Source organism: Streptomyces sp. 1331.2 (assembly GCF_900199205.1).
Lineage (GTDB): Bacteria > Actinomycetota > Actinomycetes > Streptomycetales > Streptomycetaceae > Kitasatospora.
This window is the reverse complement of the sequence record NZ_OBMJ01000001.1, coordinates 2637155-2752497: the sequence shown is the minus strand read 5'-3', so window position 1 is coordinate 2752497 and position 115343 is coordinate 2637155. Positions and strand designations below refer to the sequence as shown.

Annotated in this window: 97 protein-coding genes, 1 tRNA gene, 1 pseudogene and 2 riboswitches (2 of these 101 running past the window's edge); of the genes and pseudogenes, 52 read left to right on the top strand and 47 right to left on the bottom strand. The window is 72.1% G+C overall.

Translation table 11 applies throughout. The features are described from left to right. The 5 genes from CRP52_RS11535 to CRP52_RS11515 form a co-directional block, all read right to left on the bottom strand. Positions 1-128, bottom strand: the beginning of a protein-coding gene (locus CRP52_RS11535; RefSeq protein ID WP_179852762.1) for a ferritin-like domain-containing protein. 934 nt of this gene lie to the left of the window's left edge; the window shows 128 of its 1062 coding nt (coding positions 1-128); its start codon is at positions 126-128; the stop codon falls past the left edge of the window. A 930-nt stretch (positions 129-1058) separates the two neighbouring features. Beyond that, a complete protein-coding gene (locus tag CRP52_RS11530; protein ID WP_097236311.1) occupies positions 1059-1646 on the bottom strand; it encodes a hypothetical protein in 588 nt (195 codons plus the stop codon). A gap of 29 nt (positions 1647-1675) precedes the next feature. Further along, complete coding sequence (locus CRP52_RS11525) at positions 1676-2191, bottom strand: DUF6879 family protein (protein WP_097236310.1); 516 nt, start codon at positions 2189-2191, stop codon at positions 1676-1678. A gap of 60 nt (positions 2192-2251) precedes the next feature. Then, a complete protein-coding gene (locus tag CRP52_RS11520) occupies positions 2252-2527 on the bottom strand; it encodes a hypothetical protein (RefSeq protein WP_097236309.1) in 276 nt (91 codons plus the stop codon). Then, positions 2524-2961 carry an ATP-binding protein gene (locus CRP52_RS11515; RefSeq protein ID WP_179852761.1) on the bottom strand — a complete coding sequence of 146 codons (438 nt, stop codon included), beginning with the start codon at positions 2959-2961 and terminating at the stop codon, positions 2524-2526. Before CRP52_RS11515 ends, CRP52_RS11520 begins: the two co-directional genes overlap by 4 nt. A 113-nt stretch (positions 2962-3074) precedes the next feature. Between CRP52_RS11515 and CRP52_RS39435 the strand changes: the two are divergent. Together CRP52_RS39435 and CRP52_RS11500 are read left to right on the top strand one after the other, a co-directional pair. Further along, positions 3075-4058, top strand: a pseudogene (locus CRP52_RS39435) (helix-turn-helix domain-containing protein). Then, on the top strand, positions 4051-4275 hold the full coding sequence (locus tag CRP52_RS11500) for a DUF397 domain-containing protein (RefSeq protein WP_097236305.1): 225 nt from the start codon (positions 4051-4053) through the stop codon (positions 4273-4275). The pseudogene CRP52_RS39435 and the gene CRP52_RS11500 overlap by 8 nt, the downstream one beginning before the upstream one ends. Before the next feature lie 45 nt (positions 4276-4320). On the opposite strand, the gene CRP52_RS11495 is transcribed toward CRP52_RS11500, so the two are convergent. The 6 genes from CRP52_RS11495 to CRP52_RS11470 all read right to left on the bottom strand — a co-directional run bounded on the left by CRP52_RS11495 (position 4321) and on the right by CRP52_RS11470 (position 12906). After that, positions 4321-4695 (bottom strand): hypothetical protein, encoded by a 375-nt coding sequence (locus tag CRP52_RS11495; protein WP_143685709.1) that lies wholly within the window; start codon positions 4693-4695, stop codon positions 4321-4323. Positions 4696-4879: 184 nt separating this feature from the next. Further along, entirely contained in the window at positions 4880-5899 is a 1020-nt protein-coding gene (locus CRP52_RS11490; RefSeq protein ID WP_097236303.1) for a ribonucleotide-diphosphate reductase subunit beta, read from the bottom strand. After that, positions 5899-8304, bottom strand: coding sequence for a ribonucleoside-diphosphate reductase subunit alpha (locus CRP52_RS11485; RefSeq protein ID WP_097240015.1), 2406 nt, complete (start codon positions 8302-8304; stop codon positions 5899-5901). The genes CRP52_RS11490 and CRP52_RS11485 overlap by 1 nt, the downstream gene beginning before the upstream one ends. 193 nt (positions 8305-8497) lie before the next feature. Then, positions 8498-8653, bottom strand: a riboswitch (cobalamin riboswitch). 49 nt (positions 8654-8702) lie between these two features. Next, positions 8703-10385, bottom strand: a complete 1683-nt coding sequence (locus CRP52_RS11480; protein ID WP_097236302.1) for a glycosyltransferase family 39 protein — start codon at positions 10383-10385, stop codon at positions 8703-8705. Continuing rightward, positions 10382-11482, bottom strand: a complete 1101-nt coding sequence (locus CRP52_RS11475) for a glycoside hydrolase family 26 protein (RefSeq protein ID WP_143685707.1) — start codon at positions 11480-11482, stop codon at positions 10382-10384. The genes CRP52_RS11480 and CRP52_RS11475 overlap by 4 nt, the downstream gene beginning before the upstream one ends. A 5-nt stretch (positions 11483-11487) precedes the next feature. Continuing rightward, complete coding sequence (locus CRP52_RS11470; RefSeq protein WP_257033045.1) at positions 11488-12906, bottom strand: glycosyltransferase family 2 protein; 1419 nt, start codon at positions 12904-12906, stop codon at positions 11488-11490. A gap of 436 nt (positions 12907-13342) precedes the next feature. Here CRP52_RS11470 and CRP52_RS11465 point away from each other — a divergent pair, with 436 nt between their 5' ends. The 3 genes from CRP52_RS11465 to CRP52_RS11455 all read left to right on the top strand — a co-directional run bounded on the left by CRP52_RS11465 (position 13343) and on the right by CRP52_RS11455 (position 18017). Beyond that, positions 13343-14602 carry a GH12 family glycosyl hydrolase domain-containing protein gene (locus CRP52_RS11465; protein WP_097236300.1) on the top strand — a complete coding sequence of 420 codons (1260 nt, stop codon included), beginning with the start codon at positions 13343-13345 and terminating at the stop codon, positions 14600-14602. A gap of 343 nt (positions 14603-14945) precedes the next feature. Beyond that, on the top strand, positions 14946-16145 hold the full coding sequence (locus CRP52_RS11460) for a LamG domain-containing protein (RefSeq protein WP_097236299.1): 1200 nt from the start codon (positions 14946-14948) through the stop codon (positions 16143-16145). Positions 16146-16331: 186 nt separating this feature from the next. Next, positions 16332-18017, top strand: a complete 1686-nt coding sequence (locus tag CRP52_RS11455) for an ArnT family glycosyltransferase (protein ID WP_097236298.1) — start codon at positions 16332-16334, stop codon at positions 18015-18017. 25 nt (positions 18018-18042) lie between these two features. Here the strand turns inward: CRP52_RS11455 and CRP52_RS11450 are convergent, their stop codons facing one another. After that, positions 18043-18537, bottom strand: a complete 495-nt coding sequence (locus tag CRP52_RS11450; protein ID WP_097236297.1) for a GNAT family N-acetyltransferase — start codon at positions 18535-18537, stop codon at positions 18043-18045. A 405-nt stretch (positions 18538-18942) separates the two neighbouring features. On the opposite strand from CRP52_RS11450, the gene CRP52_RS11445 reads away from it, so the two are divergent. Then, a complete protein-coding gene (locus CRP52_RS11445) occupies positions 18943-19893 on the top strand; it encodes a helix-turn-helix domain-containing protein (RefSeq protein ID WP_097240013.1) in 951 nt (316 codons plus the stop codon). Positions 19894-19966: 73 nt separating this feature from the next. On the opposite strand, the gene CRP52_RS11440 is transcribed toward CRP52_RS11445, so the two are convergent. The 4 genes from CRP52_RS11440 to CRP52_RS11425 all read right to left on the bottom strand — a co-directional run bounded on the left by CRP52_RS11440 (position 19967) and on the right by CRP52_RS11425 (position 23877). Continuing rightward, positions 19967-20752 (bottom strand): histidine phosphatase family protein, encoded by a 786-nt coding sequence (locus CRP52_RS11440; RefSeq protein WP_097240012.1) that lies wholly within the window; start codon positions 20750-20752, stop codon positions 19967-19969. A gap of 154 nt (positions 20753-20906) precedes the next feature. Continuing rightward, a complete protein-coding gene (gene mctP, locus CRP52_RS11435) occupies positions 20907-22517 on the bottom strand; it encodes a monocarboxylate uptake permease MctP (protein WP_097236296.1) in 1611 nt (536 codons plus the stop codon). Next, on the bottom strand, positions 22514-22777 hold the full coding sequence (locus CRP52_RS11430) for a DUF3311 domain-containing protein (protein ID WP_097236295.1): 264 nt from the start codon (positions 22775-22777) through the stop codon (positions 22514-22516). The genes mctP and CRP52_RS11430 overlap by 4 nt, the downstream gene beginning before the upstream one ends. A gap of 308 nt (positions 22778-23085) precedes the next feature. Next, positions 23086-23877, bottom strand: coding sequence for a GntR family transcriptional regulator (locus CRP52_RS11425; RefSeq protein ID WP_030057964.1), 792 nt, complete (start codon positions 23875-23877; stop codon positions 23086-23088). Positions 23878-24214: 337 nt separating this feature from the next. Between CRP52_RS11425 and CRP52_RS11420 the strand changes: the two genes are divergently transcribed. From CRP52_RS11420 to CRP52_RS11390, 7 genes are all read left to right on the top strand, one after another. Beyond that, on the top strand, positions 24215-25495 hold the full coding sequence (locus tag CRP52_RS11420) for an extracellular solute-binding protein (RefSeq protein WP_097236294.1): 1281 nt from the start codon (positions 24215-24217) through the stop codon (positions 25493-25495). A gap of 90 nt (positions 25496-25585) precedes the next feature. Further along, on the top strand, positions 25586-26608 hold the full coding sequence (locus CRP52_RS11415; protein ID WP_097236293.1) for a carbohydrate ABC transporter permease: 1023 nt from the start codon (positions 25586-25588) through the stop codon (positions 26606-26608). Next, positions 26605-27435, top strand: coding sequence for a carbohydrate ABC transporter permease (locus tag CRP52_RS11410; protein WP_097236292.1), 831 nt, complete (start codon positions 26605-26607; stop codon positions 27433-27435). Before CRP52_RS11415 ends, CRP52_RS11410 begins: the two co-directional genes overlap by 4 nt. A 6-nt stretch (positions 27436-27441) precedes the next feature. After that, positions 27442-28995 carry a glycoside hydrolase family 3 protein gene (locus CRP52_RS11405; RefSeq protein WP_097236291.1) on the top strand — a complete coding sequence of 518 codons (1554 nt, stop codon included), beginning with the start codon at positions 27442-27444 and terminating at the stop codon, positions 28993-28995. Between the two features lie 304 nt (positions 28996-29299). Next, a complete protein-coding gene (locus CRP52_RS11400) occupies positions 29300-30610 on the top strand; it encodes an extracellular solute-binding protein (RefSeq protein ID WP_097236290.1) in 1311 nt (436 codons plus the stop codon). Positions 30611-30815: 205 nt separating this feature from the next. Continuing rightward, a complete protein-coding gene (locus CRP52_RS11395) occupies positions 30816-31874 on the top strand; it encodes an SIS domain-containing protein (protein ID WP_097236289.1) in 1059 nt (352 codons plus the stop codon). Between the two features lie 472 nt (positions 31875-32346). Continuing rightward, entirely contained in the window at positions 32347-33867 is a 1521-nt protein-coding gene (locus tag CRP52_RS11390) for a sensor histidine kinase (protein WP_257032422.1), read from the top strand. Positions 33868-34354: 487 nt separating this feature from the next. Here CRP52_RS11390 and CRP52_RS11385 read toward each other — a convergent pair whose 3' ends face one another. Both CRP52_RS11385 and CRP52_RS11380 read right to left on the bottom strand, forming a co-directional pair. After that, entirely contained in the window at positions 34355-34606 is a 252-nt protein-coding gene (locus tag CRP52_RS11385) for a WhiB family transcriptional regulator (protein WP_014138019.1), read from the bottom strand. A gap of 367 nt (positions 34607-34973) precedes the next feature. Beyond that, positions 34974-35945 carry a diacylglycerol/lipid kinase family protein gene (locus CRP52_RS11380; protein ID WP_097236288.1) on the bottom strand — a complete coding sequence of 324 codons (972 nt, stop codon included), beginning with the start codon at positions 35943-35945 and terminating at the stop codon, positions 34974-34976. A 50-nt stretch (positions 35946-35995) separates the two neighbouring features. On the opposite strand from CRP52_RS11380, the gene CRP52_RS11375 reads away from it, so the two are divergent. Further along, positions 35996-36424, top strand: a complete 429-nt coding sequence (locus CRP52_RS11375) for a hypothetical protein (RefSeq protein ID WP_097236287.1) — start codon at positions 35996-35998, stop codon at positions 36422-36424. Positions 36425-36499: 75 nt separating this feature from the next. Here the strand turns inward: CRP52_RS11375 and CRP52_RS11370 are convergent, their stop codons facing one another. From CRP52_RS11370 to sodN, 8 genes are all read right to left on the bottom strand, one after another. Continuing rightward, positions 36500-37507: an RNA polymerase sigma factor SigF gene (locus CRP52_RS11370; RefSeq protein WP_257032421.1), complete on the bottom strand. Its 1008-nt coding sequence runs from the start codon at positions 37505-37507 to the stop codon at positions 36500-36502. Between the two features lie 180 nt (positions 37508-37687). Continuing rightward, on the bottom strand, positions 37688-38098 hold the full coding sequence (locus tag CRP52_RS11365) for an anti-sigma regulatory factor (RefSeq protein WP_097236285.1): 411 nt from the start codon (positions 38096-38098) through the stop codon (positions 37688-37690). 209 nt (positions 38099-38307) lie between these two features. After that, positions 38308-38781, bottom strand: coding sequence for a GNAT family N-acetyltransferase (locus CRP52_RS11360; RefSeq protein WP_097236284.1), 474 nt, complete (start codon positions 38779-38781; stop codon positions 38308-38310). Between the two features lie 10 nt (positions 38782-38791). Next, positions 38792-39175 (bottom strand): nuclear transport factor 2 family protein, encoded by a 384-nt coding sequence (locus tag CRP52_RS11355; RefSeq protein WP_097236283.1) that lies wholly within the window; start codon positions 39173-39175, stop codon positions 38792-38794. A gap of 110 nt (positions 39176-39285) precedes the next feature. Further along, positions 39286-40278 carry an ABC transporter substrate-binding protein gene (locus CRP52_RS11350; protein WP_097236282.1) on the bottom strand — a complete coding sequence of 331 codons (993 nt, stop codon included), beginning with the start codon at positions 40276-40278 and terminating at the stop codon, positions 39286-39288. Between the two features lie 17 nt (positions 40279-40295). Further along, positions 40296-41111, bottom strand: coding sequence for an ABC transporter ATP-binding protein (locus CRP52_RS11345; protein ID WP_097236281.1), 816 nt, complete (start codon positions 41109-41111; stop codon positions 40296-40298). Further along, entirely contained in the window at positions 41108-42163 is a 1056-nt protein-coding gene (locus CRP52_RS11340) for a FecCD family ABC transporter permease (protein ID WP_257032420.1), read from the bottom strand. Before CRP52_RS11340 ends, CRP52_RS11345 begins: the two co-directional genes overlap by 4 nt. Before the next feature lie 96 nt (positions 42164-42259). Next, positions 42260-42415: riboswitch (cobalamin riboswitch) on the bottom strand. Positions 42416-42505: 90 nt separating this feature from the next. Continuing rightward, entirely contained in the window at positions 42506-42901 is a 396-nt protein-coding gene (sodN, locus tag CRP52_RS11335; protein WP_045699892.1) for a superoxide dismutase, Ni, read from the bottom strand. Positions 42902-43168: 267 nt separating this feature from the next. Here sodN and sodX point away from each other — a divergent pair, with 267 nt between their 5' ends. Further along, entirely contained in the window at positions 43169-43531 is a 363-nt protein-coding gene (gene sodX, locus CRP52_RS11330; protein ID WP_097240009.1) for a nickel-type superoxide dismutase maturation protease, read from the top strand. Positions 43532-43534: 3 nt separating this feature from the next. Here sodX and CRP52_RS11325 read toward each other — a convergent pair whose 3' ends face one another. From CRP52_RS11325 to CRP52_RS11305, 5 genes are all read right to left on the bottom strand, one after another. Continuing rightward, positions 43535-44128 (bottom strand): CGNR zinc finger domain-containing protein, encoded by a 594-nt coding sequence (locus CRP52_RS11325; RefSeq protein WP_097236280.1) that lies wholly within the window; start codon positions 44126-44128, stop codon positions 43535-43537. Between the two features lie 112 nt (positions 44129-44240). Then, positions 44241-45044, bottom strand: a complete 804-nt coding sequence (locus CRP52_RS11320) for an amino acid ABC transporter ATP-binding protein (protein WP_306458853.1) — start codon at positions 45042-45044, stop codon at positions 44241-44243. Then, positions 45041-46015, bottom strand: a complete 975-nt coding sequence (locus tag CRP52_RS11315; protein ID WP_097236279.1) for an amino acid ABC transporter permease — start codon at positions 46013-46015, stop codon at positions 45041-45043. The genes CRP52_RS11320 and CRP52_RS11315 overlap by 4 nt, the downstream gene beginning before the upstream one ends. Before the next feature lie 37 nt (positions 46016-46052). Further along, positions 46053-46979 (bottom strand): ABC transporter substrate-binding protein, encoded by a 927-nt coding sequence (locus CRP52_RS11310; RefSeq protein ID WP_097236278.1) that lies wholly within the window; start codon positions 46977-46979, stop codon positions 46053-46055. 320 nt (positions 46980-47299) lie between these two features. After that, on the bottom strand, positions 47300-48229 hold the full coding sequence (locus CRP52_RS11305) for an ABC transporter substrate-binding protein (RefSeq protein WP_097236277.1): 930 nt from the start codon (positions 48227-48229) through the stop codon (positions 47300-47302). A gap of 579 nt (positions 48230-48808) precedes the next feature. Between CRP52_RS11305 and CRP52_RS11300 the strand changes: the two genes are divergently transcribed. Then, positions 48809-50002, top strand: a complete 1194-nt coding sequence (locus tag CRP52_RS11300) for an NAD(P)-dependent malic enzyme (RefSeq protein ID WP_097236276.1) — start codon at positions 48809-48811, stop codon at positions 50000-50002. Positions 50003-50108: 106 nt separating this feature from the next. After that, positions 50109-51071, top strand: coding sequence for a zinc-binding dehydrogenase (locus tag CRP52_RS11295; protein ID WP_097236275.1), 963 nt, complete (start codon positions 50109-50111; stop codon positions 51069-51071). A gap of 76 nt (positions 51072-51147) precedes the next feature. Here CRP52_RS11295 and CRP52_RS11290 read toward each other — a convergent pair whose 3' ends face one another. The 8 genes from CRP52_RS11290 to CRP52_RS11260 form a co-directional block, all read right to left on the bottom strand. After that, on the bottom strand, positions 51148-52179 hold the full coding sequence (locus CRP52_RS11290; protein WP_097236274.1) for a PadR family transcriptional regulator: 1032 nt from the start codon (positions 52177-52179) through the stop codon (positions 51148-51150). A gap of 1 nt (position 52180) precedes the next feature. Next, the gene (locus CRP52_RS11285; RefSeq protein WP_097236273.1) at positions 52181-53083 is read right to left on the bottom strand and encodes a DUF4097 family beta strand repeat-containing protein; all 903 of its coding nucleotides are present in this window, start codon (positions 53081-53083) and stop codon (positions 52181-52183) included. 234 nt (positions 53084-53317) lie between these two features. Then, positions 53318-53497, bottom strand: coding sequence for a DUF6104 family protein (locus CRP52_RS11280; RefSeq protein ID WP_030057990.1), 180 nt, complete (start codon positions 53495-53497; stop codon positions 53318-53320). Positions 53498-53543: 46 nt separating this feature from the next. After that, positions 53544-54332, bottom strand: coding sequence for a hypothetical protein (locus CRP52_RS38895; protein WP_218893206.1), 789 nt, complete (start codon positions 54330-54332; stop codon positions 53544-53546). Then, a complete protein-coding gene (locus CRP52_RS38890) occupies positions 54278-55534 on the bottom strand; it encodes a serine/threonine-protein kinase (protein WP_257032419.1) in 1257 nt (418 codons plus the stop codon). Before CRP52_RS38890 ends, CRP52_RS38895 begins: the two co-directional genes overlap by 55 nt. A gap of 256 nt (positions 55535-55790) precedes the next feature. After that, complete coding sequence (locus CRP52_RS11270) at positions 55791-59546, bottom strand: multifunctional oxoglutarate decarboxylase/oxoglutarate dehydrogenase thiamine pyrophosphate-binding subunit/dihydrolipoyllysine-residue succinyltransferase subunit (RefSeq protein ID WP_097236272.1); 3756 nt, start codon at positions 59544-59546, stop codon at positions 55791-55793. Between the two features lie 233 nt (positions 59547-59779). Next, positions 59780-60991, bottom strand: a complete 1212-nt coding sequence (locus CRP52_RS11265) for a sensor histidine kinase (protein WP_097236271.1) — start codon at positions 60989-60991, stop codon at positions 59780-59782. 118 nt (positions 60992-61109) lie between these two features. After that, on the bottom strand, positions 61110-61847 hold the full coding sequence (locus tag CRP52_RS11260) for a response regulator transcription factor (RefSeq protein ID WP_030057574.1): 738 nt from the start codon (positions 61845-61847) through the stop codon (positions 61110-61112). Positions 61848-62406: 559 nt separating this feature from the next. Here CRP52_RS11260 and CRP52_RS11255 point away from each other — a divergent pair. The 4 genes from CRP52_RS11255 to CRP52_RS11240 all read left to right on the top strand — a co-directional run bounded on the left by CRP52_RS11255 (position 62407) and on the right by CRP52_RS11240 (position 67623). Then, a complete protein-coding gene (locus tag CRP52_RS11255; RefSeq protein ID WP_143685705.1) occupies positions 62407-63177 on the top strand; it encodes a rhomboid-like protein in 771 nt (256 codons plus the stop codon). A gap of 170 nt (positions 63178-63347) precedes the next feature. After that, on the top strand, positions 63348-65741 hold the full coding sequence (gene lon / locus CRP52_RS11250) for an endopeptidase La (RefSeq protein ID WP_097236269.1): 2394 nt from the start codon (positions 63348-63350) through the stop codon (positions 65739-65741). Between the two features lie 83 nt (positions 65742-65824). After that, positions 65825-66391, top strand: a complete 567-nt coding sequence (locus CRP52_RS11245) for a GtrA family protein (RefSeq protein WP_097236268.1) — start codon at positions 65825-65827, stop codon at positions 66389-66391. 17 nt (positions 66392-66408) lie between these two features. Next, the gene (locus CRP52_RS11240) at positions 66409-67623 is read left to right on the top strand and encodes an ROK family transcriptional regulator (protein WP_097236267.1); all 1215 of its coding nucleotides are present in this window, start codon (positions 66409-66411) and stop codon (positions 67621-67623) included. Positions 67624-67698: 75 nt separating this feature from the next. Here CRP52_RS11240 and CRP52_RS11235 read toward each other — a convergent pair whose 3' ends face one another. Continuing rightward, positions 67699-68760, bottom strand: a complete 1062-nt coding sequence (locus CRP52_RS11235; protein ID WP_257032417.1) for an ABC transporter permease — start codon at positions 68758-68760, stop codon at positions 67699-67701. Between the two features lie 126 nt (positions 68761-68886). Between CRP52_RS11235 and CRP52_RS11230 the strand changes: the two genes are divergently transcribed. Continuing rightward, positions 68887-69336 (top strand): MarR family winged helix-turn-helix transcriptional regulator, encoded by a 450-nt coding sequence (locus CRP52_RS11230; protein WP_257032416.1) that lies wholly within the window; start codon positions 68887-68889, stop codon positions 69334-69336. A 177-nt stretch (positions 69337-69513) separates the two neighbouring features. Beyond that, positions 69514-71070: an MDR family MFS transporter gene (locus CRP52_RS11225; protein ID WP_107474893.1), complete on the top strand. Its 1557-nt coding sequence runs from the start codon at positions 69514-69516 to the stop codon at positions 71068-71070. A 115-nt stretch (positions 71071-71185) separates the two neighbouring features. On the opposite strand, the gene CRP52_RS11220 is transcribed toward CRP52_RS11225, so the two are convergent. Continuing rightward, positions 71186-71434, bottom strand: a complete 249-nt coding sequence (locus CRP52_RS11220; protein ID WP_097236265.1) for a hypothetical protein — start codon at positions 71432-71434, stop codon at positions 71186-71188. A 26-nt stretch (positions 71435-71460) separates the two neighbouring features. After that, positions 71461-72642, bottom strand: a complete 1182-nt coding sequence (locus tag CRP52_RS11215; RefSeq protein ID WP_097236264.1) for an inorganic phosphate transporter — start codon at positions 72640-72642, stop codon at positions 71461-71463. A gap of 333 nt (positions 72643-72975) precedes the next feature. On the opposite strand from CRP52_RS11215, the gene CRP52_RS11210 reads away from it, so the two are divergent. After that, positions 72976-74538: an NlpC/P60 family protein gene (locus tag CRP52_RS11210; protein WP_097236263.1), complete on the top strand. Its 1563-nt coding sequence runs from the start codon at positions 72976-72978 to the stop codon at positions 74536-74538. A gap of 81 nt (positions 74539-74619) precedes the next feature. On the opposite strand, the gene CRP52_RS11205 is transcribed toward CRP52_RS11210, so the two are convergent. After that, entirely contained in the window at positions 74620-76899 is a 2280-nt protein-coding gene (locus tag CRP52_RS11205; protein WP_097236262.1) for an FdhF/YdeP family oxidoreductase, read from the bottom strand. A gap of 258 nt (positions 76900-77157) precedes the next feature. Between CRP52_RS11205 and CRP52_RS11200 the strand changes: the two genes are divergently transcribed. Then, the gene (locus tag CRP52_RS11200) at positions 77158-79035 is read left to right on the top strand and encodes a serine/threonine-protein kinase (protein WP_179852759.1); all 1878 of its coding nucleotides are present in this window, start codon (positions 77158-77160) and stop codon (positions 79033-79035) included. 57 nt (positions 79036-79092) lie between these two features. On the opposite strand, the gene CRP52_RS11195 is transcribed toward CRP52_RS11200, so the two are convergent. Continuing rightward, a complete protein-coding gene (locus CRP52_RS11195; RefSeq protein WP_097236260.1) occupies positions 79093-81024 on the bottom strand; it encodes an FAD/NAD(P)-binding protein in 1932 nt (643 codons plus the stop codon). Further along, positions 81021-82004 (bottom strand): amino acid ABC transporter permease, encoded by a 984-nt coding sequence (locus CRP52_RS11190; protein ID WP_097236259.1) that lies wholly within the window; start codon positions 82002-82004, stop codon positions 81021-81023. The genes CRP52_RS11195 and CRP52_RS11190 overlap by 4 nt, the downstream gene beginning before the upstream one ends. Before the next feature lie 649 nt (positions 82005-82653). Here CRP52_RS11190 and CRP52_RS11185 point away from each other — a divergent pair. The 8 genes from CRP52_RS11185 (at position 82654) to CRP52_RS11150 (ending at position 90550) form a co-directional block, all read left to right on the top strand. Continuing rightward, positions 82654-83814, top strand: coding sequence for an LLM class flavin-dependent oxidoreductase (locus CRP52_RS11185; protein ID WP_097236258.1), 1161 nt, complete (start codon positions 82654-82656; stop codon positions 83812-83814). Then, complete coding sequence (locus tag CRP52_RS39425) at positions 83811-84302, top strand: GNAT family N-acetyltransferase (protein WP_097236257.1); 492 nt, start codon at positions 83811-83813, stop codon at positions 84300-84302. The genes CRP52_RS11185 and CRP52_RS39425 overlap by 4 nt, the downstream gene beginning before the upstream one ends. 61 nt (positions 84303-84363) lie before the next feature. Continuing rightward, positions 84364-85311 (top strand): ABC transporter substrate-binding protein, encoded by a 948-nt coding sequence (locus CRP52_RS11175; protein WP_257032415.1) that lies wholly within the window; start codon positions 84364-84366, stop codon positions 85309-85311. Between the two features lie 10 nt (positions 85312-85321). Beyond that, positions 85322-86317 carry an amino acid ABC transporter permease gene (locus CRP52_RS11170; protein ID WP_097236256.1) on the top strand — a complete coding sequence of 332 codons (996 nt, stop codon included), beginning with the start codon at positions 85322-85324 and terminating at the stop codon, positions 86315-86317. Between the two features lie 26 nt (positions 86318-86343). Next, on the top strand, positions 86344-87096 hold the full coding sequence (locus CRP52_RS11165; protein ID WP_097240004.1) for an amino acid ABC transporter ATP-binding protein: 753 nt from the start codon (positions 86344-86346) through the stop codon (positions 87094-87096). 66 nt (positions 87097-87162) lie between these two features. Then, positions 87163-88152 carry an ABC transporter substrate-binding protein gene (locus tag CRP52_RS11160; RefSeq protein WP_097236255.1) on the top strand — a complete coding sequence of 330 codons (990 nt, stop codon included), beginning with the start codon at positions 87163-87165 and terminating at the stop codon, positions 88150-88152. A gap of 140 nt (positions 88153-88292) precedes the next feature. Continuing rightward, on the top strand, positions 88293-89504 hold the full coding sequence (locus tag CRP52_RS11155; RefSeq protein WP_097236254.1) for a serine/threonine-protein kinase: 1212 nt from the start codon (positions 88293-88295) through the stop codon (positions 89502-89504). 194 nt (positions 89505-89698) lie between these two features. Then, positions 89699-90550, top strand: coding sequence for a fumarylacetoacetate hydrolase family protein (locus tag CRP52_RS11150; protein WP_097236253.1), 852 nt, complete (start codon positions 89699-89701; stop codon positions 90548-90550). A gap of 61 nt (positions 90551-90611) precedes the next feature. Here CRP52_RS11150 and CRP52_RS11145 read toward each other — a convergent pair whose 3' ends face one another. Further along, complete coding sequence (locus CRP52_RS11145; RefSeq protein WP_097236252.1) at positions 90612-91367, bottom strand: TetR/AcrR family transcriptional regulator; 756 nt, start codon at positions 91365-91367, stop codon at positions 90612-90614. Positions 91368-91531: 164 nt separating this feature from the next. Here CRP52_RS11145 and CRP52_RS11140 point away from each other — a divergent pair, with 164 nt between their 5' ends. The 3 genes from CRP52_RS11140 (at position 91532) to CRP52_RS11130 (ending at position 96207) form a co-directional block, all read left to right on the top strand. Continuing rightward, positions 91532-93238 (top strand): DUF885 domain-containing protein, encoded by a 1707-nt coding sequence (locus CRP52_RS11140; RefSeq protein ID WP_097236251.1) that lies wholly within the window; start codon positions 91532-91534, stop codon positions 93236-93238. A gap of 129 nt (positions 93239-93367) precedes the next feature. Beyond that, complete coding sequence (locus CRP52_RS11135) at positions 93368-95029, top strand: MFS transporter (protein WP_097236250.1); 1662 nt, start codon at positions 93368-93370, stop codon at positions 95027-95029. A gap of 206 nt (positions 95030-95235) precedes the next feature. Then, on the top strand, positions 95236-96207 hold the full coding sequence (locus tag CRP52_RS11130; protein ID WP_097236249.1) for a trypsin-like serine peptidase: 972 nt from the start codon (positions 95236-95238) through the stop codon (positions 96205-96207). 125 nt (positions 96208-96332) lie between these two features. Here CRP52_RS11130 and CRP52_RS11125 read toward each other — a convergent pair. After that, positions 96333-96404 (bottom strand) — tRNA-Arg (locus tag CRP52_RS11125). 177 nt (positions 96405-96581) lie between these two features. Between CRP52_RS11125 and CRP52_RS11120 the strand changes: the two genes are divergently transcribed. The 16 genes from CRP52_RS11120 to CRP52_RS11045 form a co-directional block, all read left to right on the top strand. Further along, complete coding sequence (locus CRP52_RS11120; RefSeq protein WP_097236248.1) at positions 96582-97001, top strand: response regulator; 420 nt, start codon at positions 96582-96584, stop codon at positions 96999-97001. Positions 97002-97096: 95 nt separating this feature from the next. Next, a complete protein-coding gene (gene argS, locus CRP52_RS11115) occupies positions 97097-98758 on the top strand; it encodes an arginine--tRNA ligase (protein ID WP_097236247.1) in 1662 nt (553 codons plus the stop codon). Between the two features lie 92 nt (positions 98759-98850). Continuing rightward, a complete protein-coding gene (gene lysA, locus CRP52_RS11110; protein WP_097236246.1) occupies positions 98851-100242 on the top strand; it encodes a diaminopimelate decarboxylase in 1392 nt (463 codons plus the stop codon). 139 nt (positions 100243-100381) lie between these two features. Then, positions 100382-101674: a homoserine dehydrogenase gene (locus CRP52_RS11105; RefSeq protein ID WP_097236245.1), complete on the top strand. Its 1293-nt coding sequence runs from the start codon at positions 100382-100384 to the stop codon at positions 101672-101674. Positions 101675-101683: 9 nt separating this feature from the next. Continuing rightward, a complete protein-coding gene (thrC, locus tag CRP52_RS11100; RefSeq protein WP_097236244.1) occupies positions 101684-102781 on the top strand; it encodes a threonine synthase in 1098 nt (365 codons plus the stop codon). Between the two features lie 370 nt (positions 102782-103151). After that, positions 103152-104090: a homoserine kinase gene (thrB, locus tag CRP52_RS11095; RefSeq protein WP_097236243.1), complete on the top strand. Its 939-nt coding sequence runs from the start codon at positions 103152-103154 to the stop codon at positions 104088-104090. A gap of 603 nt (positions 104091-104693) precedes the next feature. Further along, positions 104694-106790: a transcription termination factor Rho gene (gene rho, locus CRP52_RS11090; protein WP_097236242.1), complete on the top strand. Its 2097-nt coding sequence runs from the start codon at positions 104694-104696 to the stop codon at positions 106788-106790. A 140-nt stretch (positions 106791-106930) separates the two neighbouring features. Beyond that, positions 106931-108103 carry an LCP family protein gene (locus CRP52_RS11085; protein ID WP_097236241.1) on the top strand — a complete coding sequence of 391 codons (1173 nt, stop codon included), beginning with the start codon at positions 106931-106933 and terminating at the stop codon, positions 108101-108103. 137 nt (positions 108104-108240) lie between these two features. Beyond that, the gene (gene rpmE, locus CRP52_RS11080) at positions 108241-108462 is read left to right on the top strand and encodes a 50S ribosomal protein L31 (RefSeq protein ID WP_030057539.1); all 222 of its coding nucleotides are present in this window, start codon (positions 108241-108243) and stop codon (positions 108460-108462) included. 162 nt (positions 108463-108624) lie between these two features. Next, complete coding sequence (gene prfA / locus CRP52_RS11075) at positions 108625-109701, top strand: peptide chain release factor 1 (protein ID WP_097236240.1); 1077 nt, start codon at positions 108625-108627, stop codon at positions 109699-109701. Positions 109702-109763: 62 nt separating this feature from the next. After that, positions 109764-110630 (top strand): peptide chain release factor N(5)-glutamine methyltransferase, encoded by an 867-nt coding sequence (prmC, locus tag CRP52_RS11070; RefSeq protein WP_097236239.1) that lies wholly within the window; start codon positions 109764-109766, stop codon positions 110628-110630. A gap of 46 nt (positions 110631-110676) precedes the next feature. Continuing rightward, positions 110677-111324 carry an L-threonylcarbamoyladenylate synthase gene (locus tag CRP52_RS11065; RefSeq protein ID WP_097236238.1) on the top strand — a complete coding sequence of 216 codons (648 nt, stop codon included), beginning with the start codon at positions 110677-110679 and terminating at the stop codon, positions 111322-111324. Between the two features lie 32 nt (positions 111325-111356). Continuing rightward, positions 111357-111998: an arsenate reductase/protein-tyrosine-phosphatase family protein gene (locus CRP52_RS11060; RefSeq protein ID WP_097240003.1), complete on the top strand. Its 642-nt coding sequence runs from the start codon at positions 111357-111359 to the stop codon at positions 111996-111998. An 88-nt stretch (positions 111999-112086) separates the two neighbouring features. After that, the gene (gene glyA, locus CRP52_RS11055; RefSeq protein WP_097236237.1) at positions 112087-113367 is read left to right on the top strand and encodes a serine hydroxymethyltransferase; all 1281 of its coding nucleotides are present in this window, start codon (positions 112087-112089) and stop codon (positions 113365-113367) included. A gap of 173 nt (positions 113368-113540) precedes the next feature. Further along, a complete protein-coding gene (locus tag CRP52_RS11050) occupies positions 113541-114821 on the top strand; it encodes an MraY family glycosyltransferase (RefSeq protein WP_097240002.1) in 1281 nt (426 codons plus the stop codon). Positions 114822-115121: 300 nt separating this feature from the next. Then, positions 115122-115343: the 5' portion of a hypothetical protein gene (locus CRP52_RS11045; RefSeq protein ID WP_097236236.1), read on the top strand. 222 nt of this gene lie beyond the right edge of the window; only the first 222 of its 444 coding nucleotides appear in the window; its start codon is at positions 115122-115124; its stop codon lies beyond the right edge, outside the window.

Sequence of the window (115343 nt, the reverse complement as noted above, 5' to 3'; positions counted from 1 at the left end):
GAGAGCTCCAGCATGATCGCCCGCTGGAGCGCGTCCTTGAGCTCCTGCTCGGTCCAGTCCTCCTCGGGGATGCTCATGAGCTGGACGATCGCGTCGCTCTCGTAGTCCAGGATTCCGGTCGTCGTCACGCTGGGGCCCCTTTCGTTCGGCTGTGCGCCGGACGGTAATCGGGGGCCGGCCGTGCGCATGCGTACCGGGCCGGTGCGGCCCGGGAGTTCAGCCGGACGGGCGGCGTGAGTGGGTGGCCACCCCGCCCGGCATCTGCGCCGGGCGGAGCGGGCGTCGGAGGTGGGGTGCCCTTACGAGCAGCCGCCGCCGCACTGGCAGGAGCCACCGTTCTGGCACCCGCAGGAGCAGCCGGGGCCGCACTGACAGCCCGAGGAGACCGTGTCCTCTGTTGACGTCGTCATCGCAACTTCCTTCCAGCGGGAGCGGATTGACCAGGAGGCGTCGCCGGATCGCGACTGAACCTGCCCGCTCCCGGAATCGGTACGCACACCTTCACGCGAAGGAGCTGTCTCTCCGTACCGGGCTTGACAGTTGGACCGTCTGCCGCGGTGGGCCGAAGCGCAGGAAGTCGACGGGGCCGACTTCCTGCGCATGTAGGTGGGCCCGTGAGGTGGCCCGGACCAGGCTTGCTGCAGCCGAGGCCGAGCATCGTAGAAGGCGCTTATGACACGCCTGTGCGGTTGGCGAACTCTCGCACGCCGGCTACGGTCGTCGGCGCGTAGAGCAGATCGGCGGTCAGTCAGCCCGCCGCCATGATCCCCCCCTGCACCAGCCCGCCTCCCGGTAGCCTGCCGAGCAGCGACCCGGACGCCGCAGCCCGTGTGTGCCCGGTCTGCGGGTCGAGTGCCACTTACCAGACACTGGAAGGCCGTTGGGGCTGCACCTCGTGCGGCTCCACCTGGGCCTGAGAGAGCGAGGAGGCCGGCAGCATGCCGATCTGCGCGGAGTGCCGCACTGCTGAGGCGGCTATCGAAGACCTGGACGTGCACCCGCCCCGACCGTGGTGCGGGGTTGCGCGAGCGCGCTGGTCAGGGCGGGTGATCCGGTGCTCAACTACCGTGCGCTGACCGGGGAGGCTGCCGACTACTCGCGCGTTCTGGCCCAGCGGAGCACCGCTGTTCTCCCGTTCGGGTGACCGGCCCGGCGGGCGGTGGGATGCGGGCCAGGAGCTCCTGGGCCACCTGGGTCAGGTCTGCGGTGATCCTGTGCGGGGAGCCGCTGTGCTCCGCGGGGCCCAGCATGGCGTCGATGAGGGGGCTCAGTTCCTCGCAGCGGCCGTAGGGCTCGGCGACCTCGTAGAGGATGAGTGAGGCGCCTTCGAAGGGGTCGAGCCAGCCGCCGACGATCTCGGTGGCCCACCAGCGGGCGAGTGCGAGTCGTCCCTCCCAGTAGTCCTCGGGCGGGTGGAAGCCGAAGCCGAGTTCTTCCATCACCTGGTCGAACAGCTCCGGGGCCTGCTCGTGTTCGAGGCTGCTCAGTGCGGCGAGGTGCAGCAGTGAGGGTGAGTAGCCGCCGGCGGTCAGGGCGCGGAGCGCCGCTTCGATCAGGAGCTCCGGGGCGGTGCGCCGGCCGTCGACCCAGCTGTGGGCGATCTCCCGGAGTTCCCGTACGGCCTTGGGTGCTGGGTTCGTCTCCATGGCCGCATGCTGCCAGGCGCTGCGGGGAGTCAGAAACGGATTCGGTGGCGTTGCTGCCAGTCGGTGAACGGCTCGGCGTGGTGCAGGGCGGTGTCCCGGTGGTGGATCCAGGTGTGGGGTTCGGGCTGTTGTTCGGCGCGGAGGAAGCTTCCGGTGGTGCCGTAGGCGAGTGAGACGGCGGTCGACTCGTCGAACAGCCAGAAGTCCGGGACGCCTTCGAGGGGGTTGGGCTTCTCGGTGATGTCGAGGATGAAGAACTCCTCGCCGGCGGTGGTGTTGGTCCGGTACCCCCAGCTCAGCTCGAAGTGGAGGTACGGGGTGAGGGGCCGGGCCAGGATGTGGACCCGGTAGATGCGGTGGCCGGCGGCGGTGTGCCGTTGGACCTTTGCCCGCCAGGCGGTGTTGTGGGTGGTGGGTTTGGGCTCCCCAGCGAGGAATGCCTGGTGGGCGTCGGAGGTGCCGTAGTCGGCCAGCGTCGCCAAGCGGAAGGCCTCGTACTGGAAGCCTTCGAAGAGGGCGCCGAAGGTGTCACGGGAGATGGTCACGGGGGGTCCTCGGCTGACCGGCCCCTGCCCGGCGTGAACGACGGGCAGGGGCGGGGGAGTTCAGGCGTGGGGGCGGGTGGCGATGGTGATCGGGTGGGCGGTCCAGTCGGTCATCCCGCCGACGTAGAGGGTGAAGCTCCAGTCGTCTCCCCGGGAGAGGCAGCGGGCGACGCCCTCACCGCCACCGGGGCCGATGCAGATCCGGATGAAGTCCCGGTGGGCCTCGCGGATCGGGAGGTCGCGGACGCGCTCCCAGAGGACGGGCAGGGCGTGGTCGAGGGTGGGGAAGAGAGTGGGCGCCATGATGCCGGTGATCCCGGCCCGGACGATGCTCACGCGGCGACCCCCTCGGGGGAGACGTGGCACCAGACGAGCTTGCCGATGCCGCCCTTGCGCGGGTCGCAGCCCCAGCTGTGGGCCAACTCGTGGACGAGGAGCAGGCCTCGGCCGGTCTCGGCGGAGGCGGGGGAGTCGCGGAGAGTGGGCTTCTCGCTGTCGGCGTCGTGGACCTCGATGCGGAGGGTGTCGTCCGGGGAGAGCTGGAAGCGGACGAAGATCAGGCGGTCGCGCGGGGTCCGGGCGTGCTGCAGCGCGTTGGTGACCAGCTCGCTGACCAGCAACTCGGCGGTGGGGAGCAGGAGGTCGGCGCAGGGGTGGGGGAGGAGGAAGGAGCGGAGCTCCTGGCGGGCGGCACGGGGGGACTTGTCGGGCCGGGGCAGCCAGCAGGTCTGCTCGGCAGGGTTGGGGGAGGGGGAGACGGTTTCAGGCATGGCGGGGCCACCTCTGGAGTGTGCGGGTGACAGCGGCTGAAGAAGGCATGGGAATGCCCGGCGAAAGCCCGCCATGATCACTTTGTGTCGTCTAGCGGACTACGTTGAGTAGCATGCCCTTGGTGACTTCTAGAGTGCAAGTCCCCACTTTGGAAGTGATCAAAGATTGTTGTCGTGGCCCGAGGGCGGCAGACTGGCAGCGCACATACGGCTGGGAGGTCAACGCGTTGCCCGTGAATAGGAACCCGACGGTTCGGCAGCGGCGGCTCGCTCGAACTCTCAAGGAGATGCGGCTTGCTGCGCGGATGACGATCGCTCAGTCAGCCAGGCAGCTGGCCTGCGCTGAGAGCAAGATCAGCCGGATCGAGGCTGCGCAGTCCGGCATCAGGCTTGTGGATCTCAGGCTGCTGCTCGACCTCTACGGAGTGACGGACCCCGCGGTGCGTAATCGGCTGGAGGATTTGTCACGCGATGGGCGCCTGCGTGGCTGGTGGGACCGGTATTCGGATGCGCTGTCGCCGCTCTATGCCGACTACATCTCGTTGGAGGCTGATGCCTCGGACGCCTACAGCGTGGAGACCTTCCTCGTCCCTGGCCTGCTGCAGACGGAGGACTACACCCGGGCTGTCGTGCGGGCGCAGATAGAGGATGCCAGCGTCGAGCAGGTTGAGCAGCTGACGAAAGTCCGGTTGGAGCGGCAATCGGTGCTGAAGCGTGAGTCGCCGCTCCGGCTCTGGGTTGTGCTGTCGGAGTCCGTGCTGAAGCACTAGATCGGTGGACGGGCAGTGATGCGCGAGCAACTCGACTACCTGGTCAGCGTGGCAAATCAGCCCAACATCAACATCCAGGTGTTGCCGGAGGATTCGGATGTCCATGCCGCGCTGTTCGGTCCACTTGTCATCCTGAGTTTCCCCGAGAGCACTGAGACCGACGTCGTGTATGTGGACAGTCTCCTCAGCACGCTCTACATCGAGGAACCGGGAGAGGTGTTCAAGTACTCCCACCTGTTCCGGCGGGCGTTGGCCGAGTCTCTGCCTCGAAAGGAATCAGTCGCGTTCATCGAGCGCATCGCGAAAGGAAAGCACAGCGATGAGTAGCATGCCCGAGGGCGCGGCCGCTACTGGCCTCGTCTGGCGAAAGTCATCGTTCTCGGGTGCGCAGAGCAACTGTGTGGAGATGGCAGTCGGCGTGATTGGTGTCGTGCCGGTGCGTGACTCCAAGGATCCGGAGGGGCCGGCGCTGCTCTTCCCGGTTGAGGCGTGGTCGTCCTTCCTCGCCGGGGTCAAGGGTGGGGACTTTCCGGCCGCCCTCTGAAGCAACGGTGGTGCCCCGGGTGGGGCACCACCGTTCTCTCATCTCTCAGCTGAAGTTGTCGACCCAGAAGAAGATCGTCCGCAGGACGAAGCCCGGGGCGCCGGCGCCGAAGGCCAGGACCATGGCTTGGCCTACCGCTACATCCGTCGGGTCGATGGCCTGGGTCCACTTGACCTGCGCGTCCATGCCGGGGATTCCCCGGCCGGGGGCGTACGACCTGAGCGTGCCGCTTGCGTTGGCGATGAGCACACCGTTGCGCCGCAACTCTGCCCGGCGGAGGCTGGTGGGCCGCAGCTCGTAGCTGCGATCACCGACAACGGCCGTCCGGGTGCGGTTGCGAGACCGGCTCACCGGGATGTTCTGGCCGTTGATGTTCATGGCGCCGTAGTCGCGGTTGGGTACGACAGTCACAGTGGGCATTCCTGCCCCTTGCACATGTGCCACGACGGACGGCCAGCGGTCATGACTGACCTGTATCGGCCCGAAGGGGCCTTCGATCACACGCTGTTGGAGCTTGGACATGCCTGGGCTACTCCTGAACACCGGGTATCAAACAGCGGAGCTGCCGTGACGGCAGCTCCGCTGTTTGCTGAACGATATGGACTTAGAAGTCGTCGTCGAAGGCGACGGACCCCTCGACCGCGACCTGGTACGCCGACACCCGGCGCTCGAAGAAGTTGGTCAGCTCCTGCACGTTCTGCAGCTCCATGAAGCCGAACGGGTTCGCCGAGCCGTACCGGATCGGCAGACCCAGACGCGCCAGGCGCTGGTCCGCGACCGCCTGCAGGTACTCCCGCATCGAGGCGGTGTTCATGCCGGGCAGGCCCTCACCGCACAGGTCCTGGGCGAACTGGAGCTCGGCCTCGACGGCCTCCTCCAGCATCTCCGTGACCTGCTTGCCCATCTCCTCGTCGAAGAGGTCGGGCTCCTCCTCGCGCACCGTGTCGACCACGGAGAACGCGAAGTCCATGTGCATGGACTCGTCGCGGAACACCCAGTTGGTGCCCGTCGCCAGACCGTGCAGCAGACCACGCGACCGGAACCAGTACACGTACGCGAACGCGCCGTAGAAGAACAGACCCTCCACACACGCCGCGAAGCAGATCAGGTTGAGCAGGAACGCCCGCCTGTCCTCCTTCGTCTGCAGCGAGTCGATGTGGTCGACCGCGTTCATGTACTTGAAGCAGAACTTGGCCTTCTGCGCGATCGACGGAATGTTCTCGACCGCCGCGAAGGCCGCCGCGCGGTCCTCCGGGTCGGGCAGGTACGTGTCGAGCAGCGTCAGGTAGAACTGCACATGCACGGCCTCCTCGAACAGCTGACGCGACAGGTACAGCCGCGCCTCCGGGGAGTTGATGTGCTTGTAGAGGCTCAGCACCACGTTGTTCGCGACGATCGAGTCACCGGTCGCGAAGAACGCGACCAGCCGGCCGATCATGTGCCGCTCGCCCTCGCTCAGCTTCGCCAGGTCGGCGACGTCCGAGTGCAGGTCCACCTCTTCCACGGTCCAGGTGTTCTTGATCGCGTCCCGGTACCGGTCGTAGAACGACGGGTAGCGCATCGGGCGCAGCGTCAGCTCGAAGCCGGGGTCGAGCAGCATCTTGCGGTCTTCGGACTGAGACATTACTGGCAGGCCTCGCAGGACTCGGGGTTCTCCAGGGAGCAGGCGAGGGCGGCTTCCTGCTCCGGGGTGAGGGTCGGGGTGTTGACCGGCACGGGCGCGGCGGCACGGGCGGCGCCGGGGGCGGCCTGGGCGATGCGGGTGGCCGGGCGCGAACGCAGGTAGTAGGTGGTCTTGAGACCGACCTTCCACGCGTAGGCGTACATCGAGCTGAGCTTGCCGATGGTCGGCGCCGCCATGAACAGGTTCAGCGACTGGCTCTGGTCGAGGTACGGCATGCGGGCCGCGGCCAGGTCGATCAGGGCGCGCTGCGGCAGCTCCCACGCGGTGCGGTACAGCGAACGGACCTCGGCGGGCAGCCAACCCAGGTCCTGCACCGAGCCGTTGGCGTCGCGCAGCGAGTCGCGGGTCTGCTGGTCCCAGACGCCGAGCTCCTTGAGCTCGCGCACCAGGTACGGGTTGACCTGCAGGAACTCGCCGCTCAGGGTCTCGCGCTTGAACAGGTTGGACACCTGCGGCTCGATGCACTCGTACACGCCGGCGATGGAGGCGATGGTCGCGGTTGGGGCGATCGCGAGCAGCAGCGAGTTGCGCAGGCCGGTCTCGGCGATGCGGGCGCGCAGCGCCGTCCAGCGGTCGGCCCACTGCGGGGCGGCCGTCGGGAAGTGGTCGATGTGCAGTTCGCCGCGGGCGGCGCGGGTCTCGCCGTACGCCTCGTGGCGGCCCAGCTGCTCGGCGAGGTCCGCGGAGCGCTCGTAGGCGGTGAGCATGATGCGCTCGGCGATCAGCGTGGAGAGCTGCTTGGCCTCCGCCGAGTCGAAGTCGATCCGCAGCTTGAAGAAGACGTCCTGCAGGCCCATCACGCCGAGGCCGACCGGGCGCCAGCGGGAGTTGGAGGTGCCGGCCTCGGTCGTCGGGTAGAAGTTGATGTCCACCACGCGGTCGAGGAAGGTGACGGCGGTGCGGACGGTGGCGTCCAGGCGCTCCCAGTCCATGGCGTTGATCAGGTCGTCGGCGCGGGCATCAAGAGCCACGTGCGCACCGAGGTTGACCGACCCCAGGTTGCAGACGGCGGTCTCGGAGTCGTCCGTGACCTCCAGGATCTCGGTGCACAGGTTGGAGGAGTGCACCGTGCGGCCGGGCAGCGCGGTCTGGTTGGCGGCGCGGTTGGAGGCGTCCTTGAAGGTCATCCAGCCGTTGCCGGTCTGCGCCAGGGTGCGCATCATGCGGGCGTACAGGGTCTGCGCGGGGATGGTGCGCACGGCCTTGCCGGCCAGCTCGGCCTTGCGGTAGGCCTCGTCGAACTCGGCGCCCCACAGGTCGACGAGCTCGGGCACGTCGGCCGGGGAGAACAGCGACCAGTCCTCGTTGGCGTTGACCCGGCGCATGAACTCGTCCGGGATCCAGTGCGCCAGGTTGAGGTTGTGGGTGCGGCGGGCCTCTTCGCCGGTGTTGTCGCGGAGCTCCAGGAACTCCTCGATGTCGGCGTGCCAGGTCTCCAGGTAGACGCAGGCCGCGCCCTTGCGCCGGCCGCCCTGGTTGACGGCGGCGACGGAGGAGTCGAGGGTGCGCAGGAACGGCACGATGCCGTTGGACTTGCCGTTGGTGCCGCGGATCAGGCTGCCGCGCGAGCGGATGCGCGAGTAGGACAGGCCGATGCCGCCGGCGTGCTTGGACAGGCGGGCGATCTGCGCGTAGCGGTTGTAGATCGAGTCCAGGTTGTCCAGCGGGGAGTCGAGCAGGTAGCAGCTCGACATCTGCGGGTGCCGGGTGCCGGAGTTGAAGAGCGTCGGCGAGGAGGTCAGGTACTCCAGGCGGCTCATCAGGCCGTACAGCTCGGCCACCTCGCGCACCGACTGCTCGTTGTCGCCGACCGCCAGGCCACAGGCGACGCGGAGCAGGAAGTGCTGCGGGGTCTCGATCACCTTGCGGGTGATCGGGTGGCGCAGCAGGTAGCGGGACTGCACGGTGCGCAGGCCGAAGTACTCGAAGCGGTCGTCGCCGGCGGTGTCGATCAGCGCGTCCAGGGCGGCGGCGTGCTTGGCGACGAACTCCGCGGTGGTGTCGCCGATCAGGCCCTCGGTGTGGCCGACGGCGATCGAGGCGGAGAAGGACGTGGAGCCCTGGCTGTTCGCCTCGTCGACGATCTCCAGGGCGAGCAGGCGGGCGGCCAGCTTCGAGTACTGGGGGTCCTCGGCGATCATCGACGCGGCGGCGTCCACGGCCAGCCCGCGCAGCTCGGCGAAGTCCGAGCCGGCGTGGCGGCCGCGCAGCGCGGCAGCGGCGACGTGGCCGGGGTCGACCTCGGGGAGGTCGGCACTGCGGTCGGTGAGAAGCCGCAGCAGGGCGCCGCCGGGGTCGGTGACCGTCGGGTCGGTGAAGGCGGTACCGGAGCCCTGGGCGGGCAGGGTGGCTGAGGCAGCGGTGGTCAAGGCGCTCTCTCCTGGCGGCGATCGGCGGCGGTGATCGGGGCCACCGGGCCGATCGGGGCAGGGGAGCACGGCACGAACGCAAGGCGGCGTCGCGCGACGGTGTCTCCCCGGCCCGCCCGCGAGGCCCGGAGGGGTACTGCTGGTGCTGGCGCGGCCTCTTGCGGGAGGGCCGTGGCGCACGCTGGCGGCAGGTACTCGGACTCGCGGGCACGGCTGCTGGAACCGCCCGCTCACCGCTGCGGGGCAGTCCCGGATTCGCACCGGGTTCCCCTGCATCGACAGCAGGAGTGAGCATACATGTAGTGCCACCGGACTGCGGCGGCACCATATGTTGTGCCTGTCGTGTCGGCTGTGCGGGCGGGCCCGGTGGCCCGTCAGTGCTTGAGATAGACCTTGTACGTGCTCGAATCGCCGGTCGGCGAGGTGAACTGGGCGACCAGCCGGTAGTGCCCGCTGCCCGCCAGGGCGTCGCTCAGGGCCCGGTCGGTGGCCCGCGGCGCGGTGCTGTCGAGGACGACCATGGTGAACCAGCCGTCCCGGATCGCGGCGGTGCTGCCGTCGTCGCCGTGGTGCTGCACGCCGGCGCCGTCGCGGTAGTCCGTCCCGGCGCGGGCCGAGACCCACTGCTCGGGCTTGCTGACCGCGCCGAGGTAGTACTCGGCGAGTCCGTCGACCTCGGTGAGGTAGTGGGCCTGCGGCGCCGTGTGGACCCGCAGGACGGCCAGCAGGCGGCCGGAGTCGGGACCGTTCTGGTAGCGCAGGGCGGACTGCTCCAGGCCGAGGGCGAGCAGCGCGACCCAGACCAGGATGCCGAGCTGGGGGTGGCGGAAGTGGGCGCCGACCAGCCGGGTCAGGCCGACCCCGGCCAGCGGGGCGGCGAGCAGCATGCCGTAGCCGAGGTGGCGGAACAGCGCGCCCGAGGTGCCGGTCCACAGGTGGGCGGCCGGGACGAGCAGGGCGGTGGCGGTGAGCACGGTGCCGAGCAGGGCGCGCCGGCCCCGGGAGGTGGGCGCGGCGTCCTTCTCGGAAGCGTCGTGCTCGTTCATCTGCTCCTTGCGGGCGTAGGCGATGGTGCCGGCGACCGCGAGGACGGTGAACAGGCCGCTCCACTGGAGGGTGGAGAGCAGGATGGACCCGGCCGAGCCGGGGGCGTTGCCGTGCGAGGGCGACCAGCCGGCGACCCGGCCGAGCGTGCCGTACGGCAGCAGCAGGACGAGGGTGGCGGCGGCGAGCGGCAGTGCGCGCAGGGCGGCCCGGCCGAGCCGGCCGCCCGGCCGGGCGGTGGCCACGGCGAGGGCGACCACCGCGGGGACGGCGAAGGCGGCGGAGTAGGCGACGGCGCAGGCCAGCGCGAGGGGCGGGGCGGCGGTCAGGACCAGGGCCGGATGGCGCCGGGAGGTGAACACCACGGCCCAGGCGGCGAGGGCGACCAGCAGGACGGCCGCGGACTCGGGGGCGGCGTAGAAGCCGACCACGACGGTGGACTGCAGCACGGCGTAGACGGCTATCGCGCAGATCGCGACCCGCTCGTTGAACAGCCGGCGGGTCAGCGAGTAGAGCAGCACCGTGGTGATCAGGGCGAAGCCGAGGCTGAGCAGCCGGGTGCCCCAGATGCCGTTGGCGTCGGCGGCGGCGCCGGCCAGCGGCGGGTAGAGCCAGGGCGAGCCGTTGATCCGGTCGACCAGGTCGGTGGTGACCGGGGTGCCGTGCAGCAGGTGGGCGAGCTGCTGGCGGCCGGCGACCATGGCGGCGGCCTCGTCGGGGTGCGCGGCGGCGAGCAGGCGCAGCGAGAGCGCGGCCTGGACGGCCAGGACGGCGCCGAGCAGGCCGCGGGCGATCCAGCGGCGGCGGGGGCTGGTGCCCGGGTCCCAGCCGATCGCGGGGACCGGGGGGATGGTGTACGGGGCCAGCTCGACGCCGTCGGGGTTGTCGACGGCGACGGCGGTGTCGGTGTCCGCAGCCGTGGCCGCTTCTTCGTCGGCGGGCTGCTGCGGGCCGGCGGGGTGCTGCGGGCCGGCGGGGTGCTTCGGGCTGGGGGAGAGGTCGCTGTTCATCATGGGTTCCGGAGGTCGAAGCCGTAACGGGGGGCGGCCACCCGCTTCTTGAAGGCGGCGAGGGTGTCCGGAACGGTCTCGACCCGCCAGTCCGCCCGCTTGATCATGTTGAACCAGATGAAGCCGACGATGTCGTCGTGAGCCTCCATCCCGGAGAACAGCTGGTCGACGAAGGCCTGTTGGTGCCTGCCCTGCTCGGCGGCGGTCTCGCTGATGAAGAACGGCTTCTGGGAGAAGGTGCGGATCTCGGCCATGGTCGGGCCGTACAGGGCCTCGAAGGTCTTGGGGCCGTCGTTGGTGAAGTAGCCGGTCATGCCGGCCCAGTCGACGTAGGTGTCGCCGGGGTAGTACGGCGCCAGGCGGGTGTTGGGCGCGGGGACGGTGATGTTGGGGCTCCAGACCCAGATCACGTTGGTGGCGCCGGCCTGGTCGAAGAGGTCGTGGACGTGGCGCCAGGCGGCGACGAAGTCCTCGGGGCTCGCGGCTTGGCGCCCCCAGGGGTACCAGTCGCCGTTCATCTCGTGCGCGATGCTGATGGCGATCGGCAGGTTGAGCTTGGCGACGGCCTTGGCGACGCCGCGCACGTAGTCGTCGGTGTCGCCGGCCGCGATCGCGGCGAGCGAGGGCTCGTGCGGCTCCCAGGCCATGAAGGGCAGGGCGCCGGCGTCGTGGATCCGGCGCACGCCGGCGGTGTCGAAGCCGCCCTTCCAGTGGGCGTAGAACTCCAGGACGTTGGGCTGCTTGCCGATCGTGCTGCCGTAGACGGGCAGCGCGTCCATGGTGGCGGGGACGCCGGGCAGGGCGGCGCCGAGGTACTTGTTCGTCGGCTTGAGCAGCGGGGTGACGTCGTACGGGACGCCGGCGGGCAGGGCCTTGGGCTTGGCGGCGGCCTGGGTCGGCACCGCGGTGGCGGTGTTCGCAGAAGGGGCCGTGCCCGGGGTCGCGGGCGCGCCGGCCGGGGCCGGCGCGGCGAGGTCCTGCTGCATCGCGAAGCCCGGGTCCTCCGGGCCGCAGCCGGTGAGCAGGAGCAGTCCGGCGGTCAGCAGCGGGAGCGCCAGCCGGCGACGGAGCCGGCCGGCCCGTCGGGGGTGGGCGGTCATGGCGATCACACTGCTTCCGTGGGCCGCGGCTGGACGAGGACCCGGCCCACGATGGTCGCGTAGAACAGGCCGGAGGCGAGGACGAGGGCGAAGTTCAGCGGGCCCATGGTGAGCATCCGCCAGATGCTCAGCAGCACCCAGAGCAGGGCCGTGCCACCGCCCCAGACGATGACCCCGAGCCAGAACCGGCGGGTCTTGTTCTTCTTGGCGCCGCTGGAGCCGGTCGGCTGCCAGGCCATCCGGTTGCGGCGCACGATGTCCCAGATGGCGAAGACGTGCGCCCAGCCGTACATCATGCGGGCGGCCCAGGCCTCCAGGCGGTACGGGTTGCGGTGCCAGAGCGGGAAGACGACCGTCGCGTAGAGCAGGCCGGGCAGCACGAGCGCGGTGTTCTGCCAGCGGATCAGGTCGGGCCGGGCGAGCAGCAGGACGATCGGGATGAGCGGAGAGACGACGGTGAACAGCGCCGTGTGGATGTAGTAGAAGAACCCGGAGAGGTAGCAGGCCCGGGTGACCGGCCGCAGTTTGGTCTGCCAGAACTTCTTGCTGCCGAGCAGGCTCATCGAGCCGGTGCACCAGCGGTACTGCTGGTTGAAGAAGCCGCCGACGTTGTCCGGGCAGACGCCGGTGGCCAGCGCGATGGGTATGTACTGCAGGTCCCAGCCGAGGCGGCGCAGGTCGAAGCCGGTGTGCACGTCCTCGGAGTGGCCGATCAGCGTGGTGCCGCCGTTCTCCTCCAGCGCGGCGCGCCGGTAGATCGCGCAGCTGCCGACGCAGATGGCGCCGTCGTTGCGCTGCCGGGAGACCTGGACCGTCCGGTAGAACAGCTCCTGGACGGCGCCGGCGCCGCGCTCGATCCAGTTCTGCGAGTCCAGGATGCGGAAGAACTGCGGGGACTGGACGATGCCGAGGCGGGGGTCGGCCTCCAGGTAGGGGAGCATCTCGTTCAGCAGGTCCGGCCTGGGCGCGAAGTCGGCGTCCAGGATGAGGATGTAGTCGCTGTCGGAGTTGCGGAAGCCGAACTGCAGGTTGCCGGCCTTCTTGAACCAGCCGAGCTTGTCGCGGGTGCCGTAGACGAACTCGAAGTCGACGGCCATCTGCGCGAGTTGCGGGCTGTTGCTGTCGTCGAGGACGTACGGGGTGACCTCGCCCGGGTACTGGTCGCGCAGCCGGGCGACGTGCGTCCAGGTGTTGTGCAGCACCTCGATGGGCTCGCCGGCGACGGGCAGGAAGATGTCGACGGTCGGGTACTGCTCCGGCTGCCAGGACTTGACCAGGGCGCGGTGCGCGGCGAGGTCGAAGGTCTGGTTGAAGCCGTGCACCCACCGGGATATCAGGTAGTAGCCGATGGTGAAGGCGAGCGGCGGGAGGAACACGAAGAACCACGGCGTCGCGCTCAGCAGGCCGATCTCGCTGGCCACCATGCAGGCGAAGCTGATGACGGAGAAGCAGGTCAGCACCCAGAGGTTGGTGCGCGCGTACAGGTACTTCTCGGTGTTGTCCGGCGGTTGGGGGAGCAGGCCCCACTGGTTTCGGGCGGCCGGGTCGCGCCGGCTGCGGCGTCGTGAGACGGGCGGTTGACCGCTGCCCGCGAGTCGCGTGCTCTCGGTGACAGTCACGTGCTCTACTCCCCCGAAACCGTATTGGGTCTGAACCGTCCCCGCCCGGTGGCCGTTGTCGGCCGGGCAGCGGGGGGACGCCAGGATCGTACGGGACCGGTCACATCGAGTTCCCTTCCCCCCTCCTCCGTCGGCTCTTCGGAACCGATATCGATTTCCGATCGTGATGTGAACGGGGGTGCTGGTGGAGCACTTGTGTACGGTTTCCGCCCAGCAGCTGAGGACGGTTCGGGGAAAAGTGATGATCATCGAGGACGGGCCGGCCGGGCGCGCGGCACGGGGCCTGAGGGACCGGCAGGGCCGGCGGGGCCTGCGCGGCTTCCGGGCGGCGTCCGCGTTCGGCGCGGTCGCAGCGCTGCTGGCCGGCTGCAGCGGCGAGGTCGGGGCGGTGGAGCAGCCACCGGCCGCCACGGCGACGGCGGCGGCCGTGCCGGGCCTGTGTTCGACCGTGCAGGAGCCGTTCCCCAAGCTGGCCATGGACGGCGGGTCGAAGGTCCTCGAACCGAACCCGTGGAACACCGCGGGCACGGTCTGCGTGGACCCGGTCGGGGACAACGGGTTCACGGTGTCCCGGATCCGCGACTTCGTCCCGAAGAACCCGCTCGCCCCGGGCGCCTACCCCAACGTCTCCACCGCCCCCGGCGCGAGCGGACTGCCCGTACCGGTCAGCGCCCTCGGCGACGCGACCGCCGACTGGGACGCCAACGGCAGGGTGAGCGGCTCCTTCAACCTCTCCTTCGACCTCTGGTACGGCTCCACCCCCGACAACTGCCTGCCGGGGGACAGCGCCGAACTGATGGTCTGGCTGGACGCCACCGACAACGTGCGCCCGGCCGGCGACAAGGTGGCGGGCGCCCAGCAGTTCGGCGACGCCGACTACGACGTCTACCAGGCGCCGATCACCGGCCCGCACAGCGTGATCAGCTACGTCCGCACCGCGCCGACCCACACCACCCGCGGCCTCGACCTGCGGCTGTTCACCGCCGACGCGATGGCCCGCGGCTACGTCCCCAAGGGCTCCTACCTGTGCCGGGTGCAGGCGGGCTTCGAGGTGTGGAGCGGCGGCACCGGTCTGCGCAGCGAGTCCTTCGCCTTCCACAACCGGATCGGCCTGCCGGCCGGCGAGGTCCCGGCCGGGGCGCCCGGGATCTGCCTGCGGCACGGCGGCGGCGGGCTCGCCGGCACCCCGGTGACCGTCGGCTCCTGCGGCGACCCGGGCGTCTCCACCGGTTGGACGGTCGGCAACGACGGCTCGCTGCGCGGCGGCGCGGCCTGCCTGGCGCCGACCGCCGACCGCAGCGCGGTGACCCTGGCCGAGTGCACCGGCGGCTCCGCGCAGCGCTGGACGCCGGTCGCCGGGCAGCGGCTGAAGCACCCGGACTCGGGCCTGTGCCTGGGCACCGCGGGCGGCGCCCTCGCGGACGGGACGGCGGTGACCTTGCGGCCGTGCGCGGACACGGTCGCGCAGCGCTGGAAGCTGCCGTACAACGGGGTTGCGTGACGGGGCGCGTGACGGGTTGCGGGACGGGTGGTGTGCGTGGTGGTGCGGCGGGCCGCGTGCCGCCGAGCCGGGCGGCGCACCGGGCCGCGCGGCAGGCGGCCGTGCCCCGGTTTCCTCTGCGCACCCCCCATGGGCGTGCCGGGGCGGATGCCCTAGCATTCCGGCCATGAGCGATCGACCGGTACCGAGTGGCGAGCCGGGCCAGCCCCCCACGCCACCGCAGCAGGCACCGGCCGGGGGGACCGCTCCGGCCACCGGTGTGCCTCCGCAGTCCCCTAGCGGCGCCTTCGGCCCCGCCTCCGGCTACGGGCCGCCGCCCGGTGCGCCTGCGCAGCCCCAGCAGATGACGCCGTATCCGGCGCCGCAGCCGGTGCCGCCGGTGCCCGGGCCGGTGCCGCCGGGGCCGGTGGCCCCGCAGCCGCAGGGCATACAGCCGCTGCCCGGCCAGCAGCCCGCGCAGCCGCAGCCCGGCCCGCAGCCGCTCGTGCCGCAGCCGCCGGCCGGCCCGCAGGCCTTCCCGCCGGTGCCGCAGCCGGCCCAGGCCGCGCAGCCCGCGCCGCCGTGGCCGCAGCAGGGCGGCTTCCCGCCGCCCGCCGGCCCGACCGGCCCGGCAGGCCCGACCGCTCCGGTCGGAACGCCGGACTGGGAGGCGCTGGCCGAGCAGAACGAGAAGGCCGCCAAGCGCGGCCGCCGGAACAAGCTGATCGGCGCGGCGACCGCCGTCGTCCTGCTGGCCGCGGCCGGCGGGGGCTTCTGGTTCTACCAGCACTCCAAGGACGACAAGAAGACGACCCAGAGCAGCGGCCCGTCGAGCCCGACGACCCCCGGCTCGCCCGGCCCGTCGAGCCCGTCGAGCGCCCCGCCGGTCAAGGGCATCGACAGCCCGCCGACCGTCGGCAGCGTGCCGGCCAAGACCGGCCCGGCGGCGCTCAACCTGGGCGCCGACGCCAAGCCGGGGACGATGGCCGGGTTCTCCGGACAGGTCCTCAAGCTGCCCAGCGGCCAGGACTCCTTCGCCTCGACGACCACCCAGGTCGTCGACGTGAGCAAGAGCTTCACCGTCTCCGCGCGGGTGCTGGTCGACCTGCCCAACGGCAACCGCAGCGCGGTCAGCCAGGGCGACGGCCCGTACTACGCGTGGTCGCTGGGCCGGGCCAACAACAACGGGCACGACCAGTGGTACTTCAAGGTCCAGGTGCCGGGCGGCGGTTCGGCGATCGCCTGGTCCAAGGGCGACGCGACGGTCAACCAGTGGGTGCTGCTGACCGGCGTGTACGACGACCCGTCGGGCCAGCTCACCCTGTACGTCAACGGCGCCCCGCAGTCCTCGGCGAAGTCGGCCGGGGTGCAGCCCAGCGGCACCAACTCCCTGCAGGTGGGGCGGTTGAGCTCCAACTCGCAGTGGGCCGACCCCTGGCACGGCGCGGTCGCCGACATCCAGGCCTGGGGCCAGGTGCTGCCCGAGGCCGACATCGTCAAGATCGTGGCCGGCCCGAGCTCGCCGCCGTCCGTCCCGCCGACGGGCGCCTGGCTCAGCGGCTGAGCCGGCCCGAACGCGGCTGAGCCCGGCCGGTCCCGGTCGAACTGAGCCGTGCGGGGGCCGGGGCCGGCCCTCCCGAACCTCCGGCCGCCGCCCCCGGCAGTGTGGGGCGGCGGCCGAAGCACGCCCCGGAGCGTGCGTCCGCCAGGACGCGTCCGGACGTGAAGTCCCAGATGAGGAGCAGTACTGATGAGCGCGGACGGCCGCTGGATCCGGCCCCACTCCACCCGCAAGCCCGTCCTGGGCGGGGCCCGGCGGGGCGGGGTGGGCCTCGGTGAGCGCGACCGCACGGCCGCGGTGCCCGCACAGCCCTACCAGGCCGACCGGCGCCGCCGCCGGCCCGGCCCGCTGCCGGTGCCGCACCCGGCCCGCCCGGCGCTGCGCGCGGACTGGCTGCCGCTGCTGGCCGTGCTGCTGGTGCAGGGCGCGCTCTCGTACCACCTGATCCTCAGCAACACCGCCTTCATCGACGAGGGCACCTACATCTACGCCGGCTACCAGGAGATCGCGCACCTGCGGCACGGCACCCCGGTGTCCACGTACGAGACCTTCTTCTCCGGCTCCCCGCTGATCTACCCGGTGGTGGTGGCCGTCGCGGACTTCGTCGGCGGGCTGAACGGCGCCCGGCTGCTGAGCCTGGCGTTCATGCTCTCCGCCACCGTGGCCGTCCACCTGGCGACCCGGCGGCTGTACGGCTCGCTCGCGGCGTTCGGCGCGGCGGCGGCCTTCGTGGCGCTCGGCCCCACCCAGTTCCTGGGCGGCCTGGCCACCTACGACGCGATGGCGCTGGCGATCCTCGCCTGGGCCGGGTACTTCGCGGTGCGGCTGACCACCGGCGGCGGCTACCCGAGCCTGGTCGCCTCCGGGCTGCTGCTGGCTCTGGCCGGCGCCACCAAGTACGCCGCGCTGCTCTGGGTGCCGGTGGTCGCGGGCATCGCGGTGCTGGCCGGGCCGCGCGGCTCGCTGCGCAGCTGGGAGGCCTGGCGGCGCGGGCTGCTGGTGCTGCTCACCTTCGTGGTGGCGGTCGGCGCGGCGGCGCTGGCGGCCGGCGAGCGCTACGTCAACGGCTTCAACCACACCACGCTCAAGCGCGCCCCCGGCCATGACGCTTACTCGTACGTGGCCTCGGAGGCGGCCCGCTGGGTCGGCCCGCTGCTGGTGGTGGCGCTGGTCGGGGTGGTGGCGCAGCTGGTGCGGGCGCGCCGGCGCGGCGGGGCGGCCTGGCCCGAGTTCTGGCTGGCGCTGCTGCTGCTGGCGGCCGGTCTGCTCGCTCCGGTGAACCAGATCCGCATCCACACCTGGCTGTCGCTGCAGAAGCACGTCGACTTCGGTGCCTGGTTCTCCTGCATGGTGGTGGGCCTGGTGCTGGCCCGGGTGGTGCTGTGGCTGAAGGGGCGGTTGCACCTGGTGGCCGGGGTGGCGGCCGCGGCCCTGGTGGTCGGGCCGCTGGCCTGGGTGGGCGCGGCGCAGGGCCGGGAGATGTACGGCGAGTGGTCGAACTCGGAGGAGTTCGTCGCCGCGCTGGAGCCGTACGTCGTCAAGGGCGAGGACCGGTACCTGGTCGAGAACTACAACGTGCCCGCGTACTACCTGCGCAAGCAGAGCAACTGGCAGCAGTGGCACGACCTGGTGGCGGTCTTCCGCCGCGACCCGGCCACCGGCCAGATGCAGAACGGGGTGCCCGCGATCCAGGCCGGGATCCAGGCGCACGAGTGGAAGGTCGTGGTGCTGGACTTCACCCAGACCGCGGCCATCGACAAGGCGATCCAGCCGACGCTGAAGGCGGCCGGGTACCGGGTGGCGACCGTGGTGAAGAGCGGCGAGCACGGCCGGTACACCGTCTACGTGGCGCCGGGGTACGACAGGAAGCCGTGACGGGCGCCCGGTGGTGACGGGGTCCTCAGAACGCCAGGGTGTAGACCATCAGGTCCATTCCCGGGTAGGGCGCCCAGTCCCGCTCGGGGGTGCGCCGGAAGCCGACCCGCTCGTAGATCCGGTGGGCGGCCTTCATCTCCGGGCGGGTGGAGAACGCCATGCCGTCCAGGCCGAGTTCGCGGCTGCGGGCGAGCGAGGCGCGCACCAGCGCCTCGCCGACGCCCCGGCCGCGGGAGGCCCCGGCGGTGGCGAGCATGCGGATCTCGCCCTCGCGCGGGGTGGCGATGTCCGCCCACTCGGTGCCGCCGACGGCGAAGGTCACGCAGCCGAGGACCCGCCCGGTGACCGGGTCGACCGCGACCAGGAGTTCGGCCTCCCGGGCCCGGCGGGCGGCGTCGCGCAGGTGCTCGACGTAGCTGCTCCCGGGCGAGGTGAAGCCGCCGCCGACGAAGGCCTCGACGGTGATGCGGCCGGCGTCTTCGAGGTCCTCCGGAAGGGCCTGGCGGATGAGGTAGTCCATGCGGCCAGTGTGCCGGAGCCGGGCGCGGCGGGAAGATCCGGGGTCGAACGGGCCGCGAGGGCGGTGGGTGCGGCGGGCGCGGCCGGTGCGGCCGGTGCGGCGGGCACGGTGCCGTGCAGCCGCTCGGGTCGGCCGGGGTCGGCCGGGTAGCCGCCCGGGCGGTGGTAGTTGTCGCGCCCGGCCGCCGGGCCGCGGGAGACCTCGCGGCCGATCAGCACGCCGAGCAGGCCGAAGCCGCCGACGGCTCCGGCCAGGGCGAGTGCTCCGGAAAGGATGTCGCTGTCCATGGCGTCCACTCTGGCCGGGCGGGCCGGCGCCCACGAGCGGCAGGAACGACCGATTGCCTCGAAATCCTGCCACCGGGCGTCTTCCGCCGGAGCGGGCGCCCGGGGCATCCTGGACGGCGTGCTGAAGAACGTGGTCGCGGTGGTGCTGGAGGAGATCCACCCCTTCGAACTGGGCGTGGCCTGCGAGGTGTTCGGCCTCGACCGCACCGCCGAAGGGCTGCCCGGCTACGACTTCGCGATCGCCGGCGCCCGTCCGGGCCCGCACGCCACCCACGCCGGCTTCGCCGTCGACGTCCCGTACGGCCCCGAGCGGCTGGCCGGGGCCGACCTCGCGGTGGTCACCGCGGCGGCGATCCGGCGCGAGTACCCCGAGCCGCTGCTGGCGGCGCTGCGCGGGGTGGTGGCGGCCGGCGGCCGGGTGCTGTCCATCTGCAGCGGCGCCTTCGTCCTGGGCGCCGCCGGGCTGCTGGACGGCCGCCGCTCGGCGACCCACTGGCGGCACAGCGAGCAGCTGGCCGCGCGCTTCCCGCTGACCACGGTCGAGCAGGACGTGCTGTACGTCGACGACGACCCGGTGATCACCTCGGCCGGGACGGCGGCCGGCATCGACGCCTGCCTGCACCTGGTCCGCAAGGTCCAGGGCGCCGAGGTGGCCCGGGAGATCGCCCGGCGGATGGTGGTCGCGCCGCACCGGGAGGGCGGGCAGGCCCAGTTCGTGAACCGGCCGCTGCCCGAGGGCGACTCGCTGGCCCCGCTGCTCGACTGGATGCGCCACCACCTGGACGAGGAGGCCACCGTCGAGCAGCTGGCCGCCCGGGCGCTGATGTCGCCGCGCACCTTCGCCCGCCGCTTCCAGCAGGAGACCGGCACCACCCCGCACCGCTGGCTGACCGGGCAGCGGGTGCTGCTCGCCCAGCGGCTGCTGGAGTCCACCACCGAGTCGGTGGACGCGATCGCCGCCCGCTGCGGCTTCGGCAACGCCGCCGCCCTGCGGCACCACTTCGGCCGGCGGCTGGGCACCACGCCGCTGGCGTACCGGCGCTGCTTCGCCGACCCGGGCCTGAGCTGACCGGTGCCTGAGCGGACCGGTGCCTGAGCTGACCGGTGCCTGAGCTGACCGGCGCCGCACATGTGGCGGACCGTCAGGCCACTTCGGCCGTCAGGTGGTCGACGCCGTTCCAGCCGTCCGGGCGCAGCCGCCCGTCCCGGGTCCGCCAGAGGCTGGTGGAACAGTTGTGCACCGGCCCGAGCGCGGTGAGCTCCGCCTCGTCGAGCCGGTCCAGCGCGTAGCGGAGCATGAGCACCGTGCAGTCGTGCGCGACCAGCAGGACGGGCCGTCCGGCGTCCTCCTCGCAGACGTCCCGCAGCAGGCTGCGCACCCGCAGCGCGACGTCGGCCCAGGACTCGCCGCCGGGCGGGCGGTAGTAGAGCTCGCCCATCTTGCGCCGCCGGGCCGCCTCCTCCGGGTACTTGGCCTCGATGGCGGCCCTGGGCAGCATCTCCAGGATGCCGAGCTCGCGGTCGCGCAGCCGCTCGTCGTAGCGGACGGGCAGCGAGGCGGGGACGGCGCCGAGCCCGGCGGCCCGGGCGATCGCGACTCTGGCGGTCTCGGCGGTGCGCAGGTACGGCGAGCACCAGACGCTGCGCGGGCGGTCGACACCGGGCAGTTCGGCCCACCAGCGGCCGAGCGCCCGGGCCTGCCGGCGGCCGCGCCGCGACAGCGGGATGTCGGCGTCGCGGCAGCTGATCGGGACGCTGAGCGCGCCGGTGGCCTCGGCGAGCTGGAACTCGACGTTGGCGGTGGACTCGCCGTGCCGGGTCGCGATCAGCAGCGAGGGCAGCCTGGTGGCCGCCGCCGAGCCGTTGGCGCCGAGCGGGTTCAGGGTGGACTGGTGCTTGCCGTTGAGGGTGGTGCCGAGTTCTGCCATGGCCGCGAGCTCCCCGTGGTCGATCAGGTTCCGGCCGGTTGCCGGTCCGGTCTGGTGCTGCCCGGCGTGCACGCCTGTTCATACATATGATCGCGCCGCCTCCTCCAGTGTTCACGGAGAAGGCGGCGCGATCACAGGGCGCGTACGGCGCGAATCAGTGCGCCGCTACGGGCTCCGGCGCGTTCTCCGGCTCGTCGTCGCCGGCGTCGGCGCTGTAGTCGGAGGGCTTGGTCTCGTCCGGGAGGTCGGGCGCCTTGACCGCCCGCAGCACCAGGGTGAGCGCCACCGCGATGATCAGGTTCAGCGCGAAGGCGGTCAGGCCGATGTAGCCGATCTCGCCGATGCCGGGGATCTCGGCCGCGTTGCCGCCGAAGTGCTTGGTCGCCTTGCTGGAGATCCCGTACGCCGTCCAGGTTCCGTAGACCATGCCGGCCGCCCAGCCGGCGAACAGCGCCCAGTGGTGGAACCAGCGGGTGAACAGGCCGCCGACGATCGCCACGAAGGTCTGCAGGATCCACAGGCCGCCCAGCAGCTGGAGGTTGATCGCGGCCTGCTTGTCCATGCCGAGCACGAAGACCAGCGCGCCGACCTTCACCAGCAGCGAGACCAGCTTGGCGATCCGGGTCTCGTCGGCGGGGGTGGCGGCGGGCTTGAGCCACTCCTTGTAGACGTTGCGGGTGAAGAGGTTGGCCGCGGCGATGGACATGATGGCGGCCGGCACCAGCGCGCCGATCCCGATCGCGGCGAAGGCTACGCCGGTGAACCAGTCCGGGAACATGCTCGCGAACAGCTGCGGCACCGAGAGCTGGGAGTTGTAGCCCTTGACGCCGTTGCCGATGCCCGCCGCCACCGCCATGAAGCCGAGCAGGGCCAGCAGGCCCAGCATCAGCGAGTACGCGGGCATGATCGCCATGTTGCGGCGCACGGTGTTGCGGGACTTGGAGGCCAGCACACCGGTGACCGAGTGCGGGTACATGAACAGCGCCATCGCCGAGCCGAGGCCGAGCGTGGCGTACGTCCACTGCTTGTTGTCCGGGAGGGTCAGCGATCCGGCCTTGGCCTCCTTGAAGTGCTGGGCGGCCGAGTCGAAGATGTGCCCGTAACCGCCGAGACGGATCGGGATGTAGATCACCGCGACGATGATCACGATGTAGACCAGGGCGTCCTTGACGAAGGCGATCAGCGCAGGGGCGCGCAGGCCGGAGGAGTAGGTGTAGGCGGCCAGCACGCCGAAGGCGATGAACAGCGGCAGGTCCTTGACGAACCAGTTGGCGTTCTCCCCGCCGCCGAGCCCCAGCACGTCCAGCACCGCCTGGATGCCGACGAGCTGCAGGGCGATGTACGGCATGGTGGCCAGGATCCCGGTCAGCGCCACCACCAGGGACAGCGGCCGCGAGCCGTACCGGCCGCGCACGAAGTCGGCCGGGGTCACGTAGCCGTGCACCCGGGAGACCGACCAGAGCCGGGGCAGGAAGAGGAAGACCAGCGGGTAGGCGATGATCGTGTACGGCACCGCGAAGAAGCCCGCCGCGCCGCTCGCGTACACCGCCGCCGGGACGGCGACGAAGGTGTACGCGGTGTAGAGGTCGCCGCCGAGCAGGAACCAGGTCACCCAGGTCCCGAAGCTGCGCCCGCCCAGGCCCCACTCGTCCAGGTGCGCCGCGTCGCCGGCGCGGCGCCAGCGCGAGGCGAGGAAGCCCATCACGGTGACCAGGGCGAAGAACAGCACGAAGACCACGAGGGCCGGCACGTTGACGTCCTTCATCGCGCACCGCCCTTCCGGGCCGCCTTGCGGGCCTTCTCGTCCCGGTTGATCAACAGGTAGGCGGCGACGGTGAAGACCGCCGAGGCCGGCACCCAGAGCAGCTGGTACCAGTAGAAGAACGGCATCCCGCCCACGGCCGGGTCCGTCTTGTCGTACGAGGGCACCCAGAGCATCGCGACGATCGGCACGAGCAGGGCGAGAGCGGCCAGCACGCGCTCGGGCGTCACCGCCGGGACGGGCGTCCCCGGTGGCTCGGGCATGACATTTTCCAGGGCATCGGGATCAGACGGCATTGCGGCTCCGCTCCGGAGGGTTCCCCGTCGGCGCCGCAGCCCCGGCGGCGTGGCGCGCCCCCGTGAGCCCGCCGAGCAGCACCATCGGTGATCGGCAGTCAGTATGGGTGCGCAATCTAGAGCATGGGGTGATCCATGTCACCGGAAATGACGGAACTTCCCGTCATCCGGACGCCACCGGGCGGATTTCGGAGGCGGAGGCGCGAAAAGGCACCGGCGCGCGGGTCGCGTGCGCCGGTGCCCAGGGGTGCGGTGGGGGAGTGCGAACTCTCCGGTTACTCAGGGCGCTTCAGCCGGGTGATGAACTTGTAGCGGTCGCCCCGGTAGATGGAGCGGACCCACTCGACCGGGTCGCCCTCGGCGTCGAAGGAGTGCCGGGACAGCTGGAGCATCGGCAGGCCGAGGTCGGAGCCGAGCAGGCCGGCCTCGCGCGGGTCGGCCAGGGTGGTCTCGATGGTCTCCTCGGCCTCGGCCACGGTGACCCCGTACACCTCGCGCAGCGCCGCGTACAGCGAGTTGTGCTTGGCCAGGTTGCGGCGCAGGGCGGGGAAGCGCTTGGCGGACAGGTGGGCGACCTCGATGGCCATCGGGTCGCCGTTGGCCAGGCGCAGCCGCTCGATCCGCAGCACGCGGCCGCCCGGCTTGATGTCGAGGAGCGGGGCGAGCCGGTCGTCGGCGGTGATGTAGCCGATCTCGATCAGCCGGGAGGTGGGCTCCAGACCCTGGGCCCGCATGTCCTCGGTGTAGGAGGTGAGCTGCAGGGCCTGGGCGACCTTGGGCTTGGCGACGAAGGTGCCCTTGCCCTGGATGCGCTCCAGCCGGCCCTCGACGACCAGCTCCTGCAGGGCCTGACGGACGGTGGTGCGCGAGGTGTCGAACTGGGCGGCCAGCGCGCGCTCGGGCGGGACCGGGGTGCCGGCGGGCTGGGTCTCGGTGAGCTGCAGCAGGTGGCGCTTGAGGCCGTAGTACTTGGGGACGCGCGCGGTCGGGTCGGCGCCGGTCTGCGTCGGGAGGTTCTTCACCTCGGGGTCGTCGGCCTGGGCGGTGGTTCCCCCGTCGCTGCTCATCGGACCTGTTCTCCCGCTTCTCGCGGGGCCTTCACAAGCCCCGCCACATCGTTAACGGGTCACATCGTTGCATGTATGGCTACGGAACGAATACCTCATCACGCGATGAACGATGTGCGGTGTCGGCTTGATAACGGGTGGTCGAGATCGGTCGAGCAGCCGTTGACAGGCCCATTGGTCTAGGCCAAGCTCCAGGCATCTGGTCTACACCACTAGGCCGGTCACTACGAATCCCCCCACCCGTTCGAAGGGGTCCGCGGCGCCATTTCCCCCGCTTTGTGTGGGTCTGCCGCAGCCGCCCGACGGGGGTAACCCAGGCATCCCTCAGGAGGATGGCGTGAAGCGTCAGCTCATCGCGGCGGTCGGCGTCGCAGCAATGGTCGTCGGCCTGGCGGCCTGTGGCTCGGACGGCAAGAGCGACGACAGCAAGAACGGTTCGTCCTCGGCGGCCAAGAACTACGACGGCAAGACCCTCACCGTGTGGCTGATGGACGGCTCCGCCCCCAAGGGCTGGGAGGACAGCGTCAAGGCCGACTTCGCCGCCGCCTACCCGGGTGCCAAGCTCGACGTCCAGACCCAGAAGTGGAACGGCATCGGCCAGAAGGTCACCGCCGCGCTCTCCGAGGGCTCGGTCGACGTCCTGGAGATCGGCAACACCCAGACGGCGGGCTACGCGGCCACCGGCGGTCTGCTCGACATCACCAAGGACAAGAACGACCTGGGCGGCGCCGACTGGGCCGCCAACCTGAACGAGTCCTCGATCCTCGACGGCAAGCAGTACGCCGCCCCGTGGTACTTCACCAACCGCGTGGTGACCTACAACAAGGACATCTGGACCAAGGCCGGCATCACCGCCGCGCCGAAGACCCTGGACGAGTTCTACGCCGACCTGGACAAGGTCAAGACCGTCCAGGGCGTCACCGACCCGCTCTACATGCCCGGCCAGGAGTGGTACGTCTACTTCGGCCTGCTGACCAGCGAGGGCGGCAAGCTCGCCAAGAAGGACGGCGACAAGTGGGTCGGCGGCCTGTCGACCCCCGAGGGCCAGAAGGCCTTCGAGACCTTCAAGAAGCTGCAGAGCTACTCCTCCACCGCCCCGAAGGACAAGGACGAGGCCACCCCGCAGCAGAAGGACGTCTTCGCCAAGGGCGACATCGGCACCATCATCGGTCTCGGCTGGGAGGTCCCGAAGCCCGAGGAGCTGGCCGCCGACAAGATCGGCTACTTCCCGCTCCCCGGCAAGACCGCGGACAAGCCGTCCAGCGTCTTCCTCGGCGGCTCGAACCTGGCGATCGCCCAGCAGACCAAGAACCCCGAGCTCGCCAAGGGCTTCCTGAAGATCGCCCTCAACGACAAGAACGAGGGCCTGTTCGCCGCCTCCGGCTCCATCCCGAACAAGACCGCCCTCAACAGCAAGGTCGCCGGCGACTTCGCCAAGGCCGCCCTGCCGGCCTCCGCCAACGGCGCGGTCACCCCGAACGTCGCGACCTGGACCAACGTCGAGAACGAGCCGAACCCGATCAAGGACTTCCTGACCTCGGCGCTGACCGGCGACTACGCCGCCGCGGCCAAGAAGGCCGACGACGAGATCGCGAAGCGTCTCAACACCAAGCAGTAAGCAGTCGAGCGGCGTCGCTCACCGGCTCCCGGCGGGGGGCCGGTGGGCGGCGCCCGTCCGTCATGGTCGGGTTGTGAGGAAGAGGGAACGATGGCTGTGCATTCGGACCGGGTGCGGACACAGTCCCCGGAGACAGGCAAGGCCGTCGCGGTCGGCACTGACGTGACGGCCGGCGGCGCCGGAAGCACTCCGAAGAGGACCGGCAGAACCGCCGGCGAACCGGGCCTCGGCGCCCGTCTCGCGCCGTACCTGCTGCTGCTGCCGGCCACCGTGGCCACCGTCGGCCTGCTCGGCTGGCCGCTGCTGAAGACGGTCCTGCTGTCGTTCCAGAACCTCAACAAGCGGCAGTTCATCCAGCACCTGACCGAGTGGAACGGCTTCGACAACTACAAGGAGCAGCTGACCGACTCGCAGTTCTGGACGGTCACCGGCCGGACGATCGGCTTCACCGCGGTCAACGTGGTGCTGATCATGGTCGGCGGCACCCTGGTCGGCCTGCTGCTCAACCGCCTCGGCAAGGTGATGCGGCTGCTGCTGTCGGTGGCGCTGGTCCTCGCCTGGGCGATGCCGGTGGTCGCCGCGACCACCGTCTACACCTGGCTCTTCGACCAGAACTTCGGCGTCGTCAACTGGTTCCTGGACCAGCTGGGCTGGCACTCGATGGCCCACTTCAACTGGTACAGCGGCGAGTACTCGACCTTCTTCGTGGTCGTGCTGCTGATCGTGTGGATGTCGATCCCGTTCGTGGCGTTCAACATGTACGCCGCGCTGACCACGATCCCCAGGGAGCTCTACGAGGCGGCCCGGATGGACGGCGCCGGCCCGGTCAAGATCTTCACCGCGGTGGTCTTCCCCAGCCTGAAGCCGTTCTTCCTGGCCACGACCTTCCTGGAGATCATCTGGGTCTTCAAGGCCTTCACCCAGGTCTACCTGATCAACCACGGCGGGCCGGACGGGCTCACCCGCACGCTGCCGGTGCACGCCTTCCTGGAGGGCATCGGCGCCCAGCGCTTCGGGGCGGGCTCCGCGATCGCGGTGCTCACCATCCTGATGCTGGCCGCGCTGATGTCGTACTACTTCCGCATCATCCTGAAGCAGGAGGACGAGCTGTGAGGCGCTCGCTCATCGGACGTACCTGGCCGAACGTGATCGCGGTCGTCCTCTTCGTCTTCTTCATCTTCCCCGTCTACTGGATGATCTCCACGTCCTTCAAGCAGGACAAGGACATCATCAGCAGGACCCCGGTCTTCCTCCCGCTGGACGCGACCCTCGACCACTTCGACCGGGCCGTCCACGCCGACAACTTCTGGACGTACGTCGCCAACAGCCTCACGGTGACCGTCGGCGCGGTGGTCATCTCGCTGGTGATCGCGACCCTGGCGTCCTTCGCCGTCGCCCGGATGAAGTTCCGCGGCCGCAAGTCCTTCGTACTGGTCATCATGGTGGCCCAGATGGCGCCGTGGGAGGTCATGACCATCGGCGTCTACATGCTCTCCCGCGACAACGACCTGCTGAACAGCCTGCTCCCGCTCACCGCCTTCTACATGATGATGGTGCTGCCCTTCACCATCTGGACGCTGCGCGGATTCATCGCCGCGGTGCCCAAGGAGCTGGAGGAGTCGGCCATGGTGGACGGCTGCACGCGCAGCCAGGCCTTCCTGAAGGTGATCTTCCCGCTGCTGGCCCCCGGCCTGATGTCGACCTCGCTGTTCGGCTTCGTGACCGCGTGGAACGAGTTCCCGCTCGTCCTGTGGCTGAACAAGAAGCCCGACAGCCAGACCCTGCCGCTGTGGCTGTCCTCGTTCCAGACCAACTTCGGCACCGACTGGGGCGCGACCATGGCCGCGTCGACCCTCTTCGCGGTGCCGATCCTGATCCTGTTCCTCTTCCTGCAGCGCAAGGCGGTCGGCGGTCTGACCGACGGCGCCGTGAAGGGCTGAGCCATCGTGAGCATCCTCGTTCCCACCGTTCCGGACAGCGACCAGCTGCACCGCGATGCCCTGACCGTCCTGCAGCCCGGCTTCGTCGGCACCGAGCCGCCGCCGTGGGTGCTGCGCCACCTCGCCGCCGGGCTCGGCTCCGTCGCGCTGTTCGACCGCAACGTGGTCGACCTCGACCAGCTCTCCGCGCTCACCCGGGCTCTGCGCGCCGAGAACCCCGACCTCCTGATCGCCATCGACGAGGAGAGCGGCGACGTCACCCGGCTGGAGGCGGGCTCCGGCTCCTCCTGGCCCGGGAACCTCGCCCTCGGCGCGATCGACGATCCGGCGCTGACCCGGGACGTCGCCCGCGAGCTGGGCCGGGCGCTGGCCGCGGCCGGCGTCAACTACAACTGGGCGCCCACCGCGGACGTCAACTCCAACCCGCGCAACCCGGTCATCGGCGTCCGCTCCTTCGGCGCCGACCCCGAGCTGTGCGCCCGGCACACCGCCGCCTGGGTCGAGGGCCTGCAGTCGGCCGGCGTGGCCGCCTGCTCCAAGCACTTCCCCGGCCACGGCGACACCGCGGTGGACTCGCACCACGGCCTGCCGGTCATCGACGTCGACCTGGACGTGCTGCGGGCCCGCGACCTGATCCCGTTCCAGGCGGCGATCGCGGCCGGCACCAAGGCCGTGATGACCGCCCACATCATGATCCCGGCGCTGGACCCGAAGCTGCCGGCCACCCTGAGCCCGACCGTGCTGCGCGACCTGCTGCGCGCCGCCCCCGCCGACGGCGGCCTCGGCTACCAGGGCCTGATCGTCAGCGACGCGATCGAGATGGGCGCCATCGCCGACACCTTCGGGATGGGCGAGGGCACCGTGCTGGCCCTGGCGGCCGGTGCGGACGCGATCTGCGTCGGCGGCGGGCTGGCCGACGAGGAGACGGTGCTGATGCTGCGCGACGCCATCGTCGCGGGCGTGCGGGCCGGCCGGCTGGACGAGGAGCGGCTGGCGGACGCTGCCGCCCGGGTGCGGACGCTGGGCAGCTGGGGCCGGATCTCGGCCCAGGGCGAGCGCCCGGAGCCGGACCTGGCGGTCGGCCTGCGGGCCGCGCGCCGGGCGCTGCGGGTGGTTCGGGCGCCGGGCCGGGTGGCGCCCCCGGTGAGCGAGCGCCCGTACGTGGCCTCCTTCTCGGACGAGCCGAACATCGCCGTCGGCGACGTCACCCCGTGGGGCGTGGCGGGCATGCTGGCGGACCGCTTCCCCGGCACCCGCACCCGCGAGGTGTCGGCGGCCGAGGCGACCCCCGAGCTGCTGGACGCCCTGGTCGGCGAGCTGGTGGCGGAGGCCGAGGGCCGTCGCCTGGTGCTGGTGGTGCGGGACGCGCACCGGTACGCGTGGATGTCCGCCGTGCTGAGCCGCCTGGTGGCGGCCCGGCCGGACGCCGCGGTGGTGGAGATGGGGCTGCCCCAGTCCGAGCCGGTCGGCGCGCTCCACATCGCCACCCACGGCGCCGCCCGGGTCTGCGGGCTGGCGGCCGTGGAGGTGCTGACCGGGCAGTACGGGGCGATCGCCTGAGAACCGGGCTCCGGGCCCGTCGTGCGCCACGCGCATGACGGGCCCGTTTGCTTTTCCCCGCCATTTCCCGGAATTTGCCCGGCGGATTTCCGGAATGACCGTGCTCCATCAAACCAACCCGGAATCCGCCCGAATTCCCACCCAGGGTGATGGCCCGGCGACGGATCGCCATGCGGTGACAACGGCTCTGCAACGGCCGTGCTGACAAGGGGTGTTGGCCGTTGACATCACATTTGGTCTAGGCCAAAGTCCACTCCATCCCTGCAGCACCACCCTTGGCTCTAGCACCCCGGAGAATGGCGTGATGAAGCGTCAGCTCATGTCCGCGTTCGGTATCACCGCCCTGGCGGTCGGCCTCACCGCCTGCTCCTCGACCGGCTCGCCCTCGGCCGACGACAAGAGCGCCGCCGCTGATCCGAAGGCGGCCCGCGGCACCGTCACCGTCTGGCTCATGGACGACGCCCAGAAGAACTGGCCCGACCTGGTCCAGCGGGTCAACGACGAGTTCGCGGCGAAGTACCCGAACGTCACCCTCAAGCTCTCCTACCAGGGTTGGGCCGACAAGGTCGGCAGGCTGGACAAGGCGATCGCCGACGGCACCGCCCCCGACGTGGTCGAACTGGGCAACACCGAGACCATGAAGTACGTGCTCTCCGGCGCGCTCGCCCCGGTGGACCGCACCACCTTCGACAACTCCGACAGCTGGATCAAGGCGCTCGCCAACACCTGTACGTACCAGGACAAGCTCTGGTGCGTGCCCTACTACGCCGGCGCCCGGGTCGCGATCTACAACTCCTCGGCCTTCCAACAGGCCACCGGCAGCGCCGAGTTCCCCAAGACCGAGAACGACCTGCTGGCCGCCCTGGACAAGATCGCGGACCGGAACAAGGCGGACCGGACCTACTCGCCGCTCTACCTGCCCGGTCCGTACTGGTACGCCGCGATGAGCTACGTGGCCGCGTACGGCGGCAGCATCGCCAAGTTCGACAGCGCCGGCAACTGGCACGGCACCCTGCACGACCCCAAGTCCCAGGAGGGCATCGGCCACTTCGCCGACCTGGTGCGCAAGTACAACAAGGGCGACCTGGCGGTGAACGAGCAGAACCAGTTCGAGTCGATGGCCCGCGGGCACGCCGCGTCCTTCTACGGCAACGGCTACGAGGCGGCCAGCGTGACCGCGCCGGTCACCGGTGACGCGAGCCTCAAGGACGCCGTCAAGGTGGCCACCATGCCCGGCCCGGACGGCAAGCCGCTGCCGACCTTCATCGGCGGCTCCGACCTCGCCGTCACCGCCAAGTCCCCGTCGGTGGCGCTCGCGACCGACTGGGTCCGGATGTTCACCGGCACCAAGTCCGAGCAGGCGCTGGCCGACAAGGACATCCTGCCGAACAACCTCACCCAGCTGAACCCGCTGAAGAGCAAGCCGACCACCGCCGCGGCGGCCAACGCCGTCCCGGACGCCTGGTTCACCCCGCTGGCCCCCGGCTGGGGCGCGGTCGAGAAGCAGAAGATCATCCCGGACATGCTGACCGCGATCCTCAAGGGCAAGTCGGTGGACCAGGCCACCAAGGAGGCCGACGCCGCGATCGACCAGCTGATCAACAAGGCCTCCTGACCCGCCAGTCGGCGCCCGTCACCGCCCGCCGCCACCTCCGGGAGGCCGCGGCGGGCGGTGACGGGCGCAGGTGCCCGGAGGCGGGCGTCACCGTAGGATTGCCGGACGAAGAACCGCAGCGAGTGTGCGGACTCGCCGCCGTGGAGATCCCCCGCCGGGCAGCCGCCCGGGCGGGGTCGACCCATCTCATCGGAGGCAGACCCGTATGTCCGACCCGCAGACCGCTTCCGTCCCCGGCCGGATCATGGCGGCGGAGATGGCCGAGCAGCCGGCCGTCCTCCAGCGCATCCTCGACGAGGGTGCCCCGAAGATCCGTGACATCGCGGCCGAGATCGCCGCCCGCAACCCGCGCTTCGTCCTGCTCACCGCGCGAGGCACGTCCGACAACGCCGCGCTGTACGCCAAGTACCTGGTCGAGATCCTGCTCGGCAAGCCGGCCGGCCTGACCTCGATGTCCACCACCACCGCGTACGGGGCCAAGCCGGACCTCACCGACGTCCTGGTGATCACCGTCAGCCAGTCCGGCGGCTCGCCGGACCTGGTGGCCTCCACCAAGGCCGCCCGCGAGGCCGGCGCCATCACCCTCGCGGTCACCAACAACGCCGACTCGCCGCTGGCCGAGGTCTCCGAGTTCCACATCGACGTGCTGGCCGGCCCGGAGAAGGCGCTGCCCGCCACCAAGACCTACACCGCCGAGCTGCTGGCGCTCTACCTGCTGGTCGAGGGCCTGCGCGGTGGGGACGGCTCGGCCGCCAAGGGGCTGCCGGGCCTGGCCGCCGGCGTACTGGCCCGGCAGGCCGAGGTGAAGGCGCTGGCCGAGCGCTACCGCTTCGCCCAGCGCCTGGTCATCACCTCGCGCGGCTACGGCTACCCGACCGCCCGGGAGGCCGCGCTGAAGCTGATGGAGACCACCTACATCCCGGCCAGCCCGTTCTCCGGCGCGGACCTGCTGCACGGCCCGCTGGCGATGGTGGACAACGTCTCGCCGGTGATCGCGATCGTCCCGGACGGCAAGGGCGGCGAGGCCCTGCAGCCCGTGCTGGACCGACTGCGCGGGCGCGGCGCGGACCTGGTGGTGGTCGGCCAGCAGGCGCAGGTGGACGCCGCCTCGGCGGGCTTCGCGCTCCCGGAGGGCGTACCCGAGGAGGTGCAGCCGATCCTGGAGATCCTGCCGCTGCAGCTGCTGGCGTACGAGGTCACCATCGCCCGCGGCCAGGACCCGGACGCCCCGCGCGCCCTGGCCAAGGTGACCGAGACACGTTAGTCGCCCGCTCGCCTCCGGGGCGCTCGGGGCGGGAGTCGCCCGTGGCAGCCGACCGGGATTCGGACCGGCCCCGTCCACAGCCTGTGGACGGGGCCGGTCCGCTGGGCGGCGGAACATGGTTCGGGGGCCACCGGACCGGGGCCGGAAAGCACTACGGGCCACGGCGCCGACACGGGACCCTCAACCCATGCGGCACCGCAGCCCGGAGCTGTCGTCGGGCGCCGGAGTCGATCGAGGACTGTGCGGGGTCCTCGCTCGTCGGCGTCCGACCGAGGAAAGGCCGCGCGCGGTCAGGGCAGTTGCGCGGGGGCCTCTCCTTGGTGCTCTTTCATTGTGGACTAGACCAATCTGGGTTGTCCAGGCCGCTCGGCACATTGGTCTAAACAACTCCTCCGCGTCGCGAGCCCTGCACGCCCGGTCCGCCCACCGGTCCGCCGCGCCCCGCCCGGACCGGCGGCGCTACTCTCGCCATGTGCCCTCGCTGAACGAACTCGTCCGCCGCCACACCACCCTCACCGGGGCCGACGTGGAATGGCTCCACATGCTGGTCTCGGAGTGGCAGCTGCTCTCCGACCTCTCCTTCGCCGACCTGGTGCTGTGGATCCCCACCTGGGACGGCATCCGCTACGTCTCGGTGGCGCAGATGCGGCCCAACACCGGGCCCACCTCCTACCAGGACGACATGGTCGGCCACCTCGTCCCGCGCGGCCGCCGGCCGCTGCTGGACGCCGCCTTCGACGAGGGCCGGATCGTGCGCGAGGGCGACCCGGAGTGGCGCGAGGAGGTCCCGGTCCGGGTCGAGTCGATCCCGGTCCGCCGCGAGGGCAAGGTGCTCGGGGTGATCGCCCGCAACACCAACCTGCTGACCGTCCGCACGCCCAGCCGGCTGGAGCTCACCTACCTGCAGAGCGCCTCCGACCTGGCCCAGATGATCGCCGCCGGCAGCTTCCCCTTCCCCGGGCACGAGCAGATCGACATGGACGCCGCCCCCCGGGTCGGGGACGGCCTGATCCGGGTGGACGCGGACGGCATCGTCACCTACGCCAGCCCCAACGCCCTCTCCGCCTACCACCGCCTCGGCTTCACCTCCGACCTGGTCGGCAGCCACCTCGGCCGCGCCACCGCCGACCTCGCCCCGCCCTCCCGGGCCGCCGTCCACGAGGCGCTGGTGAAGCTGGCCAGCGGCTGGGCGCCGCGGCAGACCGAGGTGGAGGCGCAGGGGGGAGTGGTGACCCTGCGGGCGATCCCGCTCAAGCCCAAGGGCACCCTGACCGGTTCGCTGGTGCTCTGCCGCGACGTCACCGAGCTGCGCCGCCGCGACCGCGAGCTGATGACCAAGGACGCGACCATCCGGGAGATCCACCACCGGGTGAAGAACAACCTGCAGACCGTCGCGGCCCTGCTGCGGCTGCAGTCCCGCCGGATGGAGTCGGAGTCCGGGCGGGCCGCGCTGGACGAGGCGGTGCGCCGGGTCGGCTCGATCGCCATCGTGCACGAGACGCTCTCCCAGGCGCTGGACGAGCAGGTGGCCTTCGACGAGATCGCCGACCGGGTGCTGGCGATGGTGATGGAGCTGTCCCAGGACGGCCGGGTGGCGACCCGCCGCAGCGGCAGCTTCGGCATCCTGTCCGCCGAGGTGGCCACCCCGCTGTCGATGGTGCTGACCGAGCTGCTGCAGAACGCGCTGGAGCACGCCTTCGGCCCGACCGCCTCCGGGAACCTTGAGGTCAGCGCGCTGCGCGGCCGGGCCCCGGCGACCGGCATGGGCTGGTCGGACAGCTGGAACGGCGGCGCCAAGCCGGAGGAGTACCTGCTGATCACGGTGCAGGACGACGGCCGCGGCATGCCGGAGGGGTTCGACCCGCAGACGGCGGGGAACCTCGGACTCCAGATCGTCCGGACGCTGGCCACCGGTGAGCTGGGCGGCACCTTCGACATGGTGGCCGGCCCGAACGGCGGCACGAAGGTCGTTCTGGAGATCCCGGTCCGCTGAGTCCGGGGGCCGCCGAGTCCGGCCGGCCGAGCCCGATGAGATTCCGCTGAGAATTCGTTGCGTTCCGGCGCGCCGTGGGGGCGCGCACCCGGCCGACGCGCCGGGTCCGCACTGCGCGCGCTCGCGCGCCCAGGGGTGCGGGGAGGGTGCAGAAACAGAAACGAGGCCCTGTCGACCGGGGGGGGTGGGTCGACAGGGCCTCTCAACCCGTTCCGGCCGTCGGGGGGAGTCGGCCGGAACGGGGGCTCTGGGTGGTGCGACACCTCGCCGGTGCGTTGCACACGGTGAGCGCCACAGCTCCACGATATTGCTCTAAGTGAACAGTATCAAGTGGCTGGACGGGTCCGGCGTCGCGGGACCTGCCTGGGCAAGGTCCTTTGTGCGGAAGGCTTCACCAGGAGATGCAGGGAAGCCTTTGATCATGTGTCGATCGGTACTGCGATCACTGCTGGTTCACTACTGGTGCTACGCCGTGTGATCAGCGTGCTCAGGCGGTGCGGGCGCGGTTGCGGGCGGCACGGCGCTTCATCGCGCGACGCTCGTCCTCGCTCATGCCGCCCCAGACGCCGGCGTCCTGGCCGGTCTCCAGAGCCCACTGGAGGCACTGCTCCATGACCGGACAACGGCGGCACACGGCCTTGGCTTCCTCGATCTGCAGCAGAGCAGGACCGGTGTTCCCGATCGGGAAGAACAGCTCCGGGTCCTCTTCGCGGCAGACAGCGCGGTGGCGCCAGTCCATGGTCGTCCAACTCCTCCTGCCGACGGGGGTGGCCCGGCGGCATAATCGATGGCTTGTGAATGTGAACGCTTTCACGAATCCCGCAACAGCAAAAGAGACCAAAGGCCTACCGGGCCCGGGTGGTCTGTGCTAGGGGGGATTCGGCGATTCGAGGGACACCCCGCGGTCGGTGCTCCTGTGGTTCCGGAGTCGCCGTCGCTGCGATGTGTCCCGATCGCCATGTAGAGGTTCGCAAACCTCGGGCTCGGATACAACCCCCTTCGGGGAGGAATTTTTGATTCTTCGGTGTCGCCTAGCTCACAGCCAGTACTTCTATGGAGTGAAGGGGGCTTGTGCGTTCGAGAAGAAGGGCGAACCCCACTTCCGGTCACACAATCACACGCAGTGCCCGCCGTACGCCTGTGAAACTGACGCGACTCCTGTCTCCAAGGTGGTCCCCGTCCACCTGGAACGGGGTGGGTTCCTCTGAAACCAAGGTGAAGTGTCTGACGTCGTGATAGGAGACGACGTGCTTCCCGGAGGGCCCGGCGGGCGGGGCGCCATCGCCCGAAGGCGTGTGCGACCGCAGGATCTGACGGATCGTTCGAGCCGTACCGAACGCCGTCATCCGGGTGATGCCGAAGACATCGAGGTCCGTGTCGAAGGAGGCGAGCGGTGAGGGGTAGACCGGACGGTTGCCGAGGAACGTCCACGGCGAGGTGTTGCTGACTATCGACAGGACCAGCCCCGGAACGGCCCCGTGGCCCGGCAGCTCAAGGGAGACCGGGCCGGAGCGGCGCTGCTCACGCTGGGTGAGGTAGTGCCGGACCGCCTGCTGGACGTAGAGGGCGTGGGTGGACTTGCGTCCGGCCCGGCGCTGCGCCTCGACCCGGCCCACCACCCCGGCGTCGAAGCCCAGGCCGGCGGTGAAGGTGAACCAGCGGTCCGGTAGCCCGTCGGTCATCGCCTTGCCCAGCCCGATCGGGCGCTCCCGGCCGTGGTCCAGTGCGTCCAGCAGGGCGCCGGTGGCCTCCACCGGGTCGTTGGGCAGGCCCAGCGCGCGGGCGAACACATTGGTCGAACCGCCCGGCACCACGGCCAGTCGCGGGACCTTCTCGCCCGGGCCGTGCGCCAGCAGCCCGTTCACCACCTCGTTGACGGTGCCGTCGCCGCCCAGTGCCACCACCAGGTCGACCGTGCCGTCCTCCGCCGCCTGGCGGGCCAGGTCGCGCGCGTGGCCCCGGTACTGCGTCTCGGCGACGTCCAGCTTGAGGTCGCTGCGCAGGGCGTGGATCAGGACGTCCCTGGTCCGGCCACTGGTGGTGGTGGCCTTGTGGTTCACGACCAGGAGAGCGCGCATGGGGAAAGCCTACGGGGCGGTACGGACCAACCGGCGGCTACCCTGCTGGAGTGACCGCAGAAACCTCCGCACCCGTACCCGCGGCCGGCTCCGGCCGTCCGGCGTCCCTGACCCTGGGCGCCGCCATCACCGCCCTGGAGGGCGCCGCGCTGGCCGTCGTCGGCGTCTGGGACATGGTGGCCGCGCTGTCCGGCCAGTCCAAGCAGCTGGCCCTGAACGAGTTCGGCGGCCTGGTCATCGTGCTGCTCGGCGTGCTGCCGGTGCTGGCCGCCCGTGCCCTGCTGAAGGAGCGGCGCTGGGGCCGCAGCCCGGCGGTGCTGACCAACTCGATCTGCCTGCCGGTCGCGTACTACATGGTCGAGAACGGCGGCCCGATGATCGCCGTCGGCGTGCTGGTCGGCGTGCTCGGGCTGGTGGGCATCGGCGCCCTGCTGAACCCGAGGTCGACGGCGGCCCTGTACGCCCCCGCCGGGGACTGAGCACACCGAACGGACCGAGCACACGGAACGGCCGCCCAGCGGGAAGCTGAGCGGCCGTCAGTGCTCACTCCTCGCTCACTCCTCCACCAGGAGCTTCTCCCGCAGCTGGGCCAAGGTCCGGGCGAGCAGCCGGGACACGTGCATCTGGGAGATCCCCACCTCGGCGGCGATCTGCGACTGGGTCATGTTGCGGAAGAACCGCAGCACCAGGATCTTCTGCTCCCGGGGCGGCAGTTGGGCCAGCAGCGGCTTGAGCGACTCGCGGTACTCGACGCCCTCCAGCGCCTCGTCGGTGGCGCCCAGGGTGTCCGCGACGGCCGGCGACTCGTCGTCGCTGTCCGGCACGTCCAGGGACAGCGTGGAGTACGCGTTGGCGGACTCCAGGCCCTCCAGGACGTCCTCCTCGGAGATCCCCAGGTGCTCGGCCAGCTCGTGCACCGTGGGGGAGCGGCCGTGCCGCTGGGAGAGCTCGCTGGTCGCCGTGGTGAGTGACAGCCGCAGCTCCTGCAGCCGGCGCGGCACGCGCACCGCCCAGCCCTTGTCGCGGAAGTGCCGCTTGATCTCCCCGACGATGGTCGGCGTCGCGTAGGTGGAGAACTCGACCCCGCGCTCGTGGTCGAAGCGGTCCACCGACTTGATCAGGCCGATGGTGGCGACCTGGGTCAGGTCGTCCAGCGGCTCGCCCCGGTTGCGGAAGCGCCGGGCCAGGTGCTCGACCAGCGGGATGTGCATCCGCACCAGCTGGTTGCGCAGCTCGACCCGCTCCGGGGAGCCCTCGGGCAGCGCGGACAGCCGGACGAACAGCGCGCGGGCGGCCTCCCGGTCCGGGGCGCCGGTGCGGTGCGAGACCTGGGCGGGCACGGCGCCGTGCGGTTCCGTGTCGCCGGGCCCGGCCGCCTCGTTCGCCGGCTCCGGCGGGGGCGCGGAGTCGGGCGTCGGCTCGGACGTCGGCTCGGTCGGGTGGCTCATCCGGTGGGCGTCCTTCGGGTGCGCTTCGTCGTTGGCGGCGAGGCCGGGAACGCTCGCCTGGGTCGGTACGGCAGGTCCCGCCGTCGCGAGGCCGGTACGGTCCAGATCACTCACGGCCATTCCCCCGTTCCGTTCCGGGAGCACCGGGGCCGGTGGCCCCGGAATCGTCTCGTTGGTCGTACCGCGCGGGGCGGTACCGGGAGCCGTCCGCCGGGCCCCGGACGGGGAGCGGCGGACGGCCCTTGCGCGGGTGCTGCTCGGTGCTGCGCGGTCCGTGCGGTGGGGTGCGGCGCCCTAGTGGGCGGCGGACCCACCGCGCTTCTTGTGCAGGCTGATCGACACGGTCTTGTCGTCGCCGACCGAGGAGTCGACCTCCCCCGCCAGCGCGGAGAGCACCGTCCAGGCGAAGGTGTCCCGTTCGGGAGCCTTGCCGTCGGTGGTCGGGGCGGCGACGGTGACCTTCAAGGAGTCGCCCACCAGCCGGAATTCGCAGGACAGTACGGAGCCCGGAACCGCCTGCTGGAGCAGGATGGCGCAGGCCTCGTCGACCGCGATCCGCAGGTCCTCGATCTCGTCGAGGGTGAAGTCCAACCGGGCCGCCAACCCGGCCGTCGCTGTTCGCAGGACGGAGAGGTAGGCCCCCGCTGCAGGGAGCCGGACCTCCACGAAATCCTGAACACCGAGATCGCCGTCGATCTGGGACACCCTTGCCTCCTGGGTGGCGCGCTGTGCTTGCTTGGTACCCCGCTGGTTACCGCTCTTGCTGCCCCCGGTTCGGGGTTACTCATGGTAAGGCATTGCGACGCAGGGTGGCAGACCCTTTTGCGGACTCCGTCGGTCCGTTCCGGCCCGCCGGTCGGATTGCCACCGGCGGTCGGGTCGCCCACGTGGTCGCGTCGCCACCGGCGGTCGGTTCAGCTGCCGGCGGCGGTGAGCGCGTCGCCGGTGAGACGGTAGACGGTCCACTCGTCCATCGGCACCGCACCGAGGGACTTGTAGAAGTCGATCGAGGGCTGGTTCCAGTCCAGGACCGACCACTCCACCCGGGAGTAGCCGCGCTCGACGGCGATCCGGGCGAGCTCCAGCAGCAGGGCCTTGCCGTGGCCGCCGCCGCGCGCCTCCGGGCGGACGTACAGGTCCTCCAGGTAGACCCCGTGGGAGCCGCGCCAGGTCGAGAAGTTGAGGAACCAGACCGCGAAGCCGACCGGCTCGCCGGTGGCGTCGTCCTCGGCGATCAGGCCGAACACCGCCGGGGCGGCGCCGAACAGCGCCTCGTGCAGCTGCTCCTCCGTGGCCACCGCCTCGTGCGGGGCCCGCTCGTACTCCGCGAGCTCGCGGATCATGGCGTGGATGACGGGGACGTCGGTGGCGACGGCGGTGCGGATCATGCCTGCGAGCCTACTGCTCGGGCCCGGGCTCGTCCCAGGCCTGGACGGAAGTCTGGTCGACGATCCGCCCGTCCCGCAGGTCGGCCATCGAGGCCGTCAGCACCCGGACGCCGTCCGGGTAGCGACAGGACTCCAGGAAGGCCACGTGCTCGCCCTGGACGACCACCTGTTCCAGCTTGTGGGTCATCTCGCGGCCGTAGACGTCGTCGAGCATGGCGCCGATCTCCTCCAGCCCGTGCATCACCAGGGGGTGGCTGGGCTGGGTCTTGCGGTCGACCACGCGCAGTTCCGCGTCCTCCGCGTAGAGCGCCAGCAGGACCTCGGCGTCGCAGCGCTCGATGCCCTCGCGCAGCGCGCGGGTGTCGAAGGCGACGGGGGCCGCCATGGTGGTCATGATTCGCTCCTCCGGTCGGGTTCCGTCGGCTCGTACCTTGAGCGTACGCCCGGCGCCGCCGACCGGAGGAGGGGCCTGTCCGGGGCCTGTCCGAGCCCGATCCGGGCCGGTCAGCGGGCCGGGACGGTGCGCAGGTAGTCGGCCAGGGCGCCGATCGCGGCGGGGTTGCGCGGGCTCTCCACCAGGTCGACGTAGTCCAGGACGAAGATCCGGTCGTTCCTGATCGCGGAGACGTTCGCCAGCGGCGGGAAGGACCTGAGGAACTTCCGCTTCTCCTCGGCGCCCGGGGTCGCGTAGTCGTTGATCACGATCACCTCGGGGTCGCTCTGCACCACGCTCTCCCAGCCGGCCGTCACCCAGGTGTCGGCCAGCTCGCCCATGATGTTGGTCCCGCCGGCCTTGGCGATGATCTGGTTCGCAGCGGCGAACTTCCCGGCGGTGTACGGCTTGTCCTGCCCGCTGTCGTACAGGAAGACGGACGGGCGGTGCTCGGGCTGCGGGACGGCGGCGATCCGGGCCCTGGAGTCGGCGATCAGCCGGTCGGCGCGGTCCCGGACGTCGAAGATCTCGCCGAGGTTGGCGAGGTCGGTGTAGAGCGCCTCCAGCGGGTCCATCACACCGCGCTCGGTGCCCTTGCCGCTGCGGCAGGACTCGCTCAGCACGTACGAGTCGATGCCGAGCGCCCGGAACGCCTGCGGGGTGACGCCGCTGCCCTCGTCGAAGCCGTAGTGCCAGCCGGCGAAGACCAGGTCGGCCTTGGCGTCCAGCGCGATCTCCTTGGTGAGCCGCTGCTTGGAGAGCCAGGCCGTCTGCTGGTAGCCGTCCTTCCAGGGCACCCGGTCGATCTTGCCCTTGTCGTCGGGCATGACGTACCCGGCCATCCGGTCGGCGAGGCCGAGGGAGAGCATCAGCTCGGTGATGTTGACGTCGTTGGTGACCACCCGGGCGGGCTTCTGCGGGAAGGTCAGCTGCTCGCCGCAGTTCCGCACGGTCACCGGGTAGTGGGCGGAGCCGGCGGCGGCCTCCTTCGGGGCGATCTCGGCGCCGCAGGCGGTCAGTCCGAGGGTGAGCAGGGCGGCGGTGGCAACGGCCTTGGTGCGCACGTGGGTTCCTTCCGGGGTCAGGTGAGGCGGTCGAACAGCAGCTGGAGGGCGCCGGTCCCCGGGTGCCGGACCGGGGTGGCGCGGACGCCGAACACCTCGGCCAGCAGGGCGGGTTGCAGCACCTCCGCGGGCGGGCCCGAGGCGACGATCCGGCCGGCCCGCAGCACGTACAGCAGGTCGCAGTGGCCGGCCGCCAGGTTGAGGTCGTGCAGCGCGGTGAGCACCGTCGGGCCGGCCTCGCGGGCCAGCGCCAGCACCTCCAACTGGTGGGCGATGTCGAGGTGGTTGGTGGGTTCGTCGAGCACCAGCAGGCGCGGCTCCTGGACGAGGGCACGGGCGAACAGCACCCGCTGCTTCTCGCCCCCGGACAGGCTCAGGAAGCCCCGGTCGGCGAGGTGGCCGGCCCGGACCTTGCGCAGGGCCTCGGCGCAGCGCTCCCGGTCCCGGTCGGTGGGGGCGCCGAACCCGCGCCGGTGCGGCAGCCGGCCCATGGCGACCACCTCGGCCACCGTGAAGTCGAACTCGGCGGAGTGCTCCTGGGTCAGTGCGGCCACCCGCCGGGCCGTCTCGCGGGCGGTGAGGGCGTGCAGGTCGTCGCCGTCCAGCCGGACGGTGCCGCCGGCCGGCCGCAGCACCCGGTAGACGCAGCGCAGCAGGGTCGACTTGCCGCTGCCGTTCGGCCCGATCAGCCCGACCACCCGGCCGGCGGCGGCCCGCAGGCTCACCTCGTGGACCAGCCGGGCGCCGGCCAGCTGCACCGAGACGGCGTCGACGGCGAGCCCCTGGGCCGGCGCCGGGCGGGTCAGGTCGTCCGCGGGGATCGGCCCGGTCATCGTCCGGCTCCGAAGGCCTGGCCGCGGCGGCGCATCATCAGCAGGAAGACGGGCACGCCGAGCACGGCGGTGAACACCCCGACGGGCAATTCGGCGGGTGCCAGCAGGGTGCGGGAGGCGATGTCAACCCAGACCAGCAGCAGCGCCCCGGCGAGCGGCGCGACCAGCAGCACCCGGCGGTGCCCGGCGCCGACCAGCATCCGGGCCAGGTGCGGCACCAGCAGCCCGACGAAGCCGATCGCCCCGCTGACCGCGACCACCGTGCCGGTGACGGCGGCGGTCACCACGAACAGCTCGCGGCGCAGCCGGTCCGGGTCCACGCCGAGCGAGGCGGAGGTCTCGTCGCCCATCGCGAGGGCGTCCAACCGCCCGGCGGCACACGCCAGATGGGCGAGGCCGGCCAGTACGGTGAGGGCGGCGATCGGCACCGAGCCCCAGGTGGCGCCGCCGAGGCTGCCGAGCAGCCACATCATGGCGTCCCGGGCGGCCTCGCCGCGGTCGGCGGCGAAGACCATCAGGGTGGTGGCGGCGGAGAAGCCGTAGGACAGGGCGGTGCCGGTGAGCACCAGGCGCAGCGGGGTGAGCCCGAACGCGGTGCGGGCGGCGAGGTAGACCAGGGCCATGGCGGCCAGCGCCGAGCCGAAGGCGGAGACGGAGACCGCCCACACGCCGAGCGAGGCGAAGGCGCCGAACAGCAGGACGGCGTTGGCGCCGACGGCCCCGCCGGAGGAGATGCCGAGCACGAACGGGTCGGCGAGCGCGTTGCGCACCAGCGCCTGGACGGCGACGCCGCAGGCGGCCAGCCCGGCGCCGACCACGGCGGCCAGCACGGTGCGCGGCAGCCGGATCTCCCAGACGATGGCGTACGCGGCCGCCTCCTCGGCCTCCAGCCGACCGCCCGTCAGCCCGGCGCCGAGCAGCCGCAGGACGCGGGGGAGCCCGATCCCGGAGGAGCCGAAGGCGACCCCGCAGACCAGCGAGAGCAGCAGGGCGGCGGCGAGGCCGACGGCCAGCGGGAGCGTGGGTGTTCGGCGAACAAGCGGGTCGTTCACTGCGGGTCGCGCCTTGCCTCGGGCCGGGGTGCGCCGGGGCGGGCGCCGGCCGCGGGCGTGCCGGGGCGCCGTTCCCCTCGCAGTCCGCGGCGAGTCGTCGGGATTCCGGCGGCCGAGGGCGATCGGGCTGACGGGACCGTACGGCTGGTACGGGCCCCGCTCACCGTTGCGGGTCAGCGCCGGATTCCCACCGGACTTCCCCCTCGGACGCCCTGGCAGCATAACAGGCACTCAGGCCTGGCAACCCTTACCGTGGTCGGGGCGGACGCGACCGGACGTGAACGCACGACCGCCCCCGTCCGGCGGTGCGGACGGGGGCGGTCGGGTGGCGACGCGTCAGGCTCAGGCCTGCTTGGTCTCCCAGAAGATCTTGTCGACCTCGGCGATCAGGTCCAGCAGGGCCTGGCCGGTGGCCGGGTCGGTGGACGCCTTGGCGGCCGAGGCGGCCTTCAGGGTGTCGTTGATCAGCTGGTGCAGCTGCGGGTACTTCTCGAAGTGCGGGGCCTTGAAGTAGTCGCTCCACAGCACCGAGATGTGGTGCTTGACGGCCTCGGCGCGCTGCTCCTTGATGATGATGGCGCGGGCGCGGAAGTGCGGGTCCTCGTTGGCCTGGTACTTCTCCTGGGTGGCCTTGACCGACTCGGCCTCCAGCTTGGCCTGCGCGGGGTCGTAGACGCCGCAGGGCAGGTCGCAGTGGGCGTGAGCGGTGGCACGCGGTGCAAACAGACGAGAGAACATGGGAGTCCTTCCTTAGATCGTCTTCCCGCGCCCGAGATTACCCTTCCACCCCCACGGTTTCGCGATCGGGCGGTGGGCCTAGGGCGAAAGACGGACCGTGAACCGGCCGAATCCGGACATCGAACAGGTGACGGCCCGTACGGCAGACTGGGTGCGGACCGGTGCGGAGGAGGAGTCGTGGCGCGGAGCACGGAACCCGGGGGCGCGGAACAAGCGGGCCGGGGCGGCACGCTGCCGTTCGGGCTGGTCGACGTGGCGGGCCGGTCGATGGTCCCGACCCTGCGCGAGGGCGACCAGCTGCTGGTCCGCTACGGCGCGCCGATCCGGCGGGGCGCGGTGGTGCTCTTCCGTCACCCCTTCCAGCAGGACCTGCTGGTGGTGAAGCGGGCCGCCGAACGCCGGGCCGGCGGCTGGTGGATGCTCTCCGACAACCGCCCGGTGGACAGCGACAGCCGCAGCTTCGGCGCGGTCCCGGACGAGCTGGTGCTCGGCCGGGTGCTGCTGCGGCTGCGTCCGCGCCCGGCCTGGCTGGCGCCGGGCCGCCGGCTGGAGCGGCTGCTGCTCACCCCCCGGCTGGCCCGGATGCCGGGCCTGGCCCGCCGCCTCGGCGCCTGGGTCGAGGAGGTCTAGCCGCTACGCCCCGGCCCCGCCGCCCAGCGCGGCCTCCGCCTCCTGGCGCTTGCGGGCCCGGTAGGCGGCCACGTTGGCCCGGGTCGCGCAGCGGTCCGAGCAGTAGCGGCGGGAGCGGTTGGTCGAGGTGTCCAGGTAGGCGTTGCGGCAGGGCGCGGCCTGGCAGATGCCGAGCCGGTCGGCGCCCAGCTCGGTCAGGTGGACGGCCAGGCCCATGCAGGCGACGGCGCTGAAGTGCGCGGTGGCGGTGGCCGAGTTGTCGGCCAGGTGCAGGTGCCAGCGCGGCCGCCCGGCGGCGTCCAGGTAGTCGTGCCCGGAGACCAGCGGGCTGACGGGGAACTCCATCAGCAGGCTGTTCAGCAGGTCGACGCCCCGGACCTCGTCCCCCTCGGCGGCGGCCTCGAAGACCCCGCGCAGCCTGGTCCGCACGGCCCGCAGCCGGGGCAGGTCGGACTCGTCGGCGAGCGCGGCGGCCCGCGCGGAGTCGGAGAACAGGGCGCGCACCGCGTCCACGGAGGTCAGCGTGTCGGTGCCGCGCTCGGGCTCCTCGGTGTTGACCAGCCGAACGGCGAGGTCGGCGTACGAGGCGAGCTCCACGGCGGTCCTTCCAGAAGATCGGTAACGGGCTGACTGCTTCCAGCCTATTACCCGGACGGGGCAAACGGCGGCGCCCGGCAGGCAGAACCTGCCGGGCGCCGACGGTACGGGGTCAGAGCACCTTGGAGAGGAAGGCCTTGGTGCGCTCGTGCTGGGGGTCGGTGAGCACCTCGCGGGGGTTGCCCGATTCGACGACCACACCGCCGTCCATGAACACCAGCGCGTCGCCGACCTCGCGGGCGAAGCCCATCTCGTGGGTGACGACCACCATGGTCATGCCCTCCTCGGCGAGGCCGCGCATGACGTCGAGGACGTCGCCGACCAGCTCCGGGTCGAGCGCCGAGGTGGGCTCGTCGAAGAGCATCAGCTTGGGCTTCATGGCCAGGGCGCGGGCGATCGCGACGCGCTGCTGCTGGCCGCCGGAGAGCTGGGAGGGGTAGTTCTTCGCCTTGTCGGCGAGGCCGACCCGCTCCAGCAGGGCCATCGCGCGCTCGCGGGCGTCGGCCTTGCTCTCGCCCTTGACCTGGACCGGCGCCTCGATGACGTTCTCCATGGCCGTCATGTGCGGGAACAGGTTGAAGCGCTGGAACACCATGCCGATGTCGCGCCGCTTCAGGGCGACCTCGCGGTCCTTGAGCTCGTGGAGCTTGTCGCCCTTCTGGCGGTAGCCGACCAGCTCGCCGTCCACCCAGAGGCGGCCGCCGTTGATCTTCTCCAGGTGGTTGATGCACCGCAGGAAGGTCGACTTGCCGGAGCCGGACGGGCCGATCAGGCAGAACACCTCGCCCTGCCTGACCTCCAGGTCGATGCCCTTGAGCACCTCGACCAGGCCGTAGGACTTGTGCACGTTCTCGGCGCGGACCATCGGCTCGGCGGAGGCGGCGGAGCCGGCGGGGTCCTTGGTCAGATCGGTCATACGTGACCACCTCCCTCAAGCCCCGGGACCACGTCGTGCTCGGTCTTCGGGGCGGGCTTCCCGGCGAACAGGCCCCGCAGCCGCTGCAGCGGGGTGGGCGGGAGGGTGCGGTTGGAGCCTCGGGCGTAGTGGCGCTCGATGTAGTACTGGCCGATGGTCAGTACCGAGGTGAAGAACAGGTACCAGAGGCTGACCACGATCAGCAGCGGGATGTTCTGGTAGTTCCGAGAGTAGATGACCTGGCCGGCCCGGAAGATCTCCTCCAGGGAGATGACCGAGACCAGCGAGGTGGTCTTCAGCATCGAGATGGTCTCGTTGCCGGTCGGCGGGATGATCACCCGCATGGCCTGCGGCAGGACGATCCGCCGCATGGTCTGGAACCGGCTCATGCCGAGCGCGTGGGCGGCCTCGGTCTGGCCCTCGTCCACCGACTGGATGCCGCCGCGGACGATCTCCGCCATGTAGGCGGCCTCGTTGAGGCCCAGGCCCAGCAGCGCGGCGACGAAGGTCGGGATCAGGACGTTGGTGGACTCGGACCAGAACTCGGGGCCCCAGGGGACGCCGATCGAGAGCTTGGCCCAGATCAGGCCGAGGAAGTTCCAGAACACCAGCTGCACCAGCACCGGGGTGCCGCGGAAGACCCAGATGTAGACCCAGGCGGTGCCGGAGAGCAGCGGGTTCGGGGAGAGCCGCATCACCGCGAGGATGATGCCGCCGACCACACCCATGAGCATGGAGAGCGCGGTCAGCTCCAGCGTCACGACCATGCCGTGCACGATGCTGTCGTGGAACAGGTACTGCCCGACGATGTCCCACTTGAAAGCGGGGTTGGTGAAGAGGGCGCTCAACAGCATGGCTGCGAGCAGGGCGATGACGACGGCGCCCACCCAGCGTCCGGGGTGGCGGACCGGGACGGCCTTGATGGTCTCAGGCCGTCCCTTCTCCGGCGTCCCCTTGTCCAAAGAGTTCACGGTGTGGCCTCGGGGGAGAGATGAAGCAGACGAGGGGTCAGCTGACGGCGCCGTTGACGGTCGACTTGTCGATGGCTCCGGCCTCGACGCCCCACTTGGTGAGGATCTGCTTGTAGGTGCCGTCGTCGATCAGCGACTGGACGGCGGCCTGGACGGCCGGGGTGAGCTTGGAGCCCTTCGCCAGGGCGATGCCGTAGGGGGCCACGCCGTAGGTGTCGCCGACCTTCTCCAGCTGGCCGCCGGATTGCTTGATCGCGTAGTCGACGACCTGGGAGTCGGCCATCATGGCCTGGTCGCGGCCGGAGACGACGGCGTTGGTGACGTCGGTCTGCAGGTCGAACTTGTCGCCGTCGTTCTGGACGCCCGGCTTGCCGGCCTTGGTGCAGTCCGGGTTGCGGGTGTCCTTGATCTCGTCGGCCTGGGTGGTGCCGGTCTGGACGGCGACCTTCTTGCCGCAGAGGTCCTTCGGGTCGATCTTCTCCGGGTTGCCCTTCTTCACGGCGATGGCGCTGCCGGAGTTGAAGTAGGTCACCATGTCGACGATCTGCTCGCGCTCCTTGTTGTCCGTGAAGGACGACATCCCGAGCTGGAACTTGTTCGACTGGATGCCCGGGATGATCGCGGTGAAGCCGGAGTCCTGGACCTCGGCGGTGAGGCCGAGCTTCTTGGCGATGGCGGCGGCCAGGTCGACGTCCATGCCGATGATCTTGCCGCTGTCGTCCTTGAACTCGTCCGGCGCGTACGAGGCGTCCGCGCCGACCACGAGCTTGCCGGCCGACTTGATGTCGTCCGGGACGAGTGCGGTCAGCTTGGGGTCGGCCTTGACCTCGTTGACGGTCGCGGAGGCGTTCGGGGCGCCGCCACCCTCGCTCTTGCTGCTGCTGCAACCGGTCAGCACGAGGGACACGGAGGCGGCGACCACACCGGCCGCGAAGAGCCGGTTGCGCTTGGTACGGGCGGTCATGAGGGGGATCTCCTCCTGGGAGAGAAAGGCCGGGCTCTGCAGTGCCTGGACGCCGGGAACGCCCAGGGTCTTACGAGTACCGCGTTCGCCACCCTCCGCCGAGGTGGACGTGGTCGAACCGCCTCGACCAGTGGCCGGCTCGATCCGAGATGGGGGGAATCCTGCCATCTGAGGACGGTCAGGTGACCCTCATCCAGATCAAAATCGGATAACAAGGGGTCACACTGTCCGCTATTCGGACTGATTCCGGCTCCCTGTCACCCTCCGCATAAGTATCCAGATCCCTCTGTGCTCCGCCCGGAGGCCCGCCGCCCGCCCGCTCAGATGCCCCCGTTGACCACCGCGTTCTGCGCCGCACCGGCGCTCACGTTCCACTTGGCGAGGACCTTGTCGTACTCGCCGCTGCGGATCAGCTGGTCGACCGCCTTGGCCAGGGCGTCCCGCAGCTCGGTGTCGCTCTTGCGCACCGCGATCCCGTACGGGTTGGAGGTGGACTGCCCGCCGGTCACCTCGAAGCGGGTGCCGCCGTCGGTGCTCTTCGCCGCGAAGGCGGCCACCGGGAAGTCGTTCAGGCCGGCCGCGGCGACGCCGGAGGCGACCTCGGCCAGCGCCTTGGCGTCGCTGTCCAGCTTGTGCGTGGTCAACTGGCGGCCGGTGCGGGCGCAGACCGCCACCTGGCGGGTGGCGATCTCGTCCTGGTTGGTGCCCTGCTGGAACGCGATGGTCTTGCCGCACAGGTCGTCCAGGGTCTTGATCCCCTTGGGGTTGCCCTTCGGGACGACGATCGAGGTGCCGGCGATGAAGTAGTCCACGAAGTCCACGCCGGGGACGGCCGGGTTGCCGTCCGCCGCCGGGGTGCCCTCGCGGCGCTGGCGGATGTCGCTGATCGCCGACATGGCCACGTCGTACTGCTTGCCCTGCAGGTTCGGTATCAGCTTGTCGAACGGCGTGTCGACGAACTCCACCCGCACGTCGAGGATCTTGCCCAGGGCGGTGGCGAGGTCCGGGTCGAGGCCGGTCGGCTTGCCGTCCGGGCCGCGGAACTCCACCGGGGCGTAGTTGACGTCCATCCCGATCCGCAGCACCCCGGCCGTGCGCTGGGCCTTCGGCAGCTTGTCGCGGACGTCCTTGACCGGGTCGGTCGGGGCGGCCTGCCCGCCACCGCTGCAGCCGGTCAGCAGCAGGGCTCCGGCGGTGGCCAGGACGGCTCCGGCCAGGGCCGGACGGCGGGCGGGGAGGGGGTGAGGCATGAGGGCTGCTCCTGTTGGGGAGGGACGTGCGGTCGCCACGTGTCGTGCGGGTGTACGCCACATGGCGGACAAGCGATCCTGCCATCCCGCCCTGCCGGGCCCGGCGGCGGGTGTGTCAGAATTCGGTACCGGGTGACCCCCGAACGCTCGAACCAGACCGACGAGCCCCGACAGGCTCGGGTTCTCGGGAACGGAAGTCCTCACGCGGCTCCGTATCCGGAGTGCCGAATCCCCTTCGGGTCTGCGTTCACACCTGCGGGTGCGCGTGCGCTCAAGCCGTTGCCGCCGCCGGAGCCCGGCGCTTCCGACGCCGGGCCCCTGTGACGCGACAGCACGGCGATGAACCGCACGTGACGAGGACGAAAAGGCATAGGTGCGATGCCTTTGTCCGACCTAGGCTCGGCCCGGTAGCACAACGCGGACAACAGAAGACCCCATAAAACCCTCATCCGAGGGCGCCACCCGACGGGCGCCCCGACCCCGACCCCGGGTCCGCTTCGGCGTACCCGGTTTCCGGCTTCCGGACGGGTCGTACCTGTCGGCCGCGCACCTCGCCAGAACAATGACGAAGAGGTCATCGTGGCAGCGGAGATCATCAGCAGCACCCAGGACACCGACGATCCGGTCGACGCGGTTTTCGCGCTCCACCGCGGCGGCAAGATGGAGATCCGGGCGACCGTCCCGGTGCGCGACGCGGACGACCTGTCCCTCGCCTACACCCCCGGTGTCGCCCGCGTCTGCACGGCCATCGCCGAGCAGCCGGAGCTGGTCAACGATTACACCTGGAAGGCCAACACCGTCGCCGTGGTCACCGACGGCACCGCGGTGCTGGGCCTCGGCGACATCGGCCCGCAGGCCTCGCTGCCCGTGATGGAGGGCAAGGCCATCCTGTTCAAGCAGTTCGGCGGCGTGGACGCGGTGCCGATCGCGCTCGACTGCACCGAGGTCGACGAGATCGTCGAGACCGTCGTCCGGCTGGCGCCCTCCTTCGGCGGCGTCAACCTGGAGGACATCTCCGCCCCGCGCTGCTTCGAGATCGAGCGCCGGCTCCAGGACGCCCTCGACATCCCGGTCTTCCACGACGACCAGCACGGCACCGCGATCGTCACCACCGCCGCCCTGTGGAACGCGGCGAAGGTGACCGGCCGCGAGATCGGCTCGCTGCGGGCCGTCATCTCCGGCGCCGGCGCGGCCGGCATCGCCATCGCCAAGATGCTGGTCGCGGCCGGCATCGGCGACGTGGCGGTCTGCGACCGCAAGGGCGTGGTGTACGAGGGCCGCGGCGACCTCACCGACGTCAAGGCCGAGATCGCCGCGCTGACCAACCGCACCGGCGTCAAGGGCTCGCTGGCCGACGCGCTGGCCGGCGCCGACGTGTTCATCGGCGTCTCCGGCGGCACCGTGCCGGAGGAGGTCGTCGCGACCATGGCCGACGGCGCCTTCATCTTCGCGATGGCCAACCCCACCCCGGAGATCCACCCCGAGGTCGCGCACAAGTACGCGGCGGTCGTGGCCACCGGGCGCAGCGACTTCCCGAACCAGATCAACAACGTGCTGGCCTTCCCGGGCATCTTCGCCGGCGCCCTGCAGGTCCGGGCCTCCCGGATCACCGAGGGCATGAAGCTGGCCGCCGCCAAGGCGCTGGCCGGCGTGGTGGCCGACGAGCTGACGCCGCAGAAGGTCATCCCCTCGCCGTTCGACGAGCGGGTCGCCCCGGCGGTCACCAAGGCCGTCGCCGAGGCCGCCCGCGCGGAGGGCGTGGCCCGGATCTGACGATCTGCCGAGATCTGCCCCGGACGGGGCCACGGTCCGAGGCCGGGACACGCGTCACACTCACGCGTGGTTCCCGGCCTCGGCCGTCCCGGCTATCGTCCGGGGCATGTTTGCTGCCTACGCCGCACGTATCGACGCCGACGACCCGCTCGCCGCACTGGAGTTGGGCGAGCTCCCCGAGCCGCAGGTCCGGCCCGGGTGGAGCCTGGTCACGGTCAGGGCCGCCAGCCTGAACCACCACGACCTGTGGTCGCTGCGCGGGGTCGGCCTGCCCGCCGAGAAGCTGCCGATGATCCTCGGCTGCGACGCCGCCGGTGTCGACGAGGACGGCAACGAGGTGGTCATCCACTCGGTGATCGGCCAGAGCGGCCACGGGGTGGGCCCGAACGAGCCGCGCTCCATCCTGACCGAGCGCTACCAGGGCACCTTCGCCCAGCAGGTGGCCGTCCCCACCTGGAACCTGCTGCCCAAGCCCGCCGAGCTGAGTTTCGAACAGGCTGCCTGCCTGCCCACCGCCTGGCTGACGGCCTACCGGATGCTGTTCACCAACGCCGGGGTCAAGCCCGGTGACACCGTCCTGGTGCAGGGTGCGGGCGGCGGCGTGGCGACCGCGCTGATCGTCCTCGGCAAGGCGGCCGGCCTGCGGGTCTGGGTCACCGGACGGGACGAGGCCAAGCGCCGCCGGGCGGTGGAGCTCGGCGCCGACGCCGCCTTCGAGAGCGGCGCCCGGCTGCCCGCGCGGGTGGACGCGGTGATGGAGACGGTCGGCGCGGCGACCTGGTCGCACTCGGTGAAGTCGCTGCGCCCGGGCGGCACCATCGTCATCTCGGGTGCCACCTCCGGGCCCAACCCGAGCGCCACCGAGCTGAACCGGATCTTCTTCCTGGAGCTCAAGGTGGTCGGCTCGACCATGGGCACCAAGGAGGAGCTGGCCGGGCTGCTCGCGTTCTGCGCCAACACCGGCGTCCGCCCGGTGATCGATTCGGTGCTGCCGCTGAGCGAGGCCAGGGACGGCTTCGCCCGGCTCGCCAAGGGCGAGGTCTTCGGCAAGATCGTGCTCAACCCCTGACGCGAGGGGGCCCGGTGCTCCGCGCGGGAGCACCGGGCCGGGTCCTCCAGCCGGCGGCTGAGCAGTCGAGCAGCCGTCAGCCGAGCAGCCGCTTCAGGCGTTCGCCCGCGGCGCCCAGCACCGAGCGCGCCTCGGCGAGCTTGTCCGGGCTCACCCCGCCGTCCCGGGCCGCGTCGCGGACCTGGTCGCGGAAGCGGTCGAGCAGCCGCTCCAGCTCGCGGGACGGGTCCTCGGCCGGGTCTGTGCGCGCCCAGGAGGGCAGGTCGGCCGGGGTGGCGGGCGCGTCCTCGTCCAGGTCGATCCGGGTCACGGTGATCCGCTCGCCGGCGTCGGCGGGCTGGTCCGCCGGCTGGCCCCAGCGGGCCGCGTCGGCGAGGCCGGACAGGCCCTTGGTGAGCTCGGCCAGGCCCTCGGCCAGACCGGTCGGCCAGTCGCCCTTGGCGGCGTGCTCGCGCACCTGCTGCTCGACCCGGCGCTTGATCCGCAGCGCCTCCTGCTGGGCGGCCGTGCGCGAGGCCTTGGCCTGCTCGCGCAGCCGGCGGGCCTCCTCCTCGGCGGCCTTCGCCTTGGCCTTGGCGGCCTTCTCCTGCTCCCGGGCGCGCTTGGCCTGCTCCTTGGCCTGCTGCTTGAACTGGGCGAACTCCTCCTTGGCGCGCTGCCAGGCCTCGTTGTCGCCCCAGGGGCCGGCCCACGGGTCCCCGTCCGGGGCACGGTCCGGGCGGGGAGCCTGCTTCGCGGCCTTCCACAGCTCCTCGCGCAGGTCCTTGGCGCTGTCCCGGACGTCCTCGCGGATCGCCCCGGCGAGCTGCGCCACGGAGTCCCGGATCTCCACCTCCAGCTCGTCCAACTCGCCATGCCGGGCTTCGAGTTCGGCCCGCCCGGCGTCGGTCAGCCGGTAGACCTTGCGGCCGCCCTCGGTGCTGTGGGCGACCAGGCCCTCCTGCTCCAGCTTGGCCAGCCGCGGGTAGACCGTGCCGGCGGAGGGGGCGTACAGGCCCTGGAAGCGCTCCTCCAGCAGGCGGATCACCTCGTAGCCGTGCCGCGGGGCCTCGTCCAGCAGCTTCAGCAGGTAGAGCCGGAGCCGGCCGTGGCCGAACACGGGGGTCATCTCAGGCCTCCTTGGTGAGGTCGGGCTTGCCGGGGGCGGCCGGGAGCTCCTTGGCCGGGCCGTCCTCCTCAGGCTCGGGGCGGCTCAGGACGGTGACCGCGCCGGAGACGGTGGTCACGTTGAGGCTGCCGCGGCCCTCGCCGAGCTGGCCGGACAGCTTCTTGGCACCCCAGGTGCCGCTCAGCTTCAGCTGCTCGAAGCTGCTGGAGATGTCGCCGCTGGTGGAACCGGCCTCGACCTTGGCGTCGGTGCGGGACGGGATCCGGATCGCGACCGGGCCGCTGACGGTGGTGACCTTGACGTCGGTCTCGCCGTCGACGTCCAGGTCCAGGGTGACGGCGCCGGTGACGGCGTTGGCCTGGACCCGCTCGGCGGTGCCGGCGAGGACGGTGAGTCGGCCGGAGACGGTGTTCACCCGCAGCCGGCCGCCGACCGCCTCGGCGTCCACGTCGCCGGTGACGGTGTTGGCGTCGGTGCGGCCGCTGAGCGCGACCAGGGTGGTGTCGCCGTTGGCGCTCTGCACCGAGACGTTCCCGGCGACGCCGGAGACGGTGGCCTGGGCCGAGACGGTGCCGACCTTGACCTCGGCGGCGGCCGGCACGGTCAGGGTCACACCGGCGACCCGCTTGCGCTTGAGGGTGCCGAAGAAGCTCTTGACCGAGCCGACCGACTTGAGCCAGTCGCCGAACTCGCCCCAGCTGTTGATGTCCTTGTAGGTGACCGTCAGGACGCCGTCCACCAGCGTCACGTGCAGCGGCTCGCCCTGGAGCTCGGTGATCTCCAGGCGGGCCGGGCCCTCCGCCGCGACGACGTTCACGGTGCCGTCGATGATCCGCACGTGCAGCGCGCGGACCTCCTCGTCGATGGTGATCCGCTCGGGGCCGTCGACCGTCCACTGGCTCATCTCTGCCGCCTCCCGTTGTCGATCGCGATGTATCGCGTTCTCTTCCAAAGACGATATATCGCGTGCCGGGAGAGTCAAGCGTCCCGGACCCGGAACCGGACCCCGACCCGACCCCGGCCCGTCCCCGACCCGACCCCGACCCGCCCCTCGCGGATTCCCCTGGGGAGCGGTGCGGACATGCGAGGGGCCCGGGAGGCGGTTGCCTCCCGGGCCCCTCGTCGGACCGTCACCGGGTCACTCGTCGTCCTCGTCGTCGAGCCGGGCCAGCCAGGTGGCCAGCCGCTCGACCGGGATCTCGAAGTCCGGGTTGAGGTCGACGAACTCGCGCAGGCGCTCGGCCAGCCACTCGAAGGTGACCTCCTCGTCGCCGCGCCGGTTCTCCAGCTCCTCGATGCCTCGGTCGGTGAAGTACACGGTTCGCTCCGGTCGGATGGGAATTGACCTGGTCAGGATAGACCGGTCAGCTGGCCCGCCAGGTGCTGACGGTGACCTTGGCGGCCCCGGTGGTCGGGTCGGCCTGCTCGATCACCGCGACGGCGATGTTGCGGGTGACCCGGTCGCGGATGCAGAGCAGCCGGCCGGGGGCGACCCGGTTGTACGAGAGGTCGGTGTCCGGCCGGGAGTCGATCGCGGCGGCGCACTGCTCGGCGGTGACGGTCGGCTCGGTGATCACCGCGAAGTCCGACTTGTCGTCGCCGTAGCTGTCGAAGGCGTTGGCCTTGCTGCCGCTGCCGTTGTTGGACACCCCGAGGCCCCACTTGAGCTCGCCGGAGTGCGGGACCACGGTGCCCGCGTTCAGGTCGATCCGGTAGGTGTCGCTGGTGTACTCGGCGCCCGGGATCGAGAGCGACTTCTTGTCCAGGATCGGGGTGTAGCCGGTCGGCCGGGCGGGGGCCGAGACGGCGCTCTGGCCGGACTTGGAGGGTGCGGCCGTCACCGAGTCGCCGGAGGAGCCGGTCGGGCCGGAGTCGGCGGAGGCCGTCTTCTGCGAGGTCGGGGTCGGGCTCGGGCTCTGGGCCGTGGTGACGGGGCCGGCCGCCTTGGAGTCCTTCGTCTTGCCGTCGTCGAGCTTCTTCATCAGCGCCACGCCGCCCGCGGTGCCGCCGACGGCCATCACCAGGGCGACGGTGAGCAGCACCTTCCAGGACACCCCGCCCTTGCGCTTGGGCTCCGGCTGGGGCTCCGGGGTGGCGGTCACCACCGGGCCGGGCGGCGGGGTGTCGAAGGACGGCGGCTCCGGCTGGAGCATGACGGTGGGCGGCGAGGGCAGCAGCGGGGCGGTCGGCGACTCGGTGGGCGGCTGCGGGGCGCCGTACGCGCCGAGCGGCGGCGGGGCGAAGCCGGGCGGGGGCGTGGCGGGCTGCTGCGGGTGGGCGACGGTGGCCGGGTGGGTCGGCGCGGCGACCGGGTGGGTGGGCGCGCCGGCCGGCGGCGGGGGAGTGGCCGGGGCGGCCGGGAACGCCGGGGCCTGGGTCGGCGGGGTGGCGGGAGCGGCCGGCAGCGGCGTGGGGGCGTCTTGGGCAGGTCGGAGCGCCGGGTGATCTCGGTGTTGATCTCGCGCGGCAGCCAGTCGTCGCCGAACCGCAGCTGGCCGCCGACCTCCGGGTGGTTGCGGGCGACCTGGATGATCTCGGCGGGCGTCGGGCGGTCCTCCGGGCTCTTCGCCAGGCAGCGCTGGACCAGCTCGCGCAGGTCCGCGGGCAGGCCGGACAGGTCCGGCTCCTCGTGCACCACCCGGTAGAGCACCGCGGTGTCCGGGCCGTCGCCGAACGGCGGGGTGCCGCCGGCCACGTACGCGGCCAGGGCACCGAGCGCGAAGACGTCGGTGGCCGGCGTGACCGGGCGGCCCTGGGCCTGCTCGGGGGACATGAAGGCGGGGGAGCCGATCCGGTAGCCGGTGCCGGTCAGGGCGGTGGCGTCGGCGGCCCGGGCGATGCCGAAGTCGATCACCCGCGGGCCGTCCCCGGCGACCAGCACGTTGGCGGGCTTGAGGTCGCGGTGGACCACCTCGACGCTGTGGATCGCCTGCAGCGCCTCGGCGATGCCGCCCATCAGCAGCAGTACGGTGCGCACCGGCAGCGCGCCGTTCTCGCGCACCACCTGCTGCAGGGACGGGCCCGGGACGTACGCGGTGACCAGCCAGGGGGCGTCGCCGTCCAGGCCGCCGGAGTCGATCACCTGCGCGGTGTAGAGCCCGTGGATGCGCTGGGCGTTGCTGACCTCCTGGGCGAAGCGGCGGCGGAACTCGCCGTCCTCGGCGAACTCCGGGCGCACCACCTTCAGCGCGACCGGGCGCCCGCCCGGGGTGTACGACAGGTAGACCCGGCCCATGCCGCCGGCGCCTAGCCGGGCGAACAGCCGGTAGCCGCCGACCTCCCGGGGGTCGTCCGGGAGCAGCGGCTGGAAGACCGGCGGGAGCTGGCCGGCGTCGCGAGGCGTGTCGGCGGTCATGTGGTGATCCCCCTGGGAGTGCGGTGAGGCGTACGGCCGAGGCGGCGGGCGCGGTGACGGGCGCCGGCGTCCGACTGGCGAGCCATAACCTATCGATCCGTCAGGAGCTCGTGCACCGCGGCCCCGGATTGGTTGCAGAGCTGCGACCTTGACATGGCTCGGCGGTGAAACGGTTCTCCGGGAAACGACGCGGCCCCCGCCCTCCCGGATGGGAGGACGGGGGCCGGTGAGCCGCACACGCTCAGGCTGTCGCGCGTCAGAGCGAGTAGACCTCTTCGATCAGCGCCTGCTGCTCGGCGGCGTGCCGCTTGGCCGAGCCGACCGCCGGGGACGAGGCCGTCGTGCGGGCGACGCGGCGCAGGCGGGAGTCGCCGGCGGCGCTGCGGCCGATGACGACCTGCAGGTGGTCGACCAGGTTCATCGCGATGAACGGCCAGGCACCCTGGTTGTCCGGCTCCTCCTGCGCCCAGATGAACTGGACGTTGTCGCCGTAGCGGGCCAGCTCCTCCTGGAGCTCGGCCACCGGCAGCGGGTAGAGCCGCTCGACCCGGACGATCGCGGTGTCGGTGACGCCGCGCTCGGTGCGGGCGGCCTCCAGGTCGTAGTAGAACTTGCCGGCGGTGATGACCACCTTGCGGACCTGCGCCGGGTCGACGGTGGTGTCGCCGATGACCGGGCGGAACGAGCCGGACAGGAACTCCTCGGTCGCACTCGCCGCGGCCTTCAGACGCAGCATCGACTTCGGGGTGAAGACGACCAGCGGCTTGTGGTGCGGGTTGTGCGCCTGCCAGCGCAGCAGGTGGAAGTAGTTCGACGGCAGGGTCGGCATCGCGACCGTCATGTTGTTCTGCGCGCACAGCTGGAGGAAGCGCTCCGGGCGGGCGGACGAGTGGTCCGGGCCCTGGCCCTCGTAGCCGTGCGGCAGCAGCAGGGTGACGCCGGAGTGCTGGCCCCACTTCTGCTCGGCGGAGGCGATGTACTCGTCCACCATGGTCTGCGCGCCGTTGACGAAGTCGCCGAACTGCGCCTCCCACATGACCAGCGCGTTCGGGCGGGTCAGCGAGTAGCCGTACTCGAAGCCCATGGCCGCGTACTCCGACAGCAGGCTGTCGTAGACGGTGTAGCGGGCCTGGTCCTCGGTGAGGTACTGCAGCGGGGTGTAGTCCTCGCCGGTCTTGCGGTCGATCAGGACGGCGTGCCGCTGGCCGAAGGTGCCGCGGCGGCTGTCCTGGCCGGCCAGGCGGACCGGGTGGCCCTCCATCAGCAGCGAGCCGATGGCGAGGGTCTCGCCCATCGCCCAGTCGATGGTGTTGTCCTCGACCGAGGCGGCGCGGCGCTGCAGCTGCGGCAGCAGGCGCGGGTGGACGGTCAGCCAGTCCGGGTGGTTGACCTGGGAGGCCGCGATCCGCTTGACCATCTCCTGGGAGATGCCGGTCTGGATGGAGACCGGGAAGTCGGCGACCGGCTTGCCGTTGGTGCCGACGGCCGGCGCCTGGGCCGCGTCGCGGACCTCGGCGAAGACCTTCTCCAGCTGGCCCTGGAAGTCCTGGAGCGCCTGCTCCGCCTCTTCCATGGTGATGTCGCCGCGACCGATCAGGCCCTCGGTGTACAGCTTGCGCACCGAGCGCTTCTTGTCGATCAGGTCGTACATCAGCGGCTGGGTGAACGACGGGTTGTCGGCCTCGTTGTGACCGCGGCGGCGGTAGCAGATGAGGTCGATCACCACGTCCTTGTGGAACTCCTGGCGGAACTCGAAGGCGAGCCGCGCGACGCGGACCACGGCCTCCGGGTCGTCGCCGTTCACGTGGAAGATCGGGGCCTCGATCATGCGGGCCACGTCGGTGCAGTACATCGAGGAGCGCGAGGAGGCCGGGGCGGCGGTGAAGCCGACCTGGTTGTTCACCACGACGTGCACGGTGCCGCCGGTGCGGTAGCCGCGCAGCTGCGACATGTTCAGGGTCTCCGCGACGACGCCCTGGCCGGCGAAGGCCGCGTCGCCGTGGATCTGGATCGGCAGCACCGGGAAGGTGGTGCCGCCCTGGTCCAGGATGTCCTGCTTGGCGCGGGCGATGCCCTCGACGACCGGGTCCACGGCCTCCAGGTGGGAGGGGTTCGCGGCGAGCGAGACCTTGATGGTCTCGCCGTCCAGGCCGGTGAAGGTGCCCTCGGCGCCCAGGTGGTACTTGACGTCGCCGGAGCCGTGCATCGACTTCGGGTCGAGGTTGCCCTCGAACTCGCCGAAGATCTTGCCGTACGGCTTGCCGACGATGTTGGCCAGCACGTTCAGGCGGCCGCGGTGGGCCATGCCGATGACGGCCTCGTCGAGGCGGTGCTCGGCGGCGGCGTCGATGGTCGCGTCCAGCAGCGCGATCAGCGACTCACCGCCCTCCAGCGAGAAGCGCTTCTGGCCGACGTACTTGGTCTGCAGGAAGGTCTCGAAGGCCTCGGCGGAGTTCAGGCGGCGGAGGATCCGCAGCTGCTCCTCGCGCTCGGGCTTCGCGTACGGCTTCTCCAGGCGCTCCTGCAGCCACTTGCGCTGCTTCGGGTCCTGGATGTGCATGTACTCGATGCCGACGGTGCGGCAGTACGTGTTGCGCAGCAGGCCGAGGATGTCGCGGAGCTTCATCATCTTCTGGCCGCCGAAGCCGCCGACCGCGAACTCGCGCTCCAGGTCCCACAGGGTGAGGCCGTGCTGGACGACGTCCAGGTCGGGGTGCTTGCGCTGCTTGTACTCCAGCGGGTCGGTGTCGGCCATCAGGTGGCCGCGGACCCGGTAGGAGTGGATGAGCTCCATGACGCGCGCGGTCTTGTTGACCTCGTCGTCGTGGGTGGTGGCGACGTCGGTGGCCCAGCGGACCGGCTCGTACGGGATCCGCAGCGACTCGAAGATCTCGTCGTAGAAGCCGTTCTCGCCGAGCAGCAGGCGGTGGATCTCGCGCAGGAACTCGCCGGACGCCGCGCCCTGGATGACGCGGTGGTCGTAGGTCGAGGTCAGCGTCATGATCTTGGAGACGCCGAGGCGGGCCAGGGTCTCCGGGGCGGAGCCCTGGAACTCGGCCGGGTACTCCATGGCGCCGACGCCGACGATGGTGCCCTGGTTCTGCATCAGGCGCGGCACGGAGTGCACGGTGCCGATGCCGCCGGGGTTGGTCAGCGAGACCGTGACGCCGGTGAAGTCGTCCATGGTCAGCTTGTTGGCGCGGGCCCGGCGGACGATGTCCTCGTAGGCCTGCCAGAAGCCGAAGAAGTCGAGCGTCTCGGCCTTCTTGATGGCCGCGACGACCAGCTGGCGGTCGCCGTTCGGCTTGACCAGGTCGATGGCCAGGCCGAGGTTGACGTGCTCGGGCTTGACCAGGAAGGCCTTGCCGTCCTCCACCTTGTAGCTGTGGTTCATGCCCGGGGAGGCCTTGATGGCCTGGACCAGGGCGTAACCGATGAGGTGGGTGAAGGAGACCTTGCCGCCGCGGGCGCGCTGCAGGTGGTTGTTGATGACGATGCGGTTGTCGATCAACAGCTTCGCCGGGACGGCGCGGACCGAGGTTGCGGTCGGCACCTCCAGCGAGGCGTCCATGTTGGTGGCGACGGCCTTCGCCGGGCCGCGCAGCTGGACCAGCTCGGGGCCGGCAGCGGCGGCGGGCGCGGCCGGGGCCGGGGCCGCGGCGGCGGCCTTCGGGGCCGGGGGTGCGGCGGGCGCGGCGGCGAGCGGAGCGGCAGCCGGAGCCGGAGCGGCCGGGGCGGCCGGTGCGGCGGGGGCGGGCGCGGCCGGAGCAGCAGCGGCGGGCGCGGGGGCAGCGGCAGGGGTCGGCGTGGGGCCGGCCTGGGTCGCGGCCTGGGTCACTGGGGTCACCTCGGTACCGGGCTTGTAGTCGGCGAAAAAGTCCCACCAGGCTCGGTCGACCGAGTTCGGGTCCTGGAGGTACTGCTGGTAGATCTCGTCGACGAGCCACTCATTGGGGCCGAAGCCAGTGGAGCTTGCCGAGCTGTTGGGGGTTTCAGGGGACTGTGGCGACACGGCGGCAACCGCCCTCTTCCGCTTCCTTTTGGGATGTTTGGACAGCGGGGATTAAGGCTACGCCCCTGACCAGTGATCGCGCAGTCCCCGGGGGCCAGGCGTCGTCCAGATCACAGTCCTGACCTGCAGTTTGGCCGAAAAACTGCGTTAGAAAGCCGTATCTGAGGGGAAGCGATCGGGCTCGAACAGGCCTGATATCCGGAGGAAACCGGACAAACCCCTACGGAAATCCTCTAACGATCTTCGTATGCGTCTGTGTCGGATCTGTGACAAATGTCCCGGCCCTCGTCCCGGCTCCCGTCCTGGCCCTCGTCCTGCCGCTGCCCGGGCAGGCGGACCACGATCCGGCAGCCGCGCGGGGACTCGGCCACCGCGATCCGACCGCCGTGCAGGTCCACCGCCCAGCGGGCGATGGCCAGGCCCAGGCCGGTGCCGCCGTCCGCGCCCGCCCCGGCGGCGGTCGCGGTGCCGCTGCGGCTGAACCGCTCGAAGACCCGGGTGCGGTCGGCCGGCGGGATGCCGGGGCCCTCGTCCTCGACCTCCAGCAGGAGGGCGCCGTCCTCGCAGTCGGGACGGGCGCGCACCGTCACGGTGCCGCCGGGCGGGGAGTGCTTGCAGGCGTTGTCGACCAGGTTGGCGACCACCTGGTGGAGCCGTTCCGGGTCCGCGACGCCGGTCAGGCCGGCCGGGCTGACCTCCAGGGCGAGCCGGACGTCGCCGCGGCGGGAGAAGGCCCCGCCGGCCGTCGCGCCGTCCACGGTGACCCCGCGCAGCACACCGTCCAGGAACTCGCGCACCTCGAAGGGACGGGCGTCCAGGTCGACCACGCCGTCGTCGATCTTGGAGAGGTCGAGCAGGTGGGTGACCAGGCGGCCGAGCCGCTCGGTCTGCTCCAGCGCCGCCCCCAGCGTCGCCGGATTGGGCTGGACGACCCCGTCCACCACGTTCTCCAGCACGGCGCGCAGCGCGGCGATCGGCGTGCGCAGCTCGTGCGAGACGTTGGCGACCAGCTCGCGCCGGTGCTGGTCGGCGGCTTCCAGGTCGGCGGCCATGGCGTTGAAGGCGGCCGCCAGCTCGCCGATCTCGTCGCGCGAGTTCACCTCGACCCGGCGGCTGTAGTCGCCGGAGGCCATCGCGCGGGCGGCGGCCGTCATCTCGCGCAGGGGGGCGGTCAGCCCGTGCGCGAGGAACTGCATGAAGAGCAGCGAGGCGATCATGGAGAAGACCATGATGATCCGGATCTGGGTCTCGGACCGGATCGCCACGACCACCATCCCGGTGGCCAGGAACACGGAGACGATCACGAGCAGGGCGAGCTTGCCCTTGATCGAGCGCACCGGGTCGAGCGGCCGGATGTCGGTCCAGACCCGGTGGGCTGCACGGGCGGCCAGCGTCTGCGGCCGTGCGCCCTCGGAGTCCCCGTTGCGTTGCTGTGGAAAGGTCATTGGTCCCCTGTGGTCCCCGCGTGTGTCCCCCCGCGTGGTGGTGCGGCGTCCCTGCGGACACGGGCCCCCCGGTGGCCCGTCGCCCGCGGCTCGCCGCGGGACTCGTCGGTGACGAGTCCTAGGAGAGCGGGGCCTCCAGTGCGTACCCGACACCGTGCACGGTGCGGATCCAGCTGGCGCCGATCTTGCGGCGCAGTGCCTTGACGTGGCTGTCCACGGTGCGGGTGCCGGACGCGTCGGTCCAGTCCCAGACCTCGGCCAGCAGCTGCTCGCGGGTGAGCACGGCGCGCGGCTGGGCGGCCAGGCAGGCGAGCAGGTCGAACTCGGTCGGCGTCAGGTGGACGTCGCCCGAGGCCAGCCGGACCCGGCGCTGCACGTGGTCGATCTCCAGCTCGCCGAAGCGCAGCGAGCCGAGCGCGGGCGTCCGGGCGGCCTGCTGGGCGCGCTCGACGCGGCGCAGCAGCACGTTGACCCGGGCGGCCAGTTCGCGCATCGAGAACGGCTTGGTCATGTAGTCGTCCGCGCCCACGCCGAGGCCGACCAGCAGGTCCGTCTCGTCGTCGCGCGCGGTCAGCATCAGTACCGGCACCGGGCGTTGGGCCTGGATCCGGCGGCACACCTCCAGGCCGTCGAAGCCGGGCAGCATGATGTCGAGGACGACCAGGTCGGGCTGCCAGGTGTGGAAGCCGTCGACCGCGCCCGGCCCGTCGTGGGCCACGGCGACCTTGAAGCCCTCCGCGCCCAGCCGGGCCGCGATCGACTCGGCGATCGTGGGCTCGTCCTCCACCACCAGCACTCTGCGCTGGCTGCTCACTGTGCCGCCGGTGTTGTGGTTGTCCTGCTGAATTTCTGTCACGGTCACGCCACCGCCCCCAGGGCTGCGGGCCGGCCACCTGTGGGGATGGCGGGGCTCCGCTCGTAGTCTTGTTCCGTCGTGGACTGTGCCGGGTCCGCCGTCCCGTCGCGATCGGGAACGAGGACGGATTGTCGCCCGTCCGCGTTTCCGCGCACATCGCAGCGTACGGACAGCGGGTGCTTCCCGGCAGGTGGACCGGACGTTTCCGGCCCGTGGGCCGGCTGTTCGGGCCGCCCTCGGACCCACTGCACGAGTGGGCACGGGCCGATACCTTACCCGGCGATTTTTCACTGCGTAACGGTACGTATGCAGCCGAGTTGACGCCAAGTCCCCGGTCAGAGGCCCTACTGACGCGTCAATCGAAAGAAGGTCTGGACCAATACCAGGAATCCGGGAGTCCGTTACGGCGACGGTCTTCACCGGGTTTTCCCAGGTGCCTCCCAGAACCTCGACGTACCGTGGCCACGACAACACCCGTCCGGGCGGAATCCGCGGCGCGCGCCGGTGCGTTGGACACCGGGCGGGAGCCGGTGGGCCACGGACGTCGGGCGGAGGCGGCATGGCGGTAGTGCGGACCGGGCCCGGCGGGAACGCGCCCACGGGAGCGCCGTACGGAATGCTCCGGCTCGGGCTGCGCGCCGGCGTCGCGCCATGGGTGCTGGACCGCGTTCCGACGCCCCGACGCACCCCCTTCACCCTCGGGTACCTCGCCGTCGTCGGCGCCACCACGACCTTCGCCCGGCTCGCCGATCCGGACCTCGTCCAGCGGCTGCAGGAAGCCTCCAGCTCGGACGGGCACAACCTGCTGCAGCACCCGCTGCGGGCCCTGGTGCTGAGCGGTTTCTGGGTGGCCGGCGAGGTCTGGATGCCCTACCTGTGGGGATTCGCCTTCACCCTCGCCCCGCTGGAGCGCAGGGTCGGATCCGCCCGGGCGGCCGCCGTCTTCGGGATCGGGCACGTCGCGGCGACGCTGCTCTCCCAGGGCGTGGTGATCACCGCGGTGGGGGCCGGGCGGATGGCGCCCGAGGTGCTGGACCACCTGGACATCGGGGTCAGCTACGGCGTGCTCGCCTGCCTGGGCGCGGTGGCCGGACTGCTCTCCTGGCGCGGGCGGCTGCTGGCCCTGGGCGGCGCCGGACTGATGATCGCCGAGCAGATCGCCTCCGACCGGGACGTGGTCACCGCGGTGGGGCACCCGGCGGCGGTGCTCGCCGGAGTGGCGCTCTGGCGCTGGCTGCGCCGGGCCGAGCGGCGCCCGCCCCGGCCGCGGGCCGAAGTGGCGCCCGGCGTTCCCTTTGCGGACGTTCCCGACATCCTGAGGATTTCTTGAGAACTTCCCGGGGTTCTCCCGGGACGTCCTCGTGGGTGCTTTTGACGGCCGCCTCCGCCGGGCCTCCCCGGCCGGATCGTGTTCGCTCGCAGCGAACAAGCGGCGGGGAACATCCGGCGCCCGCCAAGCCTTAGTCAGGTCGACTCAAGTTCACTGACTGGGGAGAGATCATGGCATCGACGTCCACACCGCTCACCCTGCCCGTCCTGCCGCTCGACGACGAGGTCGTGCTGCCGGGCATGGTCGTTCCGCTGGACCTGAAGGACACCGAGGTGCGCGCCGCCGTCGAGGCCGCCCGCTCCGCGGCCGGCGGCCCCGGCAAGCCGCAGGTCCTGCTGGTCCCGCGGGTGGACGGCTCGTACGCGGCGGTCGGCACGCTGGCCACCGTGGAGCAGGTCGGACGGCTGGCCGACGGCGATCCGGCGGCGCTGGTGCGCGCCGTGCGCCGGGTCCGCATCGGGGTCGGCACCACCGGCCCCGGCGCCGCCCTCTGGGTGGAGACCACGCCGTTCAAGGAATCCTCGGTCGGCATGCCGGTGGCCGGCCGGGCCGCCGAGCTGGTCAAGGAGTACAAGGCGCTGTCCACCCAGTGGCTGCGCAAGCGCGGCGCCTGGCAGATCGTCGACCGGGTGGCGCAGATCGAGGGCGTCGGCGAGCTCGCCGACAACATCGGCTACGCGCCCTTCGCCACCGCCGAGCAGAAGCTCAAGGTGCTGCTGGAGGCCGACCAGGTCGCCCGCCTGGAGTACGCGCTGACCCTGCTGCGCGACCACCTCGCCGAGGAGGAGGTCAACGACACCATCCGCAAGGACGTCGAGGAGGGCGTGGCCAAGCAGCAGAAGGAGTTCCTGCTCCGCCGCCAGCTGGAGGCCGTCCGCAAGGAACTGGCCGAGCTGAACGGCGACCCGGCCGACGAGGAGGGCGACTACCGCGCCCGGGTCGAGTCCGCCGACCTGCCCGAGAAGGTCCGCGAGGCCGCGCTCAAGGAGGTCGACAAGCTGGAGCGCAGCTCCGACCAGTCCCCCGAGGGCTCCTGGATCCGCACCTGGCTGGACACCGTCCTGGAGCTGCCCTGGAACGAGCGCAGCGAGGACGCGTACGACATCGCCGGCGCCCGCGCGGTGCTGGACGCCGACCACGCCGGCCTGGCCGACGTGAAGGACCGCATCGTCGAGTACCTCGCGGTGCGCAAGCGCCGGGCCGACCAGGGGCTCGGGCTGGTCGGCGGGCGCCGGGGCGGCGCGGTGCTGGCCCTGGTCGGCCCGCCCGGCGTCGGCAAGACCTCGCTCGGCGAGTCGGTGGCCCGCGCCATGGGTCGCAGCTTCGTCCGGGTCGCGCTCGGCGGCGTCCGGGACGAGGCCGAGATCCGCGGCCACCGGCGCACCTACGTCGGCGCGCAGCCCGGCCGGCTGGTGCGGGCGATCAAGGAGGCCGGCTCGATGAACCCGGTCGTCCTGCTCGACGAGATCGACAAGGTCGGCTCCGACTACCGGGGAGACCCGGCCGCCGCCCTGCTGGAGGTGCTGGACCCGGCGCAGAACCACACCTTCCGGGACCACTACCTGGAGGTCGAGCTCGACCTCTCCGACGTCGTCTTCCTCGCCACCGCCAACGTGCTGGAGGCCATCCCCGAGCCGCTGCTCGACCGGATGGAGCTGGTCAGGCTCGACGGCTACACCGAGGACGAGAAGGTCGTCATCGCCCGCGACCACCTGCTCCCGCGCCAGCTGGAGAAGGCCGGCCTCGGCGGCGAGCAGGTCAGCGTGGACGAGGAGGCGCTGCGCAGGCTCGCGGGGGAGTACACCCGGGAGGCGGGCGTACGGAACCTGGAGCGCTCGATCGCCCGGGTGCTGCGCAAGATCGCCGCACAGGCCGAGCTGGGCGAGCGCGAGCTGCCCGCCGCGGTCGGCGCGGCGGACCTGCGCGCCCTGATCGGCCGGCCGCACCACGTGCCGGAGTCCGCCCAGGAGCCGGCCGAGCGCCGCACCGCCGTCCCCGGCGTGGCCACCGGCCTCGCGGTGACCGGCGCCGGCGGCGACGTCCTCTACATCGAGGCCTCGCTGGCCGACGCCGAGACCGGCGGCACCGGGCTGACCCTCACCGGCCAGCTGGGCGACGTGATGAAGGAGTCCGCGCACATCGCGCTCTCCTACCTGCGTTCGCGCGGTGCCGAGCTGGAGCTGCCGGTCACCTCGCTGCGCGACCGCGGCGTGCACCTGCACGTCCCGGCCGGGGCCGTCCCCAAGGACGGCCCGAGCGCCGGCATCACCATGACCACGGCGCTGGCCTCGCTGCTCTCCGGCCGCAAGGTGCGCACCGACGTGGCGATGACCGGCGAGGTGTCGCTGACCGGGCGGGTGCTGCCGATCGGCGGGGTGAAGCAGAAGCTGCTCGCCGCCGACCGGGCCGGGGTCACCACGGTGATCATCCCCAAGCGCAACGAGGCCGACCTGGACGACGTCCCGGCCGAGGTGCTGGAGCGGCTCACCGTCCACCCGGTGGCGGACGTGCGGGAGGTGCTGACGCTGGCCCTGGAGCCGGCCGAGGTGCTGGTCGCCGCCTGACCGGGAGCCGGTCCGACCGGGAGCCGGTCCGACCGGGACCCGTCCGAGGGGCCGACGGCATCTCCGCGTGCCAGACTGCGGAGATGCCGTCCCCCACGCAGCGCGCGCTGGCCCGGGTGCCGGACCGGCTGCGCCCCTTCCTGCTGCGGCACCGCCGACTGGTGAAGTTCCTGCTGGTCGGCGGCACCTGCTTCGCGCTCACCATGGTGATCAACCTCCAACTCAAGTTCACCGTGCTGCAGCACAAGCCGGTGGTCGCACTGACCGTCGCCACGGTGATCGCCACCGTCGTCTCGTACGTGCTGAACCGCCGCTGGGCCTTCCGGGCCGGCGGCCGGCAGCGCGAGGCCCTGCTGTTCTTCGTGGTCAGCGCGGTGGCGGTCGGGGTCAACGTCGTACCACTGGTGATCTCCCGGTACGTCCTGGACCTGCGCGAGCCGTACATCAGCTCCTTCGCCCAGGAAGCCGCGGACTTCCTCAGCGGCATGGTCGTCGGCACCTTCGTCGCGATGCTGTTCCGTTTCTGGGCGATGCAGCGGTGGGTCTTCACCCGGCTCGCCGAGCCCGCGTCCACCCGGCCCGCCCTGGTCGCGACGGCGCCCCCGGAACCCGGTTACGCTGCACCCGAGATGCCACGGGACGTGCCGTAAGGGGCGAGGTGAGCCTGATGCGCGAGCCGGACGCCGTCCGGACCGGGCCTGCCAGCCAGCAGGGGATGCGCCGGGCCAATCTGGCCCTGGTGCTCGGGGTGATCGCGAGCGGCCCGCGCTCGCGCGCCGAGGTGGCCGCCGAGACCGGGCTGACCAGGGCCGCGGTCTCCTCCCTCGCCGAACAGCTGATCGCCGGCGGCCTGCTGGTCGAGGAGGGCCCCGCCGCACCCAGCGGCAAGGTCGGCCGCCCCGGTACCGCGCTCGGCCTCAACCCGCTCGGGCCCGGCGGCCTCGGCGCCGAGATCGGCGTCCGGCACCTGGGCGCCTGCGTGGTCGACCTGCGCGGCGAGGTCCGCGCCTGGCGGCGCGAGGAGAGCGCCAACCACGGCCGGGAGCCCGCCGCCGTCATGGCCGACCTCGCCCGGCTGCTGCGCTCGGCCGTCGCCGAAGCCGGCCTGCGCCCGGCCGGGCTGGCCCTGGCCGTCCCCGGACTGGTCGGTTCCTCCGGCGCGGTGCTGCAGCGGGCCGCCAACCTGGGCTGGCGGGACGTCCCGCTGGCCGCCGAAATGCGTGCGGCGCTGCGGCCGGCCGCGGACGGCCTGGCCGAGCTGCCGGTCGAGGCCGACAACGAGGCCAACCTGGGCGGCCTGGCCGAACGCTGGCTGGGCGACGGCGCCGAGGACTTCCTGTACGTCTCCGCCGAGGCCGGGGTCGGCGCGGCGATCGTGGTCGGCGGCCGGCTGCTGCGCGGGGCGCGCGGTTACGCGGGCGAGTTCGGCCACGTGCCGGTCCACCCCGACGGGCCGCGCTGCGCCTGCGGGGCGCACGGCTGCCTGGAGCAGTACGCGGGCGAGGCGGCCGTGTTGCGGGCGGCCGGACTGACCGGTGCCCGGGGCGACTGGGTGGCACTGCTCGCCGACCGCGCCGCGGCCGGCGACGAACCGGCCCGCGCGGCCCTGGCCGGGGCCGGCACCGCCCTCGGCATCGCGGCGAGCGGCGCGGTCAACCTGCTGGACCCGGCCGAGGTGGTGCTGGGCGGCGGCTTCGCCCGGCTGGCGCCCTGGCTGCTGCCCGCCATGCGGGCCGAGCTGGCCGCCCGGGTGACCGTCCGGCCGTGGGCCGACGACCGGCTGACCGTCTCCCGGCTGGGCCGCCGCGGCCCGCTGCTGGGTGCGGCGGTGGGCGTCGTGCGCGCCGTGGTCGCCGACCCGGGCTCGATCGCGGGCGGCTGAGCTGTCCGACGTCTTGTACGGCCCGGAACGCACCGAGCCCCCGGCCGGTGGGGCCGGGAGCTCAGGTGGTCGGGCTCAGGACCTGTCGGACACGCCCTGAGCCTCGACGGCGGCGGGCTCGCGCTGCTCGGCGCGGGGGCCGCGCAGGACGGCGAGGAAGGCGATGCCGATGCCGACCAGCGCCCAGATCACCAGGACCAGGATCGGCATCCCCAGGTTGGTCGAGCCGAAGTAGGCGATCGACTTGCTCGCGCTGGTGCCGGCGCCGTTCGGGATGACCGAGCCGATGGCCCGCCAGAACGGCGGCATCATCGGCGCCGGGTAGACCCCGCCCGCGCTGGGGTTGCCCAGGACGACGAAGACCAGCACCGCGAGGCCGATGCCGATGATCCCGAACAGACACTGCAGCGCCATGGTGAAGGCGCCGACCGAGAAGACCACCAGCGCGCCGAGGGCGGACTGGCCGAGGACCGAGCCGGGCAGCGCGTCCAGTACCGGCCCGGCGATGACCGCGCCGCCGATGCCGGCCACGACCGAATAGAGCGCCAGGGCGCCCAGCCGGATCAGCAGGCGGTGGGCGTTGGCCGGCTTGGAGCCGGCGCTGATGCCGAGGATCGAGGCGACCAGGTAGCCGCCGACGCACCAGCCGATCACCAGGTAGAAGGCGGAGAGGCCGTTGGTGTCGCCCTTGGCGAGCGGCACGACGTCCTCGACCTTGACCGTACGGCCCTGGTTCTTGTCGATCGCGGTGGTGATCGTCTCGGCGGCCTTGGCGGCGGATGGGCCGCGGGCGCCGCCTACCAGCAGGGTGTCCTCGGTGCCGGACGGGTTCACGACCCAGGCGGCGTAGATCTTCTGGTCCTTGATCTGCGCGGTCGCGGTCTCGGCGTCCGGCGCGGTGACGGCCCTGACGGCGTCGTTCGGGACCGCCTCCAGCGCCCCGACCAGCTTGGGGGCGACCTGCGGCGGGGCGACCACTGCGATGGAGAGGTTGTGCGGGGCGGGCTTGTGCAGCGCCCCGACGTAGGAGGTGATGAAGCCGAGTTGGAGCAGCAGCACTCCGATCACGAGCAGTGCCGCGCGCGGGGTGACCGCGCTCTTCAGTTCGGCGATGAAACCCTGCCCAGGCGCTGCCATCCACATCTCCTTGCGTATGGGGGGAAACCGGATCATCAGGAGCCGATACTTCATACCATGAAGTAGTTGGCTTGTCGCACCCTCCGCACCGCGGGCGGGCCGGTGCCGCTGCGCGATACTGGCGCGGTGAGCGACGAGGAAGCCCTGGTGGCGGTGGAGCGCGAGGTCGCGCTGATGTTCCGGCGGGGCCGGGCCAGAGTGGCGGAACTCTCACGCCGGGTGCACCCCGGCCTGGAGGGCATGGCGTACAGCATGCTCGGCTACATCGAGCAGGCCGGGCGGGTCCGGGTGACGGACGTCGGCGTGCACTTCGCGGTGGGCAAGGCGACGGTGAGCCGGCAGATCCGGGCGCTGGAGGAGCTGGGCCTGGTCGCCCGGGAGACGGACCCGCTGGACCGGCGGGCCGCGCTGGTCTCGCTGACCGAGGAGGGGCGGCGGCGCTACCTGGCCGCCCGGGACGTCCGGATGGGGCGGGTGCGGGAGATGATCGGCGGCTGGGTGGCGGAGGACGTGGTCCGCTTCGGGGAACTGCTGCGCCGCTTCAATGACGTCCTGGGGGAGGCGCCGGCCGAGTGAGCCGGGCGGCCTCGGCGGTGAGCAGGGCGTCTTCGGTGCGGTGACCGGGTCCGCGGTGCGGGCCCTTTACTTGCCCTTGAGGAAAGTTGCGTTATTCAACCATCCCGTCTTATGGTTGCTTAAGGCAACGAAATTTCATGATGCGCGTATCCCGCACGCCGGCGCCGAAGGACCCAGATGACCGTGACCACAGAGACTGCGAGCGGCACCTCCGCCGCCGCCGACGACACCCGGCAGATGACCCACCGGCAGGTGATGGAGGCGCTCTCCGGCCTGCTGCTCGGCCTGTTCGTGGCCGTGCTCTCCTCGACCGTCGTCTCCAACGCCCTACCGCACATCCTGGCCGACCTGCACGGCGGCCAGTCCGCCTACACCTGGGTGATCACCGCGGCCCTGCTCACCCTGACCGCCTCCACCCCGATCTGGGGCAAGCTCTCCGACCTCGCCAGCAAGAAGCTGCTGCTGCAGATAGCCCTGCTGATCTACATCGCCACCTCCGCACTGGCCGGCCTCTCGCAGAACACCGGTGAGCTCATCGCCTGCCGCGCGCTCCAGGGCGTCGGCGCCGGCGGTGTCGTCGCGCTCGGCCAGATCTGCCTGGCCGCGATGGTCCCGCCGCGCGAGCGCGGCCGGTACAGCGGCTACTTCGGCGCGGTCTTCGCGCTCGCCACCATCGGCGGCCCGCTGATCGGCGGCGTCATCGTGGACACCTCCTGGCTGGGCTGGCGCTGGTGCTTCTACGTCGGCATCCCGTTCGCGCTGGCCGCGATCGTCGTGGTGCAGCGCACCCTCAAGCTGCCGGTGGTCAAGCGCAAGGCGAAGATCGACTACCTGGGCGCGCTGGTCATCACCGCCGCGGTCAGCCTGCTGATGATCTGGATCACGCTGGCCGGCAAGAACTACGCCTGGCTGTCCTGGCAGACCACGGCCATGGTCGGCGGCGGCCTGCTGCTGGGTGCGCTGGCCGTCGTGGTCGAGCGCCGCGCCGCCGAGCCGATCATCCCGCCGGACCTCTTCAGGTACCGCACCGTCACCCTGGCCGCCATCGCCAGCGTGCTGGTCGGCGTCGGGATGTACGGCGCGACCACCTTCCTCAGCCAGTACTTCCAGCTGGCCCGCGCCAAGTCCCCGACCATGGCCGGCCTGATGACCCTGCCGATGATCCTCGGCCTGGCCGTCTCCTCCGCGGTGGCCGGCCGGCTGATCACCAAGTACGGCAAGTGGAAGGCCTACCTGGTCGCCGGCACCGCGCTGCTCGCGGTCGGCTTCGGCCTGCTCGGCACCGCCCGGGCCGACACCGACTACGTGCTGCTCTCCGTCTACATGGCGATCACCGGCGTCGGCCTCGGCCTGACCAGCCAGAACCTGGTGCTCGCGGTGCAGAACACGGTGCCCCGGCACGAGCTCGGCGCGGCCAGCTCGGTGGTCACCTTCTTCCGCACCATGGGCGGCGCGATGGGCGTCTCCGCGCTCGGCGCACTGATGACCAACAAGGTCGGCCACTACCTGGCGGAGAACCTGACCGCCGCGCACATTCCCGCCGGACACGCGGCGGCCGGCGGCGGCATCCCGGACCTGCACAAGCTGCCCGCCCCGATCGTGCCGCTGGTGACGGACGCCTTCGGCCACGGCGTGGGCACCGTCTTCCTCTGGGCCGCCCCGTTCGCGGCGCTGGCCTTCGTCACCGTGCTGTTCATCCGGGAGACCGCGCTGAAGACCACCCAGGAGAACTGACCGCCGGGACGTCGCGACCGGCGACGGGATACGCGAACGGGCCGGGGAGTGTGCAGACACTCCCCGGCCCGTTGCGTCGTGCGCGGGCGGTGCGGGCGGCAGAGCCGGACCGGCCCTACTTGCCGGCGATCAGCGACAGGCCGTAGACGACGGCCGCGGCGCAGAGCGCGAAGCAGGTGTACGCGCCGGCCAGGGCCAGCTTCCCGCCGGCCGAGGGCTGGGCGCCCTCGCCCTCACGGGCGGTCAGCGCGGCCTCGCGGCGGGACAGCGCCAGGATGCCGAGTGCGAAGACGGCGACCACGGCGACGGTGACGCCGAAGCTGACACCGGCGGTCTGGGCCAGGGCGTTCCACTTGATGTGCATGGTGAGTGCTCCTCAGTCGGCGGCGCTCAGGCCGCGACCGTGGTCGAGGCGGGGGTGGGGGCGTTCACGGCGGCGGCCGGAGCGACCTCGACCGGGGTGACGTCGTGGATGTCGTTGACGTTGTCCGCACCGACCGGCTGGCGGCGGGACATTAGCCACATCGCGCCGGAGCCGGCGACCAGCACGGCACCGACCAGGACGATGCCCCAGGTGCCCTGCTCGGCCAGCAGGGCCGCACCGCCGGAGACCAGGGCGGCGGCCGGCAGGGTCAGGCCCCAGGTGTAGACCATGCGGCGGACCAGGCTCCAGCGCAGCTCGCCCTTCGGGCCGCCGAGGCCGGCGCCCATGATGCCGCCGGAGCAGACCTGGGTGGTGGAGAGGCCGAAGCCCATGTGCGAGGAGGTCAGGATGACGGTCGCGGCGGCCGACTCGGAGGCGAAGCCCTGGCGCGGACCGATGTCCGCCAGGCCCTTGCCCATCGAGCGGATGATCCGCCAGCCGCCCATGTAGGTGCCGAGCGCGATCGCGCCGCCCGCGGAGACGATGACCCAGGTGGGGGGCAGCGCGCCGTGCGGCAGGGCGCCGACCGAGACCAGGGTCAGGGTGATGATGCCCATCGTCTTCTGGGCGTCGTTGGTGCCGTGCGCCAGCGAGATCAGCGAGGAGGAGAAGATCTGGCCGGTCTTGAAGCCCTTCTCGGTGCTCGCCTCGCGGCCCTTGCGGGTGATCGCGTAGGCCAGCTTGGTGGCGCCCCAGGAGGCCAGGCCGGCCACGAGCGGGGAGGCGACCGCCGGGATGATGATCTTGGTGACCACGGTGTCGAAGTTGACGCCGTTCATGCCGACACCGACGATCGTGGCGCCGATCAGGCCGCCGTACAGGGCGTGCGAGGAGCTGGACGGCAGGCCGCGCAGCCAGGTCAGCAGGTTCCAGAGGATCGCGCCCGCCAGGGCGGCGAAGATGATCTCGGGATGGACTCCGGCCTTCTCGTTGACGATGCCGCCGGAGATGGTGGTGGCGACCTTCACGGAGAGGAACGCGCCCGCGAAGTTGAGGACGGCCGCGATGGTGACCGCGACCTTCGGACGAAGGGCCCCGGTCGCGATCGCGGTGGCGGCCGCGTTGGCGGTGTCGTGGAACCCGTTGGTGAAGTCGAAGGCGAGCGCCGTGATGATCACAACGGCTACCAGGAACGAGATGTGTTCCATACCCAAACAATCGTCGTAGTTGTCGCACGGACGTTGGTGTCGTTCGCGACCGTAGGTCTGCTTGGTAAACGGAAGGTGAACTGAGCCGGGAATCGTGGTTCCGATGGTTGACTGGCGGTGACCATCAGCTTTCCTCAGGGTGACCTTGATCGCGCTGAGCTGGGCATTGGTGAAGAACGCCCCGCTTCGGTCCGGTTTGCTGAGACCTGTCTCACAGATCAATCGAGAATTAACCTCCCGGTCCGCACGCGCTCTGTTTCCGCCGAGTAACCCGTGGGAGGATCTGCGGGATCCGGGAGACCGGGACAGGGCACGGGCGGGGAGGACCAACCCATGGGCGGGGCTGCACAGCGAGCGGAGACGGCAGGCGTACGCCCCTGGGTACGGGCGGCCCTGCGCTGCGGAGCCGTCCTGGCGGCCGCCGCACTCGCCCTGCCGGCCGCGGCCCAGGCCGCCTGGGCGGCACCCGACCCGGGCACCGGCACGGCCGTCGCCGGCTCGGACCCGCTCGCCGCCGCCAAGGCCACCCTCGGCCCGCTCCTCGACCAGCTGCACGCGCTCTACCAGGGCGCCGAGGCCGCCACCGAGCAGTACAACGGGACGGTGGCCAAGGTCGCCGAGCAGCAGAGCGCGCTCACCGACCTGCAGGGCCGGCTGGAACGCCAGCAGAAGCAGGTCGACGCCGGCACCGACATCGCCTCGCAGCTCGCCGCCGCCCAGTACCGCAACGGCGCCGCCTCCGCCTACGCCGAGCTGCTGCTCTCCAAGGACCCGTACGAGGCGGTCACCATCGCCGAACTGCTCGCCGCGGCCAGCCGCTCGCAGTCGGAGTTCCTGGACAAGCTGAAGGCCGACCGGGACGCGCTCGACGGGCTGAAGAAGCAGACCGAGGAAGTGCTGAAGACCACCCAGACCCTGGTCGCCCAGCAGGACGCGGCCAAGGCCAAGGCCGCCGCCGACCTCGCTTCCGTCGAACAGATGGTGGCCTCGCTGACCGGCGCCCAGCGCACCGAACTGGAGCAGCTGGAGAAGGCCAAGGCCGACGAGGCCCAGCTCGCCTTCCTCGCCTCCGGTGCGCTGGGCAAGGGCGAGCGCACCCCCTCGCTGCAGGGGCGCGCGGCGGTCGCCTTCGCGCTGGCCCAGCTGGGCAAGCCGTACCTGTGGGGCGGCATCGGGCCGGACTCCTACGACTGCTCCGGCCTCACCTCGCAGGCCTGGCTGCACGCCGGGAAGCCGATCCCGCGCACCAGTCAGGAGCAGTGGGCGCAGCTGCCGCACGTCCCGCTGAACCAGCTGCGGCCCGGCGACCTGGTCATCTACTTCCAGGACGCCTCGCACGTCGGGATGTACATCGGCGGCGGGCTGATCGTGCAGGCGCCGCGTCCCGGGGCGTTCATCAAGGTGTCGCCGATCGGCTCGATGGCGATCCTCGGCGCCGTCCGGCCCGACCCGTCCGGCACGGCCGACGACGCGGGCGGCGCCTGGAAGGTGCCCGACCTGCCGTCCGGCTGGGACACCGTCACGCCGATCGCCCCGAGCCCGGCCGGCCAGGTGCCGGCCCCGCCGGCCGCAGGCACCCCGGCGACGCCGACCCCCGACCCGGGCACGCCGACCGGCACGCCCAGCACGCCCGGCGGCACCGGCACCCCGACCGACCCGGGCACGCCGACGGGCACTCCCTCGGGCACCGGCACGCCGACGCAGACGCCGACGCAGACCCCGACCGGCACGCCCACCGGGACCCCGACCGGCACGCCGACCGGCACACCTGCCGGGACTCCGACCGGCACCGGTACGGGGAGCCCGGCCGGCACCCCGAGCGGGACCCGCTCGACCGGCGCCACGGCCCCGGGCAGCGCCACCGCGACGCTGCCGCTGGGTTCGCTGCTGCACTGACGCCTCTGGCGCGGTACGCGACGAAGGCCGCCCGACGTCCTCGGACGTGGGGCGGCCTTCGTGCGTTCGGAGCCGGGGTGCCTACTCGCCGCTGTCGGGGGCGAAGCGGATGACGACCGCCTTGGAGGTGGGCGTGTTGCTGATGTCGGCGGTGGAGTCCAGCGGGACCAGGACGTTGGTCTCGGGGTAGTAGGCCGCCGCCCCGCCGCGGGCCACCGGGTAGTGGACGACCCGGAAGTGCGGGGCGCGGCGTTCGACGCCGTCCTTCCACTCGCCGACCAGGTCCACGTACTGGCCCTCGGCCAGGCCCAGTTCGGCGGCGTCGGCCGGGTTGACCAGGACGACGCGTCGGCCGCCCTTGATGCCGCGGTAGCGGTCGTCGAGGCCGTAGATGGTGGTGTTGTACTGGTCGTGGGAGCGCAGCGTCTGCAGCAGGAGGCGGCCCGGCGGGACCTCGGGGGCGGTCAGCGGGTTGACGGTGAAGTTCGCCTTGCCGGTCGCGGTGGGGAAGGTGCGCGAGTCGCGGGGGCCGTGCGGGAGGGTGAAGCCGCCGGGGCGGCGGACCTTCTCGTTGAAGTCGGCGAAGCCCGGGACGACCCGGGAGATCCGGTCGCGCAGGGTGTCGTAGTCGGTGGCGAAGTCCTCCCACGGGATGGTGTCCCGGGGGCCGAGGACGGCGCGGGCGAGGCGGCAGACGATCGCGGTCTCGGAGAGCAGGCCGGGCGCGGGCGGGCGCAGGCCGCCGCGGGAGGCGTGGACCTGGCCCATCGAGTCCTCGACGCTGACGAACTGGGCGCCGGCGCCGGTGACGTCCCGGTCGGTGCGGCCGAGGGTGGGCAGGATCAGGGCGCGGGCACCGGTGACCACGTGCGAGCGGTTGAGCTTGGTGGAGACGTGCACGGTCAGCCGGCAGCGCCGCATCGCGGCCTCGGTGACCTCGGTGTCCGGGGTGGCCGCGACGAAGTTGCCGCCCATCGCGAAGAACACCCTGACCTTGCCGTCGCGCATCGCGCGGATGGTGTCCACCGAGTCCAGGCCGTGCTCGCGCGGCGGCTCGAAGCCGAACTCGTTCTCCAGCGCGTCGAGGAAGGCCTTGGCGGGGCGCTCGAAGATGCCCATCGTCCGGTCGCCCTGGACGTTGCTGTGTCCGCGAACCGGGCAGACCCCGGCGCCCGGGCGGCCGACGTTGCCGCGCAGCAGCAGGAAGTTGACCACCTCGCGGATGGTCGGGACGGCGTGCTTGTGCTGGGTGAGGCCCATCGCCCAGCACACGATGATCTTCTTCGAGGCCAGCACCAGCCGGCCGAGCTCCTCGATCTGCTCCCAGGGCAGGCCGGTCGCGGCGAGCACCTCGTCCCGCTCGGTCTTGCGGGCCTGCGCCTCGAACTCCTCGAAGCCGTGACAGTGTGCGGCGACGAAGTCGTGGTCGACGCCGTCCTGCTCCAGGACGATCCGGTTGAGCGCACGGAACAGCGCGAGGTCGCCACCCAGGCGGATCTGCAGGAACAGGTCGGTCAGCTTGGTGCCGTGGCCGACGAGGCCGCGGGCGTTCTGCGGGTTCTTGAACCGCTCCAGGCCCGCCTCCGGCAGCGGGTTGACGCTGACGATGGTGGCGCCGGCCCGCTTGGCGCGCTCCAGGGCGGAGAGCATCCGGGGGTGGTTGGTGCCCGGGTTCTGGCCGGCCACGATGATCAGGTCGGCCTGGTAGAGGTCCTTGAGGCTGACACTGCCCTTGCCGACGCCCAGCGTCTCGGTGAGGGCCGAGCCGGAGGACTCGTGGCACATGTTGGAGCAGTCCGGCAGGTTGTTGGTGCCGAGCCGGCGGGCGAACAGCTGGTAGGCGAAGGCGGCCTCGTTGCTGGTGCGGCCCGAGGTGTAGAAGGCGGCGGCGTCCGGGGTGTCCAGGGCGCGCAGCTCCTCGGCGATCAGCGCGAAGGCGTCGTCCCAGGAGACCGGGGCGTAGTGGGTGGCGCCCTCGTCGAGGAGCATCGGCTGGGTGAGCCGGCCCTGCTGGCCGAGCCAGTAGCCCGAGCGCTCGGCCAGCTCGGCGACCGGGTGGGCGGCGAAGAACTCGGCGCGGATCCGGCGCTCGGTGGCTTCCTCGGCGACGGCCTTGGCGCCGTTCTCGCAGAACTCGGCGGTGTGCGTCTTGTCCGGCTCCGGCCAGGCGCAGCCCGGGCAGTCGAAGCCGTTCGGCTGGTTGACCTTGAGCAGGGTGGCGAGGGTACGGCGGGGGCCCATCTGCTCGGCGGCCATCCGCAGGCTGTGGCCGACGGCGGGCAGCCCGGCGGCAGCGTGCTGGGGCGCGGACACCTCGGGGGCGTCCTGCGCCGGATCGCTCTGCGGGGCCTGCTTGGCCATGACTGCGCTCCTCGGGCTCTGCCTTTGCGGGCCGCCCGCACCGTCGCGGGGCCCGGTGCCCATCCTTCCACCTGGCCGCAGGCGGGGGGAGGGGCGGAGGGGGCCGCTGCGCGGGGGCGGTGGGAGGTGACGAGAGGAGCGCGGGGCGGGGACGGGCGGAGGGGGCCGCTGTGCGGGGGCGGCGGGGCGGCAGGCGGGGGGAGGGGGAGGTGGGGTCGTCGGTAGAGTCTGGGCGTTCATCAGGGGAGGGGAGGGCGCGTGCGAGTCGGTGACGTCCTGGACGGCCGGTACGAGCTGGTGGAGAAGCTCGGCCAGGGCGGCTTCGGAGTGGTGTGGCGGGCCCAGGACACCCGGATGCGCCGGCCGGTGGCGGTCAAGGTCATCGGGCACCACGGCGGCGACCAGGCGAAGGCGGCCCTGCGGTTCGTCCGGGAGGCCTGCGCGGCCGGCAACCTGTCGCACCCGCACATCGTCACCGTGCACGACCTCGGCCAGTGCGAGGTGGCCGACCGCGAGGTCACCTTCCTGGTGATGGAACTGCTCACCGGACGCACCCTGACCGAGGTGCTGCGCGAGGGGCTGCCCGGGCCCGCGCTCAGCCTGCGCTGGGGGCGGCAGATCAGCGGCGCGCTGGCCGCCGCGCACGACGCGGGCATGGTGCACCGGGACATCAAGCTGGACAACGTGATGATCACCGACGCCGGGCACCTGAAGGTGCTGGACTTCGGCATCGCCCAGCTGGACACCGGCGTGGGCGGGCTGACCACCACCGGCACGATCGTCGGCAGCCCGGCGTACATGGCGCCCGAGCGGTGGACCGGCGGCCGGGTGGACGGCCGGGCGGACCTCTACGCGCTCGGCTGCGTGCTGGTCGAACTCTTCACCGGGGCACGGCCGTTCGGCGGGGACTCGACCCCGGTGCTGATGTACCAGCACCTCAACGAGCCGCCCCCGGCGCTGGATCCGGCGCAGTTCGGGCTGCCGCCGCAGGTGGCCGGGCTGGTGGCGGAGCTGCTGGCGAAGGACCCGGCGAACCGGCCGGTGGACGCCCGTACGGTCGAGCGCCGGCTCGGGGAGCTGGCGGGGTGGCCCGCGGGCGGGGCGGGGGTCGTGGCGGCGCCGACGGTGGTGGAGCAGGCCGCGCCGGTGGTACCGCCGGTGCCGCCCGCTCCGCCGACCGTTCCGCCCGTCGCTCCGCCCGCTCCGCCGACCGTTCCGCCCGTCGCTCCGCCCGCTCCGCCGACCGTTCCTCCCGCTCCGCCGGCTGCCCCGCCGGCTGCCGCGGCGGTGTTGTCGCCGCTGACCACGCCGCCGGTGGTCGCCACGGCGCCCGCCGACGCCGGCCGGGCCGCGCTGCGCGAGCGCCGCTCGGCCGCCTACCGGGCGGCGACCGCGGGCGAGTCGGCGATCCGGCTCCAGACGATCGCCCAGGAGTGCGTCACCGTGCTCGGCGCCACCGACCGGGACACCCTGTGCACCTGGCGGGACTTCACGTGGTACCTCAGCCGGGCCGGGGACCTGGACGGCGCGATCCGGCTGCTGTCCACCGTGGTGGAGGACATGCGCTCGGCGCTCGGCCCGGCGGACGAGGACACCCTCGGCGCCCGGTACCACCTGGTGTGGTGCATCGGCGAGAGCGGTTCGGCGGTCACCGCGATCCGGCTGATGACCGAGCTGCTGCCCGATCTGCACGCCGTCTGGGGCCCGTACGACGCCCGCGTCCTGAAGGCCCGGCACGACCTCGCCCTGCACCACGCCAACCGGGGCGACCTGCAGGGTGCCGTGGTCCAGCTGCACGGGCTGCTGCCGGACCTCGCCCGGGCGCTCGGGGACCGCCACCCCAGCACCGTCCAGGCCTGGCAGGACCTGACCGGCTACCAGCAGCAGCTCGCGCAGGCCGGCCGCAAGGGGTCGGGCGGCGCGCGCCGGGGCCGCTCGCCGCGGATGAACCCGATCCAGGCGCTGGTGCTGGTCCGGCGGCTGCGGGTCTGGGACTTCGCCAACGAGCAGGAGGCGCGGGCCTGCATGGACGCGCTGGACCGGGGGGTCGGCCTCAAGGGCGTCGCGGACCTCGTGTTCGAGGCGCCGGACCACGTCTCGGACGAGGACCTGGTGGCGGAGATCTTCGGCCCGTAGCCGTAGCCGTAGCCGTAGCCGTGGCCGTGGCCGCAGCCCTGAACGCGGCCACCACGCTCACGCCGCCAGCGCCGGTGCCGTCGGCAGCGCGGCCAGCGCCCGCAGCAGGGCCCGGGCGACCGCGTCGTTCTGCCGGAAGACCGGGGCGTTGGTGCGCGGGCGGGCGAAGGCGGCGGCCGTGCGCACGCTGGTGTGCGGGCCGAGCGCGGTGCGCCGCGGGTGCGGGGTGCCGCCGAGGGCCGGGTCCAGCAGCCGGCCGTCGGCCGGGGCGGTGGTGACCAGGCCGGAGCGGTGGGTGTAGTCCGGGTCGTCCACCACCTCCTCCACGATCCGCCCGGTGCGGTGCAGTTCGCGCAGGACGGGGTCGAGGGTGCGGGCCAGCGCGTGCTTGGGCAGGTACGCCTCGACCAGCGCCGTCGCGGTGACGGTGTGGCCGGGCACGGTGGTGCCGGAGGCACGCCAGGTGCCGGTGGCCTCGTCCCGGTCGACCCGGACCCCGGCGCCGAGGAAGCGCACCACCCCGGCCTCGGAGAGCGCCAGCAGCTGGCGCAGCCGGAAGCCGGGCGGGCCGGAGGCGAGGAAGCTGAAGTAGCCGAAGAACCACTGGTCCAGCTCCTCGGCGGTCGAGCGGGCGGTGAGCCGGCCGCTCGCCGCCACCCGGGGGAGCTGGCCGAACAGTGAGAGCAGGGCGAGGAAGGCGCCGAGGTCGGCGCTGTGCGCGGGGTCGGCGCGGCGGTCGGCGTCGGCGGTGACGTAGGCGCGTAGGTGGGCCTGGAGCTCCTCGGCGGAGTCGAGTTCGAGGCCGGCCAGCGGGTGGTCGAGGCGTTCGAAGTCGATCCGGTCGGCCGGGTCGGGGACGGCTTCGGCGACCAGGGCGGCCAGTTCGGGGCTGTACCAGTCGTGTCGGTCGTAGCGGGCCAGGAACGCGGGCCAGGGCAGGGTGGTGCGCCCCGGGTGGGCGTGGAACAGCTCGTGGTAGTGCCCGTAGGCGATCTCCTTGGCCATCAACGGCCAGAAGTCGCGGCGCAGTTGCAGTGGTCCTTCGGTGGCGAGCACGGCGTCCACGGCGGCGGCGTCGAAGTACCGGGGGAGCGGGGGTGGCGGCCCCTGGAGCCGGTAGCCGGTCTTGGAGTGGTACGGGACGCCGCGCCGGGAGCCGAGGTGGAGCACGGGCTCCCGGCCGGAGGGGTGGTAACGCAGGGCGTCGCCCGCGCCGGCGGGTTCGAAGCGGCCGCCGCGGCCCTCGGTGAGCAGGGCGACCAGGTCGACCGAGGCGAGGCCCAGGCCGCGCAGCACCACGTGCTCGCCGGGGGCGATGCGCGCCAGTTCGGCGGCCACGTCGGCGGAGTAGGCGGGCGGGAGGTGGAAGCGGCCGTGCCGGGCGGCGAAGTCGGCGTCGGCGGCGTGCCGGGGGTGCGGGGCGGAGTCGAGGTGGCCGAGGGCGAGGGTGACGTGGTCGGCGGTGAGGGTCCGGTTGCCGAGGTGGACGGTCTGCGGGCCGTCGGCGGGGCCGTCGATCCGCCGGACGGTGTCCCGGTGGACGGAGACCTCGACATGGGGCGGCAGGTCGGCGACGGCGCGGCGGAACACCCAGTCCAGGTAGGCGTTCTGGGCCCGGCGGGTGGGGAAGTCGGTGGGAGCGAGGGTGCGCAGTTCGGCCCGGACGGCCGGGTCGGCGACCTCCCGGTAGGGCGCGAACTCCTCCTGCCGGACGGCCCATTCGGCGAGCGAGGGGCCGGGGCGGACCGGCCCGTCGAGGGTGGAGCGCTCGTCGGTGAACATGGTGACGTCCTCGGCCATCGAGTTCATCCGCAGCAGCGGGGGCTGGTCGTGGCGCCAGATCCGGCCCGCGCCCGGCGGGTACGGGTCGACCAGGTGGATCGCCAAGGGGCGTTCGGCGGGCAGGAGTTCGGCGGCGTTGGCGGCGATCCGCTCCAGCAGTCCGGTCGCGCGGGGGCCGGCGCCGACGATCACGAGGGTCGTCGTCATGCTCCCACCACCCGGCGGTAGGCCGCGCGGGCGCGTTGCAGCGGGGTGGGCGGCAGGCCGTCGCGGGTGGCGCCCTTGGCGAAGTGCCGTTCCACGTAGTACTGGCCGATGGACAGCAGGGTGGTGACCACCAGGTACCAGAGGGTGGCGACCATCAGCATCGGGATCACCCGGTACGACTGCAGGTAGACCAGCTGCACCGAGTAGAGCAGGTCGGAGACGGCCAGCACGCTGACGATGCTGGTGCCCTTGAGTGCGCCGATCAGCATGTTCCCGGCGCTCGGCACGATGGCGCGCATCGCCTGCGGCACGATGATCCGGCGCAGCACCCGCCACCGCCCGATCCCGAGCGCGGCCGCCGCCTCCAGCTGGCCGCGGTCCACGGACAGGATGCCGCCGCGGATCACCTCGGCGGCGTACGCGGTCTCCAGCAGGGTGAGGCCGATGACGGCGGTCAGCGTGGGGCCGATCAGGTTGACCGTCCGGACCGTGACGAACTCGGGGCCGAAGGGGATGCCGAGGCCGAGTGTCGGGTAGAGCGCGCCGATGTTGAAGAAGAACAGCAGCTGCACCAGCGGCGGGGTGGAGCGGAAGATCCAGATGTAGCCCCAACTGAGCGTGCGCAGCACGGGGTTGGTGGACAGCCGCATGGTGGCGAGGACGGTGCCGAGCAGGAAGCCGAGCGCGAGGGTGACGGCCGTCAGCCACAGGGTCAGGGTGAGGCCGTTCAGCACGGACCGGGCGGTGAACCAGTCGGCGACCACGTTCCACTGGAAGGCCCGGTTGCGGATCAGCGAGTTGACCGCCATCGCCGCCAGCAGCAGCGCGACGGCGGCGGCGATCCACTGGCCGGGCTTGCGGCGGGCGACGATCCGGGCCTCGGGGCCGGGCGGCGGGGCGGAGCGGTCGAGGGCGGAGGGATCGGGAGCGGACGGGTCGGGAGTGGAGGGGGAGGGCAGGACGTCCTGCGGGGTGGCCATGGCGGAGGCTCCTGGCGGAAGTGCGGACGGGAGTGCGGCGGGCGGGTACGGCGGTGGTCACGTACGAGGGGGCCGGGCCGCGTCCCTCAACGCGTCCGGCACGGTTGCACTGCACTCCGCGGCGATCGTACGCATGCACGATCAATGGCTGTCAAGGGTGGCCCGAGGGGCGGAAGCGTTCGTTCGACGGCTGTCGGAAAAGTGACAGGAGATCGCAACAGTGCGGCAATGAGGGGTGGTTGACGGACGGCTCGGGCGGCTGCTCAACTTGAGGCCATGTACGCCGAGCAGCCCCTGGTCACCCGCGACCACATCGACTTCGGTCGGGTGTGGTCCGCGGCGTGTCGCGGCTGACCCGACAGCGGCCGTCCGTCCGGCCCTGACCTTCCTCGGCCCTTCGCCCTTCGGGGAGTCCTCCCTCGGTTTGCCCCGCCGCGGGCCGGGATCCGCCGTCCGTACCCGACGGCACGTCAGGCTTCGCTGTCATCGCCGGCTCCGCACTGCTCCGCAACTGCGCTCCAGCAGCTCCCGCCCGCCCTGCACCCGCTCCGCGTCACCCTCATGCCCGGCGGCCGCGCCCCACCGCGGCCGCCGCCCCGGTCTGCCCGCCCGCAGCCCGCCGGATCCCGCTCACCCGAAAGGTCCCGCCATGCCCGTCGAATTCCTCGGCATCGCCGCCACCGGCGATGGCTCGGAGACCACCGCCCGCACCACCGCCGCCTTCGACCGCGACTACACCCTGCGGCTGGCCAGGGCGCACGAGGACCACGGCTGGGACCGGGTGCTCTTCGCGTACGGCGCCGGCGCCCCGGAGCCGGCGGCCGCGGCGGCCTTCCTCGCCTCGCACCTCGACCGGCTGCAGATCCTGCTGGCGCACCGGCCCAACGTCTCCTACCCGACCTTCGCGGCCAAGACCTTCGCGACTCTGGACCGGATCAGCGACGGCCGGCTGACCGTGCACTTCATCACCGGCGGCAACGACCACGAGCAGCAGCGCGAGGGCGACTTCCTCACCAAGGACCAGCGCTACGAGCGCACCCGCGAGTACATCGGCATCGTGAAGCGGGCCTGGACCAGCCACGAGCCCTTCGACCACGAGGGCCCGCACTACCGCTTCAACGACTTCGTCTCGGACGTCTTCCCGGTGCAGCAGCCGCGCCCGGCGGTCTCCTTCGGCGGCTCCTCGGACGCGGCCTACGCGGCCGGCGGCGCCGAGGCGGACATCTACTGCCTCTGGGGCGAGCCGCTGGCCCGCACCGCCGAGCAGATCGAGCGGGTGAAGGAGGCGGCGCGGGCCGCCGGACGGACCGACGTGCCGCGGATCCAGGTGGCGTTCCGGCCGATCATCGCGCCGACCGAGGAGCTGGCCTGGGAGAAGGCGCACCGGACGGTGGCCGCGATCCGGGCCCGCCGGGGCGCCGACCGCCCGGAGACCCCCGAGACTGTGACACCCGAAAACACCGGCTCCCGGCGGCTGATCGAGATCGCCGAGGCCGGCGAGCGCTACGACCGCGCGCTGTGGACCCCGACCGCCGCGGCCACCGGCGGGGCGGGCAACTCCAACGCCCTGGTCGGCACCCCGGAGACGGTCGCCCAGGCGCTGCTCGACTACTACGACCTGGGCGTGGACATCCTCTCCGCGCGCGGCTACCACCTGTTGGACGACGCCATCGACTTCGGCCGGTACGTCATCCCGATCGTCCGCGAGGAGGTCGCCAAGCGGGACGCCGCCAAGGCCGAGGCCGAGCGCGCGGCCCGGGAGGAGCGGGCCGAGCGCGACCGCCACCAGCTGATCGCGGTGCAGGCGTGAGCGCAGCACCGCTGACCGGGTTCCGCCGGGTGGCCATCGACGACCCGCTGGTCGAACCGCTGCTGCGCGAGCTCACCCACGAGTACGTCACCCGGTACGGCCCGAAGGGGTACCGGGAGATGACCCGCTACCCGGCCGAGGCCTTCGCCGAGCCGCACGGCGTGCTGCTGCTCCTGCTGGAGGACGGCGAGCCGGTGGCCGGCGGTGCGTACAAGCGGTACGACGAGCGCACCGCCGAGGTGAAGCGGGTCTGGACGCACTCGGCCCACCGCCGCCGCGGCCTGGCCCGCCGGGTGCTGGCCGAGCTGGAGCGGACGGCGGCCGCGGCCGGCTACACCCGCTTCCACCTCACCACCGGCCCGCGCCAGCCCGAGGCCAGGGGCCTCTACCTGGCGGCCGGCTACACGCCGCTGTTCGACCTCACCGCCGACCCCCTGACCATCGGCTCGCTGCCCTTCGAGAAGCGACTGCCCGCCCTCGTCCCCTGAAGCTCCCTGAAGTCCTGCTCCCTGAAGTCCCGCTCCCTGAAAGCCGTCCGAAAGGCACCCCGTGAGAGCCACCACCGTCCGCCGCCGCCTGCTCGCGGCCACCGCCCTGCTGCCGGTCCTGGCGCTGGCCGCCTGCGGCTCGGACCCGAAGATCGCGGGTGCGGCGGGGGCGGGCGGCCCGGCCGCCACCGCCACCGAGGACGTCGTCTCCGGCCTGGCGAAGTCGGAGACCGCCGCCGCCCTGCTGCCGGAGGAGGTCCGCAAGGCCGGCACGCTCACGTTCGGTTCGTCCTTCGGCGCGCCGCCCAGCGCGTTCTACGCCGACCAGGTCAGCAAGAAGCCCGCCGGGATCGACGTGGACTTCTCCGACGCGGTGGCCAAGGTGCTCGGCCTGACCGTGCAGCGCCAGGAGGCCGCGTTCGAGACCATCCTCCCGGCCCTGGACAGCGGGAAGTTCGACGTCGGCACCGGCAACTTCGGGGTCACCACGGCCCGGCTGAAGACCATCGACTTCGTCACCTACATCGACGACGGCCAGGGCTTCGCGGTGAAGAAGGACAACACCGCGATCCAGCCGATCACCGACCTGGTCCAGCTGTGCGGCCTGACGGTCGGCACCGGGGCCGGCACCACCTTCGAGACCACCCTCAACAGCCGCCGGAACGTCTGCACCGACGCGGGGAAGAAGCCGTACGAGGTCAAGGCGTTCAGTGAGAGCGGCGCGCTGCTGACCGGCCTCCAGCAGGGGCGGGTGGACATCGAGATGTCCACCATCAACGGCCTGCGCCACCAGGCCGCGCAGGAGGCCTCCGGCACCCGCTTCCTCGGCGAGTTCCACCGCCTGGACGTCGGCTTCGCCTTCAAGAAGGGCTCGAAGCTCACCCCGGCCTTCCAGGCGGCGGTCAACCAGCTGATCAAGGACGGGACGTACGAGCGGATCCTGCGCAAGTGGGGGGTCGCCGACTCGGCGATCAAGGAGTCGCAGATCAGCCCGCCCGAGCACGCGTGAAGGAGTTCCGATGACCGTCAGCACCCACGTACCGTCCGCCCCCGCCCGTCCGAGACCCGAGGCCACGGCCGCCGGCGCGGCCGCCGTCGACCTCGACGCCCTGGACGGCCTGCGGACCGTCCCCGCCCGGCACCCCTGGCGCTGGGCGGCCGGGGCCGCCGCCCTGGTCGTCCTCGCCCAGTTCGCCCACGGCCTGGCCACCAACCCCGGCTGGGACTGGGCCACCTTCCGGGTCTACTTCACCGCCGAGACGATCCTCCGGGCGATCGGCCGGACCCTCGAACTCACCGCCTACGGCACGGTGCTGGGCTTCCTGCTCGGCGCCGGGGTGGCCGCGATGCGGCTGTCCCGCAGTGCGATCCTGCGCGCCATCGCCTGGGCGTACGTCTGGGTGTTCCGCTCGATCCCGCTGATCGTCCAGCTGGTGTTCTGGTTCAACCTCTCCTACCTGTACAAGCGGTTCGGGATCGGCATCCCGTTCGGCCCGACCTTCGGCGACGTCGAGACCGTCGGCGTGCTCAGCGCACTCGGCGCCGCGGTGCTCGGCCTCGGGCTGCACCAGGCCGCGTTCGCCGCCGAGATCATCCGCGGCGGGATCATCGCGGTGGACGCCGGCCAGCGCGAGGCCGCCGCCGCGCTCGGCATCCCGCGGTGGCGGCAGGCCTGGCGGATCGTGCTGCCGCAGGCCATGCGGGGCATCCTGCCGGCCGCCGCCAACGAGGTGATCTCGCTGCTCAAGGGCACCTCGGTGGTCTACGTGATGGCCATCGGCGAGCTCTTCTACCAGGCCCAGGTCATCTACGGCCGGACCGGCCGGGTGGTGCCGCTGCTGATGGTCGCCACCGTCTGGTACGTGGTGCTGACCACCGTGCTGTCGATCGGCCAGTACTACGTCGAGCGCTACTTCGCCCGCGGCGCGCAGCACACCCCGCCGCCCACCCCGCTGCAGCGGCTGCGGGCCTTCGCCCGTACCGCCGCCGCCCGCACCACCGGAGGACAACCGTGACCACGACCCTGACCGAGGCCGCCCCGATGGTGCAGGTCCGCGGCCTGCACAAGAGCTTCGGCCGGCTGGAGGTGCTGCGCGGGGTCGACCTCGACGTGCCGGCCGGCTCGGTGACCGTGGTGCTCGGCCCGTCCGGCTCCGGCAAGTCCACCCTGCTGCGTGCCATCAACCACCTGGAGAAGCTGGACCGCGGCCACGTCGCCATCGACGGCGAGCTGATCGGCTACCGGCGCTCCGGGGACCGGCTGCACGAGCTCAAGGAGCGCGAGGTGCTGCGCCAGCGCACCCACATCGGCTTCGTGTTCCAGAACTTCAACCTGTTCCCGCACCTCACCGTGCTGGAGAACCTGGTCGAGGCGCCGGTCTCCGCGCTGCGCCGGTCCCGGGCCGAGGCCAGGGCGACGGCGCTGGCGCTGCTGGAGCGGGTCGGGCTGGCCGACAAGGCGGACGCCTACCCCCGGCAGCTGTCCGGCGGGCAGCAGCAGCGGGTGGCGATCGCCCGGGCGCTGGCGCTGGAGCCCAAGGTGCTGCTGTTCGACGAGCCCACCTCGGCGCTCGACCCGGAGCTGGTCGGCGAGGTGCTGGACGTCATCAAGGACCTGGCCCGCAGCGGCACCACGATGATCGTCGTCACCCACGAGATCGGCTTCGCCCGCGAGGTCGCCGACACCGTGGTCTTCATGGACGGCGGCGTGGTGGTCGAGCAGGGCCCGCCGGTCGAGGTCCTGGACCGTCCGCAGCAGGAGCGCACCCGGGCCTTCCTGGCCAAGGTCCTCTGAGCCCCGTCCCCCCAGCCCCCAGCCCCAGCCCCCTTCAAGTCCCCTTCACCGAGCAGGAGTTCCGCCATGTCCCTACCCCGTCGCGCCTTCGTGACCGCCGCCGCCGCGTTCGCCGCCGCCCTCACCCTGGCCGGCTGCGGCAGCGGCACCACGGGCGCCGCGGCGGAACTCGCCCCGGCCAAGGGCAGCACCGCGCCGAACGGCACGGTGGTGAACCTGTCGCCGAACCAGAACCGGGTCAGCACGCCCAAAGTCGACGCGATCGCGGCGCTCGTCCCGGAGGAGATCAGAAAGAAGGGGACGCTGACCGTCGTCGACTCCCTCGGCACCACCCCGCCGCTGGACTTCTACGCCAACGACGACAAGACCATCATCGGCGTCGAGCCGGACATCGCCACGCTGATCGGCAACGTGCTCGGCCTCAAGGTCGAGTTCAACCCGGTCTCCTGGGAGAACATCTTCGTCGGCCTGGACAGCGGCAAGTACGACGTGGGCCTGTCCAACATCACCGTCACCGAGGCGCGCAAGGAGAAGTACGACTTCGCCACCTACCGGCTGGACATCCTCGGCTTCGAGGCGAAGAAGGGCAGCGGCCTCAAGGTCGCCGGCGCCAAGGACCTCGCGGGCCGGAGCGTCGGCGTCGCCAGCGGCACCAACCAGGAGAAGCTGCTGATCTCCTGGAGCGAGGAGAACGTCCGCAACGGCCTCAAGTCGATCGACATCAAGTACTTCCAGGGCCCCGAGTTCTACCTGGCGCTCTCCTCCGGCCGGATCGACGTCTACGTCGGCCCCAACCCGAGCCTCGCCTTCCACGTCGTGCAGAGCGGCGAGACCGAGATCGCGGGCACCTACTCGGGCGGCGGCGCCGACGTCCTCGGCAAGATCGCGGCGACCACCAGGAAGGACAACGGGCTGGTCAAGGCGCTCAACGCGGCGGTCGAGGAGACGATCAGGAACGGCACGTACGCGCAGGTGCTCAAGCGCTGGGGCCTGGAGGGCGAGGCCGTGCAGTCCTCCGAGATCAACCCGCCCGGCCTGCCCAAGCCCAAGCCGTAGTCGCAGCCGCGGTTGCCCGTGGCCGTGGCGAAGTCCGCAAGCCCCGGCCCGGGCCCGTTCACCCGTTCGTCCCCGACCGCCGCTAAGGTGACCCCTCCGACGGCGAACGCCGGGCGGGCGCGGTCGAGTTGGGGGACGGCATGGAAGAGGGCGACGTGCTCGGCGGTCGCTTCCGACTGGAGGAGCGACTGGGCCGGGGCGGCTTCGGCGTGGTCTGGCGGGCGACCGACCAGGAGATGCGCCGGCAGGTCGCCGTGAAGGTCCTGCTCGCCGAGCACGCCACCGACCGGGAGGCCGTCGCCCGGTTCGTCCGCGAGGCCCGGACGGCCGGCGGCCTCAGCAACCCGCACATCGTGACGGTGTACGACTACGGGCGGACGGCCGCCGGCTCCGGGGAGATCCCGTACCTGGTGATGGAGCTGGTCCGCGGCCGGGCGCTGTCCGAGGTGCTCAGGGGCGGGCCGCCGGACCACGCCAAGGCGCTGCGCTGGATGCGCCACGTGTGCAAGGCGCTGGACGCCGCGCACCGCTCGGGCATCGTCCACCGGGACATCAAGCCCGAGAACGTGATGATCGCGGACGAGGGGGAGCGGGCCAAGGTCCTGGACTTCGGCATCGCCCGACTGGTCACCCAGACCGTCCGGCTCACCTCCACCGGCAACGTGGTCGGCACCGTCCCCTACCTGGCGCCCGAGTGCTGGTCCGGCGGTACGGTGGACGGCCGGGCCGACCTCTACGCGCTCGGCGTCATGCTGTACGAGGTCTGCACCGGCGGGCGCCCGTTCCGCGCCGCCTCCGTCGCCGAGTACATCCACAAGCACCTGGACGAGGTCCCGGCCCGGGTGCGCAGCAAGGACCCGGCACTGGCCGACCTGGTCGCCGCGCTGCTCGCCAAGGAGCCCGGGGACCGCCCGGCCGACGCCGCCGAGGTGCTGGAGCGGCTGCGCGCCGTCCGGCCGGGGATGCTCGGCCCCGGCGACCCGACCGCGGAGCAGCTGCGCCGGCGGGCCGACCGGGCCTGGCAGTACGGCGCGGCGGGCGAACCGGCGCAGGCGGTGGAGATCCTCGCCGCGCTCGTCCCCGAATTCGCCCGGATCTGCGGCCCGGCCGACCCTCGCACCCTGCGCACCTGCCACGACCTGGCGCTCTGGCTGGCCCGGGACGGCAGCCCGGGCGCGGCCGTCGCCCTGCTGGACGAGCTGACGCAGGCGCCGGGCGCCGACCGGCAGGCCCGGGCGGACGCGCGGCGCGACCTCGGGCACTGGCAGCGGGAGGTAGCCCGGCTCGGCCCGGGCCGGCCGCGCGCCCTGAGCCTGGCGGCGCTGCTCGACGTCGGCGCGCAGGCCGGCTGAGCGGCCGCGCCGGAACGCTTGTCAACCGTGCAGCCACCCGAGCCGGGGCCCGGCCCCTGGTGGGAATCGGGAGGATTTCGCCCATCGGGACGGTCTGGTCGGCTCACCCGGGGCGTTGGTATACCTCGTTGCCGGACCCGGGAGCGGTCGCGTACCGCCCCCGTGAGCTGCGACGAAAGGCTGGTGAAGGATCGATGAAGCTCCTGCGCGTCGGACCCGAGGGCGCCGAACGCCCGGTCGTCCTCGGCGAGGACGGCACCGCGTACGACCTCTCCGGGCGGGCCCGCGACCTCGACGGGGAGTTCCTGGCCGGGCTGGACCCGGTCGCGCTGGCCCGGGACGTGGCCGCCGGCGTCCTGCCGGTGGTGGACCTGGCCGGGCAGCGGGTGGGCGCGCCGGTGGCCCGCCCGGGCAAGGTGGTCGGCATCGGGCTCAACTACCGCGACCACGCGGCCGAGGCCGGGGCGGCGATCCCGGACGAGCCGGTGATCTTCCTCAAGCCGAGCAGCACCGTGGTCGGCCCGTACGACGAGGTGCTGGTGCCGCGCGGCGGCGAGAAGACCGACTACGAGGCCGAGCTGGCCGTGGTGATCGGCCGGACGGCCCGCTACCTGGAGGGGCCGGAGCAGGCCGCCGCGGTGATCGCCGGCTACACGATCGCCAACGACGTCACCGAGCGGGCCTTCCAGTTCGAGCGCGGCGGCCAGTGGGACAAGGGCAAGTCGGCGGAGACCTTCACCCCGCTCGGGCCCTGGCTGGTCACCGCCGACGAGGTGGCGGACCCGCAGGCCCTGTCGCTGCGGCTCTGGGTCAACGGCGAGCAGCGGCAGCACGGCAGCACCGCGGAGATGATCTTCCCGGTGTTCGAACTGGTCCGCTACGCCAGCCAGTTCATGGTGCTGGAGCCCGGCGACGTGATCGTCACCGGCACCCCGGCCGGGGTCACCCTGGGCCGCCCCGGCACGCCGTACCTCGTCCCGGGCGACGTGGTCGAGATCGAGATCGACGGCCTCGGCCGCCAGCGCCAGGTGCTCGGCAAGGCGTGACCGGCTGAGCCCCGACCCTTGGCACGGGGGTCGGGAGCCTCACCACCGCTCGTCGGGAGCCTCACCGCGGCTCCAGGACCTCCCGCAGCCGCGCGGCCCGCGGCGCGTCCGGGCCCTCCAGCGCGAGCAGCCCGGCCAGCACCTGCGCCGTCTGCGGATCGTGCAGCGCCGTCGCCGCCGCCATCGCGGTGAACTGGTCCACCAGCCAGTCGCGCAGCTCGCTCACGGGCAGCGCGCGCCCCTCGTCCAGCCAGCTCAGCGAGGCGCCCTCGACCACCGCGATCCACGAGCGCACCAGCAGCGTCAGCCGCGGCCCGGCCTCCCGCACGCCCAGGTGCCGCAGCGTCCGGCGCAGCGCCGCCCGCCGGACGTCGTCCACGATCGCCGAGGTGCGGGCCGTCTCCACCACCGAACCGCCGCGCAGCAGCGCCGAGTAGCCCGCGTCGTGCTCGGCCACGAACGCGAAGTAGCCGTCCAGCACGGCCGCCAGCTGCTCGGACGGCGTCCCGGTCAGCGGGACGGCGAAGCGGCCGGTCAGCTCCTCGGCCGCGGTGCGCAGCGCGGCCTCGTACAACTGCTGCTTGCCGCCCGCGAAGTAGCGGTAGACCAGCGGGCGGGAGGCCCCGGCGGCCTCGGCGACGTCGTCCAGGCTCACCTCCTCGGGCGGCCGGGACGCGAACAGCTCCAGGGCGACCGCGATCAGCTGCTCGCGCCGCTGCTGGACCGGCAGCCGCCGGTAGCCGGTGCGGCGCGGGCGCAGGTCCGGTACGGCCGGGGCGGGCACCTGGTCGGCTGCCGGGGTGGGGCGGTCTTCCATGGCGGTCAGCGTAATGGGCGTCGGACGGATCGGATCCTGTCGCGTCCGAACGGATTTCCGCGGGTCGGTGCGCAGGTGTGCGGGCACGGAGCGGCGGCCGCAGCGGGCACGGACCGGGTCGGCAAGGGGGTTGCAAACCGGCCGCACCACGCCATGATGTCCGGATGGTTGAAGAACTGATCACCACCGATGGCACCACCCCGCGCCGCATCGCCGACGGCTACGTCCGCGCGCTCGCCGAACTCGACCCGCTGACCGCGGTCTACCTCGGCCTGAACCCCGAGGACGACCGACTGCCCGACCTCTCCCCGGCCGGTGCCCGGGCGATCGCCGAGCTCGGCCGCCGCACCCTGGCACAGCTCGACGAGGCCGAGCGGGCCGGCGCCGCCGACGACGAGGCCGAGCGCCGCTGCGCCCGGCTGCTGCGCGAGCGGCTGACCGCCGAACTCGCCGTCCACGACGCGGGGGAGCACCTGCGCGCGGTGCGCAACCTGGCCTCCCCGGTGCACGACCTGCGGGAGTCCTTCACCCTGATGGCCACCGGCACCGGGGCAGAGTGGCAGATCGTCGGCCGCCGCCTGGCGAAGGTCCCGGTCGCGCTGGAGCAGTACCGGCAGACCCTGGCCGAGGGCATCGAGCGCGGCCTGCTGGCCGGCCCGCGCCAGGTGACCACGATGGTCGGGCAGATCGCCGAGTGGTTGGAAGGCGAGGTGCCGGGCGGCTGGTTCGGGCAGTTCGTCCAGGACGCGCCGGAGGACCTGCGCGCCGAGCTGTCCGGGCACGCGGTCGCGGCCACCGCGGCGCTGGCCGAGCTGCGCGAGTGGCTGCGCGACGTGTACGGCCCGGCCGCGGCCGACACCCCCGACGCGGTGGGCCGTGAGCGCTACCGCCGCTGGGTGCGCTACTGGTCCGGCGCCGACCTGGACCTGGACGAGGCGTACGCCTGGGGCTGGGCCGAGTTCCACGACCTGCTCGCCCAGATGCGGGCCGAGGCCGAGAAGGTCCGCCCGGGCGCCGACCCGATGGCGGCGATGGCCTGGCTGGGGACCGACGGCCCCGCCGTCGAGGGCGCCGAGGGCATCCGGGAGCACCTGCAGGGCCTGATGGACCAGGCGATCCGCGACCTCCAGGGCACCCACTTCGACCTGGCCGAGCCGGTCACCCGGGTCGAGTCGAAGATCGCCCCGGCCGGCAGCGCCGCCGCGCCGTACTACACCCCGCCGTCGCTGGACTTCAACCGTCCCGGGCGGACCTGGCTGCCGCTGCTGGGCCGGGAGCGCTTCCCGCTCTGGGACCTGGTCTCGATCTGGTACCACGAGGGCGTCCCGGGCCACCACCTCCAGCTCGCGCAGTGGAACTACGTCGCCGACCGGCTCTCCACCTACCAGGTGAGCCTCGGCGGGGTCAGCGCCAACCTGGAGGGCTGGGCGCTGTACGCGGAGCGCCTGATGGACGAGCTGGGTTACCTCACCGACCCGGGCCACCGCCTCGGCTACCTCAACGCGCAGATGATGCGGGCGCTGCGGGTCATCGTCGACATCGGCATGCACGCCGGCCTGGACTTCCCGGCGGACTCCCCGTACAAGCCGGGCGAGCCGGTCAGCCCGGAGCACGCCCGCGAGTTCTTCGGGCAGTACTGCGGTCTGACCGACGACTTCCTGGACAGCGAGCTGGTCCGCTACCTGGGCATGCCCGGCCAGGCGATCGGCTACAAGCTCGGCGAACGCGCCTGGCTGCGCGGCCGGGCGGCGGCAAAGGCGGCGCACGAGGCGCGCGGCGAGGAGTTCGACCTCAAGGCCTGGCACATGGCGGCGCTCTCGCAGGGCTCGCTGGGCCTGGACGACCTGGTCGAGGAGCTGTCGGCGCTCTGATCCGCGGGTGCCGGACCGGGGTCCTGGGGGGCTCGTCCCGAAGTCCCAGGACCCCGGTTCTTTTGTCCCGATAGTTCGATTTGGTGAGGTTTTTCCTTGCCATGCGATCGGGCCCGGGTATTGGCTGGAATGCGACTGCGTGACCTCTCCGTACCACTCCGGAAGGCTCGACCAGTGACCTCGCAACCCGCCACCGGTCATGAGGGCGCCGACCGCCGCCGCTGGTGGGCCCTGGCGGTCATCGCCATCGCCCAGCTCATGATCGTCCTCGACATCACCATCGTGAACATCGCTCTGCCGTCGGCCCAGAAGGACCTGGGGATCTCCGACGCCGACCGGCAGTGGATGATCACCGCCTACACGCTCGCCTTCGGCGGCCTGCTGCTGCTCGGCGGCCGTCTGGGCGACCTCTTCGGCCGAAAGCGCGTCTTCACCATCGGCCTCCTGGGCTTCGCCCTGGCCTCCGCCGTCGGCGGCGCGGCCGTCACCCCGGCCATGCTGTTCGGCGCCCGAGCCCTGCAGGGCGCGTTCGGCGCACTGCTCGCCCCCTCCGCGCTGGGGCTGCTCTCCACGACCTTCTCCAACCCCAGGGAACGCAGCACGGCCTTCGGCATCTTCGGCGCGATCGCCGGCAGCGGCGCCGCGATCGGCTTCATCACCGGCGGCGTGCTGACCGAGTACCTGAACTGGCGCTGGTGCCTGTTCGTCAACACCCCGATCGCGATCGCCACCGCCTTCGCCGCCCGCTGGGTACTGGCCCGCGACCACGTCGCCAAGGGCCGGCGGATCAAACTCGACCTGCCGGGCGCGGTGCTCGGCTGCTCCGGTCTGCTCGCCATCGTCTTCGGCACCTCCGAGGCCGTGACCAGGGGCTGGGGCGACTGGCTGGTGCTGGGATCACTGGCGCTCGGCGTCGCGCTGCTGGCCTGCTTCGTCCTGGTCGAGAAGCACACCGACCACGCGCTGCTGCCGCTGCACATCGTCGGCGAGCGCAACCGCGGCGGCGCCGCGCTCTCGGTCGGCCTGGCCATGGTCGGCATGTTCGGCCTGTTCCTGTTCCTGACCTACTACCTCCAGGTGATCAAGCACTTCTCGCCGGTGATGTCCGGCGTCTCGTTCCTGCCGATGACCGCCGCGATCATCACCAGTTCGACGGGCTTCGCGGCCCGGCTGATGAACCGGGTGCCCTCCCGCAACCTGATCACCCCGGGCCTGCTGCTCGCCGCGGGCGGCATGGCCTGGCTGACCCAGATGAAGGTGGACAGCCCGTGGGCCGCCATGGTGCTGCCGGCCCAGCTGCTGCTCGGCTTCGGCATGGGCCTGGTGTTCATGCCGTCGATGAGCCTGGCCACCCTGGGGGTCGCCCCGAACGAGGCGGGGGCCGCGTCCGCCACCATCAACTCGGCCCAGCAGGTGGGCGGTTCCTTCGGTACGGCGCTGCTGAACACCATCGCGGCCAGCGCCACCGCGACCTACCTGTCCACCCGGCTCGCCTCCGATCCGGGGGTACAGGCCCAGGGCGCGGTGCACGGCTACGCGGTCGCCACCTGGGTCGCGATGGGCGTGCTGATCGTCGCCGCACTGGTCGCCTTCGTGATGATCGACCACCGTCCGGCGCCCGGTGAGGCCACCGCCGTCGAGGGTGGCGCTGAGGCGGCCGCGGTACGGGCCGTGGACGGCCGACCGAGCCCGCGCGCGGCCGCCATGGCCGACGTCAAGGCCAACGTCCGGGCGGGCGGCGAAGTCCGTACGGAAGCGGGGACGGAGGGCCGCCGGCCACCGGCCGACTGACATCCGTCCCGAGGTCCCGCAGTCGACTCCGGCGCCCGCTCGACCCCTGGCTACCAGGGACCGGGCGGGCGCCGCCGTGCTGTCCGGACACACCCGGGTGACGGATTTCTCATCGACCTCCAAGCCTTCGGTAACGACCTTTCCAGGCGGAGGCGGCATAGTCGTTGACCGGACACCGCCACCGAACCCCGGCAGGAGAGACAGGCATGGGTCAGCACCGCCGCAAGAAGTCCGGCCCCCGCCGGCTGCTGGCCCCGTCACTGTTCACCGCGCTGTCCGCCGTCGTCGTGGCCGCCGTGGTCACCGGAACGCACGGGCTGGACCTGAGCGATGCGACGGCCGCCGGGAAGGCCGCCCGCAGCACCCGGGCCGCCGTCGCCCCCGGCTCGGGCCCGACCACGGCGGAACCGGCCTCGCCCGCCCCGGTGGTGGCCCCCACGCCGAGCGAGATCCCGACCGCGGCGGACACTCCGACCGACAGCCCGGCGCCGACAGCCTCCGCGGCCCCCGACACCCGCCGCGCGGCCCTCGGCACCACCGCGCCCGCTCCGGCCGGCGATCCCGAAACCGCCACCGTCGGCGCGCTGTTCACCGGCTCGGTGGGGGCGGGCAACCACTTCTGCACCGCCAGCGTGCTGCACAGCGCCACCGGCAACCTGCTGTTGACCGCCGCGCACTGCCTCAACAGCACCGACGGCGTCACCTTCGCCCCCGGCTACCGGGACGGCTCCGCCCCGTACGGCACCTGGCAGGTGACCGCGATCCACACCACCGCCGGCTGGTCCCAGAAGGGCGACGTGGACGAGGACTTCGCGATCCTGGAGACCGCCCCCAACAACGGCCGCAAGGTCGAGGACGTGGTCGGCGGCAACCGGCTGGGCGCCGACGAGCCCTTCGACGCCACCGTGCGCCTCTACGGCTACCCCGCCGACTCCGAGACGCCCAACCTCTGCACCAACACCACCGGCAGGCAGGGCTCGTACCAGCGGGTCATCGAGTGCCCCTCGTACCCGGGCGGGACCAGCGGCGGCCCCTGGATCAGCACCGCCACCGGCGACGTGGTCGGCGCCATCGGCGGCTACCAGCAGGGCGGGGACACCGACGACGTCTCCTACAGCGCCTACTTCGACCACACCATCGCGACGCTCTACATCCAGGCCGAGGCGTCCGCCTCCTGAACCCGCGGGGGCCGGAACCTCCGGGGCCGGCCCCGAACCCGCCCCCGGACATGACGAAGGCCCAGATCCGTGGATCAACTCCACTGATCTGGGCCCTGGTTACACTCTCGCAATCACTGCGTGAGTGCCCCCGGTAGGATTCGAACCTACGCACCCGCCTCCGGAGGGCGGTGCTCTATCCCCTGAGCTACGGGGGCCTGTCGGCCTGTCGGTCGCTCGCGCTTCCGACGTGAGAACACTATCAGGCTTCGGCCATGGTCCGTGCACGGGTTTCGCGCAGGGGCGTCGGGGCGCCGTGTCGGGCGGGGGAGCGGAAGTGCCCAAAGGCCGGACGGGGTGGCGGGGCCGCGGATACCCTCGGTGAGGTGTCGGGAGTGTCCGGGCGGGTCCTCGTGGTGGACGACAGCGAGGTGATCCGCCAGCTGATCAGGGTCAACCTGGAGCTCGAAGGCTTCGAGGTGGTGACCGCCGCCGACGGCGCCGAGTGCCTGGAGGTCATCCGCCGGGTGAAGCCCGACGTGGTGACGCTGGACGTGGTGATGCCGCGGCTGGACGGCCTGCGGACGGCGGCCCGGCTGCGCGCGACCCCGGACACCAGCCGGCTGCCGATCGCGATCGTGAGTGCCTGCACCCCGGCCGACCTCGACCTGGGGGACACCGTGGGGGTGGACGGCTACCTCGGCAAGCCCTTCGATCCGGCGGACCTGGTGGCCCTGGTCCGCCGGCTGATGCTGCTCGGCGGACCGTCCGCCGGATTTCGCCCTGAGCGAACAGACCGGTCCGATCGCGGCTGAGACCCCCGCCGAGCACGGCGTGGCGGCCCCCGCGGGCGTCTCAACCGGTAAACCGGGTGGCGGGCGGGCACCCCGTCTCGCCTACGCTTGGCGTCGTGACCCCCGCAGACCTTTCCCAGGCAATCCAGGCCGCAGTGAGCTCCGCCGTCGAGGCGGGCGAGCTGGCCGTCGCCGTGCCCGAGCACGTGACGGTCGAGCGGCCCAAGAACAGGGACCACGGCGACTACGCGACCAACGTGGCCCTCCAGCTCGCCAAGGCGGCCGGCAAGCCGCCGCGAGCCGTTGCCGAGGTCCTGACGGAGCGCCTGCGAGGGATCACCGGTGTCGCCAAGGTCGACATCGCCGGCCCGGGCTTCCTGAACATCACCCTGGACACCGCCACTGCCGGCGCGCTGGCGCGCACCATCGTCGAGGCGGGCGAGGCCTACGGCCGCAACGAGGCGCTCAAGGGCCTGAAGATCAACCTGGAGTTCGTCTCCGCCAACCCGACCGGCCCGATCCACATCGGCGGCGTCCGCTGGGCGGCCGTCGGCGACTCGCTGGCGCGCGTGCTGCGGGCCTCCGGCGCCGACGTCACCACCGAGTACTACCTCAACGACGCCGGCGTGCAGATCACCAAGTTCGCCGCCTCGCTGCAGGCCGCCGCGAACGGCCGCGAGGTGCCCGAGGGCGGCTACGTCGGCGAGTACATCGTCGACATCGCCAAGGCGCTCACCGACGCGGTCCCGGGCGTGCTCGACCTGCCCGAGGAGGAGCAGCTGCAGGTCTTCCGCACCGAGGGCCTCAAGCTCATGGTCGGCGAGATCCAGCGCTCGATGGACGAGTTCGGCACCCACTTCGACGTGTGGTTCTCGGAGAAGTCGCTGCACGACTCCGGCGCGGTCGAGAACGCCATCGACCGGCTGCGCGAGCAGGGCCACGTCTTCGAGGACGACGGCGCGGTCTTCCTGCGCACCACCGACTTCGGCGACGACAAGGACCGCGTCCTGATCAAGGCCGACGGCGACAAGACCTACTTCGCCGCCGACGCCGCGTACTACCTCTCCAAGCGGGACCGCGGCGCCGAGGTCGCGCTCTACATGCTGGGCGCCGACCACCACGGCTACGTCAACCGCCTCAAGGCCATCGCGGCCTGCGCGGGCGACGACCTGGACCACAACATCGAGGTCAAGATCGGCCAGTTCGTGAAGATGCTTCGCGACGGCGAAGAGGTCCGCATGTCCAAGCGGGCCGGCAACATCATCACGATCGACGACGTGGTCGAGTGGATCGGCGTGGACGCGGCCCGCTACACCCTGGCGCGCTCCTCCACGGACTCGACGATCACGCTGGACATCAACCTGCTGACCAGCCAGAGCAACGAGAACCCGGTGTTCTACGTGCAGTACGCGCACACCCGGATGTGCGGCGTGGCGCGCAAGGCCGCCGAGCTGGGCGTGGACAAGGGCACGGCCGAGCAGTTCAAACCCGAGCTGCTCGCCACCGAGTGGGAGAACGACATCCTCGGCGCCCTCGGCGAGTTCCCGCGCATCCTGGCCACGGCCGGCGAGCTGCGCGAGCCGCACCGGGTCGCGCGCTACCTGGAGGACCTCGCGGGCAAGTACCACCGCCTGTACGAGAACTGCATGTTCCTGCCCAAGGGCGACGAGGAGATGACGGACACGCACCGTGCCCGGCTGTGGCTGGTCGAGGCCACGCGCACGGTCATGGCCAACGGCCTGACGCTCCTGGGCGTGACGGCGCCCGAGCGGATGTAGGTACCACCCCCAAGCGCACCAGCAGGGGGCGGCTGACGGTCAACGGTGACCGTCGCCGCCCCTCGCCATAGGTCTCGAAGGACGAACCGGACATGAGTCGTTCCGCACACCCCGCAGGTCCCCGGCACGGGGACGTCCTGCCCGAGGGCCACTACCAGGCCCCGCCCGCCGACCTGAACGCGCTCGACCCCAAGGTCTGGTCCCGTACCGTCACCCGCGACGCCGAGGGTGTGGCCACCGTCGGCGGGATCGACGTCAAGCGCCTGGCGGCCGAGTTCGGCACCCCGGCGTACCTGCTGGACGAGGAGGACTTCCGGGCCCGGGCGCGCGCCTGGCGGGACGCCTTCGGCACCGAGGCGGACGTCTACTACGCCGGCAAGGCGTTCCTCTCCAAGGCGGTCGTGCGCTGGCTGCACGAGGAGGGCCTGAACCTCGACGTGTGCAGCACCGGCGAGTTGGCGGTGGCGCTGGCCGCCGGGATGCCGCCGGAGCGGATCGCGCTGCACGGCAACAACAAGTCGGTGGACGAGCTGGAGCACGCCGTGAAGACCGGCGTCGGGCGCATCGTGGTCGACTCGTACGAGGAGATCGAGCGCCTGGCGGCGATCGCCGCCCGTCAGGGCGTCCGCCAGCAGGTGCTGATCCGGATCACCGTCGGCGTCGAGGCGCACACCCACGAGTTCATCGCCACCGCGCACGAGGACCAGAAGTTCGGCCTGTCGCTGACCGGCGGCGCGGCCGCCGAGGCGGTGCGCCGGGTGCTCGGCCACGGCAGCCTGGAGCTGCGCGGCATCCACTCGCACATCGGCTCGCAGATCTTCGACACCGCCGGCTTCGAGGTGGCCGCCCGCCGGGTGGTCGGCCTGCTGGCGCAGATTCGGGACGAGTACGGCGTCGAGCTGCCCGAGATCGACCTCGGCGGCGGCCTCGGCATCGCGTACACCAGCGAGGACGACCCGCGCGAGCCGGCCGAGATCTCGGCCGCGCTGGCCGACATCGTCCGCCGCGAGTGCGCCGCCGCGAACCTGAACGCCCCCCGGCTGAGCGTGGAGCCGGGCCGGGCGATCGTCGGCCCGACGGCGTTCACCCTGTACGAGGTCGGCACCGTCAAGCCGCTGGAGGGCCTGCGCACCTACGTCAGCGTGGACGGCGGGATGTCCGACAACATCCGCACCGCGCTGTACGACGCCGAGTACTCGGTGGCCCTGGTGTCGCGCACCAGCGAGGCCGAGCCGATGCTGGTCAGGGTGGTCGGCAAGCACTGCGAGTCCGGCGACATCGTCGTCCGGGACGCCTTCCTGCCGGCCGACCTGGCCCCCGGCGACCTGGTCGCGGTGCCTGCCACCGGCGCCTACTGCCGCTCGATGGCGAGCAACTACAACCACGCCCTCAAGCCCCCGGTGGTCGCCGTCAAGGACGGTGCCGCGCGGGTGATCGTCCGGCGCGAGACGGAGGAGGATCTCCTGCGTCTCGATATCGGATGACGAAATTCTTGTCTCAGATCATGGAACGACCGGAGATCCGTACGGAAAGTCCCGGAGACTGGTACGGACCGAAGTTCCCGGCGGACCCGGAAAAACCCGCCGGAAACAACGAATCACGATGAATGCAGAGCGGAGTCGGATGATGCGTACGCGCCCGCTGAAGGTGGCGTTGCTGGGCTGTGGTGTGGTGGGCTCCGAGGTGGCGCGCATCATGACGACGACGGCCGACGACCTCGCCGCGCGCATCGGTGCCCCGGTGGAGCTGGCCGGGATCGCGGTACGCCGGGCCGGGCGGGTGCGCCCGGGCGTGCCCGAGCACCTGATCACGACCGACGCCGAGGCCCTGGTCACCCGGGGCGACATCGACGTGGTGGTCGAGGTCGTGGGCGGCATCGAGCCGTCCAAGTCCCTGCTCCTGTCGGCCTTCAAGCAGGGCGCCTCGGTGGTCAGCGCCAACAAGGCGCTGCTCGCCAAGGACGGCACCGAGCTGCACGCGGCGGCGGCCGAGGCCGGGGTGGACCTGTACTACGAGGCCGCGGTGGCGGGCGCCATCCCGCTGCTGCGCCCGCTGCGCGAGTCGCTGGCCGGCGACAAGGTCAACCGGGTGCTGGGCATCGTCAACGGCACCACCAACTTCATCCTCGACAAGATGGACACCACCGGCGCCGGCTACTCGGAGGCGCTGGAGGAGGCCACCGCGCTGGGCTACGCCGAGGCCGACCCGACGGCCGACGTCGAGGGCTTCGACGCCGCCGCCAAGGCCGCGATCCTGGCCGGCATCGCCTTCCACACCGAGGTGACCGCGGCGGACGTCTACCGCGAGGGCATCACCGAGGTGACGGCGGCCGACATCGCCTCCGCCAAGGAGATGGGCTGCGTGGTCAAGCTGCTCGCGATCTGCGAGCGGGCGGCCGACGGCGAGTCCGTCACCGCGCGGGTCCACCCGGCGATGATCCCGCTCTCGCACCCGCTGGCCTCCGTCCGCGAGGCGTACAACGCGGTGTTCGTCGAGGCCGAGGCGGCCGGCCGGCTGATGTTCTACGGCCCGGGCGCGGGCGGCTCGCCGACCGCCTCCGCGGTGCTCGGCGACCTGGTCGCGGTCTGCCGCAACAAACTGGCCGGCGCCACCGGCCCCGGCGACTCGGTCTACACGCAGCTGCCCGCCAAGCCGATGGACGAGGTGGTCACCCGCTACCACGTCAGCCTCGACGTGGACGACCGCGCGGGTGTGCTCGCCCAGGTCGCGTCCGTCTTCGCCGAGCACGGCGTCTCCATCGACACCGTGCGCCAGCAGGGCCGCGACGGCGACGCCTCGCTCGTCGTGGTCACCCACCGTGCCACCGACGCCGCGCTGTCGGCGACGGTCGACAAGCTCCGCGCGCTGGACAGCGTGCGGGACGTGGCCAGCATCATGCGGGTCGAAGGGGAATAAGGAACTGCCATGAACGCCGTTGCCGAGAACGTCGTCCGAGGCGCGCACACCCACCAGTGGCGCGGCCTGATCGAGGAGTACCGGGACCGCCTGCCGGTCACCGCGGCCACCCCGGTGGTCACCCTGCTGGAGGGCGGCACGCCGCTGGTCCCCGCCCAGGTGCTCTCCGAGCGCACCGGCTGCGAGGTCTACCTCAAGGTCGAGGGCGCCAACCCGACCGGTTCCTTCAAGGACCGCGGGATGACGATGGCCATTTCCAAGGCCAAGGAGGAGGGCGCCCAGGCGGTCATCTGCGCGTCCACCGGCAACACTTCGGCCTCCGCCGCGGCGTACGCGGTGCGGGCCGGGATGGTCTCCGCGGTGCTCGTCCCGCAGGGCAAGATCGCCCTCGGCAAGATGGGCCAGGCGCTGGTGCACGGCGCCCGGATCCTGCAGGTCGACGGGAACTTCGACGACTGCCTCACCCTTGCGCGTGAACTGTCCGAGAAGTACCCGGTGGCCCTGGTCAACTCGGTGAACCCGGTGCGCATCGAGGGCCAGAAGACCGCCGCCTTCGAGATCGTCGACATGCTCGGCGACGCCCCGGACATCCACGTCCTGCCGGTGGGCAACGCGGGCAACATCACCGCGTACTGGAAGGGCTACCGCGAGTATGCCGCGGACGGCCTCGCCACCCGTACCCCGCGGATGTGGGGCTTCCAGGCGTCCGGTTCGGCCCCGATCGTGGACGGCGCCCCGGTGCTCAAGCCGCAGACCATCGCCACCGCGATCCGGATCGGCAACCCGGCCTCCTGGGACTTCGCGCTCGCCGCGCGGGACGAGTCAGGCGGCCTCATCGACAAGGTGACGGACCGTCAGATCCTCGCCGCCTACCGGCTGTTGGCCTCACAGGAGGGCGTCTTCGTGGAGCCCGCCTCGGCCGCCTCGGTGGCCGGTCTGCTGGCCAAGGCGGAGGCCGGACTGGTCGACCCGGGCCAGCGGATCGTCTGCACCGTGACCGGCAACGGCCTCAAGGACCCGGACTGGGCGGTGGCCGGTGCGCCGCAGCCGCAGATCGTCCCGATCGACCCCCAGGCGGCGGCCCGCAGCCTCGGACTGCTCGACTGACGACGGGGCCTGACGCACCGACGGGCCGACCCTTTCGGGGGTCGGCCCGTCGAAGTTCTCCGGTGACACTTTTGTGTCAATTCCGCTGTGCATTCCGATCCGCTTTCACCCCTCCCTTTGACAGAGCGGGGTGTGCATTCCGGCCAGAACCGGCAACACACCAGATCGAAGGCCCGCGGGGTGTACCGCTCGGGAACCTCTCTTCGATACTCTGGCTCCGGCCGTGTGGCACATGCCCCGGGCCCGGGACCATCCGGGCCGCGCCGACGATCGTGGCAGCCCGCCCCCGACGGGGCCTGCGGCCCTTTCCCCCACCCTCGCACCGACGACGCGCTCCGCGCCGCCCGATTTCCCCAGGAGAGTCCACCGCATGGCCGGTCCTGCGTTCCGTGCCGCCGCCGTCCGCGTGCGGGTTCCCGCGACCAGCGCCAACCTCGGCCCCGGTTTCGACGCCTTCGGCCTGGCGCTCGGTCTGTACGACGACGTGGTCGTCCGGGTCGCCGACGCGGGCCTGACCGTCGACATCGCCGGCGAGGGCGCCGAGACGCTGCCGCGTGACGAGCGCCACCTGCTGGTCCGCTCGATGCGCGCCGCCTTCGACCGGCTCGGCGGCCAGCCCCGCGGCCTCGAAGTGGTCTGCGCCAACCGGATACCGCACGGCCGCGGCCTCGGCTCCTCCTCCGCCGCCATCTGCGCCGGCATCGTGGCCGCCCGTGCGGTCACCATCGGCGGCCCGTCGGCGCTGGACGACGACGCACTGCTGGCCCTCGCCTCCGAGCTGGAGGGCCACCCGGACAACGTCGCGGCCTGCCTGCGCGGCAACTTCACCATCGCGTGGACCGACGAGGAGTCGGCCAAGGCGGTCGCCCTGGAGCCCTCCGAGCAGGTCGTCCCGGTGGTGTTCGTCCCGGCCGGCGAGGTGCTCACCGAGACCGCCCGCGGCCTGCTGCCCAAGACCGTCCCGCTGGCCGACGCCGCCGTCAACGCCGGCCGCTCCGCACTGCTGGTCGAGGCGCTGACCCGGCGGCCCGAACTGCTCTTCGCCGCCACCGAGGACCGCCTGCACCAGGACTACCGCGCCGCCGCGATGCCGGAGAGCGCCGGCCTGGTCGGCGCGCTGCGCGCGGAGGGCATCCCCGCGGTCATCTCCGGGGCCGGCCCGACCGTCCTGGCCCTCACCGACGAGGCGGGCGCCGACAAGGTGCTCTCCTTCGCCGGGCACCACGGCCACGGCGGCGACCCGGCGTTCGCCGCGCACCGGCTGGACGTCGACCGCACCGGGGCCGTCGTGCTCCCGCTGGACGCCTGACCAGCCCGTACGGGCCGCCCGTCCGGGCCCGGCGCCGGCACCACGCCGACCCGGGCCCGCCGGACACGATTGGCAAGCACAAGGCTGGGGAATGTCTCAGGGGGTCGGTAGTGTTAATCTCATTGCTGCACCAGGTGCCCTCCGGGGCTCGGTGCGCCGCGTCCCGATCCCAGCACTTCACTGTCGTGGAGTCCCGGCGATGCACGGGGCGACGATTCTCCGGGAGCCCACCGCAGCGCGTACGCAGCCTGCCTGCGCGACATGCGGCCGCATCCCGAAGCCGTGACGGCACCTGACTCCCACCCGCGGCCTCCCACCTTGAGGCCAGGACGGGCGGAGCGCGGGCCACCGTCACGCGACGGGGGCCCGGGATTCGCAGGCAGCGTGGGGGTTACGCCCTCAGGGGAGGTCGACACACGACCGGCCCACGCGCCAACTCAGCACCACCGTGCGTCAAGCACCGCACCTCGCAGCTCTCCCTCGACGGGCTCCCGCCATTCGAGGGATCACCGCCTCGGGCCGACGCAGTCGAGCGTTGGTCAGGACAGCACAACCGGTCGCCGAGCCAGACAGGCCGACGTCCGCTCCAGGGAAGGACCCTTAGTGAGCGACTCCACCGATCTGATGGGCGCGCGCCCGGACGCCGAAGCGTCGGACGCAGCCGCCGCCCCCGCTGCCCCGGCGCGGCGCCGCCGCAGCGCCGCCGCGGGCCTGGACGGCATGGTCCTGGCCGAGCTGCAGAAGCTCGCCGCGGACCTTGGCATCACCGGTACCGGACGCATGCGCAAGAGCCAGCTGATCGAGACCATCAAGGAGAAGAGCGGCGGGGACCCGCTGCTCGCCGCCGGTGGCGCCCCGGCCGCCAAGCGCACCGCCGCCAAGGCGGAGGCCGAGGCCCCGGCCGAGAAGCCGGCCCGCCGCACCAAGGCCGCCGCCGCTGCCGCGCAGGTCCCGGCCGCCGCCGAGCCGCAGGCCCAGATCGAGATCCCGGTCCAGGCCGCCGCCGAGACCGCCGCGCCCGCCCGTGCCGAGCGCACCCGCCGCCGGGCCACCTCGGCGGCCGGCGCCCCCACCGCCCCGGCCGCCGCCGAGGCCGTGGCCGAGGCCGCCACCGTGACCGTCGCCGAGCCGAAGCAGGCCGAGGCCCGCCCGGCCGAGACCCGCGGCTTCGAGGGCCGCGAGGACGGCCGCGAGTCGCGCCGCGACCGCCGTGACCGTCGCGAGCGCCGCGACGGCGGCGAGCGCACCGAGCGCACCGAGCGCCCGGAGGGCGGCGAGGGCCAGGACGGCGAGAGCCGCGAGTCGCGCCGCGACCGCCGCAACCGTCGCGAGCGCACCGAGCGCCAGACCCAGCAGGGCCAGCAGCAGGGCGGCCAGGGCGACCAGCAGGGCCGCCAGGCCCCGCAGGCCCAGCAGCCGCAGGCGCAGCAGGGCGGCTACGACGACGACGAGTTCGGCGAGGGCCGTCGGGGCCGTCGCGGCCGCTACCGCGACCGCCGGGGCCGTCGCGGCCGTGACGGTTTCGAGGCCGCGCCCGGTGCCGCCGAGCCGCAGATCGGCGAGGACGACGTCCTGATCCCGGTCGCGGGCATCCTCGACATCCTCGACAACTACGCGTTCGTGCGCACCTCCGGCTACCTGCCGGGCCAGAACGACGTCTACGTCTCGCTCGCCCAGGTCCGCAAGAACGGCCTGCGCAAGGGTGACGCCATCACCGGTGCGGTGCGCCAGCCGCGCGAGGGCGAGCGCCGCGAGAAGTTCAACGCCATGGTGCGGCTGGACTCCGTCAACGGCATGGACCCGGAGAGCGGCCGCGGCCGCCCCGAGTTCAACAAGCTCACCCCGCTCTACCCGCAGGAGCGGCTGCGCCTGGAGACCGACCCGGGCGTGCTGACCACCCGGATCATCGACCTGGTGTCGCCGATCGGCAAGGGCCAGCGCGGTCTGATCGTCGCGCCGCCGAAGACCGGCAAGACGATGGTGCTGCAGGCGGTCGCCAACGCGATCACCCACAACAACCCCGAGTGCCACCTGATGGTCGTCCTGGTCGACGAGCGTCCGGAAGAGGTCACCGACATGCAGCGGTCGGTGAAGGGCGAGGTCATCTCCTCGACCTTCGACCGCCCGGCCGAGGACCACACCACCGTCGCCGAGCTGGCCATCGAGCGCGCCAAGCGCCTGGTGGAGCTGGGCCACGACGTGGTCATCCTGCTGGACTCGATCACCCGCCTGGGCCGCGCCTACAACCTGGCGGCGCCGGCCTCCGGCCGCATCCTGTCCGGTGGTGTCGACTCGACCGCGCTGTACCCGCCGAAGAAGTTCTTCGGTGCCGCGCGCAACATCGAGAACGGCGGCTCGCTGACCATCCTGGCCACCGCGCTGGTCGAGACCGGCTCGCGCATGGACGAGGTGATCTTCGAGGAGTTCAAGGGCACCGGCAACATGGAGCTCAAGCTCGACCGGAAGCTCTCGGACAAGCGCATCTTCCCGGCCGTCGACGTGGACGCCTCCAGCACCCGCAAGGAGGAGATCCTGCTCGGCAGCGAGGAGTTGGCCATCGTCTGGAAGCTGCGCCGGGTGCTGCACGCGCTCGACTCGCAGCAGGCGATCGAGCTGCTGCTGGACAAGATGAAGCAGACCAAGAGCAACGCCGAGTTCCTGATGCAGATCGCCAAGACCACCCCCGGCTCCGGCGACTGACCGTAGCCGGACGGCTGTCGAAGCACGGAACCCCGGATCGCGCGAGCGGTCCGGGGTTCCGTGCGTCCGGGCGGCTTTGTTCCAGAGTCGGGACATCTTGCGGGCGTTTGGATCATCTTGTCCGATTTACTCTGGACCGTATGGCCGAGCACAAGAGGGTTCCGAGTCGCCGCCGCAGGGTCCTGTGGACGGCCGCCTGCGCGTTCGTCGCGCTCGTCGTCCTCGGCGCCGGCGCAGCCGTCTACGCGTACGTCAGGCTCAACGGCAACATCAAGAGCGTCGACATCGACAACCGCCTCGGCGACGCCCGGCCGCCGGCCGCCACCGACGGGTCCTTCAACCTCCTGGTGCTGGGCTCCGACTCGCGGAACGGCGAGAACGGCGACCTGGCCGGCGGGAACACCGGCGACACCGCCCGCTCGGACACCGCGATGGTGGTGCACGTCAACCAGGACCACTCGCGCGCGCAGATCGTCTCGATACCGCGGGACACCCTGGTCACCCGCCCCGACTGCACCGACGCGAGCGGCAAGACCGTGCCCGGTGCCAAGCGCGCGATGTACAACAGCGCCTTCGAGAGCGGCGGCGCGGCCTGCGCGGTCAAGACCACCGAACAGCTCACCGGGCTGCGGATGGACCACTACCTGCAGATCGACTTCGCCGGCTTCGCCCGGGTCGTGGACGCGATAGGCGGGGCCACCGTGACCACCACGGTGGCCATCCACGACAAGGACAGCGGGCTCGACCTGCCGGCCGGGCAGCACCACCTGGACGGGCAGCAGGCGCTGGCCTTCGTCCGCACCCGGCACGGCGTCGGCGACGGCAGCGACCTGGGCCGGATCGAGCTGCAGAAGCAGATGGTGAAGTCGCTGCTCCAGCAGGCCGGCGGGGCGGGACTGCTCACCGACCCGGTCGAGCTGTGGTCGATCGGCGACACCATGACCAAGAGCGTCACCACCGACTCCGCGCTCGGCTCGGTGAACGCGCTGGTGGGGCTCGTCCAGGAGCTCAGGGGGATCGGGCCGGACCAGCTGAGCATGGTCACCCTGCCCGTGGAGACGGCCCCCAGCGACCCGAACCGGGTTGTCGCGCAGCAGCCGCAGGCCGACCAGGTCTGGGCCGCGCTCAAGGCCGACCAGGCCTTCCCGCAGACGGTCGTCTCGGCGCAGCCGGAGAATCCCGCCCAGGCCGCCCCCACGGCCTCCCCTGCGGCCGCGCCGGGCGCCTCCGGGGCGACTTCCGGGAAGACCGCGGGCAAGCCCACCCCGAGGGCCACTCCCAAGGCCACCCCGAGCGCCGGCACCGTGCGCTGAGCGGGCCCGGAATATCCCGGAACGGGACCCGGTTTGGGAAGATGCGGCCGGTCCTGGCAGACTGGTACGTCGGTCCCGGTTCACGTGCGGCACTCCAGCCGCCGACCCGGTGCCCTCCCGAAACCTAGGAGAACCCCTTGAAGCCCAACGTTCACCCCGAGTACGTGGTCACCCGCGTGACCTGCACCTGCGGCGCCGAGTTCACCACCCGGTCCACCGAGACCAGCGGCGAGATCCGCGCCGAGGTCTGCTCGCAGTGCCACCCGTTCTACACCGGCAAGCAGAAGATCCTCGACACCGGTGGCCGCGTGGCCCGCTTCGAGGCCCGCTTCGGCAAGCAGCACAGCGCGAAGGCCTAGCGCTCACTCGGCGCCGGTTCCCGGTGCCCCCGTACTCGTTGTCGGGGGCGCTCGGGGGCCGGCGCCGTTCGCGTCCCCCCGCACGGTCCCGCGCCGTACGCCTCCCAGCCCCGTACGTCCCCTCCTCCGCACGATCCGAGCCCCCGGGAAGAAGGCCACCCCATGTTCGAGGCAGTCGAAGAGCTCCTCGTCGAGCACGCCGACCTCGAAACGAGGCTGGCCGACCCGTCCGTCCACGCCGACCAGAACAACGCCCGCAAGCTGGCCAAGCGCTACGCCGAGCTGACCCCGATCACCCGGGTCTACCGGCAGTGGCGGCAGGCCGGCGAGGACATCGAGGCCGCGCGCGAACTCGCCGCCGAGGACCCGGAGTTCCTCGCCGAGGTGAAGGACTCCGAGGCGCGCCGGGACGAGCTCACCGAGCAGCTGCGGCTGCTGCTGGTCCCGCGCGACCCGAGCGACGACAAGGACGTCATCCTGGAGATCAAGGCGGGTGAGGGCGGCGAGGAGTCCGCGCTGTTCGCCGGCGACCTGCTCCGGATGTACCTGCGCTTCGCGGAGCGGATCGGCTGGAAGACCGAGCTGATCGACTCCAACGAGTCCGACCTCGGCGGCTACAAGGACGTCTCGGTCGCGGTCAAGACCAAGGGCAACGCCGAGCCCGGCCAGGGCGTCTGGGCCCGGCTGAAGTACGAGGGCGGCGTGCACCGCGTGCAGCGCGTCCCCGCCACCGAGTCCCAGGGCCGCATCCACACCTCCGCGGCGGGCGTGCTGGTCACCCCCGAGGCGGAGGAGGTCGAGGTCGAGATCCTGGCCAACGACCTGCGGATCGACGTCTACCGCTCCTCCGGCCCCGGCGGCCAGTCGGTCAACACCACCGACTCCGCGGTCCGGATCACCCACCTGCCGACCGGTATCGTGGCGTCCTGCCAGAACGAGAAGAGCCAGCTGCAGAACAAGGAGCAGGCGATGCGCATCCTGCGTTCGCGGCTGCTGGCCGCCGCGCAGGAGGAGGCCGAGCGCGAGGCCTCGGACGCGCGCCGCAGCCAGGTCCGCACGGTGGACCGCTCCGAGCGGATCCGGACGTACAACTACCCCGAGAACCGCATCTCGGACCACCGCACGGGCTTCAAGGCGTACAACCTGGACCAGGTCCTGGACGGCGACCTGAACGCGGTGATCCAGTCTTGTGTCGACAAGGACGCGGCGGCCAAGCTCGCCGCGGCCCAAGAGAACTGAGACCGGCGCGCACCAGCCCACGGGCAGTCCCGAGCCGGAGCGCAGAAAACGAGGTCGTACGGATGAACCTGCTGCTCGCCGAGGTGGCCCAGGCCACCCAGCGGTTGGCCGCGGCCGGCGTGCCGTCGCCGCGCTTCGACGCGGAGGAACTCGCCGCCTACGTCCACAACGTCAAGCGCAGCCAGCTGCACACGGTGAAGGACGCCGACTTCGACGCCCGCTACTGGGAGGCCGTCTCCCGCCGCGAGGCGCGCGAACCGCTCCAGCACATCACCGGGCGGGCGTTCTTCCGCTACCTCGAACTGGCGGTCGGCCCCGGGGTGTTCGTGCCCCGGCCGGAGACCGAGACGGTCGTCGAGTGGGCCATAGACGCGGTGCGCGACATGGACGTGGCCGAGCCGCTGGTGGTGGACCTGTGCTCCGGCTCCGGCGCCATTGCCCTCGCCCTGGCGCAGGAGCTGCCGCGCTCCACCGTGCACGCCTTCGAACTGGACGAGGGCGCGCTGCAGTACACCCGGCGCAACATCGAGGCCAGCCCGGACCGCGCCCGCGTCACCCTGCACGCCGGCGACGCCACCAAGGCCTTCGAGGACGACCGCTCCTGGGACGGCCGCTTCGACCTGGTCATCTCCAACCCGCCGTACATCCCGCTCACCGAGTGGGAGTACGTCGCGCCGGAGGCCCGCGACCACGACCCGCAGATGTCGCTGTTCTCCGGCGAGGACGGCCTGGACACCATCCGCGGCATCGAGCGGGTCGCCGCGCGGCTGCTGCGCCCGGGCGGCGCGGTGGTCATCGAGCACGCCGACCAGCAGGGCGGCCAGGTGCCGTGGATCTTCAACGAGGAACGCGGCTGGACGGACACCGCCGACCACCGCGACCTGAACAACCGGCCGCGCTTCACCACGGCCCGCAGGGTCGGGTCGTGAAGACCGTCGTGACCGCCGTGAGCCACTTCGGAAGGGGACCGAACCGATGAGCCGCCGCTACGACTGTGCCGATTCCGGGGACCGCGCCACCGGCCTGCGCGAGGCCGCCTCGGCCGTCCGCCGCGGCGAACTCGTCGTGCTGCCCACCGACACCCTGTACGGGGTCGGCGCGGACGCCTTCTCCCCGGAGGCCGTCGGCGAGCTGATGGGCGCCCGCGGCCGCGGCCGCAACACGCCCTCGCCCGTCCTGGTCGGCTCGCCGACCACCCTGCACGGCCTGGTCACCGACTTCTCCGAGCAGGCCTGGGAGCTGGTCGACGCCTTCTGGCCCGGCGGGCTCACCCTGGTCGCCCGGCACCAGCCCTCGCTGCGCTGGGACCTCGGCGAGACCCGCGGCACCGTCGCCGTCCGGATGCCGCTGCACCCGGTCGCCATCGAGTTGCTGAACGCCACCGGCCCGATGGCCGTCTCCAGCGCCAACCGGATCGGCGGGGCGTCCCCGCTGACCTGCGACGAGGCGCAGAACCAGCTCGGCGACGCGGTCTCGGTCTACCTGGACGGCGGGGCGGCCGACCACAGCGCGGCCTCGTCCATCGTCGACGTCACCGGCAAGGTCCCGATCCTGCTGCGGGCCGGCGCGATCAGCGTCGAGCAGCTGAGGGAGGTCGTACCCGACCTGGAGGCCGGCAGTTGACGCCCACCGCCTCGCTCCATGCCGGGCCCGGCATAGCGCCGTACCTGAGCGTGGGCCCCAGGCCGCTGGACCACTTCCGGATCCTGTTCGTCTGCACCGGGAACATCTGCCGCTCGCCGATCGCCGAGCGGCTCACCCGGCGTGAGCTGGACACCCGGCTGAGCCCCCGGGTGGCCGGGCGGATCCTGGTCGAGAGCGCCGGCACCTGGGGCCACGTCGGCGCGCCGATGGAGGACCACGCGGCGACCGTGCTCGACGAGTACGGCGCCGACAGCGGCGGCTTCACCGGCCGCGAGCTGCTGGACGAGCACGTGGTCGAGGCCGACCTGGTGCTCACCGCGACGCTGGACCACCGCGCCCAGGTGATCTCGATGGGCCACGAGGCGGGGCTGCGCACCTTCACGCTGAAGGAGTTCACCCGGCTGGTGCGGACGATAGACCCGGGCACGCTGCCCGACCCCCGGCGCGGCGCCGACGTCACCGAGCGGGCCCGCGCCCTGGTCCGGGCGGCCGCCGCGCTGCGCGGCTGGCTGCTGGCGGCCACCCCGGAGTCGGACGAGGTGGACGACCCGTACGGGGCCCCGATCGGCATGTTCCGCAACTGCGGCGAGGAGATATTCCACGCGGTCGACCCGGTGGTCACCGCGCTCACGGGCGTCCCCGCCCACCGCTGACGCACGCGAACGGCCTGTTCGGCGGGCCGGGCGGCGGTGGCGGTCCTAGGCTGGATCCACCCCACCCGCAGCGCCCGGGAGTCCCGCCATGACCGTCACCGATGCCGCGACCGGCCCGACCGCGACCAGGGGGCGCCCCTGGGCGTCCGAGGCCCTGCACCGGGCCGATCCGCAGCTCGCCGACCTGCTGGCCGCGGAGGCCGAGCGGCGGGCCGAGACGATCCAGCTGCTGGCGGGGGAGAACCTCACCACCCCCGCCGTGCTGGCGGCCCTCACCGGCCCGCTGATCGACAAGTACGCCGAGGGCTACCCGGGCCGCCGGCACCACACCGGCTGCTCGCTGGCGGACGCCGCCGAGCTGCTGGCGATCGACCGGGCCCGCGAGCTGTTCGCCGCCCCGCACGCCAACGTCCAGCCCCGGTCGGTGACTTCGGCGATGCTGGCGGCGTACGCGGCGGTGCTGCGGCCTGGCGACGGGGTGCTGGCGATGTCGCTGGAGCACGGCGGCCACCTCAGCTGTGGCTCGCGTGCCAACTTCTCCGGCCGCTGGTTCGCCTTCACCGGTTACGGCGTGCGTGAGGCCGACGGGCTGATCGACCTGGACCAGGTGCGCGAACTGGCCCGGCTGCACCGGCCGAAGGCCATCGTGGCGGGCTCGATCTCCTACCCCCGGCACCCGGACTGGGCGGCCTTCCGGGAGATCGCCGACGAGGTGGACGCCTATCTGATCGCCTCCGCCGCGCAGACCACCGGCCTGGTCGCGGCCGGTGTGGCGCCCTCGCCGGTGCCGTACGCGGACGTGACGGTGGCGGCCACCCACAAGCTGCTGCGCGGGCCGCGCGGCGGTCTGCTGCTGTGCACCGCGGAGCTGGCCGAGCGGATCGACCGGGCGGTGTTCCCGTTCAGCCAGGGCGGCGCGGCGATGAACGAGGTGGCCGGCAAGGCGGTCGCCCTCGCGGAGGCCTCGACGCCCGCCTACCGGGCGTACGCGCAGCGGACGGTGTCCGGGGCGCAGGTACTGGCCGAGGGGCTTGCAGAGGCCGGAATGCGCCCCCTGACGGGTGGTACCGACACCCACCTGGTGACGGCCGACGTGAGCCCGCTGGGCGTCAGCGGCGCGGAGGCCGAGCGGCGCTGCGCGGCGGCCGGGCTGCTGCTCGGCAAGTGCGCGCTGCCGTACGACCCGGCGCCGCCCTCCGAGGCCTCCGGGATCCGGCTGGGCACGGGCACGGTGACCAGCCAGGGGATGGGCGCGGCGGAGCTGTCCGAGATCGCCGGACTGATCGCGCGGGTGCTCGACGGCGGCGCCGTGGCCCCGGCGGCGGCGCGGGTGCGGGAGCTGGCGCAGGCCTTCGCCGACCGGGCCTGAGCGGCGCCCGTCCACGGCCATCCCGATCTCCTACCCGGGAGTGCGAACCGCGATGCACGTCCCCGGCGTCCGACTCAATAAGGTGTGTGCCGTGGCGACGCACCTCGAACCCCGGGAAGGCAGGGGAGTACCTTCGGTACTTCCCCGTTCGACAGTGATGCAGGAGGCCAGTGGTGCGTGAGTATCTGCTGGTGCTGTTCTGCACCGCCGCGGTCACCTACCTGCTGACCGGCCCGGTCCGGAAGTTCGCCATCGCGGCCGGCGCCATGCCGCCGGTGCGCGCCCGCGACGTGCACCGCGAGCCCACGCCGCGGCTCGGCGGCATCGCGATGTTCGGCGGACTGTGCGCGGGCATCCTGGTCGCCTCGCAACTCGACAACCTGAGCAAGGTGTTCACCCAGGGCACCGACATCCGCGCGCTGCTGTCCGGCGCCGGGATCATGTTCCTGCTGGGGGTGCTCGACGACAAGTGGGGCGTGGACGCGCTGGTGAAGCTCGGCGGCCAGATGATCGCCGCCGGTGTGATGGTCTGGCAGGGCGTCACGGTGATCACCCTCCCGGTGCCCGGCGTCGGCGCGGTCGCGGTGAGCCCGACCCAGGGCATGGTCATCTCGGTCACCCTGGTCGTCGTCATGGTCAACGCGGTGAACTTCATCGACGGTCTGGACGGCCTGGCCGGCGGCATGGTCTGCATCGCCGCGATGGCGTTCTTCCTGTACAGCTACCGGCTCTGGTACGGCTACGCGATCACCGACGCGGCCCCCGCCGTGCTGTTCAGCGTGCTGCTGATCGGCATGTGCCTGGGCTTCCTGGCGCACAACATGCACCCCGCGCGGATCTTCATGGGCGACTCCGGCTCGATGATGCTGGGCCTGATGCTGGCCGTGGCCGCGATCTCCATCACCGGCCGCGTCGACCCGGACCTGATCAACAACGAGACCGGTTCGCAGACCGCCACCGTGCACGCCCTGGTGCCGATCTACATCCCGCTGCTGCTGCCGCTGACGGTCATCGCGCTGCCGCTGGCCGACCTGCTGCTCGCGGTGGTGCGCCGCACCTGGGCCGGCCAGTCGCCGTTCGCCGCCGACAAGCGGCACCTGCACCACCGGCTGCTGCAGGTCGGGCACTCCCACAGCCGGGCCGTGCTGATCATGTACTTCTGGGCCGCGCTGATCGCCTTCGGCACGGTGGCCTTCTCGGTGACCAACACCGGCCGCACCGTGGTCCTGACGCTCGCCGGGCTCTGCCTGGTCGGCCTGGTGGTGCTGCTCACCCCGCGGTTCCGGCCGCGCGCCCCGCGGGCGGTGCAGTCCTTCGTCCCGCCGCGCTACCGCCGTCAGTCCTCCGGCCCGATGGCTGAACTCTCGGCGAAGGACAAGCAACTCCTGGGTGAAGCCAGCCGGGAGGGTTCCACCGACCGGGCCGACCACGGACCGACCGGCGGCCGTCGCTGACGGGTGAGTTGACGATCCGTCAGGTGGCTTCACCCGTACGGCGGATCCGCTGCGCCGTCGGTGTGACAGGTGCCACACATTCATGGTAAAGCTCTCATCAAATAGTTTGTGATACCGTTCACGAGTACCGAGAACACGCCGAAAGAACCTGACAGGTGGATGACTTCCGTCCCTGTCGGTCTCCCTCGACGGGCTCGTCGCTCCTGCGGACGGCCCCAACGGCGATGCCTCGGTCCGGTGTCACCCGCCACCGCCCGTGCCCGTCCCCCGCCACATCGACATGCCGCCGGAGCTGCCGACATGCCGTCCAACGACGCCCGGATCCTCCGAGGCGCCGCGATTCCCACTGCGGTCGCCGGGATCATCGCCATGGCGATCTCCTATGCCGTCGCCCAGGGGAAGGGGCTGCTCGGCGCCCTGTTCGGCGCGGTGCTCGTGATGGCCTTCTTCAGCTTCGGCCAGATCGCGCTCGACCGGCTGACCAGGTCGAACCCGCAGATGATGATGGCCGCGGGGCTGCTC

Bases quoted from the DNA above. Each gene is read 5' to 3' on its own strand.
- CRP52_RS11530 (WP_097236311.1), bottom strand. From the start codon at position 1,646: ATGGAGACGAACCCAGCACCCAAGGCCGTACGGGAACTCCGGGAGATC.
- CRP52_RS11515 (WP_179852761.1), bottom strand. From the start codon at position 2,961: ATGCCTGAAACCGTCTCCCCCTCCCCCAACCCTGCCGAGCAGACCTGC.
- CRP52_RS11500 (WP_097236305.1), top strand. From the start codon at position 4,051: ATGAGTAGCATGCCCGAGGGCGCGGCCGCTACTGGCCTCGTCTGGCGA.
- CRP52_RS11495 (WP_143685709.1), bottom strand. From the start codon at position 4,695: ATGCCCACTGTGACTGTCGTACCCAACCGCGACTACGGCGCCATGAAC.
- CRP52_RS11490 (WP_097236303.1), bottom strand. From the start codon at position 5,899: ATGTCTCAGTCCGAAGACCGCAAGATGCTGCTCGACCCCGGCTTCGAG.
- CRP52_RS11480 (WP_097236302.1), bottom strand. From the start codon at position 10,385: ATGATGAACAGCGACCTCTCCCCCAGCCCGAAGCACCCCGCCGGCCCG.
- CRP52_RS11475 (WP_143685707.1), bottom strand. From the start codon at position 11,482: ATGACCGCCCACCCCCGACGGGCCGGCCGGCTCCGTCGCCGGCTGGCG.
- CRP52_RS11470 (WP_257033045.1), bottom strand. From the start codon at position 12,906: ATGGTGGCCAGCGAGATCGGCCTGCTGAGCGCGACGCCGTGGTTCTTC.
- CRP52_RS11465 (WP_097236300.1), top strand. From the start codon at position 13,343: ATGATCATCGAGGACGGGCCGGCCGGGCGCGCGGCACGGGGCCTGAGG.
- CRP52_RS11460 (WP_097236299.1), top strand. From the start codon at position 14,946: ATGACGCCGTATCCGGCGCCGCAGCCGGTGCCGCCGGTGCCCGGGCCG.
- CRP52_RS11455 (WP_097236298.1), top strand. From the start codon at position 16,332: ATGAGCGCGGACGGCCGCTGGATCCGGCCCCACTCCACCCGCAAGCCC.
- CRP52_RS11450 (WP_097236297.1), bottom strand. From the start codon at position 18,537: ATGGACTACCTCATCCGCCAGGCCCTTCCGGAGGACCTCGAAGACGCC.
- CRP52_RS11440 (WP_097240012.1), bottom strand. From the start codon at position 20,752: ATGGCAGAACTCGGCACCACCCTCAACGGCAAGCACCAGTCCACCCTG.
- mctP (WP_097236296.1), bottom strand. From the start codon at position 22,517: ATGAAGGACGTCAACGTGCCGGCCCTCGTGGTCTTCGTGCTGTTCTTC.
- CRP52_RS11430 (WP_097236295.1), bottom strand. From the start codon at position 22,777: ATGCCCGAGCCACCGGGGACGCCCGTCCCGGCGGTGACGCCCGAGCGC.
- CRP52_RS11425 (WP_030057964.1), bottom strand. From the start codon at position 23,877: ATGAGCAGCGACGGGGGAACCACCGCCCAGGCCGACGACCCCGAGGTG.
- CRP52_RS11415 (WP_097236293.1), top strand. From the start codon at position 25,586: ATGGCTGTGCATTCGGACCGGGTGCGGACACAGTCCCCGGAGACAGGC.
- CRP52_RS11400 (WP_097236290.1), top strand. From the start codon at position 29,300: ATGAAGCGTCAGCTCATGTCCGCGTTCGGTATCACCGCCCTGGCGGTC.
- CRP52_RS11395 (WP_097236289.1), top strand. From the start codon at position 30,816: ATGTCCGACCCGCAGACCGCTTCCGTCCCCGGCCGGATCATGGCGGCG.
- CRP52_RS11385 (WP_014138019.1), bottom strand. From the start codon at position 34,606: ATGGACTGGCGCCACCGCGCTGTCTGCCGCGAAGAGGACCCGGAGCTG.
- CRP52_RS11380 (WP_097236288.1), bottom strand. From the start codon at position 35,945: ATGCGCGCTCTCCTGGTCGTGAACCACAAGGCCACCACCACCAGTGGC.
- CRP52_RS11360 (WP_097236284.1), bottom strand. From the start codon at position 38,781: ATGATCCGCACCGCCGTCGCCACCGACGTCCCCGTCATCCACGCCATG.
- CRP52_RS11355 (WP_097236283.1), bottom strand. From the start codon at position 39,175: ATGACCACCATGGCGGCCCCCGTCGCCTTCGACACCCGCGCGCTGCGC.
- CRP52_RS11345 (WP_097236281.1), bottom strand. From the start codon at position 41,111: ATGACCGGGCCGATCCCCGCGGACGACCTGACCCGCCCGGCGCCGGCC.
- sodN (WP_045699892.1), bottom strand. From the start codon at position 42,901: ATGTTCTCTCGTCTGTTTGCACCGCGTGCCACCGCTCACGCCCACTGC.
- sodX (WP_097240009.1), top strand. From the start codon at position 43,169: ATGGTCCCGACCCTGCGCGAGGGCGACCAGCTGCTGGTCCGCTACGGC.
- CRP52_RS11320 (WP_306458853.1), bottom strand. From the start codon at position 45,044: ATGACCGATCTGACCAAGGACCCCGCCGGCTCCGCCGCCTCCGCCGAG.
- CRP52_RS11310 (WP_097236278.1), bottom strand. From the start codon at position 46,979: ATGACCGCCCGTACCAAGCGCAACCGGCTCTTCGCGGCCGGTGTGGTC.
- CRP52_RS11305 (WP_097236277.1), bottom strand. From the start codon at position 48,229: ATGCCTCACCCCCTCCCCGCCCGCCGTCCGGCCCTGGCCGGAGCCGTC.
- CRP52_RS11295 (WP_097236275.1), top strand. From the start codon at position 50,109: ATGTTTGCTGCCTACGCCGCACGTATCGACGCCGACGACCCGCTCGCC.
- CRP52_RS11290 (WP_097236274.1), bottom strand. From the start codon at position 52,179: ATGACCCCCGTGTTCGGCCACGGCCGGCTCCGGCTCTACCTGCTGAAG.
- CRP52_RS11285 (WP_097236273.1), bottom strand. From the start codon at position 53,083: ATGAGCCAGTGGACGGTCGACGGCCCCGAGCGGATCACCATCGACGAG.
- CRP52_RS38895 (WP_218893206.1), bottom strand. From the start codon at position 54,332: ATGCTCCAGCCGGAGCCGCCGTCCTTCGACACCCCGCCGCCCGGCCCG.
- CRP52_RS38890 (WP_257032419.1), bottom strand. From the start codon at position 55,534: ATGACCGCCGACACGCCTCGCGACGCCGGCCAGCTCCCGCCGGTCTTC.
- CRP52_RS11265 (WP_097236271.1), bottom strand. From the start codon at position 60,991: ATGACCTTTCCACAGCAACGCAACGGGGACTCCGAGGGCGCACGGCCG.
- CRP52_RS11255 (WP_143685705.1), top strand. From the start codon at position 62,407: ATGGCGGTAGTGCGGACCGGGCCCGGCGGGAACGCGCCCACGGGAGCG.
- lon (WP_097236269.1), top strand. From the start codon at position 63,348: ATGGCATCGACGTCCACACCGCTCACCCTGCCCGTCCTGCCGCTCGAC.
- CRP52_RS11245 (WP_097236268.1), top strand. From the start codon at position 65,825: ATGCCGTCCCCCACGCAGCGCGCGCTGGCCCGGGTGCCGGACCGGCTG.
- CRP52_RS11240 (WP_097236267.1), top strand. From the start codon at position 66,409: ATGCGCGAGCCGGACGCCGTCCGGACCGGGCCTGCCAGCCAGCAGGGG.
- CRP52_RS11235 (WP_257032417.1), bottom strand. From the start codon at position 68,760: ATGGCAGCGCCTGGGCAGGGTTTCATCGCCGAACTGAAGAGCGCGGTC.
- CRP52_RS11225 (WP_107474893.1), top strand. From the start codon at position 69,514: ATGACCGTGACCACAGAGACTGCGAGCGGCACCTCCGCCGCCGCCGAC.
- CRP52_RS11220 (WP_097236265.1), bottom strand. From the start codon at position 71,434: ATGCACATCAAGTGGAACGCCCTGGCCCAGACCGCCGGTGTCAGCTTC.
- CRP52_RS11215 (WP_097236264.1), bottom strand. From the start codon at position 72,642: ATGGAACACATCTCGTTCCTGGTAGCCGTTGTGATCATCACGGCGCTC.
- CRP52_RS11210 (WP_097236263.1), top strand. From the start codon at position 72,976: ATGGGCGGGGCTGCACAGCGAGCGGAGACGGCAGGCGTACGCCCCTGG.
- CRP52_RS11205 (WP_097236262.1), bottom strand. From the start codon at position 76,899: ATGGCCAAGCAGGCCCCGCAGAGCGATCCGGCGCAGGACGCCCCCGAG.
- CRP52_RS11195 (WP_097236260.1), bottom strand. From the start codon at position 81,024: ATGACGACGACCCTCGTGATCGTCGGCGCCGGCCCCCGCGCGACCGGA.
- CRP52_RS11190 (WP_097236259.1), bottom strand. From the start codon at position 82,004: ATGGCCACCCCGCAGGACGTCCTGCCCTCCCCCTCCACTCCCGACCCG.
- CRP52_RS11185 (WP_097236258.1), top strand. From the start codon at position 82,654: ATGCCCGTCGAATTCCTCGGCATCGCCGCCACCGGCGATGGCTCGGAG.
- CRP52_RS11170 (WP_097236256.1), top strand. From the start codon at position 85,322: ATGACCGTCAGCACCCACGTACCGTCCGCCCCCGCCCGTCCGAGACCC.
- CRP52_RS11165 (WP_097240004.1), top strand. From the start codon at position 86,344: ATGGTGCAGGTCCGCGGCCTGCACAAGAGCTTCGGCCGGCTGGAGGTG.
- CRP52_RS11160 (WP_097236255.1), top strand. From the start codon at position 87,163: ATGTCCCTACCCCGTCGCGCCTTCGTGACCGCCGCCGCCGCGTTCGCC.
- CRP52_RS11155 (WP_097236254.1), top strand. From the start codon at position 88,293: ATGGAAGAGGGCGACGTGCTCGGCGGTCGCTTCCGACTGGAGGAGCGA.
- CRP52_RS11150 (WP_097236253.1), top strand. From the start codon at position 89,699: ATGAAGCTCCTGCGCGTCGGACCCGAGGGCGCCGAACGCCCGGTCGTC.
- CRP52_RS11145 (WP_097236252.1), bottom strand. From the start codon at position 91,367: ATGGAAGACCGCCCCACCCCGGCAGCCGACCAGGTGCCCGCCCCGGCC.
- CRP52_RS11140 (WP_097236251.1), top strand. From the start codon at position 91,532: ATGGTTGAAGAACTGATCACCACCGATGGCACCACCCCGCGCCGCATC.
- CRP52_RS11135 (WP_097236250.1), top strand. From the start codon at position 93,368: ATGCGACTGCGTGACCTCTCCGTACCACTCCGGAAGGCTCGACCAGTG.
- CRP52_RS11130 (WP_097236249.1), top strand. From the start codon at position 95,236: ATGGGTCAGCACCGCCGCAAGAAGTCCGGCCCCCGCCGGCTGCTGGCC.
- lysA (WP_097236246.1), top strand. From the start codon at position 98,851: ATGAGTCGTTCCGCACACCCCGCAGGTCCCCGGCACGGGGACGTCCTG.
- CRP52_RS11105 (WP_097236245.1), top strand. From the start codon at position 100,382: ATGATGCGTACGCGCCCGCTGAAGGTGGCGTTGCTGGGCTGTGGTGTG.
- thrC (WP_097236244.1), top strand. From the start codon at position 101,684: ATGAACGCCGTTGCCGAGAACGTCGTCCGAGGCGCGCACACCCACCAG.
- thrB (WP_097236243.1), top strand. From the start codon at position 103,152: ATGGCCGGTCCTGCGTTCCGTGCCGCCGCCGTCCGCGTGCGGGTTCCC.
- CRP52_RS11085 (WP_097236241.1), top strand. From the start codon at position 106,931: ATGGCCGAGCACAAGAGGGTTCCGAGTCGCCGCCGCAGGGTCCTGTGG.
- prfA (WP_097236240.1), top strand. From the start codon at position 108,625: ATGTTCGAGGCAGTCGAAGAGCTCCTCGTCGAGCACGCCGACCTCGAA.
- prmC (WP_097236239.1), top strand. From the start codon at position 109,764: ATGAACCTGCTGCTCGCCGAGGTGGCCCAGGCCACCCAGCGGTTGGCC.
- CRP52_RS11065 (WP_097236238.1), top strand. From the start codon at position 110,677: ATGAGCCGCCGCTACGACTGTGCCGATTCCGGGGACCGCGCCACCGGC.
- glyA (WP_097236237.1), top strand. From the start codon at position 112,087: ATGACCGTCACCGATGCCGCGACCGGCCCGACCGCGACCAGGGGGCGC.